Raw genomic sequence first — 115,343 nt, 5'->3', positions numbered from 1 at the left:
GCCAAGCTCAAGGCCGACCTCGGCCCCGACTCGCCGGTGCGCCTGAGCTGCCAGCCCGCGCACGACACCACCGGCCTGCCCGCCGGCCACTTCGACACGATCGTCGTCAACTCGGTGGTCCAGTACTTCCCGAGCGCCGCCTACCTCGCCGACGTGATCACCGCCGCGATGGACCTGCTCGCCCCCGGCGGCGCGCTGTTCGTCGGCGACGTGCGCGACCTGCGGTCGGTGCGCCTCCTGCACGCGGCGATCCAGCTCGGACGGGGAGGCGACGACGACGGCGCCGGTACGGCGGCGGTCGACCGGGCCGTGCGCATGGAGAAGGAACTCCTCCTCGACCCCGCGTTCTTCGCCTCCCTCGGCGTGGCCGCGCGGGTGGAGGTCCGCACCAAGCGGGGCGTCCACCACAACGAGCTCAGCAGGCACCGCTACGACGTGACCCTCTGGAAGTCACCTGTCACGGAGCCCACCGCGGAGCCCACCACGGAGCCCACCACAGAGCCCGCCACAGAGCCCGCCACGGGGCCCACCACGGGGCCCGCCGGGACCACGGTCGTGGACTGGGCCGGGCCGGAGGACCTGGCGGCCCGCCTGTCCGCCCGCTCCGGGCCGCTGCGCGTGCGCGCCGTCCCCGACCCCAGGCTGTCGGCCGAGCTCGCCGCGCTGCGCGCGCTGGAGGGCGGCGCCTCCCGCCGGGAGGCGCGCGAGCTGCTGTGGGCACCGGCGGAGGGGGTCGAGCCCGAACTGCTGTACGCGCTCGACCCCGGCGTGGTCACCACCCCCTCGGACGAGGTCGGCCACTACGACGCCGTCTTCGGCGGAGGGGACGCCTTCCTTTCGGCGGACCCCGACCGCAGGCCCGCGTCGTACGCGAACAACCCGGCGGCGGCCCGCGACCACGGGGCGCTCGCCGCGCGGGTGCGCGAGGGGCTGAAGAAGCGGCTGCCCGGCTACATGGTGCCGAGCGCGGTCGTCACGCTGGACGCGCTGCCGCTCACCGTCAACGGCAAGCTGGACCGGCGGGCGCTGCCCGCCCCCGACCGGCAGGGCGGCCCGCGCGGGTCGGGGCGCGCCGCCAGGACGGCGGTGGAGCACCTGCTGTGCACCCTGTTCGGCGAGGTGCTCGACGTCTCGGGCGTCGGCATCGACGACAACTTCTTCGACCTGGGCGGGCACTCGCTGCTCGCGACCCGGCTGGTCGGCAGGGTGCGCGCGGTGCTGCGCACCGAGCTCGCGATCCGCGACCTGTTCGAGGCGCCGAACGTCGCCGAGCTCGCCGGCCGCCTGCACGACAGGGCCGGTGTCACGCTGCGGCCCCCGCTGGCGCCCAGGGAGCGGCCCGAGCGCGTCCCGCTGTCGTACGCCCAGCGCAGGCTCTGGCTCATCGACCAGATCCTGCGCGAGGACGACGGCCCCCGCGAGGCGTACCACCTGCCGCTCGCCGTGCACCTGAGCGGCGCGCTGGAGGTGGACGCGCTGCGGGCCGCGATCGGCGACGTGACGGCCAGGCACGAGAGCCTGCGCACCGTCTTCGCCGAGCACGAGGGCGCGCCCTACCAGCGGATCCTGCCGCCGGAGCAGGCGCGCCCGGTCCTGGAGATCACCACCTGCTCACCCGAGGAGGTGATCGCGCGGCCGTTCGACCTCGCCACCGAGATACCGCTGCGGGTCGCGCTCATCCCGGAGGGGGAGGACGAGCACCTGCTGCTCGCGGTGTTCCACCACATCGCGTTCGACGAGTGGTCCTTCGGGCCGTTCGCCAGGGACGTGGCGCGGGCTTACGCCGCGCGCCTGGACGGGAGGCAGGACGGCGCGCCGGAGTGGAAGCCGCCCGCGGTGCAGTACGCCGACTACACGCTCTGGCAGCGCGAGCTGCTCGGCGACCCCGTCGACCCGGGAAGCCTGCACGCCCGCCAGCTCGCGTACTGGGCCAAGGCGTTGTCGGGCATGCCGGAGGAGATCCCGCTGCCGGTGGACCGGCCCAGGCCCGCCACCGTCGGCCAGCGCGGCGGGACCACGACCAGGCGGCTCCCGGCCGCGCTGGCCGGGCGGCTCCGAGGGCTGGCGCGCGGCGCCCAGGCCAGCATGTTCATGGTCTGCCAGAGCGCGGTCGCCGCGCTGCTGCACGGCACGGGCGCGGGGGAGGACATCCCGCTGGGCAGCCCCGTCGCGGGCCGTACCGACGAGGCGGCCGGTGACCTGGTCGGCTTCTTCGTCAACACGCTCGTGCTGCGCGCCGACACCTCGGGGAACCCCTCCTTCGCCGAGCTGCTCGCCCGCGTCCGCGACACCGACCTGGCCGGTCTGGCCAACCAGGACCTGCCGTTCGAGGCGCTCGTCGAGGCGCTGCGGCCCTCCCGGGTGCCGGGCAGGAACCCGTTGTTCCAGGTGATGGTCGGCTACGAGAACCAGGCCATGGGCGACGTCCGCTTCCCCGGGCTGCGGCAGCGGGAGGCGCTGTTCAGCCCGCCCGCGGCGAAGTTCGACCTCGACTTCATCTTCCGGGAGCGGGGGGAGGAGCTGCACCTCGTCGTCGACTACTCGGCCGACCTGTTCGACCCGGGCACGATCGACACGATGATCGAGGCGCTCGTCGGCGTGCTGGAGGCCGCCGCGGCCGACCCCGAGGCGCGCCTGGGCGACCTGCCCGTCACGCTCAAGGCCCGCACGGTCACCGGCACCAGCGCCGGAACCGGCGCGACCCGGCGTGACGAGGGCCGCGAGGCGATGCTGTGCCGGGCGTTCGCCGAGGTCCTGGAGGTGGACGCGGTCGGCCCGCACGACAACTTCTTCGACCTGGGCGGGCACTCGCTGCTCGTCATGCAGCTGGTGCGCCGCATCCGGCGGGAGCCGGGCTGCGCCGGAGTGAAGGTCGCGACGCTCATGACGGCACAAACCGTGGCGGAACTCGTGAACCGCCTGGAATGAGGCGCTTCACACAACCGTCAAAGATTGTTAGGTTAGGTGAGCCTAACCTAAAACTGCGAGCCCTCCCCGGGCTTTGGAAGGACATCCATACTCATGCGCGACACGATGCGCCGCCTGGCCGCGACCGGAACGCTGCTGCTGGGCCTCGGTCTGGTGGGCGCGTGCGCCGGTGAGAGCGGCGGAGCCGAACAGCCCGCCGCGAGCGCCCCCGCCTCCCAGGCCGCCGCCGCCGGATTCCCGGTCACCATCACGCACAAGCTCGGCACCGCCACGATCGAATCCGCGCCCCAACGCATCGTCGCCCTCGGCGAGGTCGACCAGGACACCCTGCTCGCCCTGGGCGTGCAACCGGTCGCCATGGCGGAGCTGACCGGCATCCAGGACGACGGGCTCACCCCCTGGACCGCCCCCAAGATCTCCGGCGCCAAGCCGACGCTGCTGAAGGCCGGAGAGGCCGGCTTCTCGCTGGAGCAGATCGCCGCGCTCAAGCCCGACCTCATCCTCGCGGGCGGCGACTACTACATCGACAAGGAGTACGCCAACCTCTCCCAGCTCGCGCCGACCACCGCCTACGAGACCGGCCCCGCCGAGGACTCCTGGCAGGTGGTGGCCCGCCAGGTCGCCAAGGCGGTCGGCAAGGCGGAGGAGGGGGAGAAGCTCGTCACCGACGTCGAGGCGAAGATCGCCTCGGTCAAGACGACCTACCCCGAGCTGGACGGCAAGAAGTTCGCGCTGACGAGCGTCTTCCCCTCGGGGAACATCGGCGTGATGAAGTCCGACAGCGACATCAGCGTCAAGCTCTTCGGCCAGTTCGGGCTCGCGCTGCCCGAGGAGATCAAGGCGCTTCCCGGTGAGGGCTTCGCGGCCGAGCTGAGCATGGAGAAGGTCAAGGTCCTCGACGTCGACCTGCTGCTCAGCCACTACAACGACGACGCCGCCACCCAGAAGAAGATCGAGGCCAACAAGCTGTTCGCCGGTCTCGACGTGGTCAGGCGCGGCTCCTACGTGCCGCTGGACCTCAAGGCGTTCTGGCCGCTGCGCACGCCCACGCCGCTCGCGGTCCCGTACGTGATCGACCAGGTCGTGCCCCAGGTCGCCAAGGCCGCCAAGGCCGTCGGCGGGGCCTGACCCATCCGCTCCACCCTGTTCCATACGGTTCCATGCTGCCCCCCGCCGCCGTCCGGCCGCGGGGGGACCATCCCTTCAGTACGTGAGAGGCGAACATGTCGAGCCCGGTCTATGACGTCGTGGGCATCGGTTTCGGCCCTTCCAACCTCGCGCTCGCGGTGGCCCTGGAGGAGGAGTACGGCTCCAGCGTGAACGCGGTCTTCTTCGAGAGGCAGCCGAGGTTCGGCTGGCACCGCAACATGCTCATCGAGGGCGCCACGATGCAGGTCCACTTCCTCAAGGACCTGGTCACCCTGCGCAACCCCACCAGCTCGTACTCCTTCCTGTCCTACCTGCAGGAGAAGGGGCGACTGGTCGACTTCATCAACCACAAGACCATGTTCCCCACCAGGCTGGAGTTCCACGACTACCTGGAGTGGGTCGCCTCCTCCTTCACCGACCTGGTGCGCTACGACTCCGAGGTCGTCGCGGTGCGCCCGCACGACGACGACACCCTCGAGGTCGTCGTGCAGCACGGCGACGAGCTGCACACCTGCCTGGCCCGCAACCTCGTGATCGCGGTCGGCCTCGACCCCGTGCTCCCCGACGGCGTGCGGCAGGGCGAGCGGATCTGGCACACCGAGGACCTGCTCGCCCGGCTCGAGACCTTCGGCGAGCGCGAGCCCCGGCGGTTCGTCGTGGTCGGCGCCGGGCAGAGCGCGGCCGAGACCGTCGAGCACCTGCACCGCACCTACCCGTCCGCGGAGGTCTGCGCGGTCTTCACCCGGTACGGCTACTCGCCGGCCGACGACAGCCCCTTCGCCAACCGCATCTTCGACCCGGAGGCCGTCGACCACTTCTTCACCGCTCCCGAGGACGTGAAGCGCATGCTGTTCGCCTACTCCCGCAACACCAACTACTCGGTGGTGGACCTCGACCTCATCGACGAGCTCTACCGGCGCTCGTACGCCGAGAAGGTCGCGGGTGTCCAGCGGCTGCGCATGCTGAACGCCTCCCGCCTGCTCGACGTGCACGACGACGGCGACACCGCCCGGGTCAGGATGTGCTTCCTGCCCACGGGCGAGGTGAGCACGATCGAGGCCGACGCGGTCGTCTGCGCGACCGGCTACCGCGAGCGCAACCCCCTCGACCTGCTCGGCGAGGCGCGCAAGCACTGCCGCACGGGCGAGGCGGGCGAGCTGCTGGTGGAACGCGACTACCGGGTCTCCGTCGACCCCGGGCAGAGCTGGGGCGTCTACCTCCAGGGCGCCACCGAGGACAGCCACGGGATCGCCTCGTCGCTGCTGTCCATGACGGCCGTCCGCACCGGCGAGATCGTACGCTCCATCGCCCGGCGCTCGGCGTCGATCCCGCAGGTCGCGGAGATGTGACCGGCGGGCCGTTCGGGACCCCCGTTCCCGAGCCTCAAGGGGCGCCGCCCGCCCAGATCGAGAGGCCCGGACCCGAGTGAGACCGTGAGGAGGGTGCGGGCGTCGCCACCGCCCGCACCCCCGGTGGCGGGAGGGCCTGTCACGGAGGGGGCCGGGAGGTGGAACGCGGGACGGTCCCGCGTGCGCGGCGAGGACCGCTCCCCGCTCCCCGCTCCCCGCCGGGTCCGCCGGTGACCCGGTGGCTCAGGAGCCGCCGGGGCAGGACGCGTCTAGAGGCGCGGCCCGGGAGTACGGCGCGGGGTCGGCCAGGACGGTCGCCCTGCCCGCCGCGCTCATGACGCCGTCGTGGACGTACCAGTCGCCGTGGGCCGAGGGCTCGACGCTCCGGCGGCCGGGGGAGGTGAACTCCGGCTCCACGCCGCGTTCCCGCAGCATCGGCAGGACCTCGGCGACGGTTTTGTTGACGTACTCCACGCAGTGGAGCGGCTCGCCGGGCATGCCGAGGCCCGGCGGGATCATGTACCTCTCCCCGGGACGGGCCTCCCTGCCGAGCGCGATCTCGGCCTTCTGCCGGTAGCCGACCGGCACCTTCAGGCTGGCCGGGCATCCGACGGGCTTCGCGTACGGGCAGGGCCCCGGAGCGTCGACGGTGGTGATGTCGCCCTCGGCGGGTGCCGGTTTCCCCTCCCTCAGGAGGTCGACACCGTTGATCACGAACACGACCCGCGCCCTGCTCGCGGACGTCGGCAGGAGCCTGAGCGTGATGTCCAGGCCCCGTGCCCTGAGCTCGGACCGGTAGGTGTCCGGATCGGCGAACAGGTCCTTCACCGTGATGACGTAGTGGTCGTCCTCCCGCTTGATGTCCAGGGCCGCGGAGGCCGGGGCCGGTCCGACGCCGAGGGAGGGGGGGAGGAGCCACCCGGCGACCACGGCCGAGGCGGCCAGCGCGGCGACGACCGGCACGGCGAACCGCCGTCGGCGGCGGGGCGGAGGCGCGGGGACGGCGGCCGGGGCCGAGGTGATCTCCTGGAACAGCTCCATGGCGAGCGGGGTCATGCCGGGGCCGGGGTCGGGCGCGATGTCCGCCACCAGGCGGTCGATGGTGCGGTGCACGTCGTTCAGCACGTCTTCTCCTCCGTCAGTCTCGTCAGTGCGATGGCGCGCGAGCCGTATCGGGTCAGGTCGACTCCGGCGGTGTCCAGCTCGCCGGCAAGGCGCTTGCGCGCGCGGTGCAGCCGCAGGCGGGCCGCGCCGCGCGAGCAGCCCAGCACCGTCGCGATCTCCGCGGAGCCCAGCCCCTCCCAGACGGCCAGGGAGAGCACCTCCCTGTCGTCGGGATTCAGCCGCCCGAACGCCTCGCGGACGTCGTCGAGCCCCTCCTGGCCGGCCGGTCCGGCCGTCTCCGCCCACAGCGCGAGCTGCACGCCGAGCCGTCCGACCAGCTCGCCGCGGCGGGACTCGGCCCGGCGGCCGTTGGCCAGGACGCGGCGGGCCACGCCGTACAGCCACAGGCGGGCCGTACGGCCGTCCGGGATGTCCTCCAGCCGGCGCCAGGCGACGGTGAAGGTCTCGGCGAGGGCGTCGGCGGCGTCCTCGGAGGAGCGGGTACGTCGCCGGAGGTAGGCGAGGATGTCGGGATAGTGCGCCCGGTAGATCTTCTCGAAGCGCTGTCTGGAGTCAGGGGGGCCCACGCTGCTCCCTCTCGTCGGGGACTCTTCCACTCCGCACGTGTCCGGACGCCGGCGGATTGTTTCACCCCGGATCGGAGAACTTCCGGCCGGTCCGAGCCGCAGGTCCGAGCCGCTGTTTCGAGCGCGCCTTCGCCCTCGGGGCCCGGCGGGACCCTTCGCTCTCCCATTTCCACGGGGCGTCACCTGACATAAGACAGAAGGGATGCATCCCCCTGTAGCGCCGCAATCAGCACATACGGGCCATACGCCGTTAACCGTATTCACCGGCGGGTGTTCACCGGCGCTCCTACCGTTGGGACCGCTCAGGAAAGTGGTTCTGCTGATCCTCGTCTTGGAGGTTCGTCGATGGAACGCCGCACATTCCTTCGTGCCTCGGTGCTCGGTACGGGCACCCTGGCCCTCACCGGAAGTCTCTGGCAGGACGCCGCCCTCGCGGCCCCGGCCCAGAACGCCCCGGGCCCCTACGGCTCCCTGCTGGCCGCCGACGCCAACGGCATCCAGCTCCCGGCGGGGTTCACCAGCCGGGTGATCGCCCGATCGGGCCAGACGGTCCCCGGCACCTCCTACACCTGGCACAGCGCCCCCGACGGCGGCGCCTGCTTCGCCGACGGCGGCGGCTGGATCTACGTGTCCAACTCGGAGATCAACCCCGGCGGCGGCGCCTCGGCGATCCGCTTCAACTCCTCCGGCAACGTGGTGTCCGCCTCCTCGATCCTGTCGGGCACCCGGCAGAACTGCGCGGGCGGCGCGACGCCGTGGAACACCTGGCTGTCGTGCGAGGAGGTCGACCGCGGCTTCGTCTACGAGACCCGCCCCTTCGGAGGCGCGGCGACACAGCGCCCGGCCATGGGCCGCTTCAAGCACGAGGCGGCGGCGGCCGACCCGGTCCGCAAGGTCGTCTACCTCACCGAGGACGAGAGCGACGGGCGCTTCTACCGCTTCGTCCCCACCACCTGGGGCGACCTGTCCTCCGGCACGCTGCAGGTGCTGCGCGCGGGCTCCGCCACCAGTGGCTCGTTCACCTGGGCGAACGTGATAGACCCAGACGGCTCCCCGACCGCGACCCGCAACCAGGTCTCCGGGTCGAAGTCCTTCAACGGCGGCGAGGGCTGCTACTACGCCGACAACACCGTGTGGTTCACCACCAAGGGCGACAACCGGGTCTGGCAGGTCAACGTCGCCGCCGGCACCTACGAGCTCGCCTACGACGACAGCCTCGTCAGCCCCGGCACCGCCCCGCTGACCGGCGTGGACAACGTCACCGGCTCGACCTTCGGCGACCTGTACGTCGCCGAGGACGGCGGCAACATGGAGATCTGCCTGATCACCGCCAACGACACGATCTCCCCCTTCCTGCGCGTCGGCGGCCAGGGATCCTCGGAGATCACCGGCCCCGCCTTCAACCCCGCGGGCAACCGCCTGTACTTCTCCTCCCAGCGCGGCACGTCCGGTTCCTCCTCCGGGGGGATCACCTACTGCGTGACCGGCCCGTTCCGTACCTGATCCACACCCGGTCCGCCCCCCGGGCCGCACCCCGGGGGAAGGTCGCGCCGTGCGGCGGCGGTCGCACGGCGCGGCACACCCAACCCACAGGTCACGTTCACTTTCCCGATGCCTTGGCTGCCTACGGTGCTGGTCATGGCGTGGAAGACCAGAGTCAACACGGCTCTCGAAGGGATGACGGGCTACAACATCACCCGTGTGCGGCGCAGGGTCACACCTCCGCCGCCCCCACCCCCGCCTCCGCCGCCCGTGGACGTTCCCCGGCCACCGGCCGACCCGGAGGTCGACCGGCTGCTGCGCGAACCGGTTTTCGTGCTGTCGCCGGTGAGGTCCGGCTCCACCCTGCTGCGCGTCATGCTGAACAGCCACTCCCGGATCCACGCGCCGCACGAGCTGCACGTGCGGCGCCTGGCGGTCACGCTGACCACCGACCCGCTGCGCCAGGCGATGGAGGCGCTCGGCCTCTCCGCCAGCGACATCGAGCACATCCTGTGGGACCGCATGCTCCACCGCGAGCTGGCCGGGAGCGGCAAGCAGATCATCGTCGACAAGACGCCCAGCAACGTCTTCGCCCACCGGCGCCTCGCGACCTGCTGGCCCGACGCGCGCTACGTCTTCCTGATGCGCCACCCCGCCTCGATCGCGCTGTCGTGGCACGAGGCCGCCCCGCTGGAGCGCCCCTGGGCGGAGGCGGTCCGGCACACCCTGCAGTACATGCGCCACCTCACCGAGGCCAGGCGGCTGCTCGACGGGCTCACCCTGACGTACGAGGACCTCGTCGCCGACCCGGAGAAGGAGATGCGGCGGGTCTGCGACCACCTCGGGGTCGGCTACGAGCCCGGCATGATCACCTACGGTGACCACGGGCACGGGGAGTTCGTGAAGGGCATCGGGGACTGGCGCGACAAGATCAGGACCGGCAGGGTCCAGCCGGGCAGGCCGCTGCCCGCCCCGGAGGAGATCCCGGAGGAACTGCGCGAGATCTGCGCCGAGTGGGGATACCTCTGATCGATCGAGCGCCCCCGGTGCGGGGGCGGTCCGAGGTCCGTCCCGGACCGGTCGTCCGCGGCCCCCGGCGCGGCGAGAAGCGGCCCCCACGATTTCCGTCGTCCGGGTGACACGCGGTCGACAGGAAGATGAATTCTCCGTATGGAATTCTCTGATCTGCATATATGTCGTCTGAGGTGTCATATCTGCGGGCATGGATGCGAACTTCGTGTTGCTCGCCATCGTGATCGTCACCGCGTTGTCCTTCGACTTCACCAACGGCTTTCACGACACCGCCAACGCCATGGCGACCTCGATCGCCACCGGCGCGCTGCGTCCCAAGGTCGCGGTCGGGTTGTCGGCGATCCTCAACTTCGCGGGGGCGTTCCTGTCGCTGAAGGTCGCGGCCACCATCGCGACCGGCATCGTCGACTCCGGCGCCATCACCCTGACGGTCGTCTTCGCCGGGCTGATCGGAGGCCTGGCCTGGAACCTGCTGACCTGGTACTTCGGCATCCCCTCCAGTTCCTCGCACGCGTTGATCGGCGGCGTGGTCGGGGCCACGCTGATCGCGGCGGGCGCCTCGGCCGTCAAGGGCGCGGAGATCGTGTCCAAGGTGCTCATCCCGGCGGTCCTGGCGCCGCTGGCGGCGATCCTAGTGGCCACCGTCGGCACCTACCTGGTCTACGTCATCACCCGCAACGTCCCCGACGGCACCAGGAAACGCGGGTTCAAATACGGCCAGATCGGCTCGGCCTCGCTGGTCTCGCTGGCCCACGGCACCAACGACGCGCAGAAGACGATGGGCATCATCACCCTGGCGATGATCGCCGCCGGTGCCATCGGCAAGGACGCGGGTACCCCGACCTGGGTGATCGTGGCCAGCGCCTCCGCGATCGCGCTGGGCACCTACCTGGGCGGCTGGCGGGTGATCCGTACCCTCGGCAAGGGGCTGACCGAGATCGAGACCCCGCAGGGTTTCGCGGCCGAGGGGTCCTCGGCGGCCGTGATCTTCGCCTCCTCGCACTTCGGCTTCCCGCTGTCGACCACGCACGTCTGCGCGGGCTCGGTGATCGGCTCGGGCATCGGCAAGCACCTGGCCGAGGTCCGCTGGAGCATCGCGGCCAGGATGGGGGCCGCGTGGCTGATCACCCTCCCGGCCGCCGCCGTGGTCGGCGCGCTGGCCTGGGCGGGCGCCAACGTGATCGGCGGCGCGCTGGGGGTCGGCGTCGTCTTCGGCGTCGCCCTGGCGCTGTCGGGGGCGCTCTACCTGGCCTCGCGGCGCCGCCCGGTCAACGCCGGCAACGTCAACGACGAATGGACCGGCCGGCTCGCCCCGGCCGCGAGGACGAGGGAGCACGCCGCGTGAACGAGTACGCCGATCGGACCGGCCGGCTCGCCCCGGCCATGAGGACGAGGGAGGACGCCGCGTGAACGAGTACATCGATCTGGACGCGCTGTGGAGGGTCCTGCTCGCCTCGCTGCTGGCGGGCGCCGGGCTGGTCGCGGTCTTCTCCCTGGCCCTGGTCGGCCTGTCCAGCGGGCGGGCGGCCGGTCGCGTGGGAGCCGGGCTCTGCTTCCTGGTCGTGGCCGCCGGCATCGTCGTCGGTCTCCACACCATGCTCGCCGCCTGACCGTCCGGCATCGTCGTCGGTCTCCACACCATGCTGCCGGGCGACCGCATGCCCGGCATTCTAGAGAGTCTCTCTAGAATCGGTTACGCTTCCAGGGTGAGAGTCACCGTCGTCATCACCGGAGGCAGCCGCGGGATCGGCCTGGCCACGGCCGAGGAGTTCGCCCGCCGCGGCCACCGGGTGGTCCTCCTGGCGAGGAGTCCCGCCGCGGCGCACGAGGCCGCCCGGCTCGGCGCCGAGCCGGTCACCGGTGACCTCTCGACCCTGAAGGGGATCCGGGCCGCCGCCGAGGCGCTGGCCGGAACCTGCCCGCGGCTCGACGTGCTGGTCCACAACGCCGGGATCTGGCCGTCGGCGCGACGGCTCACCGAGGACGGGTTCGAGGAGTCCTTCGCCGTCAACCACCTGGCGCCCTTCCTGCTCAACCACCTGCTGGAGGACCGCCTGGACCGGGTCGTCCAGGTCACCGCGGGTCTGTACGTCAAGGGCAGGGCCGACCCCGCGCGCACCCCGGCCGGCGCCGACTTCTCTCCCGTACGCACCTACGCCGACACCAAGCTCTGCAACCTGGCGCTGATGCCGTTGTGGGCCGAACGCTGGAGGCGACGGGAGATCACGATCGACGCCGTGCACCCCGGGGTGATCAGGACCGGGCTCGGCGACCGGGGCGGCCCGGTGGGACTGCTGCTGAAGGCCGCGAAGCTGCTGTGGAAGGCGCCGGCGGAGGGCGCGGCCCCCGTCGTACGGCTGGCGCTCGACCGCACCGGCACCGGGCGTTACTTCGACGTCGACCGCGAGAGGCCCCTCGCCCCGGTGGCCGCCGACCCGGCTACGGCGGGGAGGCTGTGGGCGCAGGCCGCGGAGCTGACCGGTGTCGCCTAGGCACCGGCGCGGCGAGGAGACCAGGGAGCGGCTGCTGGCCGCGGCGCTGGACCTCTACGAGAGGGAGGGCGCCGACGGCTTCACCATGACGGCGGTGACCGGTACGAGCGGCGTCAGCGTCGGCAGCCTCTACCACCATTTCGGCAGCTTCGACGGGCTGGCGGCGGCACTCTACGCCCGCTGCCTGTCCGGCCTGCTCGACGCCGTGATCGCCGCCCTCGCCGCGGTGCCGCCGGGGGAGGGCGCGGAGGCCGCACGGGGCGTGGGAGCCGGTAAGGGGGTGGGGGCCGGTGAGAGCGCGGAGACGCGGGCCGCCGCCGGTATCGAGGCCGTGGTCACCGGATACCTGGGCTACACCCGCGAGCACAGGGCCGCCGCGCACTTCGTCCACGCCTCCGCCTACGCCGCCTTCCTCCCCGCGCACGCCGCCCTGGTCGCGAAGGAGAAGGAGCCCAGGCTGGCCGGGATCCTGGGCTGGCTGCGACCGTACGCCGAGGCGGGGCTGGTCGTGGAGCTGCCGGACGCGCTGACGGAGATGCTGGTCGTCGGCCCGGTGGCGGAGACGGCCCGCCGGTGGCTGGCCGGTGCCCCCGGCATCGACCTGGACGAGGCGTGCCGGCTGCTTCCCGAGCGGATCTGGCGATCCCTGCGGGCCGACGTCCTCCCGACGCCGTGACGCCGTGACGCCGTGACGCCGTGACGCCGTGACGCCGTGACGCCGTGACGCCGTGACGCCGTGACGCCGTGACGCCGTGACGCCGTGACGCCGTGACGCCGTGACGGGGGCGGTGAGACCCGTGTCGCCAGGCACACGCGATCGAACCCGGCCGGTCCCGACGCTCCCATGACATGAGCTCGCCCCCGGAACCTCCGAGTGCGCCGCACCCGGGCCGGCGGCCGTCCGGTGGCCGGCAGGGCTCGGTTCACGGCGCCGGGAGGCCGTCGAGGTCCAGACGCCGGATCAGCCGGCTGGCTCCGCGATGAACCTGGACAATCACCTGTCGTGACGGGGATTTCCGGCTTCATCCGACCTTTCCTGTCGGACTCGGAGCCGTTCGTGAGGTGAGCCGGCCACCCCGTCGTGATCATCGTTCCTGTTCAGAGTGTTACCCCTGTGAAAGTCCGCCACTTCGTGGAGAGTAGGGTTGCTCTGCCCATTTTAGGTAAGGCTTGCCATATATGGAGTGACGGTGTTCGCCAGCTACCTCATCGGATTGCGCGAGGGCCTGGAGGCCACGCTCGTCGTCTCCGTGCTCGTCGCGCTCCTCGTCAAGAGTGACCGGCGCGACCGGCTGCCCCTCGTGTGGGCCGGGGTCGGCGCCGCGCTCGTCCTGTCGGTCGCGTTCGGCGCGCTGCTCACCTTCACCGTCGCCCGCCTGGAGTACCGGCAGCAGGAGCTGTTCGAGGCGATCACCTCGCTGCTCGCCACCGCGTTCGTCACCTGGATGATCTTCTGGATGCGTCGCGCCTCCCGTACCCTCTCCGGCGAGCTGCGCGCCAGGTTGAGCCAGGCCCTGGAGGTCGGCGCGACCGCGGTGGTCGTGATGTCCTTCCTCGCCGTGGCGCGCGAGGGGCTGGAGACCGCGCTGCTGTTCTTCGCCTCCGTGCAGGGAGCCACCACCACCGCCGTCCCGCTGATCGGGATCAGCCTGGGCCTGCTCACCGCGGTCGCGCTGGGCTGGGCCATCTACCGCAGCGCGATGCGGATCAACCTGACCAGGTTCTTCACCTGGACGGGCCTGCTGCTGATCCTGGTCGCCGCGGGCATCTTCAAGTACGGCGTGCACGACCTGCAGGAGGCCGGTGTCCTGCCCGGCCTGTCCGCCTACGCCTTCGACATCAGCGGCGTGATGCCCGCCGACTCCTGGTACGGAGCCCTGCTGGCCGGGCTGTTCAACATCACCCCGCAGCCGACCGTGCTGGAGACGGTGGCGTGGGTCGCCTACGCGGTGCCGACGCTCGTCCTCTTCCTGAGGCCGCGCCGCAGCCGCCCGACCGCCTCGCCCGCCGATTCCCCGGCCTCCCCGGCCTCCCCGGCCTCCTCGGGGTCCCCGGCGGCCTCGACGTCCCCGGCCTCTCCGGCGGCCCCGGCGTCCCGGAATCCCCAGACCTCCTCGACCGACCCGCGGCCCGCGGGCTGAAACCGCTTGAACAGGACGACCATGCGTACTTCCCTTGCCATCGCCGCGAGCGCTCTCGCTCTCGCCGGCCTCACCGCCTGCTCCGCCGAGCCCACCGCCTCCACCGCCGGCGCGGGCGCCGGAGCGCCCGCCGCCCACGCCCACGGCGGCCCCGTCGCGGTGGCCGCCACCGACACCGAGTGCAAGGTCGCCGTCACCGAGGTGCCCGCGGGCACCTCGACGTTCTCGATCACCAACGGCGGCACCAAGGTGACCGAGTTCTACGTCTACGCGGCCGGTGACCGGGTCATGGGCGAGGTGGAGAACATCGTTCCCGGCCTGACCCGCGAGGTGATCGTGGAGCTTCCGGCAGGCAGCTACCAGACCGCCTGCAAGCCCGGCATGATCGGCAAGGGCGTCCGCGGCCCGCTCAAGGTCACCGGAGAGCACAAGCCGCTCAGCGACGACGCCCAGCTCTCCGCGGCGACCGCCGGCTACAAGCGCTACATCAAGTCGCAGAGCGACACGCTGCTGACCAAGACGCAGGAGTTCGTCGACGCGGTCAAGGCCGAGGACATCGGTAAGGCCAAGGAGCTCTTCCCCGTCTCCCGCACCTACTGGGAGCGGATCGAGCCGGTCGCGGAGATCTTCGGCGACCTCGACCCGGCCATCGACGCCCGCGAGAACGACGTGGCCGAGGGCGAGGAGTGGACCGGCTTCCACAAGATCGAGAAGGACCTCTGGGTCGCCAAGGACGTGAGCGAGGACGGGCCGGTCGCCGACAAGCTGATGGCCGACATCAAGACCGTCGTGGAGCAGTCCAACGCGGCCGAGCTGTCGCCCGTGCTGCTCGCCAACGGCGCCAAGGGCCTGCTCGACGAGGTCGCCTCCGGCAAGATCACCGGCGAGGAGGACCGCTACTCGCACACCGACCTGTGGGACTTCGACGCCAACCTGCAGGGTTCCAAGGCCGCGGTGCAGGCGCTCCGCCCCGTCCTCGAGGAGCGCGCCCCCGAGCTGGTGGGGACGCTGGACGAGAAGTTCGCCGGAGCCGAGGCCGCGCTCGGCGCCCATCGGAAGGGCGACGGCTGGAAGCTGCACACCGAGCTGTCCAAGGACGACCTCAGGAAGCTGTCGGACGCGATCAACGCGCTCGCCGAGCCGATCAGCAAGATCGCCGCAGTGGTGGCCAAGTAGCGGACGGCCCGCCGTAGCCGTAGGGGAGGGGTTCGATGAGCGAGCGGATCAGTCGCAGGAAGCTGTTCGGGATGGGCGCCGCGGGCGTGGCGGTCGCCGGCGCGGGCGCCGTCGCGCTGCGCGGGTCGGGCGGCGAGCCCGCCCCCGCCCGGGTCGCCTCCGCCTCCGACCCCGTCCCCTTCTACGGCGAGCACCAGGCGGGCATCGTCACCCCGGCGCAGGACCGGCTGCACTTCGTCTCCTTCGACGTGACGACCGGGAAGAAGGCGGAGCTGGCCGAGCTGCTGCAGGAGTGGACCGCCGCCGCGGCCAGGATGACGCAGGGCCAGGAGGCGGGCGCGTTCGGCGCGGTCGGCGGCCAGCCCGAGGCGCCGCCCGACGACACCGGCGAGGCCCTCGGCCTGCCCGCCTCCGGGCTCACGCTCACCGTCGGCTTCGGCGGGTCGCTGTTCGACGACCGGTTCGGGCTGGCCTCCCGCAGGCCGGCCGCGCTGGCCGACCTGCCGCACCTGCCCGGTGACGCGCTGCTGCCGGAGATCTCCGGCGGCGACCTGTGCGTGCAGGCGTGCGCGCACGACCCGCAGGTGGCGGTGCACGCCATCCGCAACCTGGCGCGCATCGGCTTCGGCCGGGTCTCGGTGCGCTGGTCCCAGCTCGGCTTCGGCCGTACGTCGTCGACCTCGCGCGCCCAGGCGACGCCGCGCAACCTGATGGGCTTCAAGGACGGCACCTCCAACCTCAAGCTGGAGGACGTGGCGCTGCTGGGGGAGCAGCTCTGGGTGGGACCCGGCGACGGCGCCGACTGGATGACCGGGGGCAGCTACCTGGTGACCCGCAAGATCCGGATGCTGGTCGAGACGTGGGACCGGGCGCCGCTGGCCGAGCAGGAGCAGATCTTCGGCCGGGACAAGGGGGAGGGGGCCCCGCTGGGCGGGAAGGCCGAGTTCGACGCGATCGACTTCGACGCCAAGGGCCCCGACGGGGAAGCCCTGATCAAGGACGACGCGCACGTACGGCTGGCGCACCCCTCCCACAACGGCGGCGCGCGCCTGCTGCGCCGCGGCTACAACTACGTGGACGGCTCCGACGGGCTGGGCCGCCTGGACGCCGGGCTGTTCTTCATCGCCTACCAGCGCGACCCCCACCGGCAGTTCGTCACCGTGCAGAGGTCCCTGGCGGGCAGGGACTCCCTCAACGAGTACATCAAGCACGTCTCCAGCGGCCTGTTCGCCTGCCCGCCGGGCGTGCGCGACGCGGGCGACTACTGGGGCCGAGCCCTGTTCTCCTGAGCCCTCCCGGCTCCCACGTCGCCGGGGCGGGAACGCCGGCGAAGCCGCCGTTGAGAAGCCACGCCGGTCACGTCCGCGGGGGACCGTCCCCAGCTCCGGAAGTGGCGGACCCCGGTTCCCGCCGTCATCCTCGTCGGACGGTTCGAGGCCGTCGCGGTGACGGTCGCCGGAGGGGCCGCCTCGGGGCTGGGCGACGTCGAGAGCCATGATCCGGTCGACGACGTCGTCGAGGTCGGCGCCGACGATGTCCGGTCGCGGGCCGATCGGGCTCAGGACCATCCCGGGACGCGCGACGAACGCGGCCTTGCAGCCCGTCGCGAGCGCACCGGCGATGTCCCACCAGTGCACGGCCACCAGCCGCACCTCCGCGATGCCGACGTCGAAGGCCTTCGCCACGGCGAGGTAGGGCTCCTCGGCGGGTTTGAGCCGCCTGACGGAGCCGGCCGAGACGACGCCGTGGAAGTGATCTCGGATGCCGCTGTTGACGAGCTGCGCCTCGGCGACCGTCGCGGGGGAGTTCGTCAGGGCCACCACGGTGAGCGAGGTCGAGCGCAGCCGCCGCAGGGCCCCCGCCACCTCCGGATGGGCGGGCAGCGAGCTCATCCGGTCCACGATCCCGGTCGCGTCGCCGGGGGCGAGGCTACGGCCGTGCCGCTCGGCCAGCATGGACAGGGCGGCGTGCTGCGCCATGCTGAAATCCACGTATTCGCCGGTCACACCGCCGACGAAGGCGATCTGAAGCGCCTGCGCGAACCACTGCGCGCGCAGCTCGGCCGAGCCCAGCGCCTCCTCGAACACGACATCGAGCGCTCGCAGGTCCAGCAGCGTCTCGTTGACGTCGAACGCGACGACTTCGACCATGGGAAACCTCCCGATCAGTACGAGATCTTCATGGGATCCCACCGATGGTGGGGAGTCCGCCCACGCGGTGGACCGCACGGACGGCGCCACCCGGCGGGGGTGGCCGACCGGCGGTCCGGCGGCGGAGCGTGCTCACCGGGCCGCCCGCCCGGCGGCCCGGTGCCGCAGCGCGTACAGCAGGCCCGAGGCGGCGAAGAACAGGAGGGTCAGCAGCAGCCATCGCCCCAGATAGGGGGTGGTGCTCAACCCCGTCGCCTCCCGGTACTCGCGTTCCGAGGCGCGCAGGATGAGAGGAGACCAGACGAGCAGCAGCAGGCCCGACAGCCCGGCCGGCACACGCACGTAGTTGACCGGGGTCCACCGGCCGGTGGACGGTGGCCGTGATGGGCGTGCCGGAGGCCGCGACCGTGACTGGACGGCGGTGTCGGCCAAGGAGTAGAGCGGGAACAGCACCAGGTCATGGATGATCACGGCGCCGACGAACCACAGCAGGAACCCCACCCAGATCCCGGCGGCGATCACCCGGGTGGCGGCGTAGCCGGCCACCGCCAGGCAGACGGCCAGTGCGAGCAGGTGCCCCGGTCCGGCGCCGTACGTGGCCGTCCACGTCTTCCGGGTCGTCCGCGTCTTCCAGGTCGTCCACCGGCCCGGCGCACTCTCGCGGCGGGTCACGAGAACGCCCCGGGTGGTCGTCCATCGGTGTGGCGCGCCCTCGCGCCGTCGCGGCCGGTCATGAGAACGACCGGAAGTCGAGTTCGCGCACCCATTTGGTGTTGTGCACGCCGGGGGCGGCCGGCACGATGATCCGGGCCGGGAAGCCGTGGTCCATCGACAGGTCGGCGCCGTTGACCCGCAGTGCCAGCAGCGAGCGCGGGTCGGCCACCTGACGGGCGCTCAGCGACGCGTGGCCGAACACACCGCCGCGCTGCAGCGACCGGACGAAGACCCCGCTCCCGGCGGCGGCCCCGGCGAGCCCGGCCAGGTCGGCCAGCCGTACGCCGGTCCACTCCTGCTCGGTGGACCAGCCCTCCACGCAGGCGATCGGCAGCGGGTAGGTGTGCAGCGGCAGTGCCAGCAGGTCCGCGCGCGACAGCCGCACCGGACGCGGCCCGGTCAGGGTCAGCCGCCAGCCGGGACCGGTTTCGGCCTCCCGGATGCCCACGCTGGCCGCGGTCTTGTTCACCTGGAAGTCGTTCGGGCCCGGACCGTACGTGCGGCCGTGCGGTGCCAGCAGCGCGGTGCCGCGCAACGGCCCGTCGAGGGTCTGGCCGACGGACAGGCCGAACATCGTCAGCGACCCACCGCCGACGAAGGCCAGCAGGCCACGCCGGGACACGGTGGGCGGCGCCGGGGCGGCGGGCACCAGCCCGTCGGGATCGGGCGGTTCCGGGCGGGTGTCGCGCAGGCCGGTGCGCAGCTCCTGGCGGAAGTCGCGGGACCGCAGCGCGGTGATCGCCCGGGGCAGCTTGATGACGACGTGCGCCACGAGGGCGGCCAGGAAGATCCAGGCGCCGTACAGGTGGGCGGGGTAGAAGGAGAACGGGAAGACGTAGAACAGCTGGATATTCAGGATGCCGGTGGTGAACTGGAAGGCCGCGCCGCCGACCAGGAGCAGCAGGCTGGCCCGCTCCAGCAACTGGGCGGGGGAGCGGGCGGGTGGCCAGGCGAACAGCTTGGGGATCACCGACCACAGCTTGGCCAGCAGCACCGGCACCAAGGTGAGCCCGAGGATGACGTGGACTCCCTGGTTGAGCCGGTACAGCCAGACCGGACGGGTCGGCCAGTCGAAGAGATAGAAGCCCAGCAGCCCTTTCTCCGGAGTGATGTCGTTGCCGGGCAGTCGCGGATCGTAGGCGGCGTAGGAGATCAGGCCCGTGAGGGCCACGATCGGGATTCCCACCAGCAGCACCAGGCCGAACACCGACGTCAGCCAGGGGCCCCGCAGCGGGCTGCGCCAGAACTCCGGGCGGAACGGGCCCGGCGGCGGCACGTCCCCCCGCAGCCAAGCCCTCACTCGCGGGATGCCCCCGCCCTTCACGGCGCCACCCCCGGCGGCGCCGCGCCCGCGGGATGCGTCCGACACTGATCCCCCCGAAGCCGGTGCCGGCGTGAGACGACCACCCTGCCGGCCCGCCGGTGGTCCTTACCGAAAGGAGCCTTTCTCAAAGCCTCACCTCTTCCCGTTTTTCACCAGGTCCGCGGATGGTTCTTCCCGATCGTCGTCCGGCGCCCCCGGCGCCCTCACCCGCGGGGGCCCGTGCCGCCGGTCGCACCTGGCGGCGGAGGCGGTGTGGCCGGAGGGTGCGGCAGGATGGAGACGGCGCCCTTGGCCTCGAAGATCGCGAGGTGGATGCCGGCCGGGCCGTGATAGCCGTGCTGGTGGAGCACGGCGTCGAGGTCGGCTTCGGTGAGCCCGCAACGGCGCAGGTCACGCCAGTTGACGTTTCCGTCGCGGATCAGGATTCGCATCGGCGGGTCGACCAGGCGGCTGACGACCGGGAGGAACCGCAGCCTGGTGATGGCCGTGTGAGCGGCGAGCAGGGCCAGCAGCGCCGCGGCGCCCGTCAGCCACGAGGCGTCGGACGCGGTGGCGGTACGTCCCACGATGGCACCGACCGCGACGGCGGCGACCCAGTCGAACGGGGCGAACTCCGCCATGGTCCGGCGTTCGGTGAGCCGGAACGCCACCACGGCGGTCAGGAACAACACCAGCGCCTTGACCGCGGCATAGGCGGCACGATGCCAGTCGCCGATCAGGGCGTCGCCGAAGCTGTTCACGACCGGACGCCCTCGGCGCGGCGAGGTGACGAAGGCAGGCGTCGCCATGCCGCCTCTCGCGGTGGCCGGCCCTCGGCGGCGCGGGGCAACGGCATCGCCGTCTCTCGCGGTGGCCGGTCTTCGGCGGCGCGGGGCAACGGTGCCGTCGCCTCTCGCGGTGGCCGGCCCTCGGCGGCGCGGGCCGCCGGTGAAGTCGGACCCGGCCGGCCGGGCGGGCGCGGGGGCGCTGTCAGCGAAGGCTCGCGAACCATCGGCCCGCCTCCTGCCAGTGCTCGGTCACCGGAAAGCCTCCGGCCAGGGCCAGGCGCGCGATGTCGGTCACCGAGACCCGGGCCCAGCCGAACCAGCCGCCGGTCGTCTCCCCGTTGCACAGCCGTACCCGGTCCACCCGGCTGGCCACGTTCGGTCCCTCCACCTCGGCGAGGACCTCGCCGCCCGGCCGGACCAGCTGCCTGACCCTGCGTATCAGGGCGGCCGGGTCGCCGCCGATGCCGATGTTGCCGTCGGCGAGCAGCACGGTCGCCCACCGGCCGCTGCTCGGGACCCGGTCGAAGACGTCGCGGCAGATGGCGAGGCCTCCGGCGCGACGGGTCAGGTGGACGGCGCGGGGGGTGACGTCGATTCCCATCGCGGGGACACCTCTGCGTGTCAGCGCGACGGTGAGCCGTCCGGGTCCGGAGCCGACGTCCAGCGTCGGAGCGGCGCAGCGGGCCAGCATGGCCTCGTCGCCGTCGATCGGCCCGAACCAGCGATCCGGCTTCAGCGGCTCCACGATCCCGTCGACGTACTCGATCTCGGTGGCCCTGCCGGTCAGGGACTCCGCGTAGAGTTCGCCGATCATCGGGTGACTCCCGTCCCGATGCCCGCCAGGGCCTCGGCGAAGCGGGATCCGGGTGCCCGCGCCGCGACGTGGAAGACGTCGGAGGCGGTGTCGACGTCGTCCAGCTCCGGCATGCGGGCCACGTCCAGCCCGGCCTCGTGCAGGCGTCGCAGCTGGGCGGCACCGGTGGTGGGCCGCGACATCGCCACGCCGAGCAGCAGGGACGGATCGGGACGGCGCAGCCCGAGCAGCCAGAAGCCTCCGTCGGACGCCGGCCCGTACACCGCGTCGTGAGCGGCCAGCAGGGTGACGGCGGTGTCCAGCAGTTCCGGGGTGACCTGAGGAGTGTCCATGCCGATCAGGACCACGGGCAGCGGGTGAAGCCGGTGCGCGTCGTGGAAGGCGGCGGCCAGGCGCTGGTCGAGGCCGTCGCCGCGCTGGGGGATCACGGTGAAGCCGTCCGGGAGCCAGGTCCCGGGGAGCCCTTCGAGCGCGAGCACCCGCCGGCGGACCCGCGTCGCGGCCACGGCGTGCAGCGTGTCCCGCAGCGCGGCCGTCGCCAGGCAGGCGGCCTGGGCGGGGGTGAACGGCGGGGTCAGCCGGGTCTTCACCCGCCCGGCCACCGGCTCCTTGGCGATGACCACGATCTGCGCGGCGCTCATGCCGTCTCTTCCATGACGCGGCGCATGTCGGCGATCGCCCGGAGGGTGCCGCGCACGGTGCCGGTCACCTTGGAGCGTCCCACTCGCGGCAGGTAGTCGACCTCCACCTCGTTGATCCGCCAGCCGGCCGAGGCCGCGCGCAGCACCATCTCCAGGGGGTAGCCGAACCGGCGGTCGGCCAGCCCCAGCTCGATCAGCCCGGCGCGTCCGCAGGCGCGCATGGGACCCAGGTCGCGTAGTGGGGCGCCGGTGCGGCGCCGCATGCGTGCGGCCAGCACGGCGTTGGCGACCCGGGCGTGCACGGGCCCGGAGTGAGGCATCCGTCGACCGAGTACGAGTTCGCTCTCGCCCGCCAGGACCGGGCCGGCCACCCGTGGCAGCTGGCCCGGGTCGAGCGAGGCGTCGGCGTCCATGAAGCACACGACCTCGGCGGTCGAGGCCAGCAACCCGGCGTGGCAGGCGGCGCCGAACCCGCGTCGTGGCTCGCTCACCACCAGTGCGCCATGCTCGGTGGCGACACCGGCCGAGCCGTCGGTGGAACCGTTGTCGACCACGATCGGGCGATAGCCGTGCGGCATCCGGCCGAGTACCCAGGAGAGCGCGGCCTCCTCGTTCAGGCATGGCAACACCACGTCGATCTTCATGATCTGGAGGTTAGGTCAGGAAGCGACGATCACCTCTTACGAAGCGGTGACGTATGTCCAGCAAATGGCCGGCGCGGCCCTAACTTTGGAGAACGGCCCTAACTTTGGAGAACGGCCCTGACTTCGGAAAGCGGCCAACGACTCAGGGCAGGGAATCGAAACGGAGAGGAACATCCTTTGAGTGGTTTCTCGCCGGATGTTCCAGACATATCGCCGCGCGAAGCCACGGGCACGGCGCGAGGTGCCCATGCCGAGAATTCCACCCCTGGCAAGGAGACGGCACGCGCGCTCTGGATCTGGGCGTCGCTGATCGCCGGGTCGTTCGCGGTGGGTGCGATCCTGCACGCGCTCGGTGTGCTCACCATCGACCATCTGCCGCCGCTGCACGGGCATTTCCGCGTGCCGCCCCCCACGCTGCTGCCCGCCGCCGTGTTCGGGGGCGCCGCCGTCCTGTTCCTGCCCGCCATCACCGCGCGGCTGGGTTTCAGGCGTGCTCTCCTGGTGTCCTACGGCTGCGCGCTGGCCTGGACGGTGCTGCTGGCGATCTCCGCCGACGGCCTGGCCGCTCCGCTGACCCATCCGCAGGAGTATCCGGCGGTGCTGCCCGTGGTGGGCGACGACCCGCTGGGCTGGCTGGCCTCGTTCACCCTGCGGCTGCCGGACTATCCCACCCACGTGCGCGGGCACCCGCCGCTGCCCGTGCTGGTGCTCTGGTCGCTGGCCGCGCTCGGGCTGTCCGGGCCGCTGTGGGCGGCGCTGCTGGTCGTCGCGGCCGGTTGTTCGGCGACCGTGGCGATCGCGCTGACGGTGCGGGAACTGGGCGGGGAGCGGGCGGCCCGGAGGGCGCTGCCGTACCTGGCGCTCACCCCGGCCTCGGTCTGGATCGCCACCAGCATGGACGCCTTCTTCGCCGGGGTGGGGGCGTGGGGCGTGGCACTCCTGGTGCTCGGCGGGCGCGGGCGGGTGCTCGGCGGGCGCGGCCGGATCGCGCGAAGGGCCGGCTGGGGGGCCGGTGCCGGGGTCCTGCTCGGCGCGCTGCCGTACCTCAGCTACGGGCTGGTTCCCTACCTGCTGATCCCGGTGGTCGTCGCGGTCGCCGCCCGCGTGCCGCGCGAGACCGTGCTCGCGGCGCTGGCCGGTGCCGCGGCGGTGACCGCCGCCTTCGCCGCCGCCGGCTTCCTGTGGCCCGCCGGAGTGCTGGCCACCCATGCCGAGTGGGCGGCCGATCCGGGCGCGGCCCGTCCCTACCTGTACTTCCTGTTCGCCAACCTGGGCGTGCTGGCCATGCTCACCGGGCCGGCCGCCGCCGTGGGCCTGGCGCGGCCCGGCCCCGGCGGGTCGCGCGCCGCGGTGGCGGCGGCCCTGGTGGCTGTGCTCGCGCTGGACGTCAGCGGCGTGACCCGGGGCGAGGTGGAACGCATCTGGGTGCCCTACGCGCTGTGGATCGGCCTGGCCGCCGGCCTGGCGCCCGGCAGGCGATGGCTGGCCGCCCAGGTCGTGACGGGGTTGCTGTTGCAGGGACTGGTTCTCTCGCCCTGGTGAGTCGTCCCGCGACACGTCCCCGCCCCCTAGGCGTCGCCGCGGGCGTGTCATCCCGGGGGAGGGCCGGCGCCGTCGCGGGGCGCGTCATCCCAGAGGGGCCGTGGAGAAGTCCTTCATTCCCGCCGCGAAGGAGACCTCCGCGGCGAACCCCAGCTCCCGGCGGGCACGCTCGGGCGAGGCCACGATATGGCGTACGTCACCCAGCCGGTAATCGCCGGTGATCACCGGCGCGGGCCCGCCGCGCTGCTCGGCGAGGGCTGCGGCCATCTCGCCCACGGTGTGCGGCTCGCCGCTGGCGATGTTGTACGCGGCCAGCGAGCCCGGTTCCCCGCCCCCCAGCGCGGCCACGTTGGCCCTGGCGACGTCCCGCACATGGACGAAGTCGCGACGCTGACCGCCGTCCTCGAAGACGCGCGGCGCGCGCCCCGCCTCCAGCGCCGACCGGAAGATGGCCGCGACCCCCGAGTAGGGGGTGTCCCTGGGCATCCGCGGACCGTACACGTTGTGATAACGCAGCGCGACGGCGGTGCCGCCGGTCTCGCGCGCCCAGTTCGCCGCCAGGTGCTCCTGGGCGAGCTTCGTGGTGGCGTAGGCGTTTCGGGGATCCATCGGCGCGTGCTCGTCGATGGCGGCCGACGCCAGCCGGGCGCCGCATCGCGGGCAGCGCGGCTCGAAGGACCCCCGGTCCAGATCCGTGACCGCTCGCGGCCCCGGCCGCACCCGGCCGTGGTCGGCGCAGTCGTAGGCGCCCTCCCCGTACACCACCATCGACGACGCCAGCACCAGCCTCGACACGCCGTGGCGGGCCATCGCGGCCAGCAGCACGGCGGTGCCGTAGACGTTCACCGACGCGTAGTCGGGCAGGTCGGCCACGTCCACACCGAGTCCGACCTTGGCCGCCTGGTGCACCACGGCGTCCACCCGGCCCAGCGGTCCGTCCAACGCCGTGCCGTCCCGCACGTCGGTGCCGGTACGCAGGTCGAGGCCGGTCACGTCGTGGCCCGCGGCGCGGAGGGCCTCGGCCACGTGGCCTCCGATGAACCCGGCCGCGCCGGTGAGCAGTATCTTCACCCGGCGAGGGTACGCGGCGGCGCCGCCGCCGGGGCGGCCCGGCACGCGGACGTTCGCGGACGGTAAGGATTTCGGGGCCGGACGGCCGCCGCGCGGATCGCGGGGCCGCCGGCGTCGTTCACGCCGCGCGTTCGAGGTTGCGGCGGAACCGCGCCGGGGTCGTTCCGGTCGCCAGGCGGAACGCCCGGCTGAACGCGGACTCGGAACGGTACCCGACCTCGGCGGCGACCGTGGCGACCGTGCGCTCGGTGTCGACGAGCAGCTCGGCCGCGGTCATCAACCGGACGTGCGTGAGGAACGCGCCGACGGTCATCCCGGTGCCGTGGGAGAAGTGCCGGATGAACGTGGCCCGCGCCATCGCCGCCACCCGCGCCAGGCGGGCGATCGACCAGTCGGCGCCGGGATCCCGGAGCACCTCGTCGATGACGGCACGGATCCGCTCGTCGTGGGCGGCGGTCCACAGCGCCGGCCCGGCGAGCCGCCCGCCCGACTTCCGCAGCACCATCGCGAGCAGCGCGTCGCAGAGGGCCGAGAGGACGGCGGCGGTGCCGGGCCCGTCGTTCCCCGCCTCCCGCCGCATGATCCCGCCCAGCATCCGGACGATCTCGTCCACCTCGCCGGATTCCGCGAACGACGCCCGCAAGGGGTGGGGAAGGCTCCGGAAGAGCATGGCTCCCGCGCCGGGACCGAACGAGTAGTGCCCGCAGAAGAGGTCGATCACGCCCTCACCCGTTCGGCTGCGGACGGTGGAGAACGCGCCGCCGGGAGTTTCGGACACCCCTTGATCGGGCCCGGATCCGGTCGTGCGGACGCGGTGCGGCGTGCTGCGGGGGAGGAGCACGACGTCGCCCGGCCCGAGTTCGAGGCGCCGGTCGGGGAGCTCCAGCGTGCACGCGCCGTCGAGCAGCAGGTGAAAGGCCGCATCACCCTCACCCCGGGCGGGAATATCCATGACGGTCGCGCCGGCCAGAAGGCAGCGCCTGTCCAGGGTCGCCTGAGTTCTCGCCAGGCGGACGAGGTGACTGATCGAATCCATCATGAGACGCTCGCGAGGAAAAATGAGACTAATACGCCTTGTGAGCTCAATCTTACATACTGAAACTGGAATTATGGACACCACGAACGACACTCTTCACGCGGATCTTCTCGTCATCGGTTTCGGCAAGGGCGGCAAGGCCGTCGCGAAGGCGATGGGCGGCCTCGGCAGGCGCGTGGTGCTCGTCGAACAGTCGGAGCGGATGTACGGGGGCACCTGCCCCAACGTCGGCTGTGTGCCGACGAAGGCGCTGGTCCACCGCGCCGGCAAGCGCCGGGAGAGTGACCCGGCGCGGGAGTGGTACGAGCGCTCCGTCGAGGAGGTGCAGGCACTCACCGCGGTGTTCCGCAGGGGCAACTACGAGGCGCTGAACGGCATCGAGACCGCGACGGTCGTCACCGGCCGGGCCTCGTTCGTCGACCCGCACACCGTCAGCGTCGAGGCGGGCGGCGAACGTCTCACGATCTCCGCCGAGACCATTCTGATCAACACGGGTGCCGAGACGTTCATCCCCGACACCCCCGGTCTGAGGGAGAGCAAGTACACCCTGACCAGCACCGGCCTGATCGAGACGACGCTCCTGCCGGAACGGCTCGCGATCGTGGGCGGCGGGTACATCGGCATCGAGTTCGCCTCGATCTACCGCCGCTTCGGCTCGCGGGTCACCCTGTTCGAAGCCTCCTCGAGGATCCTGGGCCGTGAGGACGACGACGCCGCCGCCGTCGCCGAGGGCATCCTCACGGACGACGGCATCGAGATCGTCAAGGGGGCGCGCGTCACGGAGGTCCGCGACGGCGAGACCGGCGCGACCGTCGTCTACGAGGAGGGCGGGCGGCGCCACACCCTCGAGGCCGACGCCGTCCTCGCCGCCACCGGTCGCGCGCCGGCCACTCGCGGCCTCGGGCTGGACGCCGCCGGGGTCCGCACGACCGGACGCGGGGCGGTCGAGGTCGACGAGCATCTGCGCACGAGCCAGCCGCACATCTACGCCCTCGGCGACGTCCGCGGCGGGCCGCAGCACACCTACCTCTCCCTCGACGACAGCCGCGTCGTCCTCGACCAGCTCGTCGGTGAGGGCCGGCGCTCGGTGTCGGACCGTGTCGCGGTTCCCCGCACCCTGTTCATGACCCCGCCGCTCGCGACCGTCGGCCTCACCGAGAAGGAGGCCAGGGCGGCGGGACACCGCGTGAGGATCGCGAGCAAGCCCGTCGCCGAGATCGTGGCGATGCCCCGCGCGTACATCGTCGAGGAGACCCGCGGGTTCATGAAGTTCGTGATCGACGCCGAGACGGACGAGATCCTCGGGGCCGTCCTGCTCAGCGTCGACGCGCAGGAACTCGTCAACACGGTCGCGCTCGCCATGCGGCACGGCGTCAAGGCGGCCGAGCTCCGCGACGCCGTCTACAACCACCCCACCTCGACCGAGGCGTTCAACGAGGTGCTCGCCACCGTCGTGCGCGCCGACGGGCCGCTCGAACGACCCTCCGGCGGCGGATCCCCGGCCTGTTGAGCGCGAGAACTCCGGCGGGCGAGACAGGGGGTCAGCCGAAGACCTGGCCGGCGCGGCGCTCGTAGGCGCGGCGCCAGGACAGCCGGTAGAGGACCCGCATGACCAAGGGGGCGGTCGCGAGGATGTGCTCGCGGGACCCGGGGTCGGCGGCGTCCAGCGTCCACGCCGCGACCATCGGGAGGTCGCGGCCGTGACCCTTGGTGACCTTCTTCCCCACCTCCTCCCACCACGCCGTGCTCACGTGCTCGGCGATCAGCGGTACGACCTCCGACTCCTCCAGCGCGAGGTGGGTGTGCAGCAGTTCGTGCAGCCGCCGCAGGTCGCCGGCCTGCTCCGCCGCGGGGCGTCTCGCCGCCGACAGCCTGCCGATGACGGCGTCCATCTCCTGGTGGTCGGCCTCCAGCCGGTCCAGGACGGGCTCGGCCTCGGGGGCCAGCGCGCGGAGCAGCGGCCAGATGTCGTCGTCCTCGCCGGAGTGGTGGTGGTGAAGGGCGCGCAGCATGAACGCGGTGTGCTCGTCGATCAGGGCGCGGCGTCTCACGTCGCGCGGATGGCATCCCTCCAGCGCGGTGGCCAGGCGGGCGAAGTCGCGGCGCAGGCCGGCGTGGAAGGCGAGGAAGAGCGCGAGGTCGGGGGCGGGGTCGCCGGGACGGCGCCGGGTGAGGTTCGTCGGGGTTGTCATGCCCTCACCATGCGCGCGTCGTCTTCACGGCCACTTGGCGCGCACTTGGCACCGGCTGCCCCGCGCTCGTTTTCCTCGTACGGCTCCGACCCCGCCCCGCTCGCCCCGGCGGGCGGGAGCGGGCATCGGTTCCGTGAGTTCAGCGGGCCGCGCGTGCCGCCCGCGCGCGCGAGGCCCACCAGGTCAGGCCCGCGCGCTCGCAGCGTTCGGCCGCCGCGTCCAGATGGGCCCGCGCGGCGCCGGGATCCGCGGCGATGAGCCCGAGGAAGTATCCCACCGGACCGGCCGGGAACGTCGCCGCGCCGATCGCCAGCCTGTCCTCGTACGGCAGCAGCCGCGCGTAGGTGGCGTCGCAGGCGGCGCGGTCGCCCGCCGCGAGCTGGGCGAGGCCGCTCACGCACAGGGTCGGGAGTTCGAGGAAGTCCCGGGTCAGGGCCTGCCAGCCGTCGCGGGTCAGCTCGCGGACGGCCGCGGTGTCGCCCCGCGAGGCGGCGACGAGCACCTGGAGCATCTGCCGCTGGGACGGGAAGACGAACGCCTCGACCAGCTCCTCGATCTCCTCGCGCACCGCGGCGACGTCACCGCGGTGCAGGTACCGGGCCATGACGACGGTGTCGAGCGCGATGCGGGTGTGCCAGAGGTTGAGCTGTTCCCCGGCCTCGGCGGCGAGCGCGTACCGGGCGTCGGCGCCGTCGAGGTCGCCGTCGACGAGGCGGCGGGAGCCCGCCCAGATCAGGTGCTGGAACCTCGGCCACGGCAGGTCGAGCCGGTCGATGAGCGTGCGGGCCCGCTCGCCGGCCTGGTCGGCGCCCGCCACGTCGAAGAGCTCCAGCCTGGTGCGTTCCAGGATCAGCCATCCGAGCAGTTCGAATCCGGTCATGCCGAGGCCGACGAGCTCCTCGCCGATGGCGTTGATCTCGTCGAGGTGTTCGGGCAGGTGGACGCCCTGGTAGCGCGCGTTGAGCGTGATCGCCAGCAGCCGCGTGCCGGCCTCTCCCCTGGCGACCAGGCGGCGGGCCATGGCCAGGGCCTCGCGGGTCGCCGTGTCGCACCGGGGGTCGCCGGTGGAGTCGTAACGTTCCACGCCGAGACAGCCGAGCAGGCGGCACCGCAGCACCGAGTCCTCTTCCGGCAGCGCGGCCAGCGTCTCCTCGACGCGCCGCACGATCTGGAGCTCCATGTCGCCGTAGCGGTGGAACTTCCACAGCTGGGGTGCCTCCAGGCTGGTGAGCGCCCTGGCGGTGAGCAGCGGATCGCCGGGGCCGTCGGAGGCGCGTACGGCCTCCGCCCGCGCCTCCCGGGCCCCGTACCCGTCACCGGCGTCCAGGTGGGCCTGGACGAGGTTGAGCAGGATCTCGACGTGTTCCGCCGGGTCGGCGCCCGGCAGGCGGCCGTGGGCGTCGGCGGCCCGCCGCCACCACTGGGCGGCGTCCGCGTAGGCCAGCCGCCCCGAGGCCTGCACGGCCGTGGCGGACGCCCACCGCACCGCGCCGGAACCGGCGCCCGGCCCGGCGGCCAGGGCGTGCCGGGCGAGCGCGGCGAGGTTGGGCCCCGGACGGCGTTCGAGGGCGCGCAACGCGGCCAGGTGGAGCGCGGCCCGGCGCCGGGCCGGGATGTCCCCGTACACGGTCTCGCGGACGAGATCGTGCGTGAAGCGCCCGTCGTCCGACAGCAGCCGCAGGCCGGCGGCCGTGTCCAGGGCCTCGGACGCGTCGTCGCCGGCGATCTCGGCGATGACGAGCGGGTCGGTGCCGTCGCCGACCACGGCGACGGCCTCGATGACGGCCCGGTGGGCGGCGGGCAGCCGGATGAGCCGCCGGCGCAGCACGTCGGCCAGCCCCTCGGGGACGGCCTTCAGGGCCCGCCCGATGCCGATGTCCTCGGCCAGGCGCAGCGTCTCCCGGATGAACAGCGGGTTGCCCCGGGTGCGTTCGGTCAGCGCCGCGAGCTTGCCCGGGCCACCGGAGTCACCGAGCCCGGCGGATCCCGCGAGTTCCGCCACGGCGCCGGGGTCCAGCCCCGTGAGCGGCAGCCGGAGCGCGTTGTGGCGGCTCAGCATGCCCAGCGTGTCGTACATCTCCGCCGGGCCCTCTCCCGAGCGCGTCGTGATGACGACGCCGACCCCGTCCCTGAGCAGGACCGCCAGATCGGACAGCAGGCCGAGCGACGCGGAGTCCGCCCACTGCAGGTCGTCGATCACCACGAGCACGGGCCGGTCGCGCGCGGCCAGGCCGAGGTAGGCCGCCGTGGCCCGGTGCAGCCGGAACCTGGCCTCCCCGGTCTCGGCCGGCCGCTCGGGGGCCGCGCCGGGTACGCCGTCCCCGAGCAGGACGCGCAGCGAGCCCGTCCCCTCCTCCCCGGGCGGGACCTCGGCGCTCAGCCGCTGGACCACCTGCCGCCACGGCCACAGCGCGGGCGCGCCCGAGGTCTCGTGGCAGCGTCCCCAGGCCACCCGCCACCCCGCCGCCGACCGGCCGTCCGCGAACGCCTCGGCCAGCCAGGTCTTGCCGATGCCCGGCTCGCCGGAGACGACGGCGATGCCGGGACGGCCGCGCTCGACCTCCAGGGCCAGGTCGCGAAGGCGTTCGAGCTGGGCCGTCCTGCCCACGACCAGCCGTGCGGGAGGGGCTGCCTGCGGCGGAGGAGGTGCGGGCGCGGGGGAGATGGGGGAGACGGGGACCGGGGCGGGGGTCAGCGCGGGATCCTGCGCGAGGATCGACGCCTCCAGGCGCTGGAGGCCGGGTCCGGGGTCGAGGCCGAGCTCCTCGGCCAGGTGCGCCCGCGCCGACCGCAGCGCCTTCAGCGCCTCGGCCTGCCGCCCGAGCCGGTACAGCGCGAGGGCGAGAAGCTCCCACAGCCCCTCCCGCAGCGGGCTGGCCCGCACGAGCGTCTCCAGCTCGCCCACGACGTGGGGACGTCCCTCGTCGAGCAGGCGCGCCAGGTGCCGCTCCCTCGTCGAGAGATGCGCCTCCCGTAGCCGCTCGATCTCCGGGCGCAGCCAGCCGGCGTCCTCGAACTCCTCGTACGGCGTCCCGCGCCACAGCCGCAGCGCCTCCTCGTAGGCGCCCGCCTCGGCCAGGCGGGTGAACGTCTCGGCGTCCACCTCGTGCGCCCCGAGCGCGTACCCGGGCGGGCGGTTCAGCAGCACCGCGGACGGCGTGCGCGGCGCCCGGCCGGGTTCGAGGATCCGCCGGAGGTTGGAGACGTAGCTGTGCAGCGTTCCCAGCGCGCGGGCGGGCTGGTCCTCGCCGTACAGGGTGTCCAGGAGCACGTCCACCGACACCGTGGCGCCCCGCGCGAAGATCAACCTCGCGAGCAGCAGCCGGGGGCGCGGCCCGCCCAGATCGACCGGCTCTCCGTCGACGTACGCTTCGAGCTGCCCGAGAACACGGAAGATGACCGCCACGCGGGGATTATGTCATCGCACGGAATCCCTGACCATCAACGCGAAAACCCCGATATTTCCGGGCTTTTCACCATCTGGCGAGCCCGGTTCCCGGGCGTGCACGGCGCGTGGTGACGAGGCGGCACGGCGACGCGGTGGCGCGGTGACACGGTGGCGTGATGGCGTGATGACGAGGCGGCACGGTGGCGCGGTGACGAAGCGGCGTGGTGACGTGGTGACGAGGCGGCGCGGTGACGAAGCGGCACGGTGGTGCGGTGGCGCGGTCAGGGTTTGCGCGCGACGCCGCCGGCGCAGGCCACCTCGGGAACCTCGCCCCAGGGCGCGGGGTCGGGCCGCCACCGCTGCACCGGCACGACACCCGGCTCCAGCAGCGTCAGGCCGTCGAAGTAGCGGGTGATGAGCTCCGGGCTGCGCGGCGTGTAGGCGACCACGCCGCTCCCCGAGTTGTGGCGCCGCATAGCCTCGACGTACGCGGGGTCGGTGTCGACGCCGTCGTAGAGCGCCAGGTAGCTGCCCGAGGGCAGGTCCCGCATCAACCGGCGCACGATCGAGAGCGCCTCGTCGTGGTCGGCGATCAGGCCCATGATGCCCATCAGCATCAGCGCGGTGGGCTTGCCGAAGTCCAGCGTCTTCGCGGCCGCCCGCAGGATGTGCTCGGGGTCGCGCACGTCCGACTCGATGTAGTCGGTGGCGCCCTCGGGCGTGCTGGTGAGCAGCGCGCGGGCGTGCACCAGCACCAGGGGGTCGTTGTCCACGTAGACGACGCGCGAGTCCGGCGCCACCCGCTGGGCGACCTCGTGGGTGTTGTCGACGGTGGGCAGCCCGGTGCCGATGTCCAGGAACTGGCGGATGCCCACCTCACCGGCCAGGTGACGCACCACGCGGGCGAGCATGTACCGGGAGTGGCGGGCGACGTCGACCATGCCGGGGAAGACGGCGGACACCCTCTCGCCCGCCTCGCGGTCGACGGCGAAGTTGTCCTTCCCGCCCAGCAGGTAGTTCCAGATGCGGGCCGAGTGCGGCACCTCGGCGTCGATCCGTTCCATCCCGGGCCGCCGCGCGTCCTCCGGCGAACGGGATGACGGGTTCGAGACGGTCGGCTCATCGGCCATTGGGGGAATCTCCTGCCTTCTGGTGTCCTCCAGGGAGATTACGCCCATCCACGCGCCCTGACCCCGAATCATATGATCTTGGTTCCAGGATGGTCGTCGCGCGCAGAGCTAATTGGGGCGAATGGGATACTACGGACATGACTGACGCTGTGAAGGGCCCGGCTAGTTACTTCCCCTCGATCGAGAAGAAGTACGGCCGCCCGATCGCCGAGTGGAAGGAGCTCATCCGCTCCTCACCCCTGACCAAGCACATGGAGCTCGTCTCCTGGCTCAAGACCGAGCACGGCCTGGGACACGGCCACGCCAACGCCCTCGTCGCGCACACCCTCGCCGAGGCCGACGGCACGTGAGCCGTCCCGGGTGCGCGGGGGATCCGGCCGGCTGACTCCGAAGGGGCCCGCGAGGAGGACCGGCGATCACCGGCCCCTCTCACCGGTCTCGGTGAACCCGCTCCGCCAGGAAGTCCTCCCAGGTCCGCCTGCCCACGGCGGCACCCTCAAGGGACAGGTTCTCGCCGGCCCGGTACGCACGGCCAGCCTTTCCCGGTATCCGGACCGGCATTGTCAACCGGCGCCCGCCGCGCGCCCGCAGGTATCCGCCGCTCAGCTCGGCCATCCCGTACACCTTCGGTCCCGCCAGGTCGGGTACCAGGCCGGACGGCTCGCCGAGCGTCAGTTCCACGAGCCGGGCCGCCACCTCGCGCGCGTCGACCGGCTGGAAGCGCAGGCCGCCCGGGACCGGTATCACCGGCAGCCTCGCCATCCGCCGCACCACGTTCAGGACCAGGTCGTGGAACTGGGCGGCACGCAGCGTCGTCCACGGCAGGCCGGAGCCGGCCACGGCCCGCTCCGCGCCCAGCTTGGACCTGAAGTAGCCCAGCGGGACCCGGTCCGCTCCGATGACCGAGATGTACACCAGATGCCGCACCCCGGCCCGCGACGCGGCCCGCACCAGGTTCCGGGTCGCCTCGTCGTCGCCCCTGGGACCACCCGCGAGGTGCAGGACGGTCTGCGCCCCCTCCACCGCGGGCCCTACCCCCTCGTCCTTGAGCAGGTCACCGGTCACGTACTCGACGCCGTCCCCGGGTTCGTGGCCGCGCCTGCTGAGCACCCGCACCGTGCGGCCGGCGTCTCGCAGGAGCGGCACGACGAGGCGCCCGAGCGTGCCCGTGCCGCCGGTGAGCAGGATGGATGACGTCATGGTCTCTCCAGGTTCGTTTCCGGTGGGGAACCGGTCCTCCGGTCACATCGGCCGGGTCTCGCGGGTCTACCGTTACGACACTTCGCGAGGAAGGAATGTGACGGGTGGACGAGCGCGAATGGCTGACGGAGCGTTTCGAGGAGCACCGGCCCCGTCTGCGGGCGGTCGCCTACCGGATGCTCGGCTCGGTGAGCGAGGCCGACGACGCCGTCCAGGACGCCTGGCTGCGGCTCGGCCGCGCCGGCGCCGGCGGCGTGGAGAACCTCGGCGCGTGGCTGACGACGGTGGTGGCGCGCGTGTGCCTGAACGTGCTGCGCTCGCGCGAACAGCGGCGCGAGGACCCTCTCGAGACGCGCGTGCCCGACCCGATCGTCGGCAGGGAGGACGGGGGAGACCCCGAGCACGAGGCGTTGCTGGCCGACTCGGTCGGGCTGGCACTGCTGGTGGTGCTGGAGACCCTGTCGCCGGCCGAACGGCTCGCGTTCGTGCTGCACGACATGTTCGCGGTGCCGTTCGAGGAGATCGCCCCGATGGTCGGGCGCTCCCCGGCCGCGGCGAGGCAGCTCGCGAGCCGCGCGCGCCGCCGGGTGCGGGGGCAGGCCCCGGTTCCCGACCCCGATCTCGCCCGCCAGCGTGAGGTCGTCGACGCGTTCTTCGCCGCCGCTCGTGACGGTGACCTCGACGCGCTCGTCGCCGTACTCGATCCCGGCGTCGTGCTCCGGTCCGACGGCGGCGGCGCGCGGGCCCGCCACACGGTCGTGATCACCGGTGCGCGGACCGTGGCCGAGCAGGCGCTCGTCTTCGGACGGCTCTCCCCGTTCGCGCGCCCGGCGCTGGTCAACGGAGTCGCCGGGGCCGTCGTCGCGCACGGGCGGCCGTTGGCCGTCATGGCCTTCAGCGTCACGGGCGGCAGGATCCTCGCCATCGACGTGCTGTCCGACCCAGACCGGCTGGACCGGCTCGATCTGGCGCCCCCGGCCGAGGGCGACGACGCTAAGGCTTCCGCCCCGTGACCGATGCGTGCAGGGCCGAGCGGGCGGCCAGCACGGCGGGGTGCCCTCCGGTGCCTCGCCGGTAGGCCAGGCGAGTTCTCCGCCGGGTCGGCAGTGCCGTCAACACGACGTCCGGCGAAGGTGCGAGCACGCCGAGCTCCGGGATGAGCGCGACGCCCTGGCCTGCGGCGACAAGGGCGAGAACGGTGCCGAAGTCGTCGGCGTGGTGACGGATCCGGGGGGTGAACCCCGTCGCCTGGCAGGCGCGGACGGTCATCGTGTGGCAGAGCGTGCCGGGGGTGCCGACGATCCAGGACGCTTCGCGGCGGGCCTCCAGCGGCTCGCCGGTCAGGGCGGCCAGATAGACGGTCTCCTCCAGCAGCGGTTCGGTGTCCAGGGCCGGATCGGGTTCGGCGGGCACGTAGTCGTACTCCTGGAGCAGCGCGACGTCCAGGGTCTCGGCGCGCAGGGCGGCCGGGACGGTCGCCGGATCCAGTTCGGTCACCATCAGCTCCAGCCCGGGATGGTCGCGGCTCAGCGAGACGAGGGCCGGGGACAGAATCGTCCGGACGGCCGTCGGGAAGGCCCCGATGCGAAGCGTCCCGGTGAGCTCGACGTGGGAGGAGGCGAGATCGGCCGTGGCGCGCTCCAGCACCGCGAGGATCGTCTCGGTGTGCTGGACCAGGGTGAGCGCGGCGGGTGTCAGCGCGACGCGACGGCCGGTTCGCTCAAGCAGGGGCACCCCCGCCTCGCGCTCCAGCGCGGCCAGCTGCTGGGAGACGGCCGAGGGTGTGTAGGCGAGGGCTTCGGCGACGGAGGCGATCGTCGTACGGTGGGCCAGTTCGCGGAGCAGCCGCAGTTTGCGCACGTCGAGCATAAGACCAGCTTATGCTCGAATGAAGAAACGTGAACTGGACCTGAAGTATCGCCGCTCGCCAAGCTGGGACTCATGGCACTCACCGGTCTTTTCGTCCCGCTCATCACACCGTTCACCCCCGGTGGCGATCTCGCCGCCGAAGCGCTGGAGGGCCTGGCCCACTCGGTTCTCGACGACGGTGCGGCCGGGATCGTCGCACTGGGTACGACCGCCGAGAGCGCGGTCCTGACACTCGAGGAGCGTCGCCGGGTTCTGGAGGTCTGCGCCCGCGTCTGCGGGGAACGCGACGCCCATCTGATCGCCGGAGCCGGCTCCAACTCCACGGCCGACTCGATCGCGGCACTCGCCGCCCTCGGCTCCCAGGTCACCGCCGCCCTCACCGTCGTTCCCTACTACACCCGCCCGTCCGAGGAGGGGGTGCTCGCCCACTTCCGCCATCTGGCCGCCGCCAGCCCGGTACCGCTGATCATCTACAACGTCCCCCACCGCACCGGCCGGATCCTCGGCGCGGAAACCCTGCGCCGGCTCGCCCAGCTGCCGAATGTCATCGGCTTCAAGCATGCGGTCGGCGGCATCGACGACATCACGATCGCCCTGATGAACACGCTCCCGTCCGGCGTCGCGGTCCTGGCAGGCGACGACCTCCACGCCGCTCCGCTGCTGGCGCTGGGCGCTCACGGCGCAATCCTCGCCTCCGCCCACCTGGAGACGGCATCCTTCGCCGCCCTCGTCGACACCTGGCGCGACGGCCCGATCGGCAGGGCCCGTCTCATCGGCCACCGCCTCGCCGCCCTGACCTTCGCACTGTTCGCCGAGCCCAATCCCGTCGTCATCAAGGCGGTTCTCGCGGCCCAGGGCCGCATCCCCTGTCCGGCCGTCCGCCTGCCCCTGGTCCCCGCGAGCGATACCGCGACCTCGGCGGCGCTTCAGGCCCTCGAATCCCTGGAACCAGCTGCCTGAGGGCTCTGGCGGACCTGCTTCAGGGTGAACCCCCGCCGACCTGTGACTCCGGGCGGACCGCGCGCAGGGCCGAGCGCACGATCTCCTCCAGATGCTCGCCGTGCGCGCCGCGCCAGTAGATCTGGCCGCACTCCGAGCAGCGGCCGTAGACGTCGTAGGAGCGCCTGGTCCCGGTCTCCAGCAGCAGGTCGATCTCGGCCTTGTCGACGGGGGCCAGCTCCCCGTTGCAGGCCGTGCAGCGGGTCCACGGCCGCAGCGGTGGCGCGAACCGCTCCAGCAGGTCGCGGAGCTGGTCGTCCGCCTTGGTGCCTCGTACGTAGGCGCCGAACCAGAGCGCCCGGCGGCACAGCAGGCCGTGGTCCTGGGTGAGCAGCACGCGGCGTTCGCTGTTCGCCTCGACGACGAGCGAGGGGTCGTCCATGTCGTTGTGGTAGGTCGCGTCCAGGCCCAGCAGCCGGAGCCGTCGCGCGAGGGTGCCCAGGTGGACGTCGAGCAGGAACCGGGGCGCGTCCTGTCCCGGTTCGAGGGGCACCGGCTGGGGGCGGGGCACGGGGTGAACGTGGACCACGTCACCGGCGGCGGGCTGGTAGGACCTGCCGACCTCAACGCCCTCGACGGTCAGCGGCCCCACCTCGGGCAGCGGGACGCCGAGCGACTCCACCACATGGCCCAGCGTCGACGTCCCGTCGGGTGCCACCCGCTGCCACTCACGCCGCCGCCGCGCGGGCAGGAACAGCAGCAACTCGGTGGCGATATGCAGGCTGACATCGAATTCTTCGCTCACGGCGTCAGCATGCCATCCACCCCAGGCGCCCCGACACGCATTGAACGACGGCTCGCGAGGCCGCCCGGACACGGGTAGAGACCCGGAACGGCCGGATACGCGCGGTATGAGGGCGGTATGAGAACGGTCTATGCTCCGTACTCCGTGTGCTGCGGCCCATCGAGCACGACGACGAACGGACGCCGGTGACATACACACTCCAGGAAATCGGGACGAACGGGTTGCGTGCGCTGCCCGGAGAGCCGGCGGCGGCATGAGCGGCGTCGGGAGGTGGAGCCTCGGTGCCGGCGTCGTGCTCATGGTCGTGGCCGTGCTGTGCTCGGTGCTGGAACTGATCCCGGTCGCGGTGATCACCGGCGTCCTGGGCCTGGTCGCGCTCGGCATGGCGGCGTACGACGTGATCTACGAATGGCTGAGCCGGGCCGAACTGCGCCGCCGGGGGGAAAGGGCCCGCCGGGCGCGTGAAGGCCGCCAGGGCCGCTGAACCGGGGGCGTCGTGGCCCTCGCAGGCTGGTACAAATGCGGCATGAGCGAATTCGTCCGGCATCCTCCGCAGCCGAACGTGCCGTCGGCTCGGCGTGCCCGCAGCCGGACGTACCGCGTGTGGGCCCACGTGCTCCTGTGGACGCCGATCGCGCTCACGGTGACCGGTGTCGTCCTCGGCCTGGGGATGTTCGCGGCCGCCGACGCCGACCCGGCGCACGCTTCGTCCGCGCTCGGCTATCTCGGCCTCGTCGTGTGGGGCGGCCTCGCGATCCTGTCACCGGTCCTGCTCGGGTCGTTCGTCGCCGGGCTGGTCATGCTGATCCGCGCGCGCGGCTGAGGCGCGTCGAGGCGGGACGCGGCCCCGCCTCGACGCGCCTCAGGCCGGCGGCCTCGGCCCTGTGGCCCGGACGGGAGAGGACGGGACGACGTGACGCGACGTCCCGCGCTCCGGAGAGCTCCTCCCTCCGCGCCTACCGGGCGGTGCCCTTCCCCAGGTAGGCGCGCAGGTGCCGGGCGGTGAGGGTGTCGCCCTCCGAGACGAGGTCGGCCGGGGTGCCGGTGAAGACGATCCGGCCGCCGTCGTGCCCGGCTCCCGGGCCGAGGTCGACGATCCAGTCGGCGTGGGCCATCACGGCCTGGTGGTGCTCGATGACGACGACCGTGTTGCCGTCGTCGACGAGCCGGTCCAGCAGGGCGAGCAGCTGGTCCACGTCGGCCAGGTGCAGGCCGGTGGTCGGCTCGTCCAGCACGTACGTCGTGGCCTTCTCCGCCATCCGGATGGCGAGCTTGAGCCGCTGGCGCTCGCCGCCGGACAGGGTGGTGAGCGGCTGGCCCAGGCCGAGGTAGCCCAGGCCCACGTCGGCGAGCCGGTCGAGGACGGCCCGCGCCGCGCCGAAGCTCGCCCCCGAACCCGAGCCGGGAGCGAAGAAGTCGCGGGCCTCGGTCACCGACATGCCCAGCACCTCGCTGATGTCCTTGCCGCGCAGCTTGTGGGTGAGCACCTCGGGCGTGAAGCGCCTGCCCTCGCACTGCTCGCACACCGACGCCACCCCGGCCATCATGGCGAGGTCGGTGTAGACCAGGCCGATGCCCTTGCAGTTGGGGCAGGCGCCCTCGGAGTTCGCGCTGAACAGGGCCGCCTTGACCCCGTTGGTCTTGGCGAAGGCGGTGCGGATCGGGTCGAGCAGCCCGGTGTAGGTGGCCGGGTTGCTGCGGCGGGACCCGCGGATCGCGGTCTGGTCGACCACGGCGACGCCCTCCCTGCGGGGGAGCGAGCCGTGGATCAGCGAGCTCTTGCCGGACCCGGCGACGCCGGTGACGACGGTGAGCACGCCCAGCGGGATGTCGACGCTCACGTCCTTGAGGTTGTGCAGGGTGGCGCCCGTGATCGACAGCTGCCCGCGCGGGGTCCGCACCCTCTCGCGCAGCCGGGCCCGGTGGCCCAGGTGGCGGCCCGTCAGGGAGTCCGAGCGCCGCAGCCCGGCCACGTCACCGGTGAAGCACACCCGTCCGCCGGACGAGCCCGCCCCCGGGCCCAGGTCGACCACGTGGTCGGCGATCTCGATCGTCTCCGGCTTGTGCTCGACGACCAGGACCGTGTTGCCCTTGTCGCGCAGGAGCAGCAGCAGGTTGTTCATCCGCTCGATGTCGTGCGGGTGCAGCCCCACCGTGGGCTCGTCGAAGACGTAGGTGACGTCGGTCAGGCTGGAGCCGAGGTGGCGGACCATCTTCACCCGCTGGGCCTCGCCCCCGGACAGCGTGGACGACTCGCGGTCCAGGCTCAGGTAGCCCAGGCCGATCTCGACCAGCGACTCCAGCGTGTCGCGCAGGGTGGCGACCAGCGGCCCCACCGACGCGTCCTCGATGCCCCGGACGAACTCGGCCAGGTCGCTGATCTGCATGGCCGCGCAGTCGGCGATGTTGCGGCCGTCGATCTTCGAGCCCAGCGCGGCGGGGTTGAGCCTGCTGCCGCCGCACGCGCGGCAGCTCGTGAACGTCACGGCCCGGTCCACGAACGCCCGGATGTGGGGCTGCATCGACTCCCGGTCCTTGACGAGATAGAGCCGCCGTACCTTGACCAGGAGCCCCTCGTAGGTGGTGTTCATCGTGCCGATTTTGATTTTGGTGGCGGGTTTGTGCAGGAAGTCCTCCCACTGGGCCGGGGTGTAGTCCCTCAGCTTGACGTCGGGGTCGAAGAACCCGGAGTTGGCCAGGCCCTGCCAGTACCACGAGTCCACGGTGAAGTTGGGGACGGTGATCGCGCCCTCGTTGAGCGAGCGGTCGACGTCGACGAGCTGGGAGACGTCGACGTCCGACACCCGGCCGAGCCCTTCGCACTCCGGGCACATGCCCTCGGCGCTGTTGAAGCTGAAGGCGCTGGAGGTGCCGACGTGGGGGGTGCCGATCCGGCTGAAGACGATCCGCAGCATCGTCTGCGCGTCGGTCGCCGTGCCGACCGTGGAGCGGGAGTTGGCGCCCATCCGCTCCTGGTCGACGACGATCGCCGCGCTCAGGTTGCGCAGGGCGTCGACGTCTGGACGTCCCTGGCTCTGCATGAACGACTGGATGAAGGCCGTGTAGGTCTCGTTGATCAGGCGCTGCGACTCCGCGGCGATGGTGCCGAAGACGAGGGAGGACTTCCCCGACCCGGAGACCCCGGTGAAGACGGTGAGCCGCCGCTTGGGAATGTCCAGCGAGATGTCTGCCAGGTTGTTCTCCCTGGCGCCGCGGACCTCGATCACGTCGTGGCTGTCCGCGGCGGCCCGGCCGTGCCGCGGCCCGCGATCGCGGGCCGGTGTGGCGGGTGGGAACACGAACCTTCTCACTTGATATCCTTATGCTGTAAAGAGTTGGCCCGGTAAAGTTAGTTTATGCCGTAAGGAGTTGCAAGTGGTCGTCTTCGCCGGACAGGGCGACGCGCGCCGTTCGATGGCGTTGCTGTGGCGCACCACGAGGTCGAAGGACACGCGTCCCGGGCCCAAGCCCGGACTGAGCGTGGACCTGATCGTGGACGCGGCCATCGCCGTCGCCGACGCGGAGGGGATGGCCGCGCTCTCCATGCGCGCGGTGGGCGAGCGGCTCGGGCGCACGGCCATGGCCCTCTACACCTACGTCCCGAGCAAGAGCGAGCTGGTCGACCTGATGTACGACCGGGCCCTCGCCGAGCTGTCCACCCGCCACGACCTGACCGGCGGCTGGCGGGCCGCGGTGACCTCCTGGGCCCGGGAGGCGTGGGAGTTCTACGTACGGCACCCGTGGGTTCTGCAGGTGTCGCAGGCGCGCCCCGTGCTGGGCCCCAACGAGTACGTCATGATCGAGGAGGCGCTGCGGATCCTCCGCGAGACCGGGCTGAAGGCCGGGGAGCTGCGCTACGTCGTCGGGACGCTGTTCTACTTCGTGCGCGGGGCGGCGCAGACGGTCGCGGAGTCACGGCAGGCCCCGGCGGAGACCGGGATGTCGGACGAGGAGTGGTGGTACGCCCGCTCGGCCCTGCTGACGGAGGTCGCGCCCGACTTCGCCGAGCGGTTCCCGACGACGGCCTGGCTCGCCGGCGAGGGCGCCTACGACTCCCGGGACGAGAGCCTCCCCTACATGGAGCAGGAGGGCCGAGACACCTTCGCCGCCGGGCTCGCCATCCTCCTGGACGGGATCGAGGCGACGGTGAGCAGGGCCGGCGCCTGAGGCGTTCACGACATCCGGCGTCTCCAGAGCACGCGCCCTATCAGGTAGCCGGGGCCGAGCAGGACGAGGAGGGCGGACGTGCCGAGGAGCAGCGGGCCGAGGGCGTCGAAGTGGCCCGGCCTGTGCACCTTGAGCTCGTGACCCGCGTCCAGGGCCGGCACCCGGTCCCCCGCGGACAGCTCCGGCGTCTCGTAGCCGTAGATCCAGACCTCCCGCGAGCCCGGCGGGCCGCCGCCGGGAAGGTGGTCGCCGGGAGGGTGGTCGCCGGGAAGGTAGGAGCCCCACCAGCGGCAGGGGCCGCGGCCCTGGCACCTCGTCTCCTCGGCGGTGAAGACGCCCATGGTGCCCTCGCGTTTGGCGGCGCGTATCTCCAGCAGGGCGCCGTCGAAGGTCGTCACTCCGAGGAGCGTAGCCAGCAGCAGCGCCGGCGGCAGCAGGACCACGATCAGGATCACCAGGCAGCCCGCGCCGCAGCCGTTCCGCTCCTCCATGCCGCAGGCTCCCGTCCGTGCCGGTGGTGAAAGCCCCTGGTTCGAGAACGGGCGGGAGGGGCCCCGGGTTCCGCTCCGCGGGGCGCCGGCCGTCTGGCCGGTGGGCGTCTCGGGGGCCGGGCCTAATCGGGCCGCCTCGGGGCAGGAACACCTCATGAAAAAGTTCTTCAAGATCGTGGTGGGACGCTGGCTGGCCCGTACCCCGTGGGGGATGGCGATCCTGGGCGTGGGCTGGTTCCTGGGGCGGCGGCGCAGGCAGCGTGAGCAGGAGCAGGCCGGGCGCGCCGGCGGGCGAGGGTACGTGACGCGGGGGAGCGGACGCCCGCCCCGCTCCGGCCGGCGCTGAACCCCGCCCTCCCAGGAGGGGCGGCGCCGCTCGTGCCGGAGCCCTCGGAGGAGGTCAACCGCCCTCTCACGGAAGAGGCGAGGGGGCGGCCGGGGCGTCAGCGGAGCTCGTCCGCGATCCGCGCGCGGATCTCGTCCGGCAGTCCCTCGTAGGCGGCCAGCCGCGTCAGGGCGGCGCGGCTCTCGGGGACGGCTCCGGTGTGGCGCAGTGCCCACACCGCCTTCTCGACGGCCATCCCCCGCCGCGCGTACAGCTCCGCGAGGTCCATGAGCCAGGGCGTGAGCGCCTTCTCGTCATCGACCATCAGGCCGCACCAGCTCAGGGTCTGCCCGGCGATCCAGGCGGTGATCCGCCGGGTCCAGATCTCCTCGAAGTCCGTGGTGTCGACGCCGCGGCGGGCGCACTCGGCCCTGGCGGCGGCCATGCGCCCGGCCGTGACGTGCCGGGCGTAGGGCATGTGCCCGCGCAGAACGGCCCGGACCCCGGTCCACTCGGGATGCCCGCCGTCCTCACCGTCCCCGCTCTCCCAGACGACCGGCTCCTCCGGCGGCTCGGGCGAGGCGAGCGCGGCCCGGGGCAGGCACGCTTCGAGCACGGCCCGCGCGTAGGCCAGGCTCTCCTCGTCCTCCTCCGTCTCCGGTGGCCAGACGAAGCCCGAGCCCCAGGAGAACGGGTAGGCCCGGACCACGTCCGGCAGCAGCGGCGTCTCCTCCGAGATCATGTGACTCCCCTGGTAGTGCACGGTCGCGAGTCGCGGAGAGCCGGCCGGCGTCGCGGTCAGTCCGGAGGGCGAGGTGGTTCGAGCATGGGGACGAGGAACTGCCGGGCCACCGCGGCCAGTCGCTCGTCGTCGTCGAGGTCGACGACCTGGCTGGGGATCGTCAGGAAGGACGTGGAGATCCGGACCATCAGCTCGGCCACGAGGTCGGCGTCCAGGTCGCCGGAGACGTGCCCCGCGTGCTGCTCGCGGCGGAGCTGGCCGGCGACGAACCGGCGTACGGTGGCGAGGGTCCGCCCGTCATCGGTGATCATGGCGGGTACGAGCAGGTCGGGTTCGGCGGCGATCAGGCCGCCGATGAGCGGGTTGCCGCGGATGGCGCGCAGCGAGCTCACGAAGCCCAGGACGACGCGGTCGGCGGCCGTGCCCGCCTGCTCGATGTCGACGAGGAACCGGTCGAAGTAGCGGCGGAACTCGCGCCGCACCACGTGTTCGACCAGCACGTCCTTGGTGGCGAAGCGCCGGTAGACGGTGATCCGCGAGACCTGGGCCCGCCGGGCGACGTCCTCCATGGTGGAGCGGCGGACGCCCATCCGGCAGAACTGCTCGTAGGCGGCGTCCAGGATGCGCGCGCGGGTCTCGTCCTGGTCGCCGACCCGCGCGACGGCGTCACCGTAGGCACGCTCCAGCAACGACGTCGAGTCCGACGGGGTCATGAGTGCGGACAGCGCTGATTCCACGACCACCTCCTGCGAATGATTGTGCCCCAGTCTTGTGACCCCCCTCACACTGTGCTTTCATCGTGGTGATACGGGGATGCGCCACATGTTTCATTGTATCAGCAGAGGGAGGACGGCATGGACAACCCCAGCAGGCGCAAGGTGCTCATGGCGGGAGGGGCGCTGGGCGCCTTCGGCGCGCTGAGCGTCGCCACCCCCGCCTGGACGTGGTCGGCCAAGGGTTCGGTGGCGGGCACCGGCCTCGGCACCGACCCGCGATGGGTCTGGGACGAGGAGGCCGACCCGCTGGTCGCCTCACTGCTCGACCGGGGCGACGTGCCCAGGGTCAACGAGCTGTTACGCACCTGGACGAAGAACGGCCAGCCGTTACCGGCCGGCCTCCCCGCGGACCTGCGCGACTTCATGGAACAGGCCCGCCGGCTGCCCGCCTGGGCCGACCACGGCAAGCTCGCCACCGCGTTCAGGTTCAACGAGAAGCGGGGGCTCTACCTCGGAGTGCTGTACGGCCTGGCCAGCGGCATGATGAGCACCGTCATCCCCAAGGAGGCGCGCGCGGTCTACCACTCCCAGGGCGGCGCGGACATGAAGGACCGCATCTCCAAGACCGCCAAGCTGGGCTACGACATCGGCACCCGCAACGCCTATGCGCCCGACGGCGAGATGATCGTGACCTGCGTCAAGACCCGGCTCGTCCACGCGGCCGTGCGGCACCTGCTGCCGCGGTCGCCGCACTGGTCGCAGGTGGCCGAGGAGGAGATCCCGATCAGCCAGCGGGACATGATGGTCACCTGGCACAGTCTGCCCACGACCGTCATGCAGAAGCTGGTCGAGTGGAGGGTGCCGATCCCCGCGGCCGAGTCGGAGGCGTTCCTGCACTCGTGGCAGCTGGGCGCGCACATGCTCGGCATCAAGGACGAGTACATCCCCGCGTCCTGGGCCGAGGCCAACGCCCAGGCCGAGCAGGTGCTGGACCCGGTGCTGGCACCGACCCCGGAGGGCATCGCCCTGGCCGACATCCTCCTCAAGCTGGGCACCCCGGTCGACGCCGGCATCCTCAGCAAGCCCATCCTCGGCTCGTTCACGCGCTTCATGCTCGGCGACCAGATCGCCGGCTGGCTGCGGATTCCCCGGGAGCCGGTCTGGGACCCGCTGCTGCGGGTGTCGTGGAGGCCCTTCGTCGCCGTCCGCGAGGGACTGCTGCCCTTCCCGCTGGCGCCGCAGTCGTACTGGCTGTTCGACGAGTTCCTGCGCAAGGCGGCCCTGCTCTTCCTGTCCGAGGCGCGGCCGATCAGCATCGAGATCCCCGACACCAACCGCCCGTCCTGAGAGGGGTTCCGCGCATGGCGGAGTTGAGCAGACGCAAGATGTTGATCTCGGGCGGGACGCTCGGGGCCCTGGGAGCGCTCGGAATGTCCTCCCCGGCGCACGCCACGCCCTGGACCTGGGCGCCGAGGGGCTCGGTCGCCGGTTACGGCGCCGGCGCCGACCCGAGGTGGGTGTGGGACGAGGAGGCCGACCCGCTGGTCGCCTCGCTGATCGACCGCGGGGCCGTACCCGAGGTCAACCGGCTCCTGTGGGACTGGACGAGAAACGACCAGCCCTTGCCGGCCGGGCTCCCCGCGGACCTGCGCGACTTCATGGAACAGGCCCGTCAGCTGCCCTCCTGGGCCGACCGCGGGAAGCTGGAGACGGCGGCCCGGTTCAACAAGTCCAGGGGCATCTACCTCAACCTGCTCAACGGCCTGGGCGGCGGCATGCTGAGCACCGCGATCCCCAAGGAGGCCCGCGCCGTCTACTACTCCAAGGGCGGCGCGGACATGGAGGACCGCGTCGCCAAGACCAGCATCCTGGGATTCGCCGTCGGAGCCTTGAACGCCTACCGGCCCGACGGCGCGTGTATCGTCGAGGCGGTGAAGACCCGGCTGGTACACGCCGCCGTGCGGCACCTGCTGCAGCAGTCTCCGCACTGGAGTGGCGGCGTCCCGATCAGTCAAGAGGACATGCTGGTCACCTGGCACACCCTGCCGACGTACGCCATGCGCAGGATGCGCGAGTGGAGGGTCCGGATCCCGGCCGCCGACGCCGAGGCCTACCTGCACGTGTGGCAGGTGACCGCGCACATGCTCGGCATCGACGACGAGTACATCCCCGCCACCTGGGACGCGGCCGACGCCCAGTCGGACCAGATCCTGCCGCGCAACATGGGGCCGACCCCCGAGGGCGTGATTCTCACCGACATCTTGCTGGGCCAGCTGGCCGAGCAGACCAGCCCCGCCGGCGTGAGCAGGCCCCTGGTCAACGCGTTCGCCCGCTACCTGGTCGGCGACCAGGTGGCCGACTGGGACGACATCGGGCGCGAGCCGGTGTGGGGCCCGCTGGTCTCCACCGCCTGGCCGACCCTGGTGAGATTCCGCGAGGGTCTCGTCCCGCTCCCGCTGGTGCCCGAGACCGCCTGGCTCATCGACGAGGCCGCGCGCAGATACATCATGTTCTATCTCACCAAGGGCAAGGAGACCAAGATCGAGATTCCGACGACCAATCGTCCCGGCTGATGGCGGGCATCGGACGGCGGCGGTTCCTGGGGTACGTGATGGCGGCCCCGACCCTGGTGGCCGCCGCCGAACTCGGACCGGCGCCGGCCGCGGAGGCCGGACAGCCGAGCGCCGGGGCCGGGCAGCTGCTCGACCTCAACGACCTGATGACCGCGGCGGCGCTGCCGACCTCCGGCCTGATCAGGGTCGAGGTCAACCCGGACGGCACCGTCTCGTTCGCCCTGCCGCGGGCCGAGGTGGGGCAGGGCATCACCACCTCGACGGCCATGCTGATCGCCGAGGAGCTGTCCCTGCCCCTCGACCGGATCCGCGTCACGCTGGCCGACGCCCGGCCCGAGCTGGTGTTCAACCAGCTCACCGGCGGATCGAACACGACGTTCGCGACCTACACCCCGATCCGGGTCGCCGCCGCCGTCGCCCGGCTCCGCCTGCTGGCGGCCGCCGCCACCGAGCTCGGCGTCCCGGCCGGGGACCTGACACTCAAGGACGGCCGGATCTCGGGCATCGACATCGGCGACCTCGCCGCGAAGGCCGCCTCGGCGCGGACCCGCCAGGTGTCGGTGGAGCTCACGCCGCGCCGGGACTTCACCGTCATCGGCAGGCCGCACAACCGGATCGACGCGCTGGACGCGGTGACCGGGCGCAAGAGGTTCACGATGGACCTCGACGTCCCGGACGCCAAGCCGACGATGGTGTGCCGCCCGCCCACCGTCAACGGCAAGGTCGGCCCGGTGGCCAACCTCGCCGAGGTCCGTGCCATGCCGGGCGTCACCGACGTGGTGGTGATCTCCACGGGGGTGGCGGTGCGCGCCGAGACGTTCGGCCAGTGCGTCGACGCCGTCCGCGCACTGCGGGTCTCCTGGCGGCCCGGCACCGCGGAGGGCAAGTCCGACGAGAGCGTGCTCCAGGCCCTGCGGGCCGCGGAGCTCCCGCTCGGGCTCAGGCCGCCGACCCCGGTCGTGGAGGCCGCGTTCACCTTCCACTTCCGCGGCAACAGCGCGCTCGAACCCAACTGTGCGATCGCCGACGTACGGCCCGGCCGCGCCGAGATCTGGTCGTCGCTGAAGTCGCCGATCGTCGCCCAGCAGTCCATCGCCGCCAGGCTCGGCCTGCCTGTGGGCAAGGTCACCGTGCACGTCACCGAGGGCGGCGGATCCTTCGGGCGCAAGCTGTTCTTCGACGCCGCGCTGGAGGCCGCCGAGGTCTCCCAGAAGGTCGGCAAGCCCGTCAGGCTCATGTGGCACCGCGCCGACGACTCCCGCCAGGGCCGCACCCACCCGATGGCCACCTCGCGGGTGCGCGCCTCCTACCTGGGCAGCACCGTGCTGAGCTACCAGCAGCGGCACACCAGCGTCGCCACCGACCTCGGCCACGGGCTCGGCGAGATCATCACCGCCCTGGCCGCCCGGCTGCCCGTGGGCGACATCGGCTTCTCCCAGACGTTCTTCCACCTCAGCACGTCCATGCCGTACGACTTCGGCCTGCACGGCCAGCTGCTCAACGAGACCGACAGGAGCTTCAACACCGGCAGCATGCGCAACGTCTACTCGCCCGACGTCACCTGCGCCAGGGAGCTCATCACCGACCAGCTCGCCTCCCGCACGGGCCAGGACCCCTACCGGTTCCGCCACCGGGTCCTGCGCGACGAGCGCTCGCGGGCCGTGCTGGCCAAGGTGGCCGAGGCAGGCGCCTGGGGCCGCCCGATGCCCGCGGGGTGCGCGCAGGGCATCGCCTTCCACGGCGAGTACAAGTCCGTCAGCGCCGCCCTGGTGGAGATCGACTGCCGCCCGGAGACCGTGAACCGCCCCGTCCGCGACGGCGTCACCGGGCCCCGCGTCACCAAGGTGGTGTTCGCCGTGGACGTCGGCCTCGCCGTCAACCCGCGCGGCCTGGAGGCGCAGATGATGGGCGGGATCATGGACGGCATCGCGCTGGCGCTCACCTCGAGCCTGCACCTGCGCGACGGCCACTTCCTGGAGGCGAGCTGGGACAACTACTTCTACACCCGGCAGTGGAACACCCCCCTGGAGCTGGAGATCATCGTCATGCCCGGCACCTCCGACCAGCCGGGCGGCGCCGGCGAGCTGGGGGTGGCCGCCTCGATGGCGGCGGTCGCCTGCGCGTACGGCAGGGCGACCGGCACGATGCCCACCACCTTCCCGATCAACCACGGGACGCTCTCCTTCACCCCCAAGCCGACCGTTCCCCCCATCCCGCAATCCCCGACCGACGGTCTTTCCGGTCTTTCCGGTCTTCCCGAGGAGAGCTGAGTGCCCGAGTACACCTTCCGCGTCAACGGCGAGCAGGTCACCGTCGACGTCCCCGGTGACGTGCGCCTGCTGTGGGTGCTGCGCGACATCCTCGGCGTCACCGGCCCCAAGTACGGCTGCGGCATCAACGTCTGCAAGGCCTGCACCAGCCACATCAACGGCAGGGCCGTCAACCCCTGCGCGATCCCCGTCGAGGACCTCCGGCCGACCGACGAGGTCACCACCATCGAGGGGCTCGCGGCGACCTCCGGCCAGGACCTGCACCCCATGCAGCAGGCGTGGCTCGACCACGACGTCGCCCAGTGCGGCTACTGCCAGCCCGGCCAGATCATGGCCGCCGTGGCGCTGGTCCGCCGCGTCGCCGCCGAGGGCCGCGAGATCACCGACGCCGACCTCGACGAGCTGCGCAACATCTGCCGCTGCGGGACCTACTTCCGCATCCGCGAGGCCATCAGGAGCGGCGCCGAGCGCATGTGAGGCCGGCCTTCGGGGAGGTCCGTGAGCCTTCGACCGAGCTGTCGAGCCAGTCCGACGACGATGCCCTCGGAGCCGATGGCCGCCTCGTGCCGCGCCGGCTCGCCGACGAGTTCGGCTGCGGCGCGGCCGGCTTCCGGGAGAGGGAACGACGTTTTCGATCCTCGGTGAACAGGTCCGGAGCGATCCTCGCAGAGACGGGGAACGTACTCGCACGAACACCACCGAACCGGCGAAGGCGAACCGGAAGGGCGCCGCGACACCGATGCCGATCAGGCAGCGGGCCCGCTCGACCTCTAAGTCGATTTTATGCTTAGTGTGACATTTGTGGGCTTTTCGTCTGGTTAGTTATGCATTTAGCGGCGGGACTTTCATTGACAGTCGGCATAAGTCCGATCTAGCGTCGCGAAACATATACGACATACGTCCCGTTCCGTGCCGGGACGTGTGTCAGCGACCGAAGGGAAACCCCGCCATGCCCCCCAGGCGGAGATCGACCCACCCCCGCCGGAGGATCGCGCAGTTCTGCGCGATGCTCCTGGCCTTCACCGGAGCGACCGTGCTCACCGCGCCCGTGCCCGCGCAGGCGGTCGCCGCGATCGACCCGGCCGACTACCAGCGGGTGGAACTGGCCAAGGGCGCCGCCGAGATGGGCGAGCCCATGACCATGGCCGTACTGCCCGACCGGTCGGTGCTGCACACCGCGCGCGACGGCAACCTGCGCCGTACCAGCGCGACCGGGACGACGACCGTCGTCGGCACGCTGCCCGTCTACACCCACGACGAGGAGGGCCTGCAGGGCGTCGCCGCCGACCCCGGGTTCGCCACGAACAGGACGATCTACCTGTACTACGCGCCGAAGCTGAACACCCCCACCGGTGACGCCCCGGCCACCGGCACCGACTGGTCGGCGTGGCAGGGCGTCAACCGGCTCTCGCGCTTCACCGTCAACGCCGACTGGACGCTCGACACCGCGAGCGAGCGCACGGTGCTCGAGGTGGCGGCCGACCGTGGCATGTGCTGCCACGTCGGCGGCGACATGGACTTCGACGCGGCGGGCAACCTCTACCTGTCCACCGGCGACGACACCAACCCCTTCGACTCGGCCGGGTACTCACCCATCGACGAGCGGACCAACCGCAACCCCGTCTACGACGCCCAGCGCACCTCCGGCAACACCAACGACCTGCGCGGCAAGATCCTGCGCGTCAAGGTGAACCCGGCCACCGGCGCCTACACCGTCCCCTCGGGCAACCTGTTCGCGCCCGGCACGGCGGGCACCCGTCCCGAGATCTACGCGATGGGCTTTCGCAACCCGTTCCGGATGAGCGTCGACAAGGCCACCGGCGTCGTCTACGTCGGCGACTACGGCCCCGACGCGGGCAGCGGCGACGCCGCGCGCGGGCCCAGCGGCCAGGTCGAGTTCAACCGGGTGACCGGGCCGGGCAACTACGGCTGGCCGTACTGCACCGGGACCAACACCCTGGCCGAGACCTACGGCGAGTACACCTTCCCCTCGGGCCCGGCGGCGGCGAAGTACGACTGCGCCGCGGGCGGCGCGACCAACAACTCCTTCCGCAACACCGGCCTGGCGAAGCTGCCGCCCGCCAAGCCCGCCTGGATCAGGTACGGCGGCGACGCCGGCACCCCGACCGAGTTCGGCGGCGGCTCCGAGTCGCCCATGGGCGGCCCCGTCTACCGCTACGACGCCGCGCTGAACTCGGCCGTCAAGTTCCCCCAGGAGCTCAACGGCCACTTCTTCGCCGGTGAGTTCGGCCGCAGGTGGGTCAAGGCGATCGAGGTGGGCACCGACGGCTCACGCGGCGCCATCGCGAACTTCCCGTGGACCGGAACCCAGGTCATGGACCTCGCCTTCGGCCCCGACGGCGCGCTCTACGTGCTCGACTACGGCTCCGGCTACTTCGGCGGCGACGCCAACTCCGCGCTCTACCGCTTCGAGTACATCAAGGGCGTGAACCGCGCGCCCGTCGCCGCGGCCAAGGCCGACAAGACCTCGGGCAGGAGCCCGCTCACCGTCACCTTCTCCTCGGCCGGCTCCGCCGACCCCGACGGGCAGGCCATCACCTACGCGTGGAACTTCGGCGACGGGACCACCTCCACCGCCGCCAACCCCGTCAAGACGTACACGACCAACGGCAACCACACCGCCACGCTCACCGTGCGTGACCCCGACGGCGCCACCGGCACCGCGAGCGTGCCCATCACGGTCGGCAACACCGCGCCTGCGGTCACCATCGAGAGGCCGCGCCAGGGCCAGCTGTTCCAGTGGGGCGACACCGTGCCGTTCACCGTCAAGGTGACCGACCCCGAGGACGGCACCGTCGACTGCTCGAAGGTCAAGATGACCTACGTGCTGGGCCACGACAGCCACGGCCACCAGATCACCTCCAAGAACGGCTGCTCGGGCGACCTGGCCATCCCGGTCGACGGCGAGCACGACGACGCGGCCAACATCTTCGCGGTCTTCGACGCCGAGTACACCGACCTGGGCGGCCTCACCACCCACACCCAGCACATCCTGCAGCCCAGGAAGCGCCAGGCCGAGCACTACGCGACCATGTCCGGCGTCTCGCTCATCACCAAGACGGCCGCGCACGGCGGCAGGACCGTGGGCGACGTCCACAACGGCGACTCGATCACCTTCAAGGGGTACGAGCTGGCCGGGACCACGAAGATCGACGCGCGGGTCTCCTCGGCGGGGGTCGGCGGCTCCATCCAGGTCCGCGCGGGCTCGGCGACCGGCACCCTGCTCGGCACGGTGGCCGTGGCGCCGACCGGCGGCTGGGAGACCTTCGTGGACGTCTCCGCCCCGCTGGCCGGAGCACCGGCCGGGCCGACCGACCTCACCCTGGTCTTCACCGGCCCCGCGGGCGCGCTGTTCGACCTGGACGACTTCACCCTCACCGGAGGGGGCACCACCGGACCGGTCACCGGAAGGATCACCAACCCCGCCGGCAGGTGCGTCGACGTCGCGGGCGGCCTGAGCACCGACGGCACCAACGTGCAGCTGTACGACTGCAACAACACCGCCGCGCAGAACTGGGCCAGGGAGGGCGCCACCCTGCGGGCGCTCGGCAAGTGCATGGACGTCGCGGGCGGCGTCGCCACCGACGGCACCCGGGTGCAGCTCTACACCTGCAACGGCACCGGCGCGCAGAACTGGACGGTGAACGGCTCCACCCTGCGGGCGCTCGGCAAGTGCCTCGACGGCGCCAACGCCGCGCAGCTCGTCATCAGGACCTGTAGCGGCGCCGCCTCGCAGAACTGGACGCTGCCCGGCGGGACGGGCGGCGGCGGGGAGAACCCCGACCCCGGGACGGGGACCGGGGACGTCCTCGTCTTCTCCCGCACCGCGGGCTTCAGGCACGACTCGATCCCCGCGGGCATCCAGGCCATCAGGGACCTGGGCTTCACCGTCGCCGCCACCGAGGACCCGGCGGCCTTCACCACGGCCAACCTGGCCAGGTACAAGGCGGTCGTCTTCCTCAACACCACCGGCGACGTGCTCGACGCCGGCCAGCAGGCCGCCTTCGAGGCCTACATCAGGGCGGGCGGCGGCTACGCCGGCATCCACGCGGCCTCCGACACCGAGTACGACTGGCCCTGGTACGGCAACCTGGTCGGCGCCTGGTTCGCCTCCCACCCCGCCGTCCAGCAGGCCACCGTCAAGGTGCAGGACCGGGCCCACCCCTCCACCGCCCACCTCGGCCCCACCTGGAGCCGTACCGACGAGTGGTACGACTTCCGCACCAACGCCCGCACCTCGGCCCGCGTGCTCGCCACCCTGGACGAGTCCACCTACTCGGGCGGCGGCATGGGCGCCGACCACCCCATCGCCTGGTGCAAGGCCTACGACGGGGGACGCTCCTTCTACACCGGCGGCGGGCACACGGCCGCCGCCTTCGCCGAGCCCGCGTTCCGCCAGCACCTGCTGGGCGGCATCAACTACGCCACCGGCAGGTCCAAGGCCGACTGCCGCGCGGAGAGCGGATACACGCCGATCTACGACGGTTCGGTCACCGGCTGGGAGCAGGCCGGGCCCGGGAGCTTCGCCAACGCCGACGCCACGCTGACCTCCCAGGGCGGCATGGGCCTGTTCTGGTACAAGGCGAAGGAGTACCGCTCCTACTCGCTGAAGCTGGACTGGAGGATGGCCGGGGACGACAACTCCGGCGTCTTCATCGGCTTCCCCGCCTCCACCGACCCCAACTCGGCGGTCGCCAACGGCTACGAGATCCAGATCGACGCCACCGACACCGCCGACAAGACCACCGGCTCGGTCTACGGCTTCAAGTCCGCCGACGTGGCGGCCAGGGACGCCGCGCTCAACCCGCCGGGGCAGTGGAACACCTACGAGCTGCTGGTCGAGGGGGAGAGGCTGCAGATCCTCCTCAACGGCGTGAAGATCAACGACTTCACCAACACCGACCCCGCCCGCTCGCTCCAGCAGGGGTACGTGGGCATCCAGAACCACGGCGCCGGGGACGACGTGTCCTTCCGCAACATCAGGATCAAGGAGCTCGGCGCGACCGGGGGTGACACGACCCTCCAGGCGGAGAGCTGGTCGGAGGCGAACGGCGTGCAGACCTACCCGCACGCCCCCGCGCACGGCGGCACCGTGCTCGGCTACGTCAACCCCGGCGACTGGGCCGCCTACGACGGGGTCAACCTGAGCGGCGTCACCTCTTTCCGGGCCAGGGTCGCCTCGCCCACCCCGAGCGGCGGCTTCCAGATCCGCACCGGCTCGCCCACCGGCCCGCTGCTCGGCAGCGTCACCGTGCCGGCGACCAGCGGCTGGGAGTCCTATACCGACGTCTCCACCCCGCTCACCGGGGTCCCCTCCGGCAGCGCCAGGCTCTACCTGGTGTTCACCGGCGCGGACTTCGACGTGGACGACTTCACCCTGGTCCGCACGCCGTAGGACGTCCGTCCGTACGCCGTGGGACACCCGCCCCTCCTCCCGCATCCTGCACGGGAGGAGGGGCGGGAACGACGAGACGGCCCGGTCGTCCGACCGGGCCGTCTCGTCGTATTCGTGTTCCCGTGTTCCCTGAACTCCCTGTTGTGCCGCGTGCCTCGCGTTCCCCGTGCCGCTCCGGATCTCCCAGGTGTTCCGGAACCGCCGGGGCCGGACTCAGCTGAACATGGCCTCCATGGTCTCGTGCGACTGCTCCTTCTTCGCGTCGGACTCGCTGCCCCAGCAGGTGTTGAGGATGATGCGGGTCCGGTCCTCGGAGAGCGGGACCGTGCGGTGCAGCGTCGTGTCGGAGCGCAGGAAGTAGATGTCGCCGGTCTCGTGGGCGTAGGTGCTGATCTGCTGCTTGATGAGGTGGTCGTGGACCCGGGGGTCCTCCTTCACCCAGTTGGTGTGGGGGACGCACTGGAGCATGCCGCCGTACTCGCTGCTCGGCGCCTCCATGATCCAGATGAGGGTGAAGCTGAAGTCGCCCCAGTGCCAGCCGTGGGTGTCGCCCTGCTTCTCCTGGCGGATGATGACGTACTTCTCCTCGTCCCAGGGGCAGTTGACGACCGGCTCGTTGGCCAGCTGTCCGAGGAAGCCCTTGAGGGCGGTGGATTCGTAGAGCTCCGGGATCAGGGAGCTGTCCTGGGCGATGGACTGCTGGCTGACCGTGCTCATCTTCCTCGGGGAGTTGCTGGTCTCCTTGAGGTTGATGTCGATCCGGCGCGCGTGCAGGTCGAGCAGCCGGTTCACCTCGTCCGAGACGAGGTTCTTGACCTCTCCCGAGACCACGTCCCGCAGCTTGACGTAGCCGTTCCTGCGGAAATCGTGCGACAATTTGCGGATTTCCCAGGGGTCCTGAAAGTTCTTTTCGAGATGCTCGGCGATCCGGTCGTCGAGCGAGAGCGTCCCGAGGCCGGTCTCGTAGGTGGGAGTCGGCATGCGGTTTCTCCTCCGTGGTTATCGAGTCCGTGGTTATCGAGGTTTCCAGAACCGTAACACGCGAGTGGCGACCGCAAATGGCGCGCGTTGTTCGTCCCGTCCCCCTGTGAAAGCATGAGCGGATTCCATCCGATCGGCTTCAGTAATTACTCGGACTACGCAGGGACGAGCGTCATGAACACCAAAGTCACATTCGTCGAGCTGTCTGCATTCGAGGCCATCCTGCCCCTCGCCTCCGGTTACATGCAGGCCTACGCGCAGCACGATCCGGAAGTGGGACCGCGATGCGAGTTCGAGATCTACTCCGCCCCCGTGTCCGCCGACCGGGAGGAAGTGATCGAAGAACTCCTCGGCAAACGCAGCGACGTTTACGCCATCAGTTGTTACATCTGGAACATCGGGTTCGCGCGCGCCGTGCTGGACGCGCTGCACGAGGGGCTCCCGGAGGCCCAGTTCATCCTCGGCGGCCCGCAGGTCATGCTGCACGCCCACGAGTACGTCGCCCCCGAGCGGGAGAACGTCGTCGTCTGCAACGGCGAGGGCGAGAAGACCATGGTGCAGTACCTGCGCCAGATCCTCGGCGACGAACCCGACTTCGCAAACGTCCACGGGGTCAGCTTCTGGCGCTCGGGAGAGCTCGTCACCACCGAGGCCGCCGAGCGGGTGCGCGACCTCATGGAGGTGCCCTCGCCCTTCACCTCCGGCGTCTTCGAGGAGGGCAAGTACACCACCGCCATCCTGGAGACCAACCGCGGATGCCCGTTCAGCTGCGGTTTCTGCTTCTGGGGCGCGGCGACCAACGACAAGGTGCACAAGTTCGAGGACCAGCGGGTCCGCGACGACATCACCTGGATCAGCAAGAACAACTTCGTGTCGATCTTCATCGCCGACGCCAACTGGGGCATGGCCCCGCGCGACGTGGAGCTCACCCGCCACCTGGTGGAGTGCAGCGAGGAGAACGGCTACCCGGTGATGGTCTCGATGGCCGCGGCCAAGAACAAGCCCGACCGGATGGCCGAGATCACCGAGATCCTGGTGCGGGGCGGCCTGCTGACCAGCCAGCCCATCTCCCTGCAGTCGATGAGCTCCAGGACCCTGGAGCTGGTCGACCGCTCCAACATCAAGCCCGCGACCTACACCGAGCTGCAGAGGACGCTCAGGGAGAAGCGCATCAGTTCCTACATCGAGCTGATCTGGCCGCTTCCCGGAGAAACCCTGGACTCGTACAAGGAAGGGGTCGCGGAATTGTGCCGGCTGCGCGCGGACACTTTGATCGTCTATCCGCAGCTGCTTCTTCACAACACCTCGATCCACGCCAAGCGCGACCTTCTCGGAGTGCAGGTCGAACGCGTTCCCAGTGATGTCACCGAGGCCGATGTAGTGGTCGGCACCAACTGGGTCAGCCGCGAGGAGTGCGAGCGCGGCACATGGTTCTACTACGCGGTCCACTCGCTCTACAACCTGCGCGGCCTGTATTACCTCGCCAATTACCTGGACAGGTCGGGAACCAGGAGGTTCGAGGACTTCTTCACCGATGCGGCGACGTATTTCGAGAGCCGCACCGACACCGAGGTCGCGGCTTTCTTCCGCGATTCGGTGGAGAAACTCTGGAACTACGACTTCCACAATTTCGGGATGGTCGCGCACATCGTCCTGCATTCGCACCGCGAGGAGTTCGACGGGCTGCTCGTCGACTTCGCCCGCGGCCAGTCCTGGTGGGAGGACGCCGAGGCGCGGGCCGCGTTCGAGCTCGACCTGCTGGCCAGGCCCTACATCTACCTGGCCAAGCCGACGCCGCCCCGCTACGACTTCACCGAGCTGCGCGTCGAGTCGCGCCCGGGGGCGCGCGGGAGGACGACCTCGGTCGTGGACATGCCCGCCGACCTGGCCGCCCTGCTCATCGACCTCGACGTGACCGGCCTGGAGGCCGGCCAGGAGAGCCTCACCCGCCTGGAGCTCGACCACCCGCGCGGGCGCAAGCTGCCGTTCATGCCGGAGCGCAGCCTGGAGCACAACGCCTCCTACTGCCAGGGCATGGTGCTGCGGCTGCGGGAGTACCTCCCCACCTGGCGGCCGGAGTCCGAGGCCGCCGCGCTGCCCGGCCGGCGCTGAGCCGCCCGCCCACGGGACACACCGGGGGCACGCCGGGGCGCATGACGAGGGCCCGTGAGGATCATCCTCACGGGCCCTCGTCATGCGCGGCATCCCGCCCGGCGGGATGCCCGCCACCCCTGAGCAGGCGCTCAGGGGTGCCCGGGGCTCATACCTTCGCTCCCGCCTTGGCCTCGGCCTTGGCGAGGGCGGCGTCCACCGCCTCGGCGAAGTCGGCGAGCACCGGGTTCTCGAACAGCACCCGGATCGGCACGTTCACCGAGAACCTCTCCCGCACCTGGGTGATCACCTGCGCGGCCACCAGGGAGTGCCCGCCGATCTCCAGGAAGTCGTCCTCGCGGGCGATCCGCTTGAGCTTCAGCACCTCTGCCCAGATCCCGGCGATCGTCTGCTCCGTCGGGGTCTGCGGCGCGTCGAAGTCGCCGTCGCCGCCGTCACCGCCGCCCTCCAGGCCGGGCTCGGGCAGCGCCTGGCGGTCCACCTTGCCCGAGGAGGTCAGCGGCAGCGCGTCCAGCGTCACGTACGAGGAGGGCAGCATGTACGCGGGCAGCGAGCCCTGCAGGAAGCGGTGCAGCTCGCCGGTGAGGCCGCTGCGGTCGGCGATGATCCTGGAGGCGTCGTCCAGCACGACGTAGGCGACGAGCCGGTCGTCGCGCACCACGACCGCCGCCTCGCGCACCCCCGGGTAGCGGGTGATCGCGGCCTCGATCTCGGCGGGCTCCACCCGGAAACCGCGGATCTTCACCTGGTGGTCCACCCGGCCCACGTACTGCAGCCGGCCGTCCGGCAGGTAGCGGACCAGGTCGCCGGTCCGGTACAGCCGCGCGCCGGGAGGGCCGTACGGGTCGGGCATGAACGACTGCGCGGTCAGGGCGGGCTTGCCCCGGTAGCCGTGGGCCAGGCCGGTGCCGCCGACGTACAGCTCGCCGGGCACGCCCGCGGGCAGCGGGTTGAGCCAGCGGTCCATCACGTAGGTCCTGAAGTTGGCCAGCGGCCGGCCGATCGGCGGCGCGTACGCGGCGGCGGGATCGCAGGCGCCCATCGTGGCGCACACGGTCGTCTCCGTCGGCCCGTAGGCGTTGACGAACACGCGGCCGGGGCCCCAGGTCCGCACCAGCCCGGTCGGGCACTGCTCGCCCGCGACGACCATGAGCCTGACCGTGTCCAGCTCGTCGCCCCTGAGCGTGCTGAGGAACGTCGGCGGGAACGTGGCCGCGGTCACCCCCTGGTCGCGGATGGCCTTCGCCGTCTCCTGCGGGGTCATGGCCGACGGGTCCAGCACGCACAGCGCCGACCCGTTCAGCAGCGCCATCGTGATCTCCCAGATCGACGCGTCGAAGCTGAGCGAGGCGAACAGCGCCACCCGGTCGTCGGGCGCCAGGCAGAACTCCCGCGACAGGGTGGCGGCGAGGTTGCCGACACCGCGGTGCGGCACCTCCACGCCCTTGGGGCGCCCGGTCGAGCCCGAGGTGTAGATGAGGTACGCGGGGGCGTCGGGCGCGGGCGTCACGCCGGGGCTCGTGCCCGGCTCCTCCGCCTCGATCGTGCGCCACTCGGCGTCCAGCTCGATCGTGCGCACCCGGTCGTCGCGCACCCGGCCGGTGTGCTCGGCCCCGGTGAGGACGAGGCGGGCCCCGCTGTCGTCGAGGACGTAACCCAGCCGGTCGGGCGGCAGCGCCGGATCCAGCGGCAGGTAGACCCCGCCGGACTTGACGATGCCGATGAAGGCGACGAGCGCCTCGGCCGAGCGGCCGGTCATCGAGCCGACGACGTGGCCGGGCCGCACCCCCTCGCGGATCAGCCGGTGGGCCACCCGGTTGGCGCGCTCGTCCAGCTCCCGGTAGGTCAGCCGCCGTTCGCCGGCCAGCACCGCGAGCGCGTCCGGGGCGGCGGCGGCACGCGCCTCGAACAGGGCGCCGACACCGGCCTCCTCGTCGAAGGGGGTCTCGGTGCGGTTCCACTCCTCGACCACCAGCCGCAGCTGCTCGGCGTCCAGCAGGGACAGGGAGGAGATGGGCCGCGAGGGGTCGCCTACGGCCTCGGACAGCAGGGTGACGTACTGCTCGGCCCTGGTCCGAGCGCCCGGCTCGTCGAACAGGTCGAGCCCGTAGCGCATCTCCCCGTCGAGCGAGCCCGGCACCAGGACCAGAGCCAGGTCGGAGGCGAGCGGGAAGCGGCCGGCGGCCAGCTCCGAGGTCCGCACGCCCGGCAGCCGCAGCGCGCTCCAGGCCGGGACCGTCTGGTCGAACTCCGCCTGGTAGAGCGGCTGCACGCCGCTGGAGGCGTCCAGCTCCAGTGCCTCGGCCAGCCGGTGCGCCGGGTAGGAGCCGTGGGCGGCCGCCCCGTCCAGCGCGTCGCGCACCTGGGCGACGACGTCGGCGAAGGAGGGGTCGCCCTCGCAGCCGATCCGGATCGGGAACGCCGGAGCGCGCCCCCCGGCCGGCACGGGCACGCCGACCACGACCTCGTCCTGGTCCGACCAGCGGCACAGCGCGACCGCCCACGCGGCCAGCGTGACGGCCCCGGTGTCGACGCCGGGCTCCCTCGCGGTCTCGTCCCGGCCCGACCAGCGGGACAGCGCCACCGCCCGCACCTGCCGGGCGGCGGTCCCGGCCTCGCGCGCGACGGCCTCGACCCGCGCGGTCGTCTCCGGCGGCACGGTGAAGGTCACCCGGGCACCCGTGAAGCCGGGTACGGCGGGACGGCCCCGGTCGGCGGGCAGGTCCAGGGCGGGGGGCGTGCCGTCGAGCCGGTCACGCCAGTAGGCGAGATCGTCGGTGTCGTCGGTGTCGCCGGTGCCCCCGCCGGTGGCGTGGCCGTTGGGGGCGTGGACCCGGCCGTCGGAGGCGTGGTCGTCGTGGGCCCGGCCGTCGCGAGCGTGGCCGTTGGAGGTCGCGGGGGAGTGGCGGCCGTTCGGGGAGCCGTTCGGGGAGGTGGCCGAGGTGGCGCCCGTCGCGTCCTCGTACGCCCGGGAGATCTCCTCCGCGAGGCCCGCCAGGACGCGCTCGTCGGCCACGATCCGGTGCGCCGTCACGATGAGCGCGTGGTCGTCGTCGGCCATCCGCGCCAGGGCGACCCGGACCGGAGGGCCGGCGTCGAGGTCGAGACCCCGGTTGGCCTGCTCGGAGACGAGCCGTGCCAGCGCCTCCTCGCGGCGGCCCGCGTCGTGCCTGCTCAGCTCCACCGGCGAGGGGACGGTGACGGGCCGGGGCCCGCCACCCTCGGCTCCAGGGCCGCCGGGCGGCGCCGGCCGCAGGTCCTCGCGCGCCTCCAGCACGTGTTCCAGCGCGGCGGTCAGGGCCTTCTCGTCCAGGGGGCCGCGCAGCCGCGCCGCGAGCGTGACCTGGTCGGTGTGGTCACCGGAGGTTCTCGCCCGGTAGGACCTCCACCCGCTCTCCTGTATCGGCGACAGCGGAGTATTACTGTCCGGCATGGGGTGCTCCAATCAGTGCCCGGCGTGGTCGAGTTCGAGGTGGACGGGGACGCGGTCGACGCCCCACATGAGGTTCGAGCGCAGCCGCTTGACCGGCCCGGTGAGCTCCATGCGGGCCACCCGGCCGGTCAGCTCCTCCAGCAGCACGCGCAGCTCGAACCTGGCCAGCGCCGCGCCGATGCACAGGTGCTTGCCGAGGCCGAACGTGAGATGCCGGTTGGGGGTGCGCCCGACGTCGAAGCGGCGCGCGTCGGGGAAGGCGTCCTCGTCGCGGTTGACGGCCGGGTGCCACACGCTGACCCGCTCACCGGCCCGGATGGTCTGGTCCCCGATCCTCGTGTCGCGCAGCGCGGTGCGCATGACGTTGAGGCTGGGGGCGGTCCAGCGCAGCACCTCCTCCACGGCGGTCGGGATGAGCGAGGGGTCCTCGCGCAGCCGCCGCCACTCGTCGGGGTTCTCCACCAGGGCGATGACGGCCCCCGCCGAGGCGTGCCGGGTCGTCTCGTTGCCGCCGGTGATGAGGCCGTTGATGTTGAGCAGGATCTCCTCGTCGGTGAGGGGCGTCCCGTCGATCCGGCCGCGGATCAGCACGCTGATCACGTCGTCGCCCAGGTCGTCGCGCCGCTCGGCCAGCAGGTCGGCGTAGTAGGCGAAGATGTTGGCGTTCGCCTCGGCCTTCTCGGCGTCGGAGATGACGTCGTCGGAGCTGGCGGAGCCGAACGCGGTGCGCGTCCACTGGATCATCAGGTCCCAGTCGGCGCGGGGCACGCCCAGCAGCTCGCAGATGACCGAGAGCGGGAGCCTGCCCGCCACCGTGTCGACGAAGTCGAACGAGTCCTTCCGGGCGTTCTCCTCCAGCATCCCGCCGACCGTCTCGCGCATCGCGCCCTCCAGGCGGCGTACCACCCGGGGGGTGAGCGCGGGGTTCATCACGTCGCGCAGCCGGCTGTGGCGGCCGTCGGTGACGATGAGCATCTTGCCCGCGGCGGCCCTGGCGGCGGACTCGGTCTGCCCGACCTGCATGCCCCGCTCGGAGGTGAAATTCGTCTTGTCGAGATAGACGGCGACGCCGTCCGCGTATTTGGTGAAAGCCCAGAAGCTCGGCCCGTCGGACCTCTTGTTCCAGAACATCGGCTGATGCTCCTGCAGGTAATGCAGGACGCCCAGGCCGGAGTCGGGGGCCGTGTAGATGTCCGGATCCGCGAGATCCAGCTCGTTGAGATTCACGGTCGTGTCCACTGTCATGGGGAATTCCTCCGTGCGTACACGTCGAAGATGTCCGTGTCCTTCAGCAGGGGGTCCTGGCCGATGTCGACCTGGAATCCACGACCGGTGAGGTCGTCGCGCACGGACGCGAGCCTGCCGTCGATGTCGTGGACCTGCATGACGATTTGGTCGACCGCCTCCCAGTCGCCGGGAGCGATTCCGTCCAGCACATCGCATTCGGCTTTCTCGACGTTGATTTTCAGCAGTCCTATGCGGTCCACGCCCTCGGTGGCCATCACCTCGGAGATCGTCCGCACCTGGCACTCCTGCTTCTCCGTGACGTGCCTGCCCTCGGCCATGTCGGTCACGTCCTCGGGGGCGAAACCGCTGTTGGCCAGGAAAGTCCTCGTCACCTCGGCGTCGTGGTCGACGTCGGTGTACATCCCCGACATCGCGGTGGTCTCCGGGTAGACGGTGAGAACCGCCGTCCCCGGGGTACGGGAGAGCGCGCAGTCGAACGCCTTGGCGTTCAGGCCGTGGGCGGACAGGTTCGCGCACAGCGCGTCGTAAAGCGGCCTGGCGGGCTCGAAGGCGAGAATTCGCGTGCCCGGACATTCCCAATGAAACGCCAGGGCGGCGATTCCGATGTTGGCCCCCACGTCGAAGACCGTCATTCCCGGTTCAAGGCGCACATCATGTCTGAAGTAGCTTCTGTCGCCCACGATACTGCGATACTGCAGGCTGGTCTCGGCGGGATTGAGCTGGAATACCACATGACCGTCGGGGAGTGTCATCTGGCGTACTCGCTGATTTTTTTCCAGTGTGCCTCTCGTATGATTTCGCATATCGTCACCCTTAACAAAAACCTTATTCCAGTCAACCAGAGGTGAAACCCGACAAGGACGGAATGATCTTATGGACACTCAGAGAGCGGAAGTCAGGGCGCCGGAGGAAAAGCCGCCCTCTCTCTGGCGAAACCCCGACTTCAACCGGCTCTGGACCGGCCAGTCGATCTCGGTCCTCGGCTCCGAGCTGACCACCCTGGCGCTCCCGCTGACCGCGATCCTCATGCTGCAGGCCAGCTCCCTGGAGGTCGGCCTGCTCAACACCATGCGCACGATCGCCGCGCTCCTGCTGACGCTGATCGCCGGGGTGCTCATCGACCGCTACCGCCGCAGGCCGCTGATGGTCGGCGCCGACCTCGGGCGTGCCGCGGTCGTGGCACTCATCCCCATCGCGGCCTTCGTCGGTTTCATGGACATGTGGGTGCTCTACGTGGTCGCGGTGGTGGTCGGCGGCCTCTCGGTGGTCTTCGAGATCGCCTACGCCGCCTACATGCCGACCCTGCTGAGCGAGGAGCAGCTCGTCGCCGGCAACAGCCGGATGGCGGCGACCGAGTCGGTGGGCGCCATCGCGGGCTCCAGCGCCGGAGGCGTGCTCATCGACCTGTTCCGGCCGGCGTACGTGATGCTGGGAGACGCGATCTCCTTCCTCGTCTCCGCCTTCGCCCTGTCGCGCATCCGCCACGTCGAGCCGCCCGTCGAGCGCCAGAGCGCCCAGGGCCGGGGTGCGGTCGCGGCGATGCTCCACGACATCAAGCACGGCCTGAAGGTCACCTACCGCAACGACTACGCCCGGCCGCTGATCCTCAACTCCGCCGGGGCGAACTTCGGGTCGATGATGATCCTGACCCTGTTCATCCTGTACGCGGCCAGGGAACTCGGCATGTCGGGCACCTGGATCGGCTTCATCTACGCCGTCGGCAGCATCGGCGGTGTCGTCGGCGCCGTCTTCGCGAGCAAGCTGTTCGAGAAGGTCGGCTACGGGCGCGGCATCATGACCGCCCTGATCGCCTTCCGGGTGCTGTGCTTCACGCCGTTCGTGGCCGGCCCGCAGTGGCTGCAGATCACCCTGTTCTCGGTGATCTGGTTCGTCACGGTGTTCGGCGTGGTGGCCGGCAACATCGGCCAGCTCACCCTCTTCCAGTACGTCATCCCCAACCACCTGCGGGGCCGGGTCATCGGCGCGAGCCGCGCGGTCTACCTCGGCATCCTGCCGCTGGCCGCGATGCTGGCCGGGGTGCTGGGCGAGCTGATCGGCATCAAGCCCGCCATCTACGCCGGTGCCGCGTTCCTGCTGCCCTGGATCATCCTGCTGTTCCTGTCGCCGGTGCCGAACCTGCGCAGGCTGGAGGACGCCGAGCTCCTGCGGGACGACCCGGAGCCCGCCGAGGCCGGCGGACCCGGCGGGCGCGAGGACGGCAAGAACGCCTGAGGACATCCGAGACCGACCGGCTCAGCCGGGGACGCGCGCGGACATGCTCCGCGAGATCTCGTCCAGCAGGGCGGCGGGCGCCTGGAGGTAGCTCCAGTGCCCGCCGTCCAGCACGGTGTGGCGGGCCTCGCCGTAGGCCTCCCAGCCGTCCATCTGCTCCGGGGGGATCTGCGTGTCGCCCGACCAGCCGATCGCGGTGATCGGGCACGGCAGCTCCACCGGGTCGGTCTTGTCGAAGCGGCCGTAGGCGGCCACGTCGGCGCGCATGACGTCCGCGGCCATGTCCACCAGCTCGGGCAGCGGCTCCGCGCCGCGCGCCCGCATGAGGTCCGACACCAGCGCGCCCACCTGCTCCTCGTCCAGCTTGAGGATGCTCGGCCACGAGGCCCGGTGCGGCGGCACCATCGACGAGGCGAACAGGTGGGCGGGCAGCGGCCCGCCGCGCTCCATGAGCAGCAGCGTCGCCTCGTAGCCGATGAAGACCGTGCCGCAGTGGCTGATGAAGCCGAACGGCCGGTCCAGGTAGGGCTCCAGACCCTCCAGCATCTCGGCGGCGACGGCCGCGTAGCTCTCGAACAACGGCTCGCGCAGCCGGTTCTCCCTGCCGGGCAGCTGCACGGGGCACAGCTCGATCCCGTCCACCTCGGCCGGCCACCCGTGGTACATCGACGCCCCGGAGCCCGGGTACGGCAGGCACCACAGCCTGGCCCGCGCCTCGGGGTCGGGGGTGCGCAGCAGCCACGTGGGGCGGCTCCTTCTCCGCTTCCTCTCGGTCATGTCGTCCTTCCTTCCGCCCTGATGTTCCGGATGAGGGTCTCGGGGGTCGGCGCCCGCAGGAAGTCGCGCAGCCGGATCCGCACGCCGTAGCGGCTCCCGATCCGGTCGACGAGTCGGGTGGCCGACAGGGAGTCGCCGCCGGAGCGGATGAAGTGGTCGCCCAGCGCGCCGCGCGCCCCGAGCTCCTGCTCCCACAGCTCCAGCACTCCCGAGGTCACGGGGTCGGCCCCCTCCTCGTGCCCGCCGTCGCCCTGGGGAGCGCCCCACGAGGGCACGGGCAGCGCGCGGCGGTCCACCTTGTTGCTGGAGTTGAGCGGCAGCCGCTCCATCGCGGTCCAGGCGGTCGGCACCATCGGGCCGGGCAGCCGGGCCGCGGCGAAGGCGCGCAGTTCCCCCATCTCGTACGTGACACCGTCTCCGGCGCCGGTCGCGGTGCCGGCGTAGACGACGTAGGCGCACAGCCTCAGGTCGCCGCCGGGGCCCGGCACGCCCGTCACCACGCACTCGCGCACCGCCGGGTGGCCGAGCAGCACGGCCTCCACCTCCGCCGGCTCCACCCGGTGACCGCGGATCTTGACCTGCTGGTCGACGCGGCCGTGGTGCTCCAGCCGCCCGTCCGGCCGCTCCCGTACGAGGTCGCCGGTCCGGTAGACGCGGCCGCCCCCGCCCGAGGGGTCGGGCAGGAAGCGTTCGGCGGTGCGGGCCGGTTCGCCCAGGTAGCCCCGGGCCAGCTCGGGCCCGGACACGAACAGCTCGCCGACCTCGCCCGCCGCGACCGGCTCCAGACCGGAGGTCAGGACGGGGACGCCGACGCCGGGCCAGGCGCGCCCGATCGGGGGACGGGCGCGCCTGGCGGTCTCGTCGGCCGTGACCGAGGTGCAGCGGTCCTCCAGAGGGACCAGGCAGCTCGTCACGCCGTTGGCCTCGGCGGAGCCGTACTCCACCGCGACCTCGAACGGCAGGCCGGGCGAGGGCCACACGCGCACCGCGTCGCTGCCGACCGTCATGAGCCGCAGCGCCGTCTCCCCGGGCCACGGCAGGCCGTACAGCAGCTCGGCGAGCGGCATGTTCACGTACGCGCGGGTGATCCCGGAGGCGACCATCCAGTCGCGCAGCTCCGGCGGCGAGCCCGCGGTCGCCGCGTCGGCGACGTGCACGCTCGCGCCGGAGCAGAGGTAGGGCCACAGCTCCACCACCGAGACCGACGAGGCCGGGGGAGCCAGCCAGCTGGAGCGGTCGCCGGGGGTGATGCGGTACGCCTCGGCGTGGGTGGCGACCCGGTGGGCGATCGCCCGGTGGGTCACCCCGACGAGCTTGGGCCGCCCCGTCGACCCGGAGGTGTGCACCGCGTACGCGAGCTGGTCCTCGTACACGGGGACGCCGGGCCCCTCAGCGGAGGGGGCGGCGTCGAGGGCGTCGATGGGGCCGTCGATCACCACGGGAGCGCCGTCGAGGACCGCGGCGACGCGGTCCTCGGGCCAGCCGGGGTCGAGCAGCACCGCCGCCCCGCCCGCCTTGCAGACGGCGAGCAGCGCGACGAGCAGGTCGGGGGAGCGGTCCAGCCGCAGGGGGACCAGGGTCTCGGGGCCGACGCCGCGTCGCAGGAGCGACCGGGCGAGGCCGTTGGCACGGGCGTCGAGGTCCCCATATGTGAACAGGACGGCCCCGGAGACCAGGGCCGTCCTGTCCGGCGCCTCGGACGCCTTCTTCTCGAACAGCGTGTGGACGGCGCCCACCTGTCCTCCGTTCCTCACCCGGCCTTGGCGTCGTGGATCCCGCGCGCGGGGACCTGGCCGGTGGCGACCTGGTTGAGGACGAGCCGCGCCCACTCCTCCACGCTGCGGTTCATCCGGCGGGCCGCGTCACGCCACGACTGCTCCTGGTCGACCGGTACGTCGATGTGGATGACGGCCTTCTCCTGGGCCGCGTCCTGTCCCGAGGCGGACAGGGCGGCGGTGCGGTGCGCCTTGATCTGGCTGCGGAGCCGGTTTCTGGACCAGCTGAAGCGCTCGGCGCGGTCGAGCCAGAGCACCTGCTCGTGCTCGGGGAGCGCGGCCACTTCGGCGTGGTGCTGAAGGCTGAGCTTATCCCGCCGGCGGGATACCGGGAATCGCCGCGCGACCCAGGCGTAATTGCGCAGGGTCTGGATATCGAGGGAGCTCTCCTCGACCGCTCTCTTGTAACGGTCGGTGTATTCGGTTTCGCCGTAGACCAGCCAGTCGCCGAGCCACCAGGCGGAGGAGTCGGCGATGAGGGAGATCTGGTGGCCGATCCGCCGCCAGGTGTCGAAGGGGAGGCTCGACGGGAGCTGGAGCCCGGTTCGCCGGGGCTTGGCGGACGCGTCCAGGGCCAGCTTGGAGCCCCTGGAAGGGGTGCGGCGCGGGGCCGGGACGGGGGGCTTCTCATCACAGGATGGCGGGGCTTGGCGATTCGCCTCTCGGTGGGGGGAGAGCACCTGCATGCGACTGTTCCTCCGGATTTCTGTGCACTTGGAGTGAGTCAGGATGATCCCTTACCCGCACTTCTGGAAAGCGCACTTTCGATCATGAGTAATTTTCGAATGGTCTGCCTGATGTACAACGGAATAACGGAATCAAGCCGTTGACCAGCTGAGTCTCCAGTCAGGTATGCAATTTTTTCTGCTCTGTGATATATGCGCCGGTTCGGAGTTCAACCTCCCGGAAACGGAATTTATCCATGACGTATCCAAGGTTTCGGTCCGCGAATACGCGCACGCTGCGTCGCTCCCTGGTCGCGTACGGTCTCGCGGTCGTGCTGCCCTCCGTGCTCGCGCTGCTGATGCTGGCGCTCGACCCGGGGACGGCCACCGGCCCCGTCCCGGTGCCCTCGGTGGAGCCGGGACGGCAGGAGGAGGTGCCGGCCACGCCCCTGCTGCTGCTGTCGATCACCGTGGTCGTCGCGCTGGCCCATCTCGGCGGGGCCGTCCTGCGCAGGCTGGGCCAGCCCCGGGTGATCGGGGAGATGGCCGCGGGCATCGTGCTCGGCCCCTCGCTGCTCGGCGCCGTGTGGCCCGAGGCCTACCGGGCGCTGTTCCCCGGCGCGGTCATGCCGTACCTGAACCTGCTGGCGCAGTTCGGGCTGGCCTTCTTCATGTTCCTGGTCGGGCTGGAGCTGCGCGGCGACCTGCTGCGCGGGCGGGGCAGGATCGCGGTGCTCTGCGGGCAGGCGAGCGTGGCGATCCCGTTCGCGCTGGGGGTCGCGCTGGCCCTGCTGATCTACACGCCGCTGGCGACCGCGCCCGTCGAGTTCCCGGTCTTCGCGCTGTTCATCGGTGCCGCGCTCAGCGTCACCGCGTTTCCAGTACTGGCCAGGATCCTGCTGGAACGCGGGCTCTTCCACACCCCGACCGGGGCGCTCACCGTCACCTGCGCCGCCATCGCCGACGTGACCGCGTGGCTGCTGCTGGCCGTGGCGGTCACCATGGCCAAGGGCTCCTCGCCGGCCGAGGCGCTGCGCACCCTCGGCCTGACCGTCGCCTTCGCCGCCGTCATGGTCGGGGTGGTACGGCCGCTGCTGACCCGGCTGCTGCGCCGGGGCCTCTCCCAGGAGGCGACGCTGCCCGTCGTCATCGTGGGCCTGCTCGTCTCCGGGCTGGCGACCGAGCTGATCGGCATCCACCTGATCTTCGGCGCGTTCCTGTTCGGCGCCCTGTTCCCGCGCGACGGCGACGTGCGGCTGCGGCGGGTCCGCGAGCGCACCCAGGACTTCACCACCTCCTTCCTGCTGCCGCCCTTCTTCGCCTTCGTCGGGCTCAACACCCAGATCGGGCTGATCGGCCAGGACCTGACCATGTGGAGCTGGTGCCTGCTGATCCTCGTCGTCGCGGTGGCGGGCAAGGTCGGCGGCGTGCTGGTCATCGCCAGGCCGATGGGCGTGCCGGGGCGGGAGGCCGCGCGGCTCGGGGTGCTGATGAACTGCCGGGGGGTGACCGAGCTGGTGATCCTGAGCATCGGCCTCGGCCTGGGCATCATCACCCAGGCGCTGTTCACGATGCTGGTGATCGTCGCGCTGGTCTCCACGGCCGCGACCGCGCCCCTGCTGGGGTTGCTGGACCGGTGGGACGCGCGGCGCGACGGGGAGGCGCGGGACGGGCTCTCCGGGGAGCCCGAGCGGGCGGGGGCGGTGCCCCGGTCCGCCTGAGGACACCGGGCCGGGAGGCGGGGTGAGAGAGGGAGGCGGGGGACGGGGTCAGGAGGCGCGGGGCAGCGCCCGGGGCTCCGTGCCCAGCTCGCGCAGCTTGGCGCGGACCTCGTCGGGGCTCTCCCCGGCGACGGTGAGCCGGGAGGTGGCGAACACCTCGCCGTCGGCGTCGGTGATCGGGGCGCCGCTGTAGGGGACCTCGCCGCTGAAGCGGGCGGCGTGGAGATGGTCGCGCAGCTCGGGCCGGGCGTGCAGGGAGAAGATCGGCAGCTGGGTCGCCATCGCGGCCAGCCGCATGGTGCCCGACACCCGGGGGTTGATCTCCAGCAGGTGCACCTCGCCGCTGCGGGTCAGCAGGAACTCCACCTCCAGGTAACCGTGCGCCTCGGCCAGGTCGGCCAGCCGCTTGCCGACGGCCCGCAGCTTGCGCTCCCAGGTGCCGCCGAGCGCCGGGCCGGGGCACAGCCGCAGCCGCTGCCACGGCGGGACCAGTTCCGGTGAGGTCTCCCCCTTCCAGACCGGCGGGAACGTCGCCGTGCCGTGCTCGTCGCGGTAGATCAGCACCGAGTACTCGATCCCGTCGACGTACAGCTCGCTCAGCTCGTTGGGGGCCAGGTCGCACTCGCCCGCGCGGGCCAGCCGGGTGCCGACGCTCTGCGTGCCGTGCCGGTCCTTGATGACCACAGGGGTGTCGGGACCGGCCTCGGGCAGCGGCTCGCCGGCTCGCGCCCACGGCGGCGAGACCAGGCGGTAGCGGTCGAAGAACTCCTTCATCAGGATCTTGTCGCTGCCCAGCGAGGCGCACAGCCGCGACTGGCACTCGGCCTGGTGGCCGAGCTCGCGGAGCCGGAAGGCCATCAGCTGGTCGCGGCCGAGCGTCGTGTGGCTGGAGTGGAAGACCACCGTCGCCCGCGGCGCCCGGCCGATCGCCTCCAGCAGCGGGGCCACGTCGACGTGGTGGTCCTCGCCGGTGAAGACGGCCCGGTCCCGGGGGCCGAGGTCGACGAAATGGCCGAACCAGCTCTCCAGGCTGGCGGGGGCGACGGCGTGGATGACGGGAGACGTTTGTCGGCTCATGTGGATTACTCCGGAATCGACGATGAAGACGCTGCGAACGCTGTGAGCGCTACGAGCGCTACGAGCGCTGTGAGCGTGGTGAGCGCGGAAAACACAGAGAACACGGAAAGCGCGGTGAGCGCTGGAAAGGCCGGGAACAGGAACGACGTTACGCGGTGCGCGCCATCGAGAATGCGTCGTCGAACGCCTCGAGATACGCGCCGACCAGCGGCGAGCCGGCCTCCCAGAGGAAATTCACCGGCAATTTCATCCACCGGGCGAACAATTCCGCGGAACGCGGGAACGGCCGGTCGTTCACCGCCGCCGCGGCCCGTACGGCGGCGGCGAGCTGGGGCGACCAGTCGGGCGCGGTGCCCTGGAAGAGCGGGAAGACGTGCAGCGGCCGGGTGGCCGGGGCGCGCACCTTCAGGCCGCGCTCCTGACCGGCCGCCACCAGCCCGTCCCGGCTGAACGGGCACTCCGGCGTCACCTCGACGACCCCGTCGTACCAGGCCCCCATCGTGACGCCCTCGGCGACGGGGGAGGGCCGCACGCCCGGCAGCTCGCCGAGCCCCGCGGCCAGGGCGGACATGTTGGCCACCCTGTGCTCCACCAGCTCGTCCAGGCGGTCGAGGTGGCTCTGGGCGAGCACGGCACCCGGCGTGGAGATGCGGAAGTTGCCGCCGAGACCGGTCAGCAGGAACGGCTTGTAGCGGACGGCGTCGATGGTCAGGTCGGTGCGGTGCCGGAAGTTGGTCAGCAGGCAGGCGCGGGCGAAGACGTCCTCGGAGTCGGTGAGGAGCATGCCGCCCATGCCTCCCGAGATCAGCTTCCTGCCGCCCACGCTGAAGACCGAGATGTCGCCCATGGAGCCCACCGGCCGGCCGCGGAAGGTGGAGCCGTGGGCGTGCGAGCAGTCCTCGACCAGGGCGAGCCCGCGCCGGTCGGCCACCGCGCGCAGGGCGTCCATGTCGCAGCTGTGGCCCCACAGGTGGGTGACGACGATCGCGACCGTACGGGGGGTGACCAGCGCCTCCACGTCCGCCGCGGCCACGTTCCCGGAGGCGTCGCCCGCGTCGCAGAGCACCGGCACCGCGCCCAGCAGGAACAGCGGCGAGGCGGTGCTGAAGAAGGTGAGGTCCGGGACGATCACCTCGTCGCCGGGCCCGACGCCCAGCGCGAAGTAGGCGGCGAGCAGCCCGGCCGTGCCCGAGGTGAGCGCCAGGGCGTGGGCGCGGCCGTGCCGCTCGGCGAACGACCGCTCCAGCTCGGCCAGCTCGGGCCCGTAGTCGTAGTCGAAGGTGCGCCCCAGTGTCACCAGCTCGGCGACCCTGGCCGCCACGCCGTCGTCGTAGACCGGCCATTCGAGCGGGTGCGGCGGGCCGGGGGAGACCGGCTCGCCCCCGCCGCGGTTCCCGAGACCGATCCCCGGTGCCCCCGGCGTCCCCGACGTCCCCGACGTTCCCGACGTTCCCGACGTTCCCGACGTTCCCGGTGCCCCCGGCGTCCCCGGTGTCCCCGGCGTCACGCGCGCACCCGTGGGTCCGGTCTCCCGCGCATCCGTGGGCCTGGTCTCTCGCGTACCTGCGGGCCCGGTCTCCCGCGAGCCCGCGGGCCCGGTCTCTCGCGCGCCCGCGCGGCCGGGGCCGAGCGGGCTCACGCGCCGCCTCCCTTGAGGGCGACGAGCCTGGTCACCGCGTGGGTGTGCGGCTCCTCGTGGCCCTTGTGCGTGTGCGTGGAGTCGGCGTCGGTGGCGCTCAGCACGGTCCAGCCGGCGTACCTGTCGAGGTACCACTCGTGGGGCAGCAGGACCGGCATGCGCATCTCGCCGGCGGGAGGTGCGTAGGCGTGACCGCGGTTGAACATCAGCAGGGCGTTGACCCCTCCCGGCCTGGTCGCGGCCTGGAGCCTGGCGACGACGTCGGCGACCTGAGCCTCGTCCTCCAGCCAGTGCAGGACGCTGCACGCCAGCACCCCGTCGAAGGAGGCGGGCTCCAGCCCGGCGGTGCGCGCGTCGCCCTGCCGCCACTCGATCCCCCCGGCGTCGCCCCACGCCCGCGCGCCGTTCTCCAGCGCGGCGGCCGACACGTCCATCGCCAGCACCCGCGCGCCCCGCTGGGCGAGGCGTACCGCGTTGCGCCCCTCGCCGCACCCCACGTCCAGGACGGCGGGCGCGTCCGCGCCGGCCGGAGCGGAGGGCGGGCCGACGTCCTCGGGCGCCCCGGGCAGGGAGAGGGCGTCCCCCAGCACGTCGGAGATCCGGTCCGGCCTGCGTCCCCACAGGCAGGCGGTCCTGGTGTAGCGGGCGTCGCAACCACCGTCGTCGTAGCCGTTCGGCTGTGTGTTAGGTCCCATCTGGCGGAGGCTAGGCGCGGCCTTGATCACCGTCAACGGGGGTGGACGGCCGCCCGGGGCGCCGCGTGCCGCGGGGCCTGTGCGGGTACGAGCTTCAACTTGTCGCGCTCCGGGCTCACCGGGGTGGGGTACTCGCCGGTGATGCAGCCCTCGCACAACCCCTCGCCCGCCGCGCTCCCGACCGTGTGGCGCATGCCCGCCACCGACAGGTACGCCAGGCTCGTCGCGCCGATGATCCGGCACACCTCCCCGGCCTCGCGGCCGGTCGCCACCAGCTCGCCGGTGTCGACGATGTCCACCCCGTAGTGGCAGGGCGCGATCAGCGCCGGCGCGGCGATCCGCACGTGCACCTCGCTCGCCCCCGACTCGCGCAGCAGCGTGACGATGCGCCGCATGGTGGACCCGCGCACGATCGAGTCGTCGACCACCACGACCCTGGCCCCGTCCACCGGCGAGCCGATCGAGAACTTGCGCCGCAGCTTACGCTCGCGCCGCCGCCGGTCGGGCTCGATGAACGTCCTGCCCACCTGCTCGTCGCGGACCAGCGCCCCGGCCAGCGGGAGCCCCGCCGCCCGCGCGTACCCCCGGGCGGCGGGCACCCCGGAGGCGGGTACGGCCACGACCAGGTCGGCCTCCGCCGGGGACTCCAGCGCCAGCCGCTCGCCGAACGCCATCCGCGTCGCGCCGGTCCTGGCGCCGTCGATCCTGGAGTCCTGCCTGGACAGGTAGAGGTGCTCGAACACGCAGAAGCTGCGCGGGGCGGGGGCGGCCACGCGGTGCGCCCCGATCAGGCGGCCGTCGCGCAGGACGAGCAGCTCACCCGGCTCCACCTCCCGCTGCTCGGGGCAGCCGAGCGCGTCGAGCGTGCAGGTCTCCGAGGCGACGACCGCCCTGCCCTCGGCGAATCCCGCGACCAGGGGGCGCAGGCCGTGCGGGTCCCTGAAGGCCACGAGCAGGTCGCCGACGGCGCACACCACCGAGTACGCGCCGCGCAGCGCCCGCACCGCCCTCGTGACCGCCGCCACGATCGGCTCGCCGGCCTGAGCGCCAGGGTCGCCGGGGGCGCCGGGGTCGTCGGGGTCGTCCAAAGCGCTCGGGGTGTCCAGGGCGTCGGCGAGGAGGGCGAGGATGACCTCCGAGTCGCTGGTCGAGCGGAACCCGTACCCCTCGCGGCCGAGCCGGGCGCGCAGGTCGGCGGCGTTGGTGAGATCCCCGTTGTGCGCCAGCGCCACGCGACGCGCCTCGTGGACGAAGGGCTGGGAGTTCTCCAGCAGCGTGGCGCCCGTGGTCGAGTACCTGGTGTGGGCGACCGCCACCCTCCCGGCGGGCCGGTCGCCGCGGGCCGGGTCACCGCAGTCCGAGCGCGAGGCGAATCCCAGCGACCGCCGGACCTCCACACCCCCCGGCCCGGCCACCGCGACGCCCCAGGACTCCTGGCCACGGTGCTGCAGGGTGACGAGCCCGTCGAAGGCCGGCCGCCCGGCGGTCCCGTCGAGAACAGATACGCCGGCTATTCCACACATAGCTCCCCTTCAAAACTCTAACATTTCCCGGAAAGCGCGTTAAATCGCTTCTGCTTGACCATGGCATTGTCTGATTGCAACGTCGTGTCGAATGGCGAATGAAGCGAAGGAGATTCGAATGGCCGAGTCCGTGGAGACCGCCGAGTACACAGTGGTGCTCAATCACGAGGAGCAGTACTCCATATGGTGGGCCGACCGTGACATTCCCGAGGGCTGGCGGAGCGCGGGCCACAGCGGCACCCGCGAGGAGTGCCTGGCCCACATCGAGGAGGTCTGGACCGACATGCGTCCCCTGAGCCTGCGCCGCTGGATGGACGACGGGCGGTCCTGACCCGCCGGTCCCGGACGACGAACGGTCCCCCGAGGACGGTCCCCCTAAGGAGGAGCCCGATGGACACGATCCAGGAGCACGACGCGCGCCTGGTCGTCGAGGAGTGGAACCGCACCGAGCTGGCCGACGAGCCGGCGACCGTCATCGAACGGTTCGCCGCCCAGGTCGCCAGGTCGCCCGCTGCCACGGCGCTGACGGACGAGGAGGGCACCGCCCTCACCTACGACGAGGTAAGCCGCGCCGCCAACCGCCTGGCGGGGCACCTGCTCGGCCTCGGCCTGCGCCGCGAGGACCGCTGCGCCATCTACCAGCGCCGCTCGGCGAACACGGTCGTGTCCATGTTCGCGACGCTGGCCGCCGGGGGCGCGTACGTGCCGGTCGACGAGGGCAACCCGCCCGAGCGGGTCGAGGCGATCCTGCGCGACGCCGGCACCGCCGTGGTGCTGGCCGACTCCACCACCGAGGCCGAGGTGCCGCCGGGCCCGTGGTGCGTGGTCAACGTCGACGACCACCCCGGCAGCGACGAGAGCGACCCCGGCGTGCCGCTGCACCCGGCCAACCTCGCCTACGTCATGTACACCTCGGGCAGCACGGGAGCGCCCAAGGGGGTCCTCATCGAGCACCGCGCGGTCACCGCGTTCGTCCGGGGGGCACAGCACCTGTACGGGCTCTCGCCGCGTGACCGCTTCGTGCAGTTCTCCTCGATCGCCTTCGACGTCTCCACCTTCGACGCCTTCGGGGCGCTGCTGTCGGGAGCGGCCCTGCACGTCGCCTCCAGCGAGACCCGCACCTCCTCCGAGCGCTTCCGCGACCTGCTGCGCGAGCGCCGCATCTCCGTCTACATGGGCACCCCCGGGGTGCTGCGGCTGCTGGAGCCCGGCGACTTCCCCGACCTGCGGGTCGTCGCCGTCGGCGGCGAGAGCTACTCGGGCGAGTTCACCACCCGCTGGGCGGCCGGGCGCAGGTTCGTCAACAGCTACGGGCCCACCGAGACCACCGTCGGCGTCATCACCCAGGAGTGCGAGGGAAGCTGGGACACCTCGCCGCCCATCGGCCGCGCCATGCCCAACCACCGGGCCTACGCCCTGGACGAGGAGATGCGCCCCGTGCCGATCGGCACGGTCGGCGAGCTGTACGTCGGCGGCCCCGGCCTCGGGCGCGGCTACCTGGGGCGTCCCGGCACGAGCGCGGCCTCCTTCGTCCCCGACCCGTTCGCCACCACGCCCGGCGAGCGGCTCTACCGCACCGGCGACCTGGTGCGCTGGACCCCCGAGGGCGAGCTGGTCTTCGCCGGGCGGGCCGACCGCCAGGTCAAGGTGCGCGGCGTCCGCGTCGAGCTGGAGGAGATCGAGGCGACCCTCTGCAGGCACCCCGACATCGCGCACGCCGTGGTCGAGGCTGAGGCGCGCGACGACGGCGACGCCCGCCTGATCGCCTACGTCGTCTCCACCGCAGGGGAGCCGCCCGGCGTGAGCGAGCTGCGCGAGATCGCGGCCCGGTGGCTGACGGCGCCGCTGGTGCCCAACGAGTTCGTCCACGTGCCCGAGATCCCGCTCACCCCGACCGGCAAGGTCGACCGCGACGCCCTGGCCGAGGCCAGGGGAGAACGTACCGGCCCGGCCACCGGGACCGACGACGGTGAGTGGACGCCGACCCGCCGCAGGGTCGCCGAGGAGATCGTGAAACCGCTGCTCGGCGTCGACTCCCTCGGCCCGCACGACCACTTCTTCGAGCTGGGCGGCACCAGCATCCAGGTCATCCAGCTCCTGGGCAAGGTACGAACGATCTTCGGTATCGAGGTGCCGGTCGTCGAGTTCTTCGACCGGCCCACCATCGCCGGGGTCGCCGACGCCGTCGACTCCGAGGTCCGCTCCGACATCAAGGACATCGTCCGCGAGGGCTGGGACGACATCGCCGACCGCTACGCCGCCTTCCAGTCGGAGTTCTCCGACGGCCCCCGCACGACCTGGACCGACCACCTGCTCGGCATGCTGCCCGGCGAGGGCGCGGCCGTGCTGGAGCTGGGCGTCGGCGGCGGCCACGAGTCGTCGCGCCGCCTGGCCGAGGCGCACGCCCTCACCGCCGTGGACATCTCCGCCGAGCAGCTCAAGCTCGCCGGGAAGACCCTGCCGGGCGCGACGCTCGTACAGGCGGACATGGCCGAGGCGGAGTTCCCCGAGGCCTCCTTCGACGCGGTCGTGTCCATCTACACCCTCACCCACCTGCCGAGGGAGGAGCTGCCCGGCCTGCTGCGGGGCATCGCCCGCTGGCTGAAGCCGGGCGGCCTGCTGCTGGCCACGCTCATGACCGAGGACATCCCCGGCGCGGTGGAGGAGTGGTTCGGCTCGACGATGTTCTTCTCCGGCTTCCCCACCGAGGAGAACCTGCGCCTGCTGCGCGAGACGGGCCTGGTCCCCGAGCGCGACGAGGTCGTGGCGCAGCGGACACCGCTCGGGGAGTCGCGCTTCCTCTGGGTGATCGCGAGAAAGACGGAGGGACCGTCATGACCGGTCTGCCCGTCCGCACCGCCCCGCTGTCCTACCTCCAGGAGCAGCTCTGGTTCGTCGAGCAGGACGACCCGGGCAACGGCTCGTACAACGAGCTGAAGGTGCTCGTCCTGGACGGCGCGCTCGACGCCGCCAGGCTCGGGCGGGCGCTGGAGCGGGTGGTCGCGCGGCACGATGTGCTGCGCACCACCTTCGTCTACCAGGGCGCGGAACCGGTGCAGGCGGTCTGGGACCGTGGCCCCGTGCTGCGCGAGGCGGCCGTCGGCGGCGAGCAGGCGCTCATGGAGTACGCCCGCGAGGTCGCCGAGGCCCCCTACGACCTGGCCTCGGGACCGCTGCTGCGCGCCTCGCTCGTCACGCTCGGCGCGGACCGGCAGGCACTCGTGCTGGGGGTCCACCACATCATCAGCGACGGGTTCTCGATGAACCTGCTGCTGGACGAGCTGGACGCCGCCTACCGTGGCGAGCTCCCCGGCGGGTCACCCGGTGAGCGACAGAGCGGCTCACCGAGCGGGCGACCCGGTGAGCCACAGAACGGGTCACCCGGTGAGCCACAGAGCGGGTCACCCGGTGAGACGCGGACCGGATCGGCGGGGGAGTCGCCGGCCGGGTCGCCGGGTGAGTCACCGGGCGAGCCGCCCGCCCAGTACGGCGACTTCGCCCGCTGGCAGCGCGAGCAGTTCGCCGGGGGCCGCCTGGCCGCCGACGTCGACCACTGGCGCCGCGAGCTCGACGGCGCGCCCACCGTGCTGGAGCTGCCCGCCGACCGGCCCCGGCCGCGCCGCCGGGCCGGCGCGGGCAGGCGCGAGCGCTTCCCGCTCGACCCCGCCCTGACGAGACCGCTCGGCGAGGTCGCCGAGCGGGTGGGCGGCACCGTCTTCACCGTGCTGCTGGCCGCCTTCGCCGCCACCCTCTACCGCTACACGGGACGCGGCGACATGGTGCTCGGCACCGGCGCCCCCGGCCGCCCCGGGCGCGAGTTCGACGGCGCGCTCGGCTTCTTCGCCAACATCGTGCCCGTACGCCTGCGCCCGGCCGGCGAGACGCCCTTCACCGACCTGGCCGACGCGGTCAGCGAGGCGGCCTTCGACGCCTTCGACCACCAGTACGTGCCCTTCGAGAAGCTCGTGGAGTTCCTGCAGCCCGAGCGCGACGCCGGGCACACCCCTCTGGTGCAGGTCGTCTTCACCATGTGGGACGCCGGGGCCGCCGAGCGTTCCATCGGCGGCGTGCCCGCAGCCGAGGCCGAGGTGACGCGCGGCCGGTCCCGCTTCGACGTCGCGGTCGAGGCCGTGCGCCGGGGCGACCGGGTCGACTTCTTCGTCGAGTACGACGACGCCCTCTTCGACGAGGCCACGATCGCCCGCGTGATGCGCCACTACGAACGGGTGCTGCGGGCGGTCGCCGACGACCCGGCCCAGACCGTCGCGGACATCCCGATGATCGCCCCGGAGGAGCGGGCCACCCTCACCCAGGGCGACGTGAGCGTGCTCGACCACGACGGCAACGTGCTGCCCGCCGGGGCCGTCGGCCAGCTGGTCCGCCGCTCCGGCGGCGGGCGCGGGGCCGGTCCCACCGGCCGCCTGGCCACCCGCAGGCCCGACGGGCGCGTGGTCGAGCGCGGGCGCGAGGACCGGCTGGTCGGTCTCGGCCCGTTCCAGGTGCAGCTGGAGGACGTCGAGGAGGTGCTGCGCGCCCATCCCGCCGTGCGCGACGCCGCCGTCGTCGCGGTCGAGGGCGGCGCGGGCCGCGAGCTGGTCGCCTACACCGTCGCCGGGCCGCCCCCCGACGAGCTGCGCGCCGTCCTCGTCGAGCGGCTGCCGCAGTACATGGTGCCCGCCGTCGTCGTGCCGGTGGACCACATCCCGCGCGCCGGGGACGGCAGCGTCGAGACCGGGCGGCTGCCCGACGCGGGCGAGCGCGACGAGCGGGCCGAGCTGCCCGCCCTGGAGGCCGCGCTCTGCGTCATCTGGGCACGCGTGATGAACCTGGACGTGGTGGAGCCCGACGACGACTTCTTCGCCCTGGGCGGCCACTCGATGCTGGCGGCCAGGCTGGTGCGCGAGATCGCCTCCGTGCTCGCCGTGCGCGTACCGCTGATGGCGCTGTTCGAGAACTGCACCCCCGCCGACCTGGCCGACCACATGGCGGCCAAGCACCCCGCGCTGGAGCACACGCTTGGCGAGGCGGGCCGCGCCGGTCGCGCGGGCCGTACGGTCTTCACGAAGGAGCCCGGGAAGGCCGAGGAGCCCGACACCAGCGCGCTGTCCACCGCGCAGCTGCAGATCTGGATCAACGAGCAGCTGGCGGGCGGCGACGCGCGCGACTTCATCGCCGCCGTCACCTACCGGGTGCGCGGCCCGCTCGACGTGGACGCCCTGCGCGGCGCGTTCGACGCGGTGGTCGCGCGGCACGAGAACCTGCGCGCCCGCGTGGCGCTCGTCGGCGACGTGCCGGTGCTGCGCTTCGACCCCGGCGTACGCGTCGAGCTGCCCGTCGAGGACCTCACCGGCCTGCCCGGGGACGAGCGGGCGCGGGAGGCGGCCCGCCGCACCGCGCGCGACGCCGGCACCGGCTTCGACCTGTCCACCGCGCCGCTCGTACGGGCCACCCTCTACCGGCTCGGCGAGGACGACCACGTCCTCGCGCTGGTCCAGCACCACCTGGTCACCGACGGGGTGTCCATCGGGCTGCTGGTGGGCGAGCTGGGACGCCTGTACTCCGAGCGGGACGCCGCCCCCGCCGCGCCGCACCTGCGCTTCGCCGACTACGTGGCCTGGGAGCAGGCCTGGCTCGGCGGGCCCGAGGCCGCGGCCTCGGAGCGGTTCTGGCGAGAGCGGCTGCGCGAGGCGCCCGAACTGGTCCTGCCCAGGACGCGCGAGGGGCGGCGCGAGGGCCGCGACACCGAGATGATCGCCCACCGCCTGCCGCACGCCGAGTCGCGCAGGCTGCTCGCGCTGGCCAGGCAGAGCAGGGCCACGCCCTACATGCTGGTGACGGCCGCGTTCGCGGCGATGCTGGCGCGGTGGAGCGGCCAGGACGACGTGGTGATCGGCACCACCGCCGACAACCGGCCGCTGCCCGGCCTGGAGGGCGTGGTCGGCTGCTTCGTCAACATGGTGGCGCTGCGCGTCGACTGCGGCGGCGACCCCACCTTCGCCGAGCTGACCGGGCGGGTGCGCAGGACCGTGCTGGAGGCCTACGCCCACCAGAGCACCCCGTTCAACGAGGTGGTGCGGGCCTTGAGGATCCACCCCGACCCGCGCCGGATGCCGCTGTTCCAGGTGACCTCCGACTGGGCGGGCGACGGCCCCGCGATCCCGGAACTGGCCGGCTGCGAGGTCGGCTTCGACTACGTGCACACCCGGGCCAACCGCTACGAGCTGGAGATGTACGCCGGGATGGCAGGGGAGCGGGTCGTGCTCGACCTGGAGTACGCCGTCGAGCTCTGGGACGGGAAAGAGGTCGAGGAACGCCTGGAGCGGGTGGCGGCCCTGCTCACCAGGGCCGTGGTGGAACCGGAGACCAGGATCTCGAAGCTGCTCGCCTGACCGGGCACACATCGTGGGGCGGCCTCCTGGCGGGGGGAGGCCGTCTCACCGCGTCCGGGGTTCGGGGGTGGGGAACATGCCGGCACCGTCGATATGACGCGCGTCACTCCCCGGACACCCCGGGTCGGGCATGCGCGATCATCACCGGAACGGACACCCGTTTCCTCGATGTCGCCGATCTGGCCGAAACCCCGTCCGTGGCGGTCGTGGTCGACGTCATGCGCGCTTTCACCGTGGCCGCCCGGGCCTTCGCCCAGGGGGCGGAGAAGATTGTTCTTGCCGGGTCGCCGGACGAGGCCCTGGCGCTCAAGGCTCGCCACCCGGACCGGGTGACGCTCAAGGACGGTCCGCCCGCGCCCGGGTTCGACGCCGTCAACTCGCCGGGCCCGCTGCGGTCCATCGATCTCGGCGGACGGACCGTCGTGCAGATCAGTGGCAGTGCGGCCGAGGATGATCGCCGGACGAGGTGCCGAGGTCGTCGTCGTGCCCGGCCTTGATCCGTGACCACTGGGCGGTCGGGCGGCCGTCCGTCCGGAACTGGTCACCCCTGGAGTCCCAGTGCCGAGGCCAGCCCTCCGGCGAGTCCTCCCAGAACTCCTGCCGGCCGTGGACGGTCAGGTCCAGCAGCCCGTACGACGGCGCCATCGGCTCGTTGCCGCGGCCGGTGGTCCAGTAGGTCTCGTAGACCTTGCCGTCGTCGCGGAGATAGCTGACCAGGATGCCGAAGTGCCGGTCCGCGACCAGCCGGTCCACGGCGTCCTGCGGCACCGAGTACCAGGGAACCGTCCAGCCCATGAAGTCGCGGTAGCGCGAGCTCTCCTCGTACGGTCCCTGGCAGAAGGTCGCGTAGCCGACGTCCCGCGAGTGCAGGTAGGACAGCTCGTTCATGTGGGCCGTGGAGAAGGTGCAGCCCTCGCACTGCTCCGCGGCGGGCCTGCCGGTGTGCCACATCTGGAAGTAGGCGATCAGCTGGGACCGGCCGCCGAAGACGTCGATCAGCGGCACCGGGCCGTCGGCCCCGATCAGCGGGGTCCGCGGATCGACCTCGACCATCGGCAGCCGGCGGCGTTCGGCGGCCAGCGCGTCCCCGGCCCTGGTGTGGGCCTTCTCCCTGACCCGGAGCTCGTCGATCCTCGCCTGCCAGGTCCGCCGATCGGCGACCTGCGGAAGGGGGTGTCCGGCTGCTGACGTCTCTGTCATGCGACCTGTCTAGCCCAGTCGGAGAGTGCGGGACAACACCTTCGGCCGATCTCGGAGACGCGGAGCCGGCCGGTGCCGATCACCGCGTCGGGACTTCCGGGCCCGACGCACCGTGGCGTGACCCTCCGGCTCGGCTCGGCGCGACGCGGTGCCCGGCCGCGACCTCGTCAGGGACGACGCCCAGGCGCTCGGCCGTCAGGCGGCGGAGGAAGCCGGGCGGAGGAAGCCGGGCGGGAAGGGGCGGCCCTGGTCGTGCAACCCGAATCCCGTGATATGTCCGGCCATCCGTGTGATAACTTCGTCGGCGCCGTGCGGTGGTACGACTGGAGGAGGTGAGACCGATCAACGCTGTGATGACGGGTCGGGGCTCCCTCCTTCGCATGGTCTAGGGAGCGCCCGCACAAGGCACCCCCGAAAGGCTCTGAAACGCCATGCGCTTCAGCTTGACCTCCGAGACGTCGACCGACGGTCTCACCGAACATTCCTTCACCCTGGGCGAGATCACCGGCGTGCTGTTCACGCCGCGAGATGCCACCGGCCCCCGCCCGCTGATCCTGATGGGACACGGCGGCGGCCAGCACAAGAAGGCTCCCGGCGTCCTGGCCGGCGCGCACAGGTTCGCCGCCGAGGGGGGTTTCGCCGTCGCCGCGATCGATGCCCCCAACCACGGCGACCGGCCGAAGGACGAACGGTTCATCCGGTTCGCGGCTGACATGCGGGCCCGTATGGCCGCCGGCGAGGATCCGGCCGGGCTGGTCGCGGGCATGCACGACCTGCTGGCCGACCGGGCCGTCGCCGACTGGCAGGCCGTTCTGACCGCGGTCCAGGAGCTCGACCAGGTGGGCGCCGGCCCGGCCGGCTACTGGGGCGTGTCGATGGGCTGCGGGCTCGGCGTGCCGCTGCTCGCCGCCGACTCCCGGATCCGCGCCGCGGTGCTGGGCCTGCTCGGCGTGAACGGGCTGGCCGAGTCCGCCGCCCGGGTCACCGTGCCGGTCCGGTTCCTGCTCCAGTGGGACGACACGCGGGTGCCCAGGGACCAGGCCCTGGCGCTGTTCGGCGCCCTGGGGTCCACGGACAAGACGCTGCACGCCAACCCCGGCGACCACGGGGGAGTCCCCGCGTTCGAGACCGACGACGCGCTGCGCTTCTTCGCCCGGCACCTGGAATCCCGGCACCTCGAATCCCAGCACCTCGGATCCCGGCACCTCGGGTAGGGCCGCCGCCTCATGACCGGCGACGCGCCACCCGCCGGCCGTCCCGGGCACGAGCGCGCCTGAGAACGTCCCCGGGCCACCTCCGGTGGTCCGGGGACGGCGGGGCCGCCGGGGAGTCACGGGAAGCCGGGGCAGACCGCGCCCCTTCCCGGTGGGCAAATGCCGAGTCGAATTCTAATTCCCGACAAAAACACATAAGACCCGAAACGGCGGAGACTTGCCGAGCGCCTTCCCGTCCCGATCGTCACGGGCGGGTCTCCGTGGCCGGAATCTGCCACTCCACCTGCATCCGAGGTCTTGCGCCCTTCCCGGCATTAATGGTTAGGTCGCTTACATGACGGGCGTGCCAGCGTATAAGGCGGGTGAAATTAAGGTCGAATCAATCGTGATTCGCCCGCCACGGATCTCCTCCGGATCCTGATCGTCGCCGGATTGGCGATAAATGCTTCAGTAAGAGCATGAGCAGGGGCGGCGAGGCCCTCTCGTTTCATCTTCCACTGTTACCGATAGACATTCCTCCCCGAAGTTGGACCGTTCCAAGCGGCGGGAACGGCCCGGCGACGGCACGAATGCAGCCTCGTGTCCCCGTATGCCGGGGGTCTTTTTCTCGCTCGGCGCACCACCTCAGATCGAGAATTTATTAGCGAGAACCCTCATGTGATCGACCAGGAGTTCAATTCGTCATGCTCGAATTCCTGGCCAGGTGCGAGCACATGGGTGTTCTCGACGCCGGATCGTTTGGAGCCTCCTCCGTGACGAGTTCGCTTTCCGATGTCCAGAGTCCCTTTCCAGAGCCGACGGGCTTCCGGTCACTCACGCCGGGCCTCACCGCGGCCTTCGACCCCGAGCATTTCCACGACGGTGCCGTGGGCATCGTCAGCCGCCTGACGACGTATCTGGGCGACCGGTCGGTCCGGGGGCTCGACCTCCTCGACCCGGCGGTGCTGCTGAAGACCGCGCGGGGGCTGATGACCCCGGAACGGCAGCGCATCGCCGACTTCGACCCCGACCGGGTGAACCAGATCGTCGACCTGTACACCGGGACCGGCATCCCGGTCTACTCGCCCGGCTACATGGGGCGGCAGTTCTCCGGCGTGGTGCCGCTGGCCAGCCTCATCGACCTGGTCGGCTCGGTGGTCAACCAGCCCTCCTCCTTCTACGAGGCCGGGCAGCTCCCCAACGTCGCCGAACGGCTCATGGCCGAGGAGCTCAACCGGTTCATCGGCTGGGACCGCGACCGGTTCGCCATGCTGACGACCTCGGGGGGCTCCCTGGCCAACCTGACCGCGCTGCTGGCCGCCCGCAACCGGGCCTTCCCGCAGATATGGACGCGCGGCGCCGGCGGCGTGCCGGACCTCCCGGCCATCGCGGTCAGCGAGGACGTCCACTACAGCGTGACCCGGGCGGCCGGGGTGCTCGGCATCGGGGAACGGCAGATCGTCCGGCTCCCGGTCGACCGGGCCGGGCGGATCCGCCCCGACCTGGCCGGTCCGGTGCTGGACGAGGCGCGGCGGCGCGGCCTGCGGCCGTTCTGCCTGGTGGCCTCGGCCGGGACCACCTCGATGGGCGCCTTCGACCCGCTGGAGGAGCTCGCGGCCGTGGCACGCCGGTACGACCTCTGGCTCCACGTGGACGGGGCGCACGGGGCGAGCCTGCTGCTGTCGGACCGCCACCGCGACAGGCTGCGCGGCATCGAGCAGGCCGACTCGCTGACCTGGGACGCCCACAAGATGCTGTTCATGCCGGCGCCGTGCACGCTGCTCTTCTACCGCGACGGCACGGCGGCGCGCGGCGCGTTCCGGCAGCGCGCCAGCTACGTCTTCGACGAGGAACCGGACGTCTACAGCGCCTACGACAGCGCGGACAAGAACTTCGAGTGCACGAAACGCCCGATGATCATGCCGCTCTGGACGGTCTGGTCGGTCTACGGCCCGGCGCTGTTCGCGCAGAAGATCGACCGGCTGTGCGCGGTGACCCGGCAGGCGCACCGGATGCTCGCCGCCGAGCCGGACTTCGCCGTGGCGCACGAGCCGGAGTCCAACATCCTGTGCTTCCGGTACCAGCCGGAGGGCCTGGAACCGGCGAACACGCACCGGCTGCAGCTGGAGATCCGTAACCGGATCCGGGGCGGCGGGCGCTTCTTCATCTCCAAGGTCGACATCGACGGGGTGGCGGCACTGCGGGTGGTGGTGATGAACCACCTGATCGACACCGACCACCTGGCCATGCTCATCGCCGAGATCAGGGACATCGGGCAACGGGTGCTGCGCGCGAGCGCCGCGGCCCGGCACGACCAGCGAAACGGGAGTCATTCATGACCATGACGGGTTTGGACATCGCCACCTCGGCGGAACTGGCGGAACGACTGATCTCCGAGGAGGAGCTGCGGCCCCGCTCGGTGGACGAGGTCGTCAGGTTGCCGTCGTTCGCCGGGAAACTGGAGGAGTGCGGGCGGCTCACCGAGGTCCCCTACTGCCAGGCCCCGCTCGACCTGCAGAACGCGCTGGTGTTCCGCCGGCTCCAGCAGCTCGTCGGCATCGCCCTGCTCAACCCGCTGTGGCGCGAGCGGCTGCACTACTTCGGGATCCACGACCTCCCCGCCGACATGTCCGAGTGGGAGAAGATTCCCCTGTCGGACAAGACCGTGCAGCGGGACATGTTCATGGGCGCGCGGGCCGGGATGGTCGTGCCGCTCGACCGCGGCGGGTTCGAGGTGGTGGCCAGCGGCGGCACCGGTGACGGCATGCCCCTGGAGATCGTGTACTCCCTGCGGGAGCTGCGCGACACCTACCGCATCGCCGGGGCGTTCATGGGCGCCTACCAGCTCGGCCGCTACCTGCGCGGCCCCGCGCCGCGCTGGCTGTTCACCACCCTGGCCGACTACCAGATGTGGAGCAGCGGGACCATGGTCGGCGGCGTCCTGTCCCACGTCCCCGAGGTCAACTACATCGGCGCGGGGCCGGTGAGCGCGCCGGTGCTGGAGCACATGTTCTCCTACCCGGGCCACAAGGCGCTGATGGGCATCACCGCCGGCATCGCGCTCCTGCCCGAGCTGGGCGCGGGCCTGTCCCCGCACGCCAGGGCGAGCTTCCGGGTCGCCATGTACGGCAGCGGCTCCCTGCCGCAGCGCAAGCGCGACGAGCTGCAGGCGTTCTTCCCCAACGTGTCGATCCTCAGCTACTTCGCCGCGACCCAGGCCGAGTGCGTCGGGCTCCAGCTCGACCACGCCTCGCCCGCCCTCTCCGCCGTGCCGGGGCTGCACCTGGTGGAGATCGTGGACGAGCACGGCCGTGCCGTCGCCGAGGGGGAGGAGGGCGAGCTGGTCGTCACCCGGCTGCACGCCGACGAGACGCCGCTGCTCCGGCTCAAGCTCGGCGACCGGATGGTCCGCCGCCCCGCCCTGAACGGGTCCGGGCTGCGCACCGAGCGGTTCGAGTTCGCCGGGCGCACCGCCGACGTGCTGCACCTCAACGACAGCCAGTACTCGGCGACGCTGGCCTACGCGGCCCTGCGCGGGCGGCTGCGCTCGACGACCGGCGTCGACCTGGACCTGGTCGCGCACGAGGTCCAGTTCCACAACCACCGCGAGGAGCGGGCCCTGACCCTGCTGGTGGCGGTGGACGACGCCGAGGGCACGGCCGCGGCCGTCGAGCACGCCCTCGGCCCGAGCGGGACGCGGCAGCTGTTCACCCAGTCGCTGCCGAGCTCCCTGTCGCTCTTCAACGACCGGGAGGCGAACGCGGCGGCCATCGAGCAGACCGGATACGAGTTCCGGCTGGTGTTCGTGCCCCGTTCCTCGCCGCAGATCGAGCGGACCGCCGTCGGCAAGACGCCGCTGGTCAGGGACCGGGGCTGAGCACGCGGTGGCCCGCACGCCCGAAAGACATCCGACAAGGGAGGATCAGTGAAACCCAGGATCAGCATCGTCGTGATGGTCGACGCCGTGGGGGCGTTGTCCGATCGGACGCTGCACAACGGCAACATCTCGCTGGTCGACGACAGCCCGGCGGGCAGCAAGCACCAGGGGACCCCCGACCTCGTCACGGCGGTGACGCCGGGACAGGTCGTCCAGTGGACGCCCATCCATGTGGACGTGCAGACCCCGGTCGAGATCCAGGCGATCGAGTTCCTGTCCGGTGCGCCCGTCTCGGCCCCGGCCGGTCAGACCGCGCACGGGACGGCGGTCGACGCCGTGGCCTCCAACGGGTTCGAGAACCACGACCTCCTGGTGTGGGAGGGCATCGTGCCCTACGACATGGTTCCCGGTGTCCCCTACCGGTACCGGCTCTCCGTCAGGCTCCACGAAGGACCCAACAGCGTGCTGCACATCGACTCGCCCGCGCTGCTGCGCGTGTGAGCCACGTTCTGCGAAAGGCGGTTCCATGGCCCAGCAACACGGGATCATCGTGCTCTTCGACGTCGAGAACGCGCTGCGGACTCGATCGCTCGACGGCAACACGTACTGGTTCGACAACATGAAGTTGTTCGGCTCGGCCGGGGTCGGCACCGAGCAGCTGGTGACGATCGTGCCCGGCACCCACTTCCTCGACGGGACGCAGGCGACCGAGCAGGTGCTGAACTGGCTGCCCGCGGCGCTGGGGTCGATCCCCCCGACGGTGCCGCGCAACTACCTGGCCGAGCAGGAACGCGCCGACGACCGGCGCACGCTGAACGAGCTGGCCTCGCTCGGCGGCGACGGCGACGGCGTGAACGACGCCGACCTCAAGCGGCTGCAGCGGCGGGTCGGCAAGCGCGCCCGCAAGCCGAGCGGCGGGCGCGGCCTCACCGCGGCCAAGCTGCTGGACGTCACCGGCAAGACCACGAGCGGCGCCGGCGCGTACAACTACCCGGCTCCGGTGATCACCGACATCACCGGCGAGGCCGTCACCGAGAAGATCATGTATCCGGCCCAGTACGGATCGCCCGACATGATCTACGACGGCTGGTACTGGGCGGCGACCGTCGACACGAGCCGGCCCGGCGTCTACTCGTACACCATGCAGATCCAGCTGCACGAGCTGGTCGAGCGGAACGACGAGCTGGTCTGGGAGTCCGTGGAGATGACCTGCAAGTCCAGTCTCAAGATCATCAATGACCCGAAGCGGAACGGGTTCACCGGTGCCGGAGTGGGCGCGCTTCCCCTCCCGGCCGTCCCGGCCGCCCGCTGACCCGACCCGGAGCTTTCCCGAGTGGAGGAACCGCATGCCCCCCAGGAGCAAGCAACCCGAACGCCGGCCCGCCCGGCCCGTGACGATCACCGCGGTGGTCGATCCCGTGGCCGCGCTGGCGTCGGAGAACCTGGACGAGAACATCTACTTCTACGACACCAACAAGGCCGCGGGGTCCACCGGTTTCGGCACCCCCGAGCTGCACAGCCGGGTGCGCAAGGGTGACACCCTGCTGTGGAACGTGATCCCGCTGGAGTGCGAGACCTATGTGTCCCTCAGCGACATCGAGATCGACCCGCGGATCGCCGAGCCCACCCAGAAGGTCTACCCCGGCACCGACATCGTGTTCTGGACCGCCGAGGTCAAGCAGGATCTCACCGAGCCGGTCCCGTACCGCCTCTCGTTCCTGCTCGGCACCGTCAGCACACCGTTCAGTCCCACCGCCCGGCCGGCCCTGGCCGGTGCCGCCGACGAGGCAAAGAAGGAAGGCCGATGACCCAGGCGTACGCGGCCGCGGACTTCACCGATCGCGGCCAGCTCAACTCCGTCCAGCTGAACGTGGTGACCCTCGTCGACATGGAGAGGGCCGCCGCGACGCAGTCCCTCGAAGGCTGCCTCTACATGATGGACAACAGCGTCGGCGGGGTCGGGCAGGGCAGCGACCACCTGGAGACCATCTGCAAGCAGGGGCAGGTGATCAACTGGATCATCCGCCCGATCGACATGCACCGCGGCGCGGACGGCACCTGGCCCCCGATGCCGAAGATCAACAACATCGTCTTCCTCGACATCGAGAAGGGGGACGAGGACGACGTCGCCGAACGCCGGATCATGACCGAGCTCAAGGTCTACGGCGCCCCCGACCGGATGCGCGACAAGTACACCGCCGTCTACTACTACTGGGCCGGGGCGGTGATGAGCGAGGCCCGCCCGGGGCTCTACCGCTACCGGTTCGTCCTGGAGCTGGAGAAGGAGCACGGCACCGACAAGCTGTATCTGAACTCGGCCCGCTATCCCGCCCTGCGGGTGCTGCCCGTCTGACGGCCCCCGGGGCCGCGAGCGCGGTGAGGTGAAGGTGGAGGTCATGGTCGCCGCCGGGCGGCCATGACCGGCCGGACGCGCGCCCCGATCCCGGTTCTGTGGTCCCGGGACGGCCGTCATCGGGACGGGCGTCATCGGGACGGGCGTCATCGGGACGGGCGTCATCGGGACGGGCGGAGCCGGGAGCACCGCCGGTCACGGGGCCGCACGGGTCCGGTATATCCGGGACACGCGGGAGCCTGGCGGCCTTCCGGGCAGGTCAGGGCGCCGGCGGTATGCTCGGCCGAAGATCGTCCCGCGGTCCGTCCGGTCGGCGTGACCCGGACGACGCCCGACCGCGCAGCGAACGGAGCCGCCCATGACGACCACCGTCACCGTGATCGGCGGCCCGACGGCCCTGCTGGAACTCGGCGGGCTGCGCATCCTCACCGATCCGACCTTCGACCCGCCGGGAGACTACCCCGCCGGGCCGCTCACGCTCACCAAGACCGTCGGCCCGGCCCTGTCCCCCGCCGACGTCGGCCGGGTGGACCTCGTGCTGCTCAGCCACGACCAGCACCCCGACAATCTCGACAGGCTGGGGCGCCGGACGATGGCCGCCGCGCCGCTGACCCTGAGCACGTTCGAGGCGGCCGCGCGCACCGGGGCCACCCCGATGCACCCCTGGCAGTACCACGACGTCGGCCGGGTCCGCGTCACCGCCGTTCCCGCCCTGCACGGCCCGCCGGGATGCGAGCCCATCGTCGGCCAGGTCATCGGCTTCGTGCTCACCGGCGACGGGTTGCCCACCGTCTACGTCAGCGGGGACAACGCCTCGCTGGGGTGCGTGCAGCTCATCGCCGCGCGGTTCCCGGCCGTCGACGTCGCGCTGCTGTTCGGCGGCGCCGTCCGCACGCCCATGATCGAGGATCGGCTCACCCTGAACGCCGCCGAGATGACGATGGCCGCGCGCCTGCTGAACGCCCGGCACGTCGTGCCGCTCCATGTCGAGGGCTGGAGCCACTTCACCGAGGGGCAGGCGGACGTGCTCGCCGCCTTCTCCGAGGCCGGTCTCGACCACCTGCTCACCTCCCCCATTCCGGGGCGGCCGCTCCTGCTGATGCCTGTCTGACAAACGATCATCCCGGCCGCGGCCGGACGATCGTTCACGGTGTGACGAGGTGAACCGATCGGCGAGGCCCGGCGGGAGGTCGTGGAGCGAGCCGGGCGGGGGGCCGGTGTCCGCGGGGGTGTCGCGTCCGGGGCTGACCCGGGTGTTCCGTCACAGCCGGACCCGCGGCCGGGCCGAAGACCGTACCGTCCCCGCCGTGCTCTGCCGGGCGCCCGCGACCGTGCCAGCGAGTTCCCGCAGCGCCCGTTCGGAGTCGCTCCCCGGTTCGGCCGCCAGGGCGACGAACTTCTGGCCGGTGCCGCCGACGGACAGCACCTCCCAGGAAAGGGTGAGGTCGCCCAGTGTCGGGTGGCGCAACTCCTTGGCCTCGTTGCCGCGCGTCTGCACCTCGTGGCGGGCCCAGATGTTCCGGAACTCCTCGCTGTGGAGGGTGAGCTCCTCCACCAGACCGTGCAGGTACGGGTCGTCGGGGTCTGCTGCCACGGCGGAGCGTAGCTGCGCCGTCTTGGCGCGGGCGGCTTTCTCCCAGTCGGGGTAGAAATCGGCCGCTCGCGGATCGAGGTAGATCATGCGCAGGCAGTTGTCGATGTTGGTCATGCCCTCGTACAGGGCCCTGATCATCGGATTGACGGCCAGGATGTCCAGACGCCGGCCGATCACCATCGCGGGGGCGTCCGGGCAGAGGCGGATGAGCCGGAGCAGGCTGGGACTGACCCGCTCCACGGCACCTGTCTCTACCTGGGGACGAGTCCAGGGGTGGGCGAGCGAGTAGAGGTAGCCGGTGGCGTCGGGCTCCAGGCGCAGCACCCGTGCCAGGGCGCTCAGCACCTGGGGAGAGGGGTTGCGCTCGCGTCCCTGCTCCAGCCGGATGTAGTAGGAGGCGCTGACGCCGGAGAGCAGGGCGACCTCCTCGCGCCGCAGCCCCGGGGTGCGAGAGGAGGGGGAGTGCAGGAAGCCCACCTGTGCTGGACTGGTGGCCTCTCGCCGGGCGCGCAGGAACTCGCCGAGCAGGTTGCGTTTACCGTTGTCCATTTAATCACTATATGTCCGTATTGCCTGATCAGCTCAACGTGACACTTCTTCGGCTGTCGGTCGCGGTTCTTTCGGCGGGACTGTCGCCTTTCGCGGAATGGCCCGGTCGCCTTTCCTCGGACCGCTTCGGGGTGCCGGTGATATGTGCCGATTCGTACGGGAAGACGGCCGGGGGGTCGAGGTGCGGGACGCGCAGGACGAAGCGGGTGCCCTTGGGGGAGTCCTCAAGGGTGAGGCTGCCGTGGTGCCGGCGGGCGATGTCGCGGGTGATGGCCAGGCCGAGGCCGCTGCCGCCGCTGTCGAGGCGGCGGGCGTCCTCGAGGCGGGTGAAGTGTTCGAAGACGCGCCGGCGGTCGCCGGGGGGAATGCCGGGGCCGTCGTCGGTGACGGCGATGACGGCCTGGCCGCCGGCGGTGGTGAGGGTGAGGTCGACCGCGGTGCTCGCGTGCCGGCGGGCGTTGCTGAGCAGGTTGGCGAGGGCGCGGACGACCTGGATGCGCGACCCGCAGACCCACACGTCGCCCTGGACGTGCAGCCGGACCGGGATGCTCCGGGGCACGCCGCCGGGCCCGTTCGCACGCGCGCCGGCCGGTCCGCGGGCGTGAGTGCCGCCGGATCCGGCGGCGGAGGCGCCGTTCGCCCGGCGGGCGTGAGCGGTGTGCTCCGCGTCGACGGTGGCGGCGTCGCGGAGGCCGGTGCGGGTGCGCGTCCCGTTCGTACGGGCGGCTTCCTGGGTGAGGAGATCGGTGAGATCGATGAGCTCGTGCCCGGGGGCGGCGACGGCGGCGTCCGTGCGGGCCTGGGCGAGCAGGTCGTTGACGATCGTGTCGAGGCGGTCGGCGATGTTCAGGGCCGTGCGCAGGGTGCGGAGGGGATCGGTGTCCTCGGGGTGGGCGAGGGCGTCCTCGAGTTCGGCGCGCAACCCGGTGATCGGGTTGCGCAGCTCGTGGGAGGTGGTGGCGACGAAGTGGCGCTGCCGGGCGAAGGCCTCGTCGAGGCGGGCGAGGGTCTGGTTGGTGGTGCGGGCCAGCTCGGCGATCTCGTCGTCTCCCGGCGGGACCCGCATGCGGCGGCCGAGGTCGTTCGCGGTGACCCTGCCGAGCTCGGCGCGGATGGCCTGGACGGGACGCAGCGCGCGGCCCAGGGCCCACCAGGTGGCCACGCCCGTGCCGGCGGCCGAGATCAGGACGAGGGCGGCCGCGAGGTATTCGAGCCTGTGCGCCCGGAGCAGGCCGGAAACGCCCGGCCCGGCCATCGGATCGGCCTGGGTGTAGGCGTCGGAACCCAGGATGTGGCGGACGCACAGGCAGGCGCTCGCGCTGAGCGCGGCCAGGACGATCAGCACCAGCAGGGACATGGCCGCGGTGCAACGCCCGCGGATGGATCGGGGACGGCGGATGACGGGGATGATGGTCATGTTCTCTCCGGCGGGACGTGGGCCTGCGGTTGGCGAGGCGCGGACGGGTGATCGCGTTCGGGGCGCCGCGGCGGCGAGGCCACCCGGGATCGCGGAGGTGTGCCGGAGGAGGTCGCCGGGTCCGGCGCGCAGGGCGAGAACGTGGTGGCCGGGTGGGCGCTCGTCCTCCCCGGCCGTACGGGGAGGCCGGTGTTCCCGGCCGGGAGGGAGGTGAGTACCTCGGGCCGGCGGAGGAGATCGCCGAGATGCCTGCTGCTGTTCATGCCGTCACCATAGGCCGGGGTCGCTCACCCAGACTGGCCGTGGCACTCCCACGCACCCGCCACCCGGAAGGGCAGGTCACGGGGCTGCGGGCGGGCCGGCGCCCTCTGCCGGGAGGGGGCGCCCGCCCTGTCCGGCGGGTCGCTTTCCTCAAGGGTTTGACTGGTACTGATACAACCAGGCAAATCAGACAAATCGGATATATGCTTCCTCGATGGCCAGTGAAAGCCCGCTTGGCGAGTTTCTTCGCGCCCGGCGCGCGGTCACCACTCCCGCCCAGGTCGGACTGCCGGACACCGGACTCCGCCGGACGCCCGGTCTGCGACGGGAGGAGGTCGCGATGCTGGCCGACGTCAGCACCGACTACTACATTCGTCTGGAGCAGGGACGCGAACGCCACCCGTCGGACCAGGTGATCGGCGCCCTGGCGGAGGTGTTCGGCCTCGGCGCGGACGCCATGGCGCACCTGTACGCGCTGGCGCGCACGGACACGCCGGTCCACCGGGGGCCGCGCGCGCCGGCGGCCGCCACGGCGCGGGTCAGCCCGCACCTGGTCCGGCTGATGCACACCTGGCAGACGCCGGCCTTCGTGATGAGCCGGTGCATGGACGTGCTGGCCATCAACCCGCTGGCCACGACCTTCTACGGGTGGGGGCTGCGCTCGGGGCTGAGGGTGGGCGGCAACATACTCAGCGCGATCTTCCTTGACGTCGCCGCGCGGAAGTTCTACCCCGACTGGGAGGCCGCCGCGCACGCCGCGGTCGCCGACCTGCGCGCCACCGCCGGGAGGGACCTCGACGACCCCCGCCTGGCCGAGCTGGTCGGAGAGCTGTCCGATCGCAGCGGCGACTTCCGCCGCATGTGGGCCCGGTACGACGTGCAGACCGAGGTCGGCCGTGTCATCCGCTTCCGCCATGACCTTGTCGGGGAGCTGAGGCTCGACTACGACATGTTCTCCGTCGCCGAGGCGCCCGGCCAGCGACTGGTCACCATCCAGGCCGCCCCCGGCAGCCCCTCCGCGCACGCGCTCGCCGTGCTCTGCCGGCAGGCCCGCGAACACGATCCCGCCTCCGGCCGTCCCGCGCGGTGTTCCGGCGTGGAAGACGAGCGTCCGGCCCTCGGGGGGGCGCCGTGCTGAGCCGGCGTCCGCTCTCGTTCCGGACTCGCAGGACGGTGGCGACCGCCGTCCTCGCGGCATGTGTGTGCGTCGGCTGCGGCCTGCTCTTCCTGATGTTCGCCCATGGCAGGGAGGTGGATCTCTCCCAGGCCCGCGTCACGGACGCCTGGAACCGGGTGGTCCCTCTCATCCGGCAGGGCCCGCTCCCGTCCGTCCTGTACAGGGGTGAGGTCGAGGCGATCCAGGTGCTGGACGTCCGCGGCCGGGTGGCCGCGTCCACCCCGGAACTCGTCGGCAGGCCGCCGATCGCCACCTTCCGGGCCGATGACCGGAACGTGCGCACCACCCGGGTGCTGTGCCCGCCGCGCGGGCCGGCGGGCTGCGTGACCGTCACCTCCTACAAGGTCTACCAGCCGCAGGGGGTCTGGCTGCTCTACGTGGCGGTCCCGGAGGTGCCCTGGTACGGCACGACCACGGACCTCCTGCTGGTCGTGGGCGTGTCCCTGGTCGTGACCACCATGATGACCGCGTGGTCCTTCCGCGACCTCACCAAGGTCATGGCGCCGGTGAACGCCATCCGGGCCGAACTCGGGGAGATCACCTACACCGCCCTCGATCGGCGGGTCCCGGTTCCCACGCACTACCAGGAGATCAGGCTCCTGGCGGAAACCGTGAACGACACCCTGGACCGCCTAGAGAGCGCCTACACCCGGCTGCGGCGCTTCACCGCGGACGCCTCGCACGAGCTGCGCACCCCCGTCACCGCGATGCGCGCCCACCTGGAGGAGGCGCTGCTGTACCCGCATGACACCGACTGGCCCGAGATGACCCGCGCCGTGCTCGCCGGGGTGGACCTGCTCCAGATGACCGCGGCCGACCTGCTGATCCTGGCCCACCTGGACGCGCGCCCGCCCCTGCGTCACGATCCGACCGATCTGTGCCTGCTGGTCCGCGCCGAACTGAACCGCAGGACGGGCCGAAACAAGATCACCGAGAACCTGCCGGAGAGCGCCCATGTCAGGTGCGACCGGCTGCGGATCACCCGGCTGCTGTGCAACCTGCTCGACAACGCCGAACGCCACGCCGCCTCGCGGATCGTGGTGAGCGTCCGCGTCGAAGGGGCGTCGGTGATCATGGAGATCGCCGACGACGGCGCCGGGATCCCCGCCGAACACCGGGACATGGTCTTCGACCGCTTCACCCGGCTGGACGCCGCGCGCGATCGGGGCGCGGGAGGGACCGGGCTGGGACTGGCGATCGCGAGGGAGATCGCCGAGGCCCACGAGGGCGCGCTGACCATCGAGGACAGCGAGCGGGGCGCGTGCTTCGTCCTGCGCCTTCCCGCGTACGACGCCTGCCCGTCCGTCCGGACGGGGTGAACCGTCTCCCGGACGTGCCGGCGCGCGGCGACGGGCCTCGGGGGCGATCGCGCCGCCCGTCGACGGGAGACGGCGGGGCCTGGGCGGGGCGACTGTCCGGTCTCCTTGAATTCATATTTCCGACATACGGTGATTTATATGGATGAAATTCGTCTGCTGGGCGACTTCCTTCGTGAACGGCGTGAGGCCGCCTCTCCTCGTCAGGCGGGGCTGCTGGACTCCGGTTCCCGGCGGGAGCCGGGGCTGCGCCGTGACGAGGTGGCGATGCTGGCCGGTGTCGGCACCGATTTCTACGTCCGGCTGGAGGAGGGGCGCGAGCGGCATCCGTCGGGACGGGTGCTCGACACGCTGGCCCGGGTGCTCGCCCTCGAACCGGACGCCTCCCGGCACCTGCACGACCTGGCGCGGCGGTGTTCGATCCGGTACGGCGGCGGCATGGAAAGGGCCGGCCCCGGGCTCGTCGCCCTGATCCGGAGCTGGCCCGCCACCCCCGCGCTCGTGTGCGGGCGCTTTCTGGACGTGCTCGCGACGAACCAGCTGGGCGTCGTGCTGTACGACGGCCTGGACTACCGCGACAACCTGCTGCGCATGATCTTCCTCGACCCCGCCGCGCGGACCTTCTACCTCGACTGGGAGCGGCTGGCCATGGCGCGGGTCGCGTGGCTGCGCGTCGCGGCCGCGGCCGACCTGGAGCACCCCTACCTCGTCGAGCTCGTCGGCGAGTTGTCGCTGAAGAGCGAGGAGTTCCGCCGGCTCTGGGCCCGTCCGGACGTCGGGGACCTGACGTGCACGCCCCAGGGCATCCGGCACTCCATGGTGGGCGACCTGAACGTGACCGGTACCGCCTACGACGTCGGCCAGGCCTCCGGGCAGCGGCTCCTTCTTCTGCGGGCCGACCCCGGCAGCCCCTCGGAGGAATCCCTCGCCTTCCTGGGCGGCCTCGACACGAGCCCGTGAAGCCCCGCCGCCTGCGCCCTCGCCCGGCACGTTCCCGGCGGGAGGCCGTTCTGGCCGATCCCGGAAAGTACTTGACGGTTCGGAAAGGAGAAAGTACTTTCCAGATAGGAAACCGAAGGAGCCGGTATGGACATCACCCCCGAAGAGGCCGCGCGGACGCTGGACCAGGTTCGCGAGACGCAGCGCAGGGTCCTGCGCGCCGCACCGCCGATGTTCCCCGCCTGGTATCCGGTGGCGGTCTGGACCTTCGTCACCGGCATCCAGTTCGCCACCGAGATCCCGCCCACCTGGTGGCTCCTGATCGCCGTGCCGGCCCTGACGGCCGGTCTCGTCCTCGCCGTCCTCAAGTTCGTGAGAGACGTCAAGAACGCGAAGCTGCGCCCGCACTCCTCGGTGGTGGACCCGTTGGCGTGGGTCGGCTTCACCGCCTGGATGGTCGTCACCGGTCTCGCGTCCATTCCGCTGGCCCTGTGGTTCACCGGAGAGGGCCTCGCCTACCCGCGTACCCTCATGGGCGTGATCATGACCGCGATCGTGGCGATCACCTCACCTTTGGTGGCCCGGTGGATGTCCGGGCGGACCGCGAGGCGGGCGGAGACGGCGAAGTGGTGACGCCGAGGCTCGACCCGGCGATCCACGCGCCGACCCGGCTGCAGATCGTCTCGCTGCTGGCCGCCGCCGACGAGGCCGAGTTCGCCTTCGTCCGCGACAATCTGGGCGTCAGCGACTCGGTGCTGTCCAAGCACGCGAGCGCCCTGGAGACGGCCGGTTACGTGAACATCCGCAAGGGACACGTCGGCAAGCGCCCGAGGACGTGGTTCAGCCTCACCCGCGAGGGGCGCGCGGCCTACACCGCCCACGTCGCCGGGCTCCAGGCCATCGTCGCCCAGTCCGGCCTCTCGGTCCTTCCCAAATGAGGCGTGACCTCCGCCTGCCGTCCCGGTGATCGTCTCCGCCGCGCAGGGGACGGGAGACCCCCGCGTCGCGCGGCCCCGGGCCGCCGGACGTTCCGCCTATCTCGGCCGCCGCGAGCGTACGACGTCCAGGAAGGCGTGTACCGCGCGCAGGTACGCGCCGGCGGTGTCGCGGCGGACGTTGTGCCCGGCGCCGGGCACGCGGACCGCCGTCACGGTGCCGGCCGCCGCCTCCCGGAACGCGTCCGCGTCGGCGTCGGTGACCATTCCGCCGCGGTCGGCGTCGCCGTACAGGAGCAGCGTGTCGCAGCGCACGTCCGGCGCCAGGTCGTGGAGGGGGTCGAGGGAGGTGACGTCCCGCTCGCAGTAGCGCGGGTCGATCCGCTCCTTGCTGAGGGCCCACGGCGTCAGCTCCGCCTCGCTCCAGGCGGGGTCGTGCTCGCGGGCGTACGCGACGCGCCCGGCGAGATCGAGGGCGCGCAGATCGGCGAGCCAGGCCGGGACACCGCGCGGCCGGCCGCCCATCCCGTGCGGCGGCGGGTCCTCCAGGACCAGCGCGGCCACCAGCTCCGGCCGGGTGGCCGCCAGCGTGACGGCGGTGAGCGCGCCCATGGAGTGCCCGATGACGACGACCGGCTCGGTGACGCCGAGGTCGTCGAGGACGAGCGCCTGGTCGGCGGCGTGCTGCCGTGGCCCGACGGGCCCGTCGGGAAGGCCGGAGCCGCCGTGCCCGCGCGCGTCGGTGGCGACGATGCCGCCGACGCCGCCGACGCCGCCGGCCAGCGCGGGGACGACCGGCTCCCAGCAGGTGGCGGAGTCGGTGAAACCGTGCAGGAGCAGCAGCGCGGGAGGGACATCGGTGTCGCCGTGGTGGCGCCACGCGATGTGCGCGGTGCGCCGGTCGCTCACCGCCGGAGGGGTCATTTGGTGGCTCCCGAGACGAGACCGCTGTAGATGAACCGCTGCAGGGCCAGGAAGACGATCAGGCTCGGCAGGATGACGAGCGCGGCGCCCGCGGAGATGACCTCCCAGTGCGCCCCGTACGGCCCCTTGAACCGGAACAGCGACGTCGAGATCGTACCGAGTCCCTCGGAGGGCATGTACAGGAACGGGATGTAGAAGTCGTTGTAGATCGCGACGCCCTTCACGATGACCACGGTGGCGATCGCCGGGCGCAGCAGCGGCATGATGACGCGCCAGTAGATGGTGAGCGACGTCGCGCCGTCCAGCCTGGCCGCCTCGTCCAGGGACATCGGGATCGACCGGATGAACTGCAGGAAGATGTAGATGGAGACGATGTCGGTTCCCATGTAGAGGAGGATCGGAGCCCAGTGCGTGTCCATCACCCCCAGGTTGTTCACGACCTGGTAGGTGGCCACCTGCGTCGTCACGCCGGGGACGAGGGCGGCGACCAGGAAGAGGGCCATCACGACCTTCTTGAACCGGAACTGGAAGCGGTCGACCGCGTAGGCGGTCATCGAGCCGACGAAGACCGTTCCGAGAAGCGAGAAGAACAGGATGAAGGAGGTGTTCCACATCGCCTGCGGCATCTGACCGTCGGTGAAGGCGATGCGGTAGTTGTCCAGGTTGAACCAGTTTCCGGGAGCGGCGAGCGGGTTCTCGCTGGCGGCCATCTCCCCGGCGGTCCGCAGCGAGGTGAGGAGGATCGCCGCCAGCGGCACGACCACCACCGCGCAGGCCAGGACCAGTGACAGGTACATGAGAAGGCGCGCCGCCGCCCCGCGTACGGGAGAGTCACGGCGGCCACCGCGCGGGGGAGTGCCACGGCGGCGGCCGTGCGCGGCGGCTCCGGTGGCTCCGGTGGGGCCGGTCATCGTCCTCACGACTGTTCCACCCTCTCGTCGGGAACCAGCAGACGCTGGAGCCAGGTCACCAGCAGGACGATCGCCAGGAGCACGACCGCGGCCGCTGACGCGAGGCCGACCTTGTTGAAGTTGAAGGCGAGCTTGATCGTCTGGATGACGAACGTCTCGCTGTTGTTGGAACCCCCGGTCATGATGAAGGGGATCTCGAAGACCGACAGGGCACCGGAGATCGCCAGGATGGCGCTCAGGCTGATGATGGGCTTGATGCTGGGCGCGATGACGAACCTGAACTGCTGCCATCGGCTCGCGCCGTCGAGCGAGGCCGCCTCGTACAACTGCGGGGGTATCGACTGGATGGCGCCGATGAACAGCACCAGGTTCAGGCCCATGAAGCGCCACACCGAGACGCCGGCCAGCGAGGTGTTGACCAGGTCGGGATCACCGAGCCACAGGCGCGGCTCCACCCCGAACGCGCCCAGCACGGTGTCCAGGGTGCCGCCGGGCTGGAAGAAGTAGAGGAAGACGAAGCCGATGGCCACGCCGTTGACGAGGTAGGGGAAGAAGAGGATCCCCTTGAAGAGGTTCCGCAGCCGTATGTCGAAGCTCAGGATGGTGGCGAAGTACAGCGCCACGACCATCTGGACCGCGGAGCCCGCCAGATAGAACAGGCTGACGGTGAGGACCTGGAAGAACCGGGGCCTGGTGAACAGGTCGACGTAGTTGTCGGCCCCCACGAAGTTCCTGACCGGGCTGAGGCCGTCCCAGTCGGTGAGGCTGTAGACGAACATGTCCACGACGGGGACGTACGTGAACAGCACCAGCAGCGCCAGGGGGGCCAGCAGGTACGGCCAGGGGGTGTACCACCGTCGCGAACCGGCCGCGCGCGGCCTCCGGGCGGACGGCCGGCGCCGGTGGTGAGGGGGCGCGGCCTGCGGTTCCTGGTGCGGGACGCCGAGCCCCGCGACACGGAATGCGGACATCTGTTCCTTCTCTCGGAGAGGCTCCGCGTGTCGAGCCGGTGCCGCCTCTCGTCGTTCGGCGGGTGCGCGCGCGGGGAGGGACGCCGTTTCCTCCCGCGAAGGCGGGGAGGGGGCGTCCCTCCTCATGCGGGCGGAGGGGTTTCGTCTCTTCCCACGCGGGCGGGGGCGTCGCCTCTCATGCGGGCGGGGGTGCGGAGGAGGGGTGTCGCCTCTCCTCGTGCGGGCGGGGGAGGCGTGCGCGGAGGAGAGCCGCCGCCTCCTCTCGCGCGGTGGGGCCGCGCGGGCGAGGGGCGTCCGCCTGGGTGACGGCCGCCCCGTGCCCGGTGCCCGGCCGGTGTCGGCCGAGCGTCGTCAGCCGACCGTCGCCTGGGCGTCGGCCCACTTCTTGTTGAGGTCGGCGAAGACGCCGCCGAGGTCACCCTCGGCCGCCCCGCGGGCGACGTCGACGATGCGCTGGCGGTACTCCTGGGCGTTCAGGCCGATCTCCGAGGCCTTGTCGATGTCGTTGACCAGGGCGTTCTTCGCGAAGCCCATGTGGACGAACTTGACCTTGGCCTCCTGGAAGGGCTGGAGGCTCTCCGGCAGCGGCGAACCCTTGACCGACGAGATCGACAGGGCCTTCCGGGCGTCCCCGGACGAGTTGACGAACCACTCGATCCAGGCGCGGGCCGCTTCCTTGGCCTGGCTGTTGACGTTGACCGCGTACTGGTAGTCGGGCCGGACCACGCTGCAGAAGGTGCCGTCGACCTGGGCGGGAAACGGCATGAAGCCGATGTCGTCGGGATCACCGCCGGCCTTGCGCGCCGCCTCCTTCATCTGCACCACGGCCCAGGAGCCGAGCCACATCGTCGCCACCTTGCCGGTGCCGATCAGGTTCTTGGAGTTCTCCCAGTTGGTGGTGTTCGGGTCCTCCTCGGAGAGCTTGTTCCTGACGATGTCGTGCAGCAGCGTGTCGACGACGTTCAGGTCCTGGCCGGGCGCCCACGGCTCCTTGGTCTCGGCGAGTTTGTCGTTGGCGGCCGGGTCGCAGCTCGGCGAGCCGAGCGCGTTGCCCCAGTTGGTCAGCGGCCATCCGTCGTGGTAGTTGGTGTAGTACGGCGTCGCGTCCGTCTTCTCCTTGATCGCCTTCAACGCGTCGACGAACTCCTGGGGCGTCTTCGGCCAGCCGGTGACGCCGGCCCGCTCCCACACGGCCCTGTTGTAGACGAAGCCGTTGGCGGTGCCGATGTTGGCGATGCCGTAGACCTGGCCGCCGACCGTGGCCCGGTCGGTGAAGTCGTACTTCCCGGACAGCTCCGAGGCCGGGCCGAGGGGGGAGAAGAACGACGGGTACTGGCTGAGCGGCACCGAGTTGGGGATCAGCAGGACGTCCCCGTAGTTCTCGCTGTTCATGCGGATCTTCACGTCGCCCTCGTAGTCGGTGAGTCCCTGGAACCTCACCGTCACGTTGGGATAGACCTTCTTGAACTCCGCGGCGTACTTCTCCGTCGTGCCGTCCTGCACCTGGTCGGTACGGTTCGTCAGCACCGTGATCGTGCCGGTCACCTTGGCCGGGTCGTTCGGAACGGCCGCCACGCCCGCCTTCTCGCCGTCGCCTCCCCCGCCGCAGGCGGTGAGGCCGAGCACCAGGGCGACCCCGGCCGCTACCACGCGTGTTCCTCGCACGTCGTACCACTTCCTCGTTTTGAGCTGCGGCGCCGCGCTGCGTCGGCGCAGCGACGGGTACCTCGTCGTGGCCTGGCGGCTGATGGCTGCTTAACCTAGACGCAACATTTCACGGTGTCCATAGAACGGTCTAGTGTTACTTTTGCGTGACCAGAGGAGGTGTCGAGGTTGATGGCACTAAAATTTGACTCAACGTGCAGCGGTCGACTCACTGATAACAGCTGACATACACCCTGTTTAGTGGTCATTTGCTGACATCGCGCCTTTAGTCGGGCGAGTGGCGTAAAGGCCGGACGAACACCTCTGGTCGGGTCGAATCGGGCTTCGACGAGACGCGGGCGGGCAACGCCCGTCGACCGTCCGCCCGCCCCGGCGCCTTGGCCGCGCGTCCGGGCCGGTCGGCGGGGGGCCGCCGGGGGTCCGGCGGCGGTGACTCGGCGGTGGTCCGGGGTGGTCAGGGGTGGTCCGGCGGGGTCGGGTGGCGGGACGGTGCTTGCCGGTGCGACGTCCGCCACCTCCGGCCATGCCCAACCCTTTTATCAATCGTTGTAGTACGGTATGTGGGTATCCCCGGAGGTGAGGGCGCCCTGCTCACGCTGCCGGCGGGTAAGGGGGCTCACTCCGGCGGCGAGCGGGTCCGGCCCACTCGATCCACTCGCTTCGCCGGTGAACACGCCGTCCCGGGGCCCGCACGCCTTGCGGTGCCCGCCGGGGGCGAGCCGCCCGTCTCGGCGGGGGCCGCCCGTGACGCGACGGCCGGGCCGGACGCGCTCCCCGCGGCCAGGGCCGGGCGGATGGACCGTTACAGAAGGGGGATGTGCCAGGTGAGGCAGATGGACGCGACGGACAAGGGGCGCAAGGCGACGATCAAGGATGTCGCGGCGCGGGCGGGTGTGTCCCCCTCGGCCGTGTCGATCGCGCTGCACGACAAGCCCGGGGTGTCCGCCTCGACCAAGGAGCGCATCCTCCAGGCCGCCAGCGAACTCGGCTGGAGGCCGAACCAGGCGGCGGCGTCGCTGTCCGGGCACAACGTGCACACCGTGGGCCTGGTGATCGCCCGTCCGGCCCGGATGCTGGGACTGGAACCGTTCTACATGGAGTTCATCTCCGGCATCGAGAGCGTGCTGGTCCGTCGTTCGTGCTCGCTCCTGCTGCGGCTGATCGAGGCCGACGAGGAGATCCAGGTGCACCGGGAGTGGTGGCAGGGCGGTCGCGTCAACGGCAGCATCCTGGTCGACCTGCGGGTGGACGACCCGCGCGTCCCCGCCCTGGCCGAGATCGGCCTGCCGGCCGTCGTGGTGGGACACCCGAGCCTCGCGGGCCCGTTCGCGTCCGTGTGGACCGACGACGCGGCCGCGATCGTGGAGGCGGTGCGCTATCTCGCCGCCCTGGGGCACCGCCGCATCGACCGGGTCAGCGGCCCTGCCGAGCTCGGGCACAGCGTCATCCGCACCGACGCCTTCACCGCGGTGACGCGGGAGATGGGCCTGGAGGCCCGCACCGCCGTGGCGGACTTCTCCTCCGACCAGGGCAGCCGCGCGTGCCGCAACCTCCTGCTCGCTCCCGACCGGCCCACCGCGATCATCTTCGACAACGACATCATGGCCGTGGCGGCTCTCGGTGTCGCCGCCGAGTTCGGGCTCTCGGTGCCCGAGGACCTCTCGCTGCTGGCCTGGGACGACTCCCAGCTGTGCCAGCTCACCCGGCCGACCCTCTCGGCCATGCAGCACGACGTGTTCTCCTTCGGGGCGGAGGTCACGCACGCCCTCTTCCGCGTCATCAACGGGGAGGGGCACGTCTCCCACCCCGCCCAGTCCCCGAGCCTGATCCCGAGGGCGTCGACCGCCCCGCCGCGCCGCTGACGGCGGGGCCCGGACGTGCCGGCCCGGCGGGGGAGCCCCGCCGGGCCGTTCCCGTTCCCGTGCCCGCGCGGACGCGGATCGAAGGTTTCGGCTTCGCTGCTAAACGCACTAGTGAAAAGGATGAACGCGAGCTCCCCCGAGTGCGTCCGAGGCGCGGCCGGGCCGCCGGGCACAGAGGGCGACGGTGGCGTGAGCCGGGCTTCGTGATCGTTCCCCTTTCGTCCGGCACCTCCTGCGGCGACTATGGCATGCCTTCTGAGCAGGTGTTTTATCGCCTCGCCGTCCGAGGGTGCCGTGCCGTCCCGGGGGCGGGCGGTCCCGCGAAGGGGGGTGATGGTCCACGGGGTTCATCTGAACGGACTTACTAAAACGGTCTAGACAGGGGTCGGGTGAATGGTTACGTTGATCCGAGAATCGTCGCGGTTGGTCGAACACCGCTTCGTCTGTCCTGATATGTCCTTCATTGAGCAAGGAGCACCGGTTGAAGCAGAGCACGCCCCTCACCTCGGGGTGGACCCTCCGTCTGGCCGAGGGCGCGGCTCCCGAGGACCTCGGCCGCCTCCGGCGGCAGGCGGTGTCGGCCAAGATGTCGGCCAAGGTGCCCGCCGAGATGTCGGCCGAGGTGCCCGTTGAGGTGCCCGCCGAGGTTCCAGGCTGTGTCCACATGGACCTGCTGGCCGCGGGGCTGATCGACGACCCGTACCTGGACCGCAACGAGCTCGACGTCGCCTGGGTCGGCCGGGCGGACTGGCGCTACGAGACCACGCTGCCCGCCGCGCCCGAGGGGTTCGAGCGTACCGACCTGGTCTTCGAAGGGCTCGACACGGTCGCGACCGTCACGCTGGACGGTGCCGAGCTGGGCACCACCCGGAACATGCACCGCTCGTACCGGTTCGACGTGACCGGCCGCGGCGACCATGGGGGGAGCGATGACGGCGGCCGGGTCCTGTCGGTCCTTTTCACGTCGGCCTACACCGAGGCGGAGAGGGTGCGCGAGCTCGTGGGCGCCCGGCCCAACGCCTACCCCGAGCCCTTCAACTACATCCGCAAGATGGCGAGCAGCTTCGGCTGGGACTGGGGCCCCACCCTGGTCACCGCCGGGATCTGGCGGCCGGTCCGGCTGGAGAGCTGGAGCACCGCGCGGCTGGCGGGCGTACGGCCGCTGGTGACGGTCACGGACACGGACACGGACGCGACCGGCAGGGTCGAGGCCCACGTCGACCTGGAACGGACCGCCACCGGCGCGACCAGGGACCTGGTCGTCACCGTCGAGGTGGCGGGCCATGTGGCGCGGGCGGAGATCGAGCCCGGCCAGGTCCACGCGGTCGTCGTGCTGGAGGTGCCCGACCCGGAGCGGTGGTGGCCGCGCGGGTACGGGGACCAGCGGCTGTACGCCTGCCGCGTCACCCTGGCCGACGCGGGAACGGGTGCGGAACTCGACCGCTGGGAGCAACGGATCGGGTTCCGCGCGGTCACCCTGCAGTACGCCCCCGACGAGCACGGCACCTCCTTCACGCTCGTCGTCAACGGCGAGCCGGTGTTCGCCCGGGGCGTCAACTGGATCCCCGACGACGCCCTTCCCGCACGCGTCACCCCCGGGAGATACCGGCACCGCCTCACCCAGGCCAAGGACGCGGGAGTCAACCTGGTCAGGGTGTGGGGCGGCGGGATCTACGAGGACCGCGCCTTCTACGAGGCCTGCGACGAGCTGGGGCTGCTGGTCTGGCAGGACTTCCTGTTCGCCTGCGCGGCCTACCCCGAGGAACGGCCGCTGCGCGGCGAGGTCGAGGCCGAGGCCCGCGAGAACGTCGCCCGCCTGGCCCCGCACCCCAGCCTGGTGCTGTGGAACGGCAACAACGAGAACCTGTGGGGCTTTCGCGACTGGAAGTGGGAGGCGGAGCTGGCCGGTGACAGCTGGGGCGAGGGCTACTACCTCGGCCTGCTGCCCCGGGTGGTCGCCGAGCTCGACCCCACCCGTCCCTACAGTGCGGGCAGCCCGTGGTCGGGCTCGTGGGACCACCACCCCAACGACCCGGCGCACGGGCCGTCCCACTTCTGGGAGGTGTGGAACCGCCGCGACTACACCGACTACCTGAACGACGTGCCCCGTTTCGCCGCCGAGTTCGGCTGGCAGGCACCACCGGCCTACACCACCCTGCGCGACGCCGTCACCGACGAGCCGCTCGGCCCGCGCTCACCCGGGATGCTCCACCACCAGAAGGCCGAGGACGGCAACGGCAAGCTCGACCGGGGCCTGGCCCGCCACTTCGGCGCTCCGGCGACCTTCGACGACTGGCACTACCTCACCCAGGTGAACCAGGCCCGCGCCATCGCCACCGGCGTCGCCCACTGGCGGTCGCACTGGCCGATCTGCGCCGGGACGGTCGTGTGGCAGCTCAACGACTGCTGGCCGGTCACCTCGTGGGCCGCGATCGACGGCGCCGGCCGTCCCAAGCCGCTCTACCACGAGCTGCGCCGGCTGTACGCCGACCGGCTGGTGAGCTTCCAGGTCCGGGACGGGGAACGGGTGCTGGTCGTCGACAACCAGTCCGCCGCGCAGTGGGACGGGTTCGCGGGCGCGCGAAGGATGACGGCCGGCGGGGTCGTCCTGGCGGAGGAGACCCTGCCGTTCACCGTGCCACCGCGATCGGTGGCGCTGCTGCCGCTCTCGGCAGAGGTGGCCACGTTCGAGGACGGGCACCGGGAGCTGCTCGTCGCCGACGTCGAGGGGCTGCGGGACGTCGTCCTGGGCTGCGAGGACCGTGACTTCGCCTACCCGGCGGCCGAGCTCGCGATCGACGTCGAGCCGCGCGCCGGCGGATTCGACCTGGTGATCACCGCGCGCACGTTCGTCCGCGACCTGCTCCTCCAGGCCGACCGGGTCGCCCCGGGGGCGAGCGCCGACCGGGGCCTGGTCACCCTGCTCCCGGGGGAGAGGTGCGTCGTCGGTGTGACCGGGGTCGACGCCTCCGAGGTGGATCTCGCGTCGGTACGGGCGGCGTTGTTCACGGTCAACGCCGCGCAGACGCCCGCGCAGGCGTCCGCGCAGACGCTCATGCAGGCGCCCGCGCGGGAGGCCGCCCGGCCGTGACGGCATGACCCGGCCGTGGTGGCACGGCCCGGCCGGGCCCGGTGAGCCGGTGGGCGTTCGCCACCCCATGACGGCCCCGACGGGCCGTCCCTCAGTCCTCGGGGGACACGTCACAGAAGAGGAGAAAAGAAGTGCGTCTCACCTCACCGCGGCGTCCCGACGGCCCGTCCGGCCGTCCGCGCGCCGCCGCTCACCGCCCCGCGGGCAGGGCACGACGCCGGGTCCAGGCCGGCCTCGTCGCCCTCCTGACGACGCTGGGCCTGGCGGTCGCGGGATCCCCGCCGGCCCAGGCGTTCCCCGCGTCGTCCAGGCAGGCCGTCATCGACTACCTGACCTCCGTCACCGGCAGGAACGTCGTCTCCGGGCAGCACAACAAGGAGCCGGCGAGCAGCCCCGGCCAGTACACCCAGCAGGTCAGGGACGTCACCGGCCAGTACCCGGGCCTGTGGGGCGGGGACCTGATGTTCCGTCCCGAAGACGTCGCCAACCGCCAGCGCGTGATCGACCAGGCCAAGACCGAATGGGCCAACGGCTCCCTCGTGGCCCTCAGCTGGCACGTCTGCACGCCGACCGGCGGCAGCACCTGCCAGTTCGACGGCGGTGTGAAGACGCAGATCTCCGCCGACCAGTTCAACCAGATCGTCACCAACGGCAGCGCGCTGAACAACGCCTGGAAGCGGCGCCTGGACGAGGTCGTGCCCTACCTCCAGCAGCTGAAGGACGCCGGCGTCCCGGCCCTGTTCCGCCCGCTGCACGAGATGAACGAGTCCTGGAACTGGTGGGGCAACCGTCCCGGCCCCAACGGCGGCGCCCGCCTCTACCAGATCACCCGCGACTACCTGGTCGGCAAGGGGCTCACCAACCTGGTCTGGGTGTGGAACGTCCAGGACAACCCCGCCGGCAACTGGGCCGCCTACTACCCCGGCTCCCAGTACGTCGACGTCGTCTCCCTGGACGTCTGGTACAAGAACCACCCCAGCCAGAGCGACTACCAGCAGATCCAGAACATCGCCGGCTCCAAGCCGATCGCGCTGGCGGAGATGGGGAAGATGCCCAACGCCGCCCTGCTCGACGGCCAGACGCGCTGGAGCTACTTCATGCTCTGGTCGGAGCAGCTGCGCGGCAACAACAGCAACGCCGAGATCCAGAACGCCTACTACCACCCGCGCGTCCTGAACCAGGGCGAGTTCACCGTCTCCGGCGGCGGCACGCCGGCGCGGACGGGCCCGATCAGGGGCGTGGGCGGCAAGTGCGTGGACGCCGCGGCGGCGAGCTCGGCCAACGGCACCGCGGTCCAGCTGTGGGACTGCAACGGCGGTACCGCCCAGAACTGGACGGTCGGCACCGACGGGACGGTGCGCGTACTGGGCAAGTGCATGGACGCCACCGGCTCCGGCACCGCCAACGGCACGAGGATCCAGCTGTGGGACTGCAACGGCTCCACCGCCCAGCAGTGGCAGGCCACCTCCGCCTCCCAGCTGCGCAATCCCGTGTCCGGCCGTTGCCTCGACGCGCCCGGAGGCACCGCCACCAACGGCAACCGGCTGCAGATCTGGGACTGCAACGCCAACGCCTGGCAGAAGTGGACCCTCCCCGCCTGACGTCCGGGTACGAGCCCGGGGTCACAGCCGGGTAGGAGCCCGGGTCACCTCGGCGGCCCGGCCGCTGCCCTCCCTGAGTGGGTGCCGGCCGGGCCGCGCCATCCGTACCAGCCGGGACGCCGGTGCGCCGCGTCGCCGTCGTCCCTCAGGACGGCGCGGTCTCGCCGAGGGTCCTGAGGCGTACGGCGAGCTCGTCCGCGGCCGGCATGCCCAGCTCCCGGTAGATCCGGTGGGCACTCGCCAGCAGCTCCCGCGCGTCGGGGTCGCCCGCCCGCTCGGCCACGGACGCGAGCGCGACGAACGTACGCGCGCGCAGGACCGGCACCTGGTTGTCGGTCCAGTAGCGCAGGGAGCGGCGGAGGCGGTCGGCGGCCCCCTCGGCGTCGCGGCCGAGTTCCACCTCGCCGAGGCTCAGCTCGGTGAGAGCGAGTCCCCAGCTGTGTCCCCGTTCCCGGAACAGCGCCGCCGCGCGGCCCAGCACCCGTTCGGCCTCGGCCCGCCGGTGCGGCTCGTGCGCGAGCGCCTCGCCGAGCACTCGCAGGCTCTGGGCGGTGCCGATCGCGTCGCCGATCTGGTCGAAGAGCGTGACGGATCGCCGGGCCGCCCGCTGCGCCGCCTGGACCCGCCCCTGGACCAGGAACGCCCCGGCGCTGCCCCGCGCGGTGTAGGCCTGGGCGAACCGGTCACCGCACGACCGGGCGATGATCGACGCCGCGCGGAGGACCTTGACGGCCTCGGCGCCCTCGCCGCGCTGCCGCAGCACGAACCCGAGGCTGGCGAGGGTGACGGCCTCGGCGGACCGCTGCCCGGTGAGCCGCAGTTCCCGCACCGCGGCGCGTAGCTCCGCCTCGGCCTCGTCGAGCCGGCCGATCAGCCCCAGGGTGAAACCGACGTACCGGCGGGACAGCGCGGCCCCGGCGAGGTCGCCGGCGCTTTCCGCGAGCACGCGCGCGGCGTGCAGCATGGACAGGCCCTCGTCCATGTCGTCGAGCTCGACCAGGCAGTTGCCGAGCCCCCGGAGCATCGTCGCCTCGCCGAGGCGGTCGCCGCTCCGGCGGCAGGCGGCCAGCGCCGTCTCCAGGATCCGCCGCAGGTCGTCGTAGTAGCCCTGGAAGTCGTGGAAGTCGGCTCCGCAGCCGGCCAGGCCGCGCGCCGTCGCCGCCAGGCCCGTCCCGGCGCACACCTGGACCAGCGCCGCGATGCTCTCCCGTTCGGCCTCGAACCATTCGAGGGGGCGGCGGTCGGCGACGGCGGCCGCGCGCGGGTCGGCGGCGATCTCGGGGCCGCTCCTGTCGTCGAGGTAGAACCGGTCGCCGTGCAGGCGGTCCTGGGCTCGCCGGGCGAGGGCGAGCCAGCCGCCGGCGGCCCTGGCCAGCGCGGCGACCCACTGGGACCGGTCGATCTCGGCCTCCCGGCACTCGCGCGCGTACAGCTGGGTGACCGCGTGGAACCGGTAACGCGCCTGGCCCGCCCGGTCGGGGCCGAGGTCGTCCAGCAGCCGGGCGTCGAGCAGCTCCTCCAGCGCGGCGGCCCCCGCGGCCGGTCCGGTGCCCAGCAGCGCGGCCACCGGCCACTCGGGAAACGAGGGGACGTCCAGCCCGCCGAGCAGCGCGAACACCCGGGCGGTGGCCGGGGTGAGCCCCCGGTAGGCGAGCTGCAGCCCGGGACGCACCGCGAGGTCGCCGTGCCGCAGCTCGTCGAGCCGGTGGCGCTCGTCGGTCAGCCGTTCGGTGAGCGTGCCGATCGCCCAGTGCGGCCGCGCGGCCAGCCGGGCCGCGACGATCCGGACCGCCAGCGGCAGCCCGCCGCAGACCGTGACCAGCTCGGTGGCGGCGGCGGGCTCGGCGCGCACGCGTTCGGCGCCGGCCACCCGGGCGAGCAGGTCGACGGCCGCCGTGTCGGGCAGCGGGCGCAGGTCGATGGCCGTCACCCCGGGAAGCCCGGTCAGCGGAAGCCGGCTGGTCACGATCATCGCGACGCCCTCGGCGGGCAGCAGCGGCTCCACCTGGCGGTACCCGCCGGCGTCGTCGAGGACGATGAGCACCCGCCGTCCGGCCAGCCGGATCCGGAGCAGGCCCGCGCGGGCGTCCACCCCCGCGGGCAGGGCCGACCCGTCCACCCCGAGCATCCGCAGCAGCTGGGCCAGCGTCTCGGCCGGATCGGCGGGATCACCTGTGACGCCGCGCAGCCTCGCGTACAGCTGCCCGTCGGGGAACAGCGGCGCGAGCCGGTGGCCGGCGTGGATCGCCAGTGCCGTCTTGCCGACACCCGGCGGGCCGGAGGCCACCACGAGCCTCGCGCCGCCGACGGCCGGGGCGAGCACCTTGTGGGCCAGGGCGAGCTCCTCGCCGCGCCCGACGAAGTCGGGGAGGTCCGCGGGCAGCCGCCAGGGCGGCGGATCGGTGGCGCGGGCGCTCCCGTCCGGCGGGTCGTCGTGGCCGGCGCGGCTCGCCCAGAAGAGCGCGTGCCCGGCGTCGGTGAACTCCGCCCGCTCGTCTCCGGTCAGCTCCAGCGCCGCCGCGAGCCGCTCGACCGTCTGCGGCCGGGGGCTCCGCCCGGGGCCCCGTTCCATCTCGCGGATCGAGCGGGAGCTGACACCGGACCGCTCGGCGAGCGTCTCCTGGGTGAGCTGACGACGCAGCCGGTGACGACGGAGCAGCGTTCCGAACGCGTTCCCCAAGAGCGGTCCCCCTTGATCCCTTCGGCAGGGTACCGGACGTCCGGTCCAACGTCCGGTCCAAGATCCTGGTCGGTTGATTAACTCCAGGTTTCGATGGATCCGTCGGCTCGCATCCGGCGGCCGGCACGGAGGAGGACGCCATGACCCGCACACTCACCGCCCTCGCCGACCGGATGGTCGACGGCCTCGTTCCCAAGGCGACCGCGTACGCCGCCGCGGCCTGCTACACCATCTCCTGCTACTGCAGGGGGATCGAGCTCTACAAGCAGACCTGCTGCGACTTCCAGGCCTGCGGCCCCTGCAGGTACCACAGCCGTTCCTGCTGAATGACGCATCTGACACCGGCATGCCAGGGCCTGCTCGCGGTGGTCTTCCTCGTCTCGGCGGCGGGGAAGCTGCGCGGCGGGCGGGCCCTGCGCGCCTTCGCGGCCTCCCTGACCTCGATGCTCGCGATCCGCGTGGACCGCGCCCTGCCGGTCGCGGTCGCGGTCACCGCGGCGGAGGCGGTCACGGTGGTGCTGCTGGCGGTCCCGCTCGTGGTCCCGTTCAGCCGGGACGCCGGCTTCGCCGCGGCCACCGCACCGCTCGTCGTCCTCACCCCGGACGCCGGCTTCGCCGCGGCCACCGCGCTGCTCGTCGTCCTCACCTCGGGGGTGGCGGCGGTGCTCAGCCGGGGCGGCGCCGAGCCGTGCCGCTGCTTCGGCGCCTCGTCCACCCCCCTGTCGGGCCGGCACCTGGTCCGCAACCTCCTGCTCACCGCCGTCGCGCTGGCCGGGCTCCTCGGACCGGACGACCGGCACCCGTCGCCGTGGTCCATCGTCGTCCTGCTCGCGGGAGGCCTCGCCGGCCTGCTGGTCACCATGCTGGACGACATCGTCGCTCTCTTCGCACCCACCCCCATCTCCCGGAGGAGACCTGATGGCGTACGCAGCCGTGGCCGCGGTCCTGCTCGGACTGCTGCTCGTGACCAACCTGATCCTCACCGTCGGCGTCATACGACGGCTCCGTGAGCACACCGCCGAGCTGGCCACCCTGCGCGGCGGCGGCGGTTCCGTCGACGTCGCGATGCCGGCGGGGTCGCCGGTGGGCGGGTTCGACGCCACCAGCGTGGCGGATCTGCCGGTCAGCCTCGCGACGCTCGGCGAGCGCCCGCTGGTCGGCTTCTTCTCGCCGCACTGCCAGCCGTGCAAGGAGAGGCTGCCCGCCTTCGCCGAGTACGCCGCGACCCGGCCCGGAGGGCGCGACGCCGTGCTGGCCGTGACCATCGGAACCCGCGAGGACACCGCCGCACTGGCCGAGCTCCTCGGGCCGGTGGCCACCGTCGTGGTGGAGGCCGACCAGGGCCCGGTGCAGCGGGCGTTCGGGGTGAGCGGCTTCCCGGCGTTCGTCCTCGTCGAGGAGGGGGTGGTGGCCGCGTCCGGCTACGACCTCGCGCCCGTCCTCGACCGCGACGCCGTGGCCCTCCCGGCCACCGGCTGACCTCGCCCCGATGTCGTTCCGTGCGACCGGGCGGGCGCTCTCGCTGGCCCGGCGGGCGGCCCCGGCGCAGATCGCCCTGTACCTGGCGGTGACGCTGCTGGGCGGGCTCGCGCCGCCCGCGGTCGCCTGGCTGACCAAAGTCGTGATCGACCGGCTCGCGGCCGGGCCGGTACGGTGGCCCGGCCTGCTGGGACCGGCCGCCGCGCTGGGGGCCGTCGGGGTGGCCGCCGCGCTGGCGCCGCACGCCCTGCGTTACCTGCGGGCCGAGAGTGACCGGCGGGTCCACCTGCTCGCCACCTCGCGCCTGTACGCCTCGGTGGACCGCTTCGTGGGGCTGCGCCGCTTCGAGGACCCGGTCTTCCTGGACCGTCTCCAGATCGCCAGGTCCAGCGGGGTCGGCAGCCCGGGAATGGTGGTGGACGGCGGGCTGGGGGCCCTCCAGGCACTGCTCACGATCACCGGTTTCGCCGGTTCCCTCCTCCTGCTCGGCCCCTGGGTGGCGGTGGCGGTCCTGCTCGCCGCCGTACCGGCCCTGCTGGCGGAGCTGGCGCTGAGCAGGCGACGGGCGGCGATGATGGCCGAGACCGGGCAGGCCGAGCGGCGGGAGGTGTTCTACTCCGGTCTGCTGACCAGCCCGCAGGCGGCGAAGGAGCTGCGCCTGTTCGGCGCCGGGCCGTACCTGTGGCAGCGCATGGCCACGGAGATCCGCGCGATCCAGGGCGCGCACCGCGGGATCGACCGGCGGGAGCTGAGGCTCCAGGGCGGGCTCGCGGTGCTCGGCGCCGCGGTGGCGGCCGGCCTGCTGCTGTGGGCGGTACGCGCCGCGGCCGAGGGCACCCTCACCGTCGGCGACGTGGTGCTCGTCGTCGCCGCGGCCGGCTCGGTGCAGGGCGCCCTCGCCGCGCTGGTGACCGAGGTCGTGTCCGTGCACCAGGCGCTGCTGCTCTTCGGCCACTACCTGGCCGTCGTCGACGCCGGGCCGGAGCTGCCCGTCCGCGACAGGCCCCTGCCGACGGCACCCCTGCGGGACGGGATCGAGCTGCGCGACGTGTGGTTCCGGTACGCCGACGACCAGCCGTGGGTGTTGCGCGGGGTGAACCTGACACTCCCCGCCGGGCGCTCGACCGCCCTGGTCGGGCTGAACGGAGCCGGGAAGAGCACGCTGGTGAAGCTGTTGTGCCGCCTCTACGACCCGACGCGCGGGGCGGTGCTCTGGAACGGCGCCGACCTGCGCGACCTCGACCCCGCGGAGCTGAGACGCCGGATCCGGGCCGTCTTCCAGGACGCGACCGCCTACGACCTCACGGCCCGGGAGAACATCGCCATCGGCGACCTCACCGCCCTGCGGGACGACGGCCGGATCGAGGGCGCGGCCACCCGCGCGGGCGTGCACGACGTCCTGGCCGCCCTGCCGCGCGGCTACGAGACGATGCTGACCCGGATCTTCTTCTCCGAGGCCGACCGCGCCGACCCCGACACCGGGGTGGTCCTCTCCGGCGGGCAGTGGCAGCGGCTGGCGCTGGCCCGGGGACTGCTCCTCGACCGGCCCGACCTGCTCCTCCTCGACGAGCCGAGCTCCGCCCTGGACGCCGAGGCCGAGCACGAGGTGCACGCCCGGCTCCGCGAGCACCGGCGCGGGCTGACCGGCGTGCTGGTCTCCCACCGGCTGGGAGTCGTCCGCGAGGCCGACCTGATCGTCGTGCTGTCCGGCGGGCGGATCGCCGAACGGGGCACGCACGACGAACTGCTGGCACGCGGCGGCGCGTACGCCCGGCTCTTCGAGCTGCAGGCGGCCGGTTACCGCCCCTCGGCGCCGGAGGGGGTCGGGTGACCGCCGCGCTGACCGGTGCCGGCGCGGTGCTGGCGCTCGCCGTGTTGGCCGCGGCCGTCCTGCTCCGCGGGCACCTCGTCGTGCTGTCGGTCAGCGGGCTGAGCATGGCGCCGGCGCTGCGCCCCGGGGACCGGGTGCTGGTCCGGCGGACGGCGGGGGAGCGGCTGCGCAACGGTGACATCGTGGTCGTCGAGGAGCGGGGGCCCTGCCGGCCGGGCGATCCGGCCGGAACCGGGAGCTCCAGGTGGGTGGTCAAGCGGGTCGCCGCGGTGCCGGGCGATCAGGAGCCGGCCTTCCTGCCCCCCTGGGCGCGGACGCCCGCCGGTGTCGTCCCGCCCCGGCGCCTCGTGCTCCTCGGCGACAACGCCGAGGCGAGCAGGGACTCGCGGCACTTCGGTGCCGTCGGGACGGATCGGGTGCTCGGCGTCATCCTGCTCAGGCTCGGCGGCGGGCCCGCGACCGGATCCGGCCGGCAAACCGGGGGCCTGGCCGGGTGACGGATCGGGAACGCCCGCTCCCGCCCGTCCGGCGGGAGCGGGCGTTCCCCCTCGTCTCAAGAAGCGGTCTCCGGGAGCGGTCTCCGGGAGCGGCCCGGTCACCCGCCGGGCGCCCGGTTCCGCAGGAGCACGTTGCCCGAGATCCTGGACTCGCACAGGCTCTCCGCCTCCGGGGCGCCGGCCACGACGGTGAAGCCGGTCGGCGCCAGCCGCAGCTCCATCACCGCCGCCCGCTCGGCGACGGGCAGCCCGGCGTAGCGCGCCAGCAGCTCCTCGTCGTCGAACAGGTCGGCGTCCGACAGGAACACCGGGGAGGCGGGGTGGCGGCGGCCCAGATCCAGGATCTTGCCGCCGCCGTCCCAGTTGACGCCGTTCAGCGCGACCCAG

94 protein-coding genes and 1 pseudogene (2 of these 95 only partly in view) are annotated in these 115,343 nt (G+C 72.1%); 54 read left to right on the top strand and 41 right to left on the bottom strand.

The window, feature by feature from the left end:
• The 3 genes from AC5L38_RS32645 to AC5L38_RS32635 all read left to right on the top strand — a co-directional run.
• Positions 1 to 2,928, top strand: partial view of an amino acid adenylation domain-containing protein gene (locus AC5L38_RS32645; RefSeq protein WP_495246674.1) — the 3' portion only. Its footprint begins 9,234 nt before the window's first position; only the last 2,928 of its 12,162 coding nucleotides appear in the window; the start codon falls outside the window, past its left edge; the stop codon is at positions 2,926 to 2,928.
• 93 nt (positions 2,929 to 3,021) lie between these two features.
• Entirely contained in the window at positions 3,022 to 4,056 is a 1,035-nt protein-coding gene (locus AC5L38_RS32640; RefSeq protein WP_495246656.1) for an iron-siderophore ABC transporter substrate-binding protein, read from the top strand.
• A gap of 95 nt (positions 4,057 to 4,151) precedes the next feature.
• Entirely contained in the window at positions 4,152 to 5,426 is a 1,275-nt protein-coding gene (locus AC5L38_RS32635; RefSeq protein WP_495246655.1) for a lysine N(6)-hydroxylase/L-ornithine N(5)-oxygenase family protein, read from the top strand.
• A 243-nt stretch (positions 5,427 to 5,669) separates the two neighbouring features.
• On the opposite strand, the gene AC5L38_RS32630 is transcribed toward AC5L38_RS32635, so the two are convergent.
• On the bottom strand, positions 5,670 to 6,551 hold the full coding sequence (locus AC5L38_RS32630) for a hypothetical protein (protein WP_495246654.1): 882 nt from the start codon (positions 6,549 to 6,551) through the stop codon (positions 5,670 to 5,672).
• Complete coding sequence (locus tag AC5L38_RS32625; RefSeq protein WP_495246653.1) at positions 6,545 to 7,117, bottom strand: RNA polymerase sigma factor; 573 nt, start codon at positions 7,115 to 7,117, stop codon at positions 6,545 to 6,547. Before AC5L38_RS32625 ends, AC5L38_RS32630 begins: the two co-directional genes overlap by 7 nt.
• Positions 7,118 to 7,462: 345 nt before the next feature.
• Here AC5L38_RS32625 and AC5L38_RS32620 point away from each other — a divergent pair, with 345 nt between their 5' ends.
• The 9 genes from AC5L38_RS32620 to efeB all read left to right on the top strand — a co-directional run bounded on the left by AC5L38_RS32620 (position 7,463) and on the right by efeB (position 16,729).
• Positions 7,463 to 8,620 (top strand): alkaline phosphatase PhoX, encoded by a 1,158-nt coding sequence (locus AC5L38_RS32620; protein WP_495246652.1) that lies wholly within the window; start codon positions 7,463 to 7,465, stop codon positions 8,618 to 8,620.
• A gap of 108 nt (positions 8,621 to 8,728) precedes the next feature.
• Positions 8,729 to 9,628, top strand: a complete 900-nt coding sequence (locus AC5L38_RS32615) for a sulfotransferase family protein (protein ID WP_495246651.1) — start codon at positions 8,729 to 8,731, stop codon at positions 9,626 to 9,628.
• A gap of 193 nt (positions 9,629 to 9,821) precedes the next feature.
• Positions 9,822 to 10,976 (top strand): inorganic phosphate transporter, encoded by a 1,155-nt coding sequence (locus tag AC5L38_RS32610; RefSeq protein ID WP_495246650.1) that lies wholly within the window; start codon positions 9,822 to 9,824, stop codon positions 10,974 to 10,976.
• Between the two features lie 61 nt (positions 10,977 to 11,037).
• Positions 11,038 to 11,241 carry a hypothetical protein gene (locus tag AC5L38_RS32605; RefSeq protein ID WP_495246649.1) on the top strand — a complete coding sequence of 68 codons (204 nt, stop codon included), beginning with the start codon at positions 11,038 to 11,040 and terminating at the stop codon, positions 11,239 to 11,241.
• Between the two features lie 96 nt (positions 11,242 to 11,337).
• Positions 11,338 to 12,123 carry an SDR family NAD(P)-dependent oxidoreductase gene (locus AC5L38_RS32600; RefSeq protein WP_495246648.1) on the top strand — a complete coding sequence of 262 codons (786 nt, stop codon included), beginning with the start codon at positions 11,338 to 11,340 and terminating at the stop codon, positions 12,121 to 12,123.
• Positions 12,113 to 12,799 (top strand): TetR/AcrR family transcriptional regulator, encoded by a 687-nt coding sequence (locus AC5L38_RS32595; RefSeq protein WP_495246647.1) that lies wholly within the window; start codon positions 12,113 to 12,115, stop codon positions 12,797 to 12,799. The genes AC5L38_RS32600 and AC5L38_RS32595 overlap by 11 nt, the downstream gene beginning before the upstream one ends.
• 514 nt (positions 12,800 to 13,313) lie before the next feature.
• A complete protein-coding gene (gene efeU, locus AC5L38_RS32590; RefSeq protein ID WP_495246646.1) occupies positions 13,314 to 14,264 on the top strand; it encodes an iron uptake transporter permease EfeU in 951 nt (316 codons plus the stop codon).
• Between the two features lie 21 nt (positions 14,265 to 14,285).
• Positions 14,286 to 15,440 (top strand): iron uptake system protein EfeO, encoded by a 1,155-nt coding sequence (gene efeO, locus AC5L38_RS32585; protein WP_495246645.1) that lies wholly within the window; start codon positions 14,286 to 14,288, stop codon positions 15,438 to 15,440.
• A gap of 35 nt (positions 15,441 to 15,475) precedes the next feature.
• Positions 15,476 to 16,729: an iron uptake transporter deferrochelatase/peroxidase subunit gene (gene efeB / locus AC5L38_RS32580; RefSeq protein ID WP_495246644.1), complete on the top strand. Its 1,254-nt coding sequence runs from the start codon at positions 15,476 to 15,478 to the stop codon at positions 16,727 to 16,729.
• Between the two features lie 336 nt (positions 16,730 to 17,065).
• Here the strand turns inward: efeB and AC5L38_RS32575 are convergent.
• The 7 genes and pseudogenes from AC5L38_RS32575 to AC5L38_RS32545 form a co-directional block, all read right to left on the bottom strand.
• Positions 17,066 to 17,590: pseudogene (locus AC5L38_RS32575) on the bottom strand (HAD family hydrolase); the annotation flags it as partial.
• Between the two features lie 132 nt (positions 17,591 to 17,722).
• Positions 17,723 to 18,262: a hypothetical protein gene (locus tag AC5L38_RS32570; RefSeq protein WP_495246643.1), complete on the bottom strand. Its 540-nt coding sequence runs from the start codon at positions 18,260 to 18,262 to the stop codon at positions 17,723 to 17,725.
• A 58-nt stretch (positions 18,263 to 18,320) separates the two neighbouring features.
• Positions 18,321 to 19,604: a molybdopterin-dependent oxidoreductase gene (locus AC5L38_RS32565; RefSeq protein ID WP_495246642.1), complete on the bottom strand. Its 1,284-nt coding sequence runs from the start codon at positions 19,602 to 19,604 to the stop codon at positions 18,321 to 18,323.
• Between the two features lie 227 nt (positions 19,605 to 19,831).
• Positions 19,832 to 20,416: a YetF domain-containing protein gene (locus AC5L38_RS32560; RefSeq protein ID WP_495246641.1), complete on the bottom strand. Its 585-nt coding sequence runs from the start codon at positions 20,414 to 20,416 to the stop codon at positions 19,832 to 19,834.
• A gap of 181 nt (positions 20,417 to 20,597) precedes the next feature.
• Positions 20,598 to 21,209, bottom strand: coding sequence for a class I SAM-dependent methyltransferase (locus tag AC5L38_RS32555; protein ID WP_495246640.1), 612 nt, complete (start codon positions 21,207 to 21,209; stop codon positions 20,598 to 20,600).
• Entirely contained in the window at positions 21,206 to 21,850 is a 645-nt protein-coding gene (locus AC5L38_RS32550; RefSeq protein ID WP_495246639.1) for a TIGR04282 family arsenosugar biosynthesis glycosyltransferase, read from the bottom strand. The genes AC5L38_RS32555 and AC5L38_RS32550 overlap by 4 nt, the downstream gene beginning before the upstream one ends.
• Positions 21,847 to 22,494, bottom strand: a complete 648-nt coding sequence (locus tag AC5L38_RS32545; RefSeq protein ID WP_495246638.1) for a glycosyltransferase family 2 protein — start codon at positions 22,492 to 22,494, stop codon at positions 21,847 to 21,849. The genes AC5L38_RS32550 and AC5L38_RS32545 overlap by 4 nt, the downstream gene beginning before the upstream one ends.
• Before the next feature lie 177 nt (positions 22,495 to 22,671).
• Between AC5L38_RS32545 and AC5L38_RS32540 the strand changes: the two genes are divergently transcribed.
• A complete protein-coding gene (locus tag AC5L38_RS32540) occupies positions 22,672 to 24,036 on the top strand; it encodes a hypothetical protein (protein WP_495246637.1) in 1,365 nt (454 codons plus the stop codon).
• 84 nt (positions 24,037 to 24,120) lie between these two features.
• On the opposite strand, the gene AC5L38_RS32535 is transcribed toward AC5L38_RS32540, so the two are convergent.
• Together AC5L38_RS32535 and AC5L38_RS32530 are read right to left on the bottom strand one after the other, a co-directional pair.
• The gene (locus AC5L38_RS32535; protein WP_495246636.1) at positions 24,121 to 25,107 is read right to left on the bottom strand and encodes an NAD-dependent epimerase/dehydratase family protein; all 987 of its coding nucleotides are present in this window, start codon (positions 25,105 to 25,107) and stop codon (positions 24,121 to 24,123) included.
• Between the two features lie 118 nt (positions 25,108 to 25,225).
• Positions 25,226 to 26,143 (bottom strand): cupin domain-containing protein, encoded by a 918-nt coding sequence (locus tag AC5L38_RS32530; protein ID WP_495246635.1) that lies wholly within the window; start codon positions 26,141 to 26,143, stop codon positions 25,226 to 25,228.
• A 73-nt stretch (positions 26,144 to 26,216) separates the two neighbouring features.
• Here AC5L38_RS32530 and AC5L38_RS32525 point away from each other — a divergent pair, with 73 nt between their 5' ends.
• Positions 26,217 to 27,653, top strand: coding sequence for an FAD-dependent oxidoreductase (locus AC5L38_RS32525; protein ID WP_495246634.1), 1,437 nt, complete (start codon positions 26,217 to 26,219; stop codon positions 27,651 to 27,653).
• Between the two features lie 31 nt (positions 27,654 to 27,684).
• Here the strand turns inward: AC5L38_RS32525 and AC5L38_RS32520 are convergent, their stop codons facing one another.
• The 3 genes from AC5L38_RS32520 to AC5L38_RS32510 all read right to left on the bottom strand — a co-directional run bounded on the left by AC5L38_RS32520 (position 27,685) and on the right by AC5L38_RS32510 (position 32,853).
• Complete coding sequence (locus tag AC5L38_RS32520) at positions 27,685 to 28,335, bottom strand: hemerythrin domain-containing protein (RefSeq protein ID WP_495246633.1); 651 nt, start codon at positions 28,333 to 28,335, stop codon at positions 27,685 to 27,687.
• 139 nt (positions 28,336 to 28,474) lie between these two features.
• A complete protein-coding gene (locus AC5L38_RS32515) occupies positions 28,475 to 31,741 on the bottom strand; it encodes an ATP-binding protein (RefSeq protein WP_495246632.1) in 3,267 nt (1,088 codons plus the stop codon).
• A gap of 263 nt (positions 31,742 to 32,004) precedes the next feature.
• Positions 32,005 to 32,853 (bottom strand): SAM-dependent methyltransferase, encoded by an 849-nt coding sequence (locus AC5L38_RS32510; protein WP_495246631.1) that lies wholly within the window; start codon positions 32,851 to 32,853, stop codon positions 32,005 to 32,007.
• A gap of 137 nt (positions 32,854 to 32,990) precedes the next feature.
• On the opposite strand from AC5L38_RS32510, the gene AC5L38_RS32505 reads away from it, so the two are divergent.
• Positions 32,991 to 33,203, top strand: coding sequence for a DUF4287 domain-containing protein (locus AC5L38_RS32505; protein ID WP_389910397.1), 213 nt, complete (start codon positions 32,991 to 32,993; stop codon positions 33,201 to 33,203).
• Between the two features lie 79 nt (positions 33,204 to 33,282).
• Here the strand turns inward: AC5L38_RS32505 and AC5L38_RS32500 are convergent, their stop codons facing one another.
• Positions 33,283 to 34,053 carry an SDR family oxidoreductase gene (locus AC5L38_RS32500; protein ID WP_495246630.1) on the bottom strand — a complete coding sequence of 257 codons (771 nt, stop codon included), beginning with the start codon at positions 34,051 to 34,053 and terminating at the stop codon, positions 33,283 to 33,285.
• A 104-nt stretch (positions 34,054 to 34,157) separates the two neighbouring features.
• Between AC5L38_RS32500 and sigJ the strand changes: the two genes are divergently transcribed.
• Positions 34,158 to 35,066, top strand: a complete 909-nt coding sequence (gene sigJ / locus AC5L38_RS32495; RefSeq protein ID WP_495246629.1) for an RNA polymerase sigma factor SigJ — start codon at positions 34,158 to 34,160, stop codon at positions 35,064 to 35,066.
• On the opposite strand, the gene AC5L38_RS32490 is transcribed toward sigJ, so the two are convergent.
• Positions 35,047 to 35,922 (bottom strand): LysR family transcriptional regulator, encoded by an 876-nt coding sequence (locus AC5L38_RS32490; RefSeq protein ID WP_495246628.1) that lies wholly within the window; start codon positions 35,920 to 35,922, stop codon positions 35,047 to 35,049. The genes sigJ and AC5L38_RS32490 overlap by 20 nt on opposite strands.
• A 72-nt stretch (positions 35,923 to 35,994) precedes the next feature.
• On the opposite strand from AC5L38_RS32490, the gene dapA reads away from it, so the two are divergent.
• Positions 35,995 to 36,882 carry a 4-hydroxy-tetrahydrodipicolinate synthase gene (gene dapA / locus AC5L38_RS32485; RefSeq protein WP_495246627.1) on the top strand — a complete coding sequence of 296 codons (888 nt, stop codon included), beginning with the start codon at positions 35,995 to 35,997 and terminating at the stop codon, positions 36,880 to 36,882.
• Between the two features lie 19 nt (positions 36,883 to 36,901).
• Here dapA and AC5L38_RS32480 read toward each other — a convergent pair whose 3' ends face one another.
• Positions 36,902 to 37,666, bottom strand: a complete 765-nt coding sequence (locus AC5L38_RS32480; protein ID WP_495246626.1) for a Mut7-C RNAse domain-containing protein — start codon at positions 37,664 to 37,666, stop codon at positions 36,902 to 36,904.
• A gap of 253 nt (positions 37,667 to 37,919) precedes the next feature.
• Between AC5L38_RS32480 and AC5L38_RS32475 the strand changes: the two genes are divergently transcribed.
• Entirely contained in the window at positions 37,920 to 38,150 is a 231-nt protein-coding gene (locus AC5L38_RS32475; RefSeq protein ID WP_495246625.1) for a hypothetical protein, read from the top strand.
• Between the two features lie 42 nt (positions 38,151 to 38,192).
• Positions 38,193 to 38,489 carry a hypothetical protein gene (locus AC5L38_RS32470; protein WP_495246624.1) on the top strand — a complete coding sequence of 99 codons (297 nt, stop codon included), beginning with the start codon at positions 38,193 to 38,195 and terminating at the stop codon, positions 38,487 to 38,489.
• A gap of 133 nt (positions 38,490 to 38,622) precedes the next feature.
• On the opposite strand, the gene AC5L38_RS32465 is transcribed toward AC5L38_RS32470, so the two are convergent.
• A complete protein-coding gene (locus tag AC5L38_RS32465) occupies positions 38,623 to 40,965 on the bottom strand; it encodes an ATP-binding cassette domain-containing protein (protein WP_495246673.1) in 2,343 nt (780 codons plus the stop codon).
• 76 nt (positions 40,966 to 41,041) lie between these two features.
• Here AC5L38_RS32465 and AC5L38_RS32460 point away from each other — a divergent pair, with 76 nt between their 5' ends.
• Positions 41,042 to 41,833 carry a TetR/AcrR family transcriptional regulator gene (locus AC5L38_RS32460; RefSeq protein WP_495246623.1) on the top strand — a complete coding sequence of 264 codons (792 nt, stop codon included), beginning with the start codon at positions 41,042 to 41,044 and terminating at the stop codon, positions 41,831 to 41,833.
• A gap of 5 nt (positions 41,834 to 41,838) precedes the next feature.
• On the opposite strand, the gene AC5L38_RS32455 is transcribed toward AC5L38_RS32460, so the two are convergent.
• Positions 41,839 to 42,324, bottom strand: coding sequence for a hypothetical protein (locus tag AC5L38_RS32455; protein ID WP_495246622.1), 486 nt, complete (start codon positions 42,322 to 42,324; stop codon positions 41,839 to 41,841).
• Positions 42,325 to 42,478: 154 nt separating this feature from the next.
• Between AC5L38_RS32455 and AC5L38_RS32450 the strand changes: the two genes are divergently transcribed.
• Positions 42,479 to 42,670, top strand: a complete 192-nt coding sequence (locus AC5L38_RS32450) for a DUF6203 family protein (protein ID WP_495246621.1) — start codon at positions 42,479 to 42,481, stop codon at positions 42,668 to 42,670.
• 97 nt (positions 42,671 to 42,767) lie between these two features.
• Here AC5L38_RS32450 and AC5L38_RS32445 read toward each other — a convergent pair whose 3' ends face one another.
• Complete coding sequence (locus AC5L38_RS32445; protein ID WP_495246620.1) at positions 42,768 to 43,391, bottom strand: hypothetical protein; 624 nt, start codon at positions 43,389 to 43,391, stop codon at positions 42,768 to 42,770.
• Between the two features lie 56 nt (positions 43,392 to 43,447).
• Complete coding sequence (locus AC5L38_RS32440; RefSeq protein WP_495246672.1) at positions 43,448 to 44,104, bottom strand: TetR/AcrR family transcriptional regulator; 657 nt, start codon at positions 44,102 to 44,104, stop codon at positions 43,448 to 43,450.
• A 141-nt stretch (positions 44,105 to 44,245) separates the two neighbouring features.
• On the opposite strand from AC5L38_RS32440, the gene AC5L38_RS32435 reads away from it, so the two are divergent.
• From AC5L38_RS32435 to AC5L38_RS32415, 5 genes are all read left to right on the top strand, one after another.
• Complete coding sequence (locus tag AC5L38_RS32435; RefSeq protein ID WP_495246619.1) at positions 44,246 to 45,454, top strand: oxygenase MpaB family protein; 1,209 nt, start codon at positions 44,246 to 44,248, stop codon at positions 45,452 to 45,454.
• 14 nt (positions 45,455 to 45,468) lie between these two features.
• Positions 45,469 to 46,680, top strand: a complete 1,212-nt coding sequence (locus AC5L38_RS32430) for an oxygenase MpaB family protein (protein ID WP_495246618.1) — start codon at positions 45,469 to 45,471, stop codon at positions 46,678 to 46,680.
• Positions 46,680 to 48,950 carry a molybdopterin cofactor-binding domain-containing protein gene (locus AC5L38_RS32425; protein WP_495246617.1) on the top strand — a complete coding sequence of 757 codons (2,271 nt, stop codon included), beginning with the start codon at positions 46,680 to 46,682 and terminating at the stop codon, positions 48,948 to 48,950. The genes AC5L38_RS32430 and AC5L38_RS32425 overlap by 1 nt, the downstream gene beginning before the upstream one ends.
• Positions 48,951 to 49,427, top strand: coding sequence for a (2Fe-2S)-binding protein (locus AC5L38_RS32420; RefSeq protein ID WP_495246616.1), 477 nt, complete (start codon positions 48,951 to 48,953; stop codon positions 49,425 to 49,427).
• Between the two features lie 472 nt (positions 49,428 to 49,899).
• On the top strand, positions 49,900 to 54,366 hold the full coding sequence (locus AC5L38_RS32415; RefSeq protein ID WP_495246615.1) for a ThuA domain-containing protein: 4,467 nt from the start codon (positions 49,900 to 49,902) through the stop codon (positions 54,364 to 54,366).
• Between the two features lie 213 nt (positions 54,367 to 54,579).
• Here AC5L38_RS32415 and AC5L38_RS32410 read toward each other — a convergent pair whose 3' ends face one another.
• Positions 54,580 to 55,347, bottom strand: a complete 768-nt coding sequence (locus AC5L38_RS32410) for a HalD/BesD family halogenase (protein ID WP_495246614.1) — start codon at positions 55,345 to 55,347, stop codon at positions 54,580 to 54,582.
• 174 nt (positions 55,348 to 55,521) lie between these two features.
• Here AC5L38_RS32410 and AC5L38_RS32405 point away from each other — a divergent pair, with 174 nt between their 5' ends.
• Positions 55,522 to 57,459, top strand: coding sequence for a B12-binding domain-containing radical SAM protein (locus AC5L38_RS32405; RefSeq protein ID WP_495246613.1), 1,938 nt, complete (start codon positions 55,522 to 55,524; stop codon positions 57,457 to 57,459).
• Between the two features lie 148 nt (positions 57,460 to 57,607).
• Here the strand turns inward: AC5L38_RS32405 and AC5L38_RS32400 are convergent, their stop codons facing one another.
• From AC5L38_RS32400 to AC5L38_RS32390, 3 genes are read right to left on the bottom strand one after another with little or no spacing between them, the layout of a single operon-like run.
• The gene (locus tag AC5L38_RS32400) at positions 57,608 to 60,892 is read right to left on the bottom strand and encodes a non-ribosomal peptide synthetase (protein WP_495246612.1); all 3,285 of its coding nucleotides are present in this window, start codon (positions 60,890 to 60,892) and stop codon (positions 57,608 to 57,610) included.
• 12 nt (positions 60,893 to 60,904) lie between these two features.
• Positions 60,905 to 62,137 (bottom strand): cytochrome P450, encoded by a 1,233-nt coding sequence (locus tag AC5L38_RS32395; RefSeq protein ID WP_495246611.1) that lies wholly within the window; start codon positions 62,135 to 62,137, stop codon positions 60,905 to 60,907.
• The gene (locus tag AC5L38_RS32390) at positions 62,134 to 62,892 is read right to left on the bottom strand and encodes an FkbM family methyltransferase (protein ID WP_329080186.1); all 759 of its coding nucleotides are present in this window, start codon (positions 62,890 to 62,892) and stop codon (positions 62,134 to 62,136) included. Before AC5L38_RS32390 ends, AC5L38_RS32395 begins: the two co-directional genes overlap by 4 nt.
• A 121-nt stretch (positions 62,893 to 63,013) precedes the next feature.
• Here AC5L38_RS32390 and AC5L38_RS32385 point away from each other — a divergent pair, with 121 nt between their 5' ends.
• Complete coding sequence (locus tag AC5L38_RS32385) at positions 63,014 to 64,372, top strand: MFS transporter (RefSeq protein WP_495246610.1); 1,359 nt, start codon at positions 63,014 to 63,016, stop codon at positions 64,370 to 64,372.
• 21 nt (positions 64,373 to 64,393) lie between these two features.
• Here AC5L38_RS32385 and AC5L38_RS32380 read toward each other — a convergent pair whose 3' ends face one another.
• The 3 genes from AC5L38_RS32380 to AC5L38_RS32370 are packed head-to-tail and all read right to left on the bottom strand — an operon-like array spanning position 64,394 to position 67,610.
• Positions 64,394 to 65,149, bottom strand: a complete 756-nt coding sequence (locus AC5L38_RS32380) for a thioesterase II family protein (protein ID WP_495246609.1) — start codon at positions 65,147 to 65,149, stop codon at positions 64,394 to 64,396.
• A complete protein-coding gene (locus AC5L38_RS32375; RefSeq protein WP_495246608.1) occupies positions 65,146 to 66,885 on the bottom strand; it encodes a non-ribosomal peptide synthetase in 1,740 nt (579 codons plus the stop codon). The genes AC5L38_RS32380 and AC5L38_RS32375 overlap by 4 nt, the downstream gene beginning before the upstream one ends.
• A 14-nt stretch (positions 66,886 to 66,899) precedes the next feature.
• The gene (locus AC5L38_RS32370) at positions 66,900 to 67,610 is read right to left on the bottom strand and encodes an LmbU family transcriptional regulator (RefSeq protein ID WP_495246607.1); all 711 of its coding nucleotides are present in this window, start codon (positions 67,608 to 67,610) and stop codon (positions 66,900 to 66,902) included.
• A 236-nt stretch (positions 67,611 to 67,846) separates the two neighbouring features.
• On the opposite strand from AC5L38_RS32370, the gene AC5L38_RS32365 reads away from it, so the two are divergent.
• Positions 67,847 to 69,310 (top strand): cation:proton antiporter domain-containing protein, encoded by a 1,464-nt coding sequence (locus AC5L38_RS32365; protein WP_495246606.1) that lies wholly within the window; start codon positions 67,847 to 67,849, stop codon positions 69,308 to 69,310.
• A 48-nt stretch (positions 69,311 to 69,358) separates the two neighbouring features.
• Here the strand turns inward: AC5L38_RS32365 and AC5L38_RS32360 are convergent, their stop codons facing one another.
• From AC5L38_RS32360 to purF, 4 genes are all read right to left on the bottom strand, one after another.
• Complete coding sequence (locus tag AC5L38_RS32360) at positions 69,359 to 70,387, bottom strand: ATP-binding protein (RefSeq protein ID WP_495246605.1); 1,029 nt, start codon at positions 70,385 to 70,387, stop codon at positions 69,359 to 69,361.
• Between the two features lie 148 nt (positions 70,388 to 70,535).
• Positions 70,536 to 71,894, bottom strand: coding sequence for a DegT/DnrJ/EryC1/StrS family aminotransferase (locus AC5L38_RS32355; RefSeq protein ID WP_495246604.1), 1,359 nt, complete (start codon positions 71,892 to 71,894; stop codon positions 70,536 to 70,538).
• A gap of 128 nt (positions 71,895 to 72,022) precedes the next feature.
• Complete coding sequence (locus AC5L38_RS32350; RefSeq protein ID WP_495246603.1) at positions 72,023 to 72,721, bottom strand: class I SAM-dependent methyltransferase; 699 nt, start codon at positions 72,719 to 72,721, stop codon at positions 72,023 to 72,025.
• A gap of 32 nt (positions 72,722 to 72,753) precedes the next feature.
• Entirely contained in the window at positions 72,754 to 74,244 is a 1,491-nt protein-coding gene (gene purF, locus AC5L38_RS32345) for an amidophosphoribosyltransferase (RefSeq protein ID WP_495246602.1), read from the bottom strand.
• Between the two features lie 118 nt (positions 74,245 to 74,362).
• Here purF and AC5L38_RS32340 point away from each other — a divergent pair, with 118 nt between their 5' ends.
• The 4 genes from AC5L38_RS32340 to AC5L38_RS32325 all read left to right on the top strand — a co-directional run bounded on the left by AC5L38_RS32340 (position 74,363) and on the right by AC5L38_RS32325 (position 81,130).
• The gene (locus tag AC5L38_RS32340) at positions 74,363 to 74,575 is read left to right on the top strand and encodes an MbtH family protein (protein ID WP_495246601.1); all 213 of its coding nucleotides are present in this window, start codon (positions 74,363 to 74,365) and stop codon (positions 74,573 to 74,575) included.
• A 59-nt stretch (positions 74,576 to 74,634) separates the two neighbouring features.
• A complete protein-coding gene (locus AC5L38_RS32335; protein ID WP_495246600.1) occupies positions 74,635 to 77,082 on the top strand; it encodes a non-ribosomal peptide synthetase in 2,448 nt (815 codons plus the stop codon).
• Positions 77,079 to 80,633, top strand: a complete 3,555-nt coding sequence (locus AC5L38_RS32330; protein WP_495246599.1) for a condensation domain-containing protein — start codon at positions 77,079 to 77,081, stop codon at positions 80,631 to 80,633. The genes AC5L38_RS32335 and AC5L38_RS32330 overlap by 4 nt, the downstream gene beginning before the upstream one ends.
• A 197-nt stretch (positions 80,634 to 80,830) precedes the next feature.
• Entirely contained in the window at positions 80,831 to 81,130 is a 300-nt protein-coding gene (locus AC5L38_RS32325; protein WP_495246598.1) for a 2-phosphosulfolactate phosphatase, read from the top strand.
• Here AC5L38_RS32325 and AC5L38_RS32320 read toward each other — a convergent pair.
• Positions 81,063 to 81,833, bottom strand: coding sequence for a DUF899 family protein (locus AC5L38_RS32320; RefSeq protein ID WP_495246597.1), 771 nt, complete (start codon positions 81,831 to 81,833; stop codon positions 81,063 to 81,065). The genes AC5L38_RS32325 and AC5L38_RS32320 overlap by 68 nt on opposite strands.
• A 431-nt stretch (positions 81,834 to 82,264) precedes the next feature.
• Between AC5L38_RS32320 and AC5L38_RS32315 the strand changes: the two genes are divergently transcribed.
• From AC5L38_RS32315 to AC5L38_RS32280, 8 genes are all read left to right on the top strand, one after another.
• Positions 82,265 to 83,047, top strand: coding sequence for a dienelactone hydrolase family protein (locus AC5L38_RS32315; protein ID WP_495246596.1), 783 nt, complete (start codon positions 82,265 to 82,267; stop codon positions 83,045 to 83,047).
• A gap of 752 nt (positions 83,048 to 83,799) precedes the next feature.
• Positions 83,800 to 85,365 (top strand): pyridoxal phosphate-dependent decarboxylase family protein, encoded by a 1,566-nt coding sequence (locus AC5L38_RS32310; RefSeq protein WP_495246595.1) that lies wholly within the window; start codon positions 83,800 to 83,802, stop codon positions 85,363 to 85,365.
• Positions 85,362 to 86,903 (top strand): phenylacetate--CoA ligase family protein, encoded by a 1,542-nt coding sequence (locus AC5L38_RS32305; protein ID WP_495246594.1) that lies wholly within the window; start codon positions 85,362 to 85,364, stop codon positions 86,901 to 86,903. Before AC5L38_RS32310 ends, AC5L38_RS32305 begins: the two co-directional genes overlap by 4 nt.
• A 48-nt stretch (positions 86,904 to 86,951) precedes the next feature.
• Positions 86,952 to 87,404 carry a DUF8788 domain-containing protein gene (locus tag AC5L38_RS32300; protein ID WP_495246593.1) on the top strand — a complete coding sequence of 151 codons (453 nt, stop codon included), beginning with the start codon at positions 86,952 to 86,954 and terminating at the stop codon, positions 87,402 to 87,404.
• Between the two features lie 25 nt (positions 87,405 to 87,429).
• A complete protein-coding gene (locus AC5L38_RS32295) occupies positions 87,430 to 88,215 on the top strand; it encodes a hypothetical protein (RefSeq protein ID WP_495246592.1) in 786 nt (261 codons plus the stop codon).
• Between the two features lie 34 nt (positions 88,216 to 88,249).
• Positions 88,250 to 88,711, top strand: a complete 462-nt coding sequence (locus AC5L38_RS32290; RefSeq protein ID WP_495246591.1) for a DUF8788 domain-containing protein — start codon at positions 88,250 to 88,252, stop codon at positions 88,709 to 88,711.
• Positions 88,708 to 89,256, top strand: a complete 549-nt coding sequence (locus AC5L38_RS32285; RefSeq protein ID WP_495246590.1) for a DUF8788 domain-containing protein — start codon at positions 88,708 to 88,710, stop codon at positions 89,254 to 89,256. The genes AC5L38_RS32290 and AC5L38_RS32285 overlap by 4 nt, the downstream gene beginning before the upstream one ends.
• A gap of 358 nt (positions 89,257 to 89,614) precedes the next feature.
• Positions 89,615 to 90,367, top strand: coding sequence for an MBL fold metallo-hydrolase (locus tag AC5L38_RS32280; protein ID WP_495246589.1), 753 nt, complete (start codon positions 89,615 to 89,617; stop codon positions 90,365 to 90,367).
• Positions 90,368 to 90,517: 150 nt separating this feature from the next.
• On the opposite strand, the gene AC5L38_RS32275 is transcribed toward AC5L38_RS32280, so the two are convergent.
• A complete protein-coding gene (locus tag AC5L38_RS32275) occupies positions 90,518 to 91,399 on the bottom strand; it encodes a helix-turn-helix domain-containing protein (RefSeq protein ID WP_495246588.1) in 882 nt (293 codons plus the stop codon).
• Between the two features lie 28 nt (positions 91,400 to 91,427).
• On the bottom strand, positions 91,428 to 92,816 hold the full coding sequence (locus AC5L38_RS32270; protein WP_495246587.1) for a sensor histidine kinase: 1,389 nt from the start codon (positions 92,814 to 92,816) through the stop codon (positions 91,428 to 91,430).
• A 475-nt stretch (positions 92,817 to 93,291) separates the two neighbouring features.
• Here AC5L38_RS32270 and AC5L38_RS32265 point away from each other — a divergent pair, with 475 nt between their 5' ends.
• The 5 genes from AC5L38_RS32265 to AC5L38_RS32245 all read left to right on the top strand — a co-directional run bounded on the left by AC5L38_RS32265 (position 93,292) and on the right by AC5L38_RS32245 (position 97,447).
• Complete coding sequence (locus AC5L38_RS32265) at positions 93,292 to 94,215, top strand: helix-turn-helix transcriptional regulator (protein WP_495246586.1); 924 nt, start codon at positions 93,292 to 93,294, stop codon at positions 94,213 to 94,215.
• A gap of 35 nt (positions 94,216 to 94,250) precedes the next feature.
• The gene (locus AC5L38_RS32260; protein WP_495246585.1) at positions 94,251 to 95,573 is read left to right on the top strand and encodes a sensor histidine kinase; all 1,323 of its coding nucleotides are present in this window, start codon (positions 94,251 to 94,253) and stop codon (positions 95,571 to 95,573) included.
• 138 nt (positions 95,574 to 95,711) lie between these two features.
• Positions 95,712 to 96,530, top strand: a complete 819-nt coding sequence (locus tag AC5L38_RS32255; protein WP_495246584.1) for a helix-turn-helix transcriptional regulator — start codon at positions 95,712 to 95,714, stop codon at positions 96,528 to 96,530.
• Between the two features lie 126 nt (positions 96,531 to 96,656).
• Entirely contained in the window at positions 96,657 to 97,142 is a 486-nt protein-coding gene (locus AC5L38_RS32250) for a hypothetical protein (protein WP_495246583.1), read from the top strand.
• Positions 97,136 to 97,447 carry a transcriptional regulator gene (locus tag AC5L38_RS32245; RefSeq protein ID WP_495246582.1) on the top strand — a complete coding sequence of 104 codons (312 nt, stop codon included), beginning with the start codon at positions 97,136 to 97,138 and terminating at the stop codon, positions 97,445 to 97,447. Before AC5L38_RS32250 ends, AC5L38_RS32245 begins: the two co-directional genes overlap by 7 nt.
• Positions 97,448 to 97,543: 96 nt before the next feature.
• On the opposite strand, the gene AC5L38_RS32240 is transcribed toward AC5L38_RS32245, so the two are convergent.
• The 4 genes from AC5L38_RS32240 to AC5L38_RS32225 form a co-directional block, all read right to left on the bottom strand.
• Complete coding sequence (locus tag AC5L38_RS32240) at positions 97,544 to 98,368, bottom strand: alpha/beta fold hydrolase (RefSeq protein ID WP_495246581.1); 825 nt, start codon at positions 98,366 to 98,368, stop codon at positions 97,544 to 97,546.
• A complete protein-coding gene (locus AC5L38_RS32235) occupies positions 98,365 to 99,279 on the bottom strand; it encodes a carbohydrate ABC transporter permease (RefSeq protein WP_495246671.1) in 915 nt (304 codons plus the stop codon). Before AC5L38_RS32235 ends, AC5L38_RS32240 begins: the two co-directional genes overlap by 4 nt.
• Before the next feature lie 5 nt (positions 99,280 to 99,284).
• A complete protein-coding gene (locus tag AC5L38_RS32230; RefSeq protein ID WP_495246580.1) occupies positions 99,285 to 100,250 on the bottom strand; it encodes a carbohydrate ABC transporter permease in 966 nt (321 codons plus the stop codon).
• A gap of 351 nt (positions 100,251 to 100,601) precedes the next feature.
• Positions 100,602 to 101,900 carry an ABC transporter substrate-binding protein gene (locus AC5L38_RS32225; RefSeq protein WP_495246579.1) on the bottom strand — a complete coding sequence of 433 codons (1,299 nt, stop codon included), beginning with the start codon at positions 101,898 to 101,900 and terminating at the stop codon, positions 100,602 to 100,604.
• 848 nt (positions 101,901 to 102,748) lie between these two features.
• Here AC5L38_RS32225 and AC5L38_RS32220 point away from each other — a divergent pair.
• The 3 genes from AC5L38_RS32220 to AC5L38_RS32210 all read left to right on the top strand — a co-directional run bounded on the left by AC5L38_RS32220 (position 102,749) and on the right by AC5L38_RS32210 (position 108,469).
• On the top strand, positions 102,749 to 103,777 hold the full coding sequence (locus AC5L38_RS32220; RefSeq protein WP_495246578.1) for a LacI family DNA-binding transcriptional regulator: 1,029 nt from the start codon (positions 102,749 to 102,751) through the stop codon (positions 103,775 to 103,777).
• A 481-nt stretch (positions 103,778 to 104,258) separates the two neighbouring features.
• The gene (locus tag AC5L38_RS32215; RefSeq protein WP_495246577.1) at positions 104,259 to 106,868 is read left to right on the top strand and encodes a glycoside hydrolase family 2 protein; all 2,610 of its coding nucleotides are present in this window, start codon (positions 104,259 to 104,261) and stop codon (positions 106,866 to 106,868) included.
• Positions 106,869 to 106,999: 131 nt separating this feature from the next.
• On the top strand, positions 107,000 to 108,469 hold the full coding sequence (locus AC5L38_RS32210; protein ID WP_495246576.1) for a glycosyl hydrolase: 1,470 nt from the start codon (positions 107,000 to 107,002) through the stop codon (positions 108,467 to 108,469).
• A gap of 145 nt (positions 108,470 to 108,614) precedes the next feature.
• On the opposite strand, the gene AC5L38_RS32205 is transcribed toward AC5L38_RS32210, so the two are convergent.
• Positions 108,615 to 111,149: an ATP-binding protein gene (locus AC5L38_RS32205; protein ID WP_495246575.1), complete on the bottom strand. Its 2,535-nt coding sequence runs from the start codon at positions 111,147 to 111,149 to the stop codon at positions 108,615 to 108,617.
• 140 nt (positions 111,150 to 111,289) lie between these two features.
• Here AC5L38_RS32205 and AC5L38_RS32200 point away from each other — a divergent pair, with 140 nt between their 5' ends.
• The 5 genes from AC5L38_RS32200 to AC5L38_RS32180 are packed head-to-tail and all read left to right on the top strand — an operon-like array spanning position 111,290 to position 114,956.
• Complete coding sequence (locus AC5L38_RS32200; RefSeq protein ID WP_495246574.1) at positions 111,290 to 111,475, top strand: hypothetical protein; 186 nt, start codon at positions 111,290 to 111,292, stop codon at positions 111,473 to 111,475.
• Entirely contained in the window at positions 111,476 to 112,159 is a 684-nt protein-coding gene (locus AC5L38_RS32195) for a MauE/DoxX family redox-associated membrane protein (protein WP_495246573.1), read from the top strand.
• The gene (locus tag AC5L38_RS32190; RefSeq protein ID WP_495246572.1) at positions 112,068 to 112,628 is read left to right on the top strand and encodes a TlpA family protein disulfide reductase; all 561 of its coding nucleotides are present in this window, start codon (positions 112,068 to 112,070) and stop codon (positions 112,626 to 112,628) included. Before AC5L38_RS32195 ends, AC5L38_RS32190 begins: the two co-directional genes overlap by 92 nt.
• Positions 112,629 to 112,638: 10 nt before the next feature.
• A complete protein-coding gene (locus AC5L38_RS32185) occupies positions 112,639 to 114,459 on the top strand; it encodes an ABC transporter ATP-binding protein (RefSeq protein ID WP_495246571.1) in 1,821 nt (606 codons plus the stop codon).
• Complete coding sequence (locus AC5L38_RS32180) at positions 114,456 to 114,956, top strand: S26 family signal peptidase (RefSeq protein ID WP_495246570.1); 501 nt, start codon at positions 114,456 to 114,458, stop codon at positions 114,954 to 114,956. Before AC5L38_RS32185 ends, AC5L38_RS32180 begins: the two co-directional genes overlap by 4 nt.
• Positions 114,957 to 115,054: 98 nt before the next feature.
• Here AC5L38_RS32180 and AC5L38_RS32175 read toward each other — a convergent pair whose 3' ends face one another.
• Positions 115,055 to 115,343 carry the end of a class I SAM-dependent methyltransferase gene (locus AC5L38_RS32175; protein WP_495246569.1) on the bottom strand. The gene runs 707 nt beyond the window's last position, so only the last 289 of its 996 coding nucleotides appear in the window; the start codon falls outside the window, past its right edge; its stop codon occupies positions 115,055 to 115,057.

This window comes from Streptosporangium nanhuense (genome assembly GCF_059358815.1).
Note: the sequence above shows the minus strand (reverse complement) of the source record. Positions and strands in the feature narration are given on the sequence as shown.

Coding starts and splice junctions, on each gene's coding strand:
- AC5L38_RS32405 (WP_495246613.1), top strand. CDS start 55,522: ATGAACACCAAAGTCACATTCGTCGAGCTGTCTGCATTCGAGGCCATC.
- AC5L38_RS32450 (WP_495246621.1), top strand. CDS start 42,479: ATGAAAAAGTTCTTCAAGATCGTGGTGGGACGCTGGCTGGCCCGTACC.
- AC5L38_RS32275 (WP_495246588.1), bottom strand. CDS start 91,399: ATGGACAACGGTAAACGCAACCTGCTCGGCGAGTTCCTGCGCGCCCGG.
- AC5L38_RS32555 (WP_495246640.1), bottom strand. CDS start 21,209: ATGATCGGCGAACTCTACGCGGAGTCCCTGACCGGCAGGGCCACCGAG.
- efeO (WP_495246645.1), top strand. CDS start 14,286: ATGCGTACTTCCCTTGCCATCGCCGCGAGCGCTCTCGCTCTCGCCGGC.
- AC5L38_RS32195 (WP_495246573.1), top strand. CDS start 111,476: ATGACGCATCTGACACCGGCATGCCAGGGCCTGCTCGCGGTGGTCTTC.
- AC5L38_RS32470 (WP_495246624.1), top strand. CDS start 38,193: ATGAGCGAATTCGTCCGGCATCCTCCGCAGCCGAACGTGCCGTCGGCT.
- AC5L38_RS32285 (WP_495246590.1), top strand. CDS start 88,708: ATGACCCAGGCGTACGCGGCCGCGGACTTCACCGATCGCGGCCAGCTC.
- AC5L38_RS32290 (WP_495246591.1), top strand. CDS start 88,250: ATGCCCCCCAGGAGCAAGCAACCCGAACGCCGGCCCGCCCGGCCCGTG.
- AC5L38_RS32335 (WP_495246600.1), top strand. CDS start 74,635: ATGGACACGATCCAGGAGCACGACGCGCGCCTGGTCGTCGAGGAGTGG.
- AC5L38_RS32640 (WP_495246656.1), top strand. CDS start 3,022: ATGCGCGACACGATGCGCCGCCTGGCCGCGACCGGAACGCTGCTGCTG.
- AC5L38_RS32235 (WP_495246671.1), bottom strand. CDS start 99,279: ATGACCGGCCCCACCGGAGCCACCGGAGCCGCCGCGCACGGCCGCCGC.
- efeB (WP_495246644.1), top strand. CDS start 15,476: ATGAGCGAGCGGATCAGTCGCAGGAAGCTGTTCGGGATGGGCGCCGCG.
- AC5L38_RS32440 (WP_495246672.1), bottom strand. CDS start 44,104: ATGACCCCGTCGGACTCGACGTCGTTGCTGGAGCGTGCCTACGGTGAC.
- AC5L38_RS32295 (WP_495246592.1), top strand. CDS start 87,430: ATGGCCCAGCAACACGGGATCATCGTGCTCTTCGACGTCGAGAACGCG.
- AC5L38_RS32615 (WP_495246651.1), top strand. CDS start 8,729: ATGCCTTGGCTGCCTACGGTGCTGGTCATGGCGTGGAAGACCAGAGTC.
- AC5L38_RS32490 (WP_495246628.1), bottom strand. CDS start 35,922: ATGCTCGACGTGCGCAAACTGCGGCTGCTCCGCGAACTGGCCCACCGT.
- AC5L38_RS32360 (WP_495246605.1), bottom strand. CDS start 70,387: ATGAGCCGACAAACGTCTCCCGTCATCCACGCCGTCGCCCCCGCCAGC.
- AC5L38_RS32380 (WP_495246609.1), bottom strand. CDS start 65,149: ATGACCGAGAGGAAGCGGAGAAGGAGCCGCCCCACGTGGCTGCTGCGC.
- AC5L38_RS32415 (WP_495246615.1), top strand. CDS start 49,900: ATGCCCCCCAGGCGGAGATCGACCCACCCCCGCCGGAGGATCGCGCAG.
- AC5L38_RS32550 (WP_495246639.1), bottom strand. CDS start 21,850: ATGAGCGCCGCGCAGATCGTGGTCATCGCCAAGGAGCCGGTGGCCGGG.
- AC5L38_RS32505 (WP_389910397.1), top strand. CDS start 32,991: ATGACTGACGCTGTGAAGGGCCCGGCTAGTTACTTCCCCTCGATCGAG.
- AC5L38_RS32455 (WP_495246622.1), bottom strand. CDS start 42,324: ATGGAGGAGCGGAACGGCTGCGGCGCGGGCTGCCTGGTGATCCTGATC.
- AC5L38_RS32315 (WP_495246596.1), top strand. CDS start 82,265: ATGCGCTTCAGCTTGACCTCCGAGACGTCGACCGACGGTCTCACCGAA.
- AC5L38_RS32500 (WP_495246630.1), bottom strand. CDS start 34,053: ATGACGTCATCCATCCTGCTCACCGGCGGCACGGGCACGCTCGGGCGC.
- AC5L38_RS32435 (WP_495246619.1), top strand. CDS start 44,246: ATGGACAACCCCAGCAGGCGCAAGGTGCTCATGGCGGGAGGGGCGCTG.
- AC5L38_RS32445 (WP_495246620.1), bottom strand. CDS start 43,391: ATGATCTCGGAGGAGACGCCGCTGCTGCCGGACGTGGTCCGGGCCTAC.
- AC5L38_RS32510 (WP_495246631.1), bottom strand. CDS start 32,853: ATGGCCGATGAGCCGACCGTCTCGAACCCGTCATCCCGTTCGCCGGAG.
- AC5L38_RS32545 (WP_495246638.1), bottom strand. CDS start 22,494: ATGAAGATCGACGTGGTGTTGCCATGCCTGAACGAGGAGGCCGCGCTC.
- AC5L38_RS32475 (WP_495246625.1), top strand. CDS start 37,920: ATGAGCGGCGTCGGGAGGTGGAGCCTCGGTGCCGGCGTCGTGCTCATG.
- AC5L38_RS32635 (WP_495246655.1), top strand. CDS start 4,152: ATGTCGAGCCCGGTCTATGACGTCGTGGGCATCGGTTTCGGCCCTTCC.
- AC5L38_RS32265 (WP_495246586.1), top strand. CDS start 93,292: ATGGCCAGTGAAAGCCCGCTTGGCGAGTTTCTTCGCGCCCGGCGCGCG.
- AC5L38_RS32330 (WP_495246599.1), top strand. CDS start 77,079: ATGACCGGTCTGCCCGTCCGCACCGCCCCGCTGTCCTACCTCCAGGAG.
- AC5L38_RS32370 (WP_495246607.1), bottom strand. CDS start 67,610: ATGCAGGTGCTCTCCCCCCACCGAGAGGCGAATCGCCAAGCCCCGCCA.
- AC5L38_RS32340 (WP_495246601.1), top strand. CDS start 74,363: ATGGCCGAGTCCGTGGAGACCGCCGAGTACACAGTGGTGCTCAATCAC.
- AC5L38_RS32530 (WP_495246635.1), bottom strand. CDS start 26,143: ATGGATTCGATCAGTCACCTCGTCCGCCTGGCGAGAACTCAGGCGACC.
- AC5L38_RS32430 (WP_495246618.1), top strand. CDS start 45,469: ATGGCGGAGTTGAGCAGACGCAAGATGTTGATCTCGGGCGGGACGCTC.
- AC5L38_RS32385 (WP_495246610.1), top strand. CDS start 63,014: ATGGACACTCAGAGAGCGGAAGTCAGGGCGCCGGAGGAAAAGCCGCCC.
- AC5L38_RS32250 (WP_495246583.1), top strand. CDS start 96,657: ATGGACATCACCCCCGAAGAGGCCGCGCGGACGCTGGACCAGGTTCGC.
- AC5L38_RS32410 (WP_495246614.1), bottom strand. CDS start 55,347: ATGCCGACTCCCACCTACGAGACCGGCCTCGGGACGCTCTCGCTCGAC.
- AC5L38_RS32185 (WP_495246571.1), top strand. CDS start 112,639: ATGTCGTTCCGTGCGACCGGGCGGGCGCTCTCGCTGGCCCGGCGGGCG.
- AC5L38_RS32255 (WP_495246584.1), top strand. CDS start 95,712: ATGGATGAAATTCGTCTGCTGGGCGACTTCCTTCGTGAACGGCGTGAG.
- AC5L38_RS32425 (WP_495246617.1), top strand. CDS start 46,680: ATGGCGGGCATCGGACGGCGGCGGTTCCTGGGGTACGTGATGGCGGCC.
- AC5L38_RS32220 (WP_495246578.1), top strand. CDS start 102,749: ATGGACGCGACGGACAAGGGGCGCAAGGCGACGATCAAGGATGTCGCG.
- purF (WP_495246602.1), bottom strand. CDS start 74,244: ATGTGTGGAATAGCCGGCGTATCTGTTCTCGACGGGACCGCCGGGCGG.
- AC5L38_RS32610 (WP_495246650.1), top strand. CDS start 9,822: ATGGATGCGAACTTCGTGTTGCTCGCCATCGTGATCGTCACCGCGTTG.
- AC5L38_RS32230 (WP_495246580.1), bottom strand. CDS start 100,250: ATGTCCGCATTCCGTGTCGCGGGGCTCGGCGTCCCGCACCAGGAACCG.
- AC5L38_RS32270 (WP_495246587.1), bottom strand. CDS start 92,816: ATGACCATCATCCCCGTCATCCGCCGTCCCCGATCCATCCGCGGGCGT.
- AC5L38_RS32520 (WP_495246633.1), bottom strand. CDS start 28,335: ATGACAACCCCGACGAACCTCACCCGGCGCCGTCCCGGCGACCCCGCC.
- AC5L38_RS32390 (WP_329080186.1), bottom strand. CDS start 62,892: ATGACACTCCCCGACGGTCATGTGGTATTCCAGCTCAATCCCGCCGAG.
- AC5L38_RS32190 (WP_495246572.1), top strand. CDS start 112,068: ATGGCGTACGCAGCCGTGGCCGCGGTCCTGCTCGGACTGCTGCTCGTG.
- AC5L38_RS32350 (WP_495246603.1), bottom strand. CDS start 72,721: ATGGGACCTAACACACAGCCGAACGGCTACGACGACGGTGGTTGCGAC.
- AC5L38_RS32365 (WP_495246606.1), top strand. CDS start 67,847: ATGACGTATCCAAGGTTTCGGTCCGCGAATACGCGCACGCTGCGTCGC.
- AC5L38_RS32305 (WP_495246594.1), top strand. CDS start 85,362: ATGACCATGACGGGTTTGGACATCGCCACCTCGGCGGAACTGGCGGAA.
- AC5L38_RS32320 (WP_495246597.1), bottom strand. CDS start 81,833: ATGACAGAGACGTCAGCAGCCGGACACCCCCTTCCGCAGGTCGCCGAT.
- AC5L38_RS32560 (WP_495246641.1), bottom strand. CDS start 20,416: ATGGCGACGCCTGCCTTCGTCACCTCGCCGCGCCGAGGGCGTCCGGTC.
- AC5L38_RS32280 (WP_495246589.1), top strand. CDS start 89,615: ATGACGACCACCGTCACCGTGATCGGCGGCCCGACGGCCCTGCTGGAA.
- AC5L38_RS32525 (WP_495246634.1), top strand. CDS start 26,217: ATGGACACCACGAACGACACTCTTCACGCGGATCTTCTCGTCATCGGT.
- AC5L38_RS32400 (WP_495246612.1), bottom strand. CDS start 60,892: ATGCCGGACAGTAATACTCCGCTGTCGCCGATACAGGAGAGCGGGTGG.
- AC5L38_RS32395 (WP_495246611.1), bottom strand. CDS start 62,137: ATGACAGTGGACACGACCGTGAATCTCAACGAGCTGGATCTCGCGGAT.
- AC5L38_RS32240 (WP_495246581.1), bottom strand. CDS start 98,368: ATGACCCCTCCGGCGGTGAGCGACCGGCGCACCGCGCACATCGCGTGG.
- AC5L38_RS32620 (WP_495246652.1), top strand. CDS start 7,463: ATGGAACGCCGCACATTCCTTCGTGCCTCGGTGCTCGGTACGGGCACC.
- AC5L38_RS32200 (WP_495246574.1), top strand. CDS start 111,290: ATGACCCGCACACTCACCGCCCTCGCCGACCGGATGGTCGACGGCCTC.
- dapA (WP_495246627.1), top strand. CDS start 35,995: ATGGCACTCACCGGTCTTTTCGTCCCGCTCATCACACCGTTCACCCCC.